This is a genomic window from Streptosporangium sp. H16, assembly GCF_051918855.1.
Classification (GTDB): Bacteria; Actinomycetota; Actinomycetes; order Streptosporangiales; family Streptosporangiaceae; genus Streptosporangium.
Genome location: NZ_JBPXMD010000004.1, coordinates 341227 through 432173 on the forward strand (window position 1 = coordinate 341227; position 90947 = coordinate 432173).

The 90947-nt window shown below is 70.2% G+C and carries 76 protein-coding genes (1 of these 76 running past the window's edge); 33 read left to right on the forward strand and 43 right to left on the reverse strand.

Annotated elements, in window-relative coordinates; genetic code table 11:
- Positions 1 to 4839, reverse strand: the 5' portion of a protein-coding gene (locus ACTOQ2_RS09645; protein WP_440099377.1) for a polymorphic toxin-type HINT domain-containing protein. The gene continues 1899 nt to the left of window position 1, outside the view; the window shows 4839 of its 6738 coding nt (coding positions 1–4839); its start codon is at positions 4837 to 4839; its stop codon lies off the left edge, out of view.
- 662 nt (positions 4840 to 5501) lie between these two features.
- On the opposite strand from ACTOQ2_RS09645, the gene ACTOQ2_RS09650 reads away from it, so the two are divergent.
- Positions 5502 to 5873 (forward strand): VOC family protein, encoded by a 372-nt coding sequence (locus ACTOQ2_RS09650; protein WP_362843135.1) that lies wholly within the window; start codon positions 5502 to 5504, stop codon positions 5871 to 5873.
- A 60-nt stretch (positions 5874 to 5933) separates the two neighbouring features.
- Here ACTOQ2_RS09650 and ACTOQ2_RS09655 read toward each other — a convergent pair whose 3' ends face one another.
- From ACTOQ2_RS09655 to ACTOQ2_RS09675, 5 genes are all read right to left on the reverse strand, one after another.
- On the reverse strand, positions 5934 to 7091 hold the full coding sequence (locus ACTOQ2_RS09655) for a cation:proton antiporter (protein ID WP_440099302.1): 1158 nt from the start codon (positions 7089 to 7091) through the stop codon (positions 5934 to 5936).
- An 8-nt stretch (positions 7092 to 7099) separates the two neighbouring features.
- A complete protein-coding gene (locus tag ACTOQ2_RS09660; protein ID WP_440066327.1) occupies positions 7100 to 7582 on the reverse strand; it encodes a cation:proton antiporter regulatory subunit in 483 nt (160 codons plus the stop codon).
- Between the two features lie 295 nt (positions 7583 to 7877).
- Complete coding sequence (locus tag ACTOQ2_RS09665; protein WP_440099303.1) at positions 7878 to 8330, reverse strand: iron chaperone; 453 nt, start codon at positions 8328 to 8330, stop codon at positions 7878 to 7880.
- A 185-nt stretch (positions 8331 to 8515) separates the two neighbouring features.
- The gene (locus ACTOQ2_RS09670; RefSeq protein ID WP_440099304.1) at positions 8516 to 9127 is read right to left on the reverse strand and encodes a glyoxalase; all 612 of its coding nucleotides are present in this window, start codon (positions 9125 to 9127) and stop codon (positions 8516 to 8518) included.
- 81 nt (positions 9128 to 9208) lie between these two features.
- Positions 9209 to 9565, reverse strand: coding sequence for a VOC family protein (locus ACTOQ2_RS09675; RefSeq protein WP_440099305.1), 357 nt, complete (start codon positions 9563 to 9565; stop codon positions 9209 to 9211).
- A 190-nt stretch (positions 9566 to 9755) separates the two neighbouring features.
- On the opposite strand from ACTOQ2_RS09675, the gene ACTOQ2_RS09680 reads away from it, so the two are divergent.
- Both ACTOQ2_RS09680 and ACTOQ2_RS09685 read left to right on the forward strand, forming a co-directional pair.
- On the forward strand, positions 9756 to 12557 hold the full coding sequence (locus ACTOQ2_RS09680; RefSeq protein WP_440099306.1) for an ATP-binding protein: 2802 nt from the start codon (positions 9756 to 9758) through the stop codon (positions 12555 to 12557).
- A gap of 242 nt (positions 12558 to 12799) precedes the next feature.
- Positions 12800 to 14026: a saccharopine dehydrogenase family protein gene (locus tag ACTOQ2_RS09685; protein ID WP_440099307.1), complete on the forward strand. Its 1227-nt coding sequence runs from the start codon at positions 12800 to 12802 to the stop codon at positions 14024 to 14026.
- 713 nt (positions 14027 to 14739) lie between these two features.
- On the opposite strand, the gene ACTOQ2_RS09690 is transcribed toward ACTOQ2_RS09685, so the two are convergent.
- Entirely contained in the window at positions 14740 to 16116 is a 1377-nt protein-coding gene (locus tag ACTOQ2_RS09690; protein WP_440099308.1) for a ricin-type beta-trefoil lectin domain protein, read from the reverse strand.
- 722 nt (positions 16117 to 16838) lie between these two features.
- On the reverse strand, positions 16839 to 17003 hold the full coding sequence (locus tag ACTOQ2_RS09695) for a hypothetical protein (RefSeq protein WP_440099309.1): 165 nt from the start codon (positions 17001 to 17003) through the stop codon (positions 16839 to 16841).
- A 109-nt stretch (positions 17004 to 17112) separates the two neighbouring features.
- Here ACTOQ2_RS09695 and ACTOQ2_RS09700 point away from each other — a divergent pair, with 109 nt between their 5' ends.
- Both ACTOQ2_RS09700 and ACTOQ2_RS09705 read left to right on the forward strand, forming a co-directional pair.
- Positions 17113 to 17655 (forward strand): hypothetical protein, encoded by a 543-nt coding sequence (locus ACTOQ2_RS09700; RefSeq protein WP_440099310.1) that lies wholly within the window; start codon positions 17113 to 17115, stop codon positions 17653 to 17655.
- 7 nt (positions 17656 to 17662) lie between these two features.
- Positions 17663 to 18256, forward strand: coding sequence for a TetR/AcrR family transcriptional regulator (locus tag ACTOQ2_RS09705; protein ID WP_440099311.1), 594 nt, complete (start codon positions 17663 to 17665; stop codon positions 18254 to 18256).
- A gap of 184 nt (positions 18257 to 18440) precedes the next feature.
- Here the strand turns inward: ACTOQ2_RS09705 and ACTOQ2_RS09710 are convergent, their stop codons facing one another.
- A complete protein-coding gene (locus tag ACTOQ2_RS09710; RefSeq protein WP_440099312.1) occupies positions 18441 to 19448 on the reverse strand; it encodes a TetR/AcrR family transcriptional regulator in 1008 nt (335 codons plus the stop codon).
- 82 nt (positions 19449 to 19530) lie between these two features.
- Between ACTOQ2_RS09710 and ACTOQ2_RS09715 the strand changes: the two genes are divergently transcribed.
- Together ACTOQ2_RS09715 and ACTOQ2_RS09720 are read left to right on the forward strand one after the other, a co-directional pair.
- Complete coding sequence (locus tag ACTOQ2_RS09715) at positions 19531 to 21255, forward strand: right-handed parallel beta-helix repeat-containing protein (protein WP_440099313.1); 1725 nt, start codon at positions 19531 to 19533, stop codon at positions 21253 to 21255.
- 458 nt (positions 21256 to 21713) lie between these two features.
- On the forward strand, positions 21714 to 21998 hold the full coding sequence (locus ACTOQ2_RS09720; RefSeq protein WP_440099314.1) for a DUF1540 domain-containing protein: 285 nt from the start codon (positions 21714 to 21716) through the stop codon (positions 21996 to 21998).
- Between the two features lie 16 nt (positions 21999 to 22014).
- On the opposite strand, the gene ACTOQ2_RS09725 is transcribed toward ACTOQ2_RS09720, so the two are convergent.
- The 3 genes from ACTOQ2_RS09725 to ACTOQ2_RS09735 all read right to left on the reverse strand — a co-directional run bounded on the left by ACTOQ2_RS09725 (position 22015) and on the right by ACTOQ2_RS09735 (position 25593).
- Positions 22015 to 22377 carry a hypothetical protein gene (locus tag ACTOQ2_RS09725; RefSeq protein WP_440099315.1) on the reverse strand — a complete coding sequence of 121 codons (363 nt, stop codon included), beginning with the start codon at positions 22375 to 22377 and terminating at the stop codon, positions 22015 to 22017.
- Between the two features lies 1 nt (position 22378).
- Positions 22379 to 24748, reverse strand: coding sequence for an AAA family ATPase (locus ACTOQ2_RS09730; protein WP_440099316.1), 2370 nt, complete (start codon positions 24746 to 24748; stop codon positions 22379 to 22381).
- Between the two features lie 278 nt (positions 24749 to 25026).
- A complete protein-coding gene (locus ACTOQ2_RS09735) occupies positions 25027 to 25593 on the reverse strand; it encodes an ATP-binding protein (protein WP_440099317.1) in 567 nt (188 codons plus the stop codon).
- Between the two features lie 325 nt (positions 25594 to 25918).
- Between ACTOQ2_RS09735 and ACTOQ2_RS09740 the strand changes: the two genes are divergently transcribed.
- The 3 genes from ACTOQ2_RS09740 (at position 25919) to ACTOQ2_RS09750 (ending at position 31344) form a co-directional block, all read left to right on the forward strand.
- Entirely contained in the window at positions 25919 to 27295 is a 1377-nt protein-coding gene (locus ACTOQ2_RS09740) for a helix-turn-helix domain-containing protein (protein ID WP_440099318.1), read from the forward strand.
- A 247-nt stretch (positions 27296 to 27542) separates the two neighbouring features.
- Positions 27543 to 30116 (forward strand): N-6 DNA methylase, encoded by a 2574-nt coding sequence (locus ACTOQ2_RS09745; RefSeq protein ID WP_440099319.1) that lies wholly within the window; start codon positions 27543 to 27545, stop codon positions 30114 to 30116.
- Complete coding sequence (locus ACTOQ2_RS09750) at positions 30109 to 31344, forward strand: restriction endonuclease subunit S (protein WP_440099320.1); 1236 nt, start codon at positions 30109 to 30111, stop codon at positions 31342 to 31344. Before ACTOQ2_RS09745 ends, ACTOQ2_RS09750 begins: the two co-directional genes overlap by 8 nt.
- 270 nt (positions 31345 to 31614) lie before the next feature.
- Here ACTOQ2_RS09750 and ACTOQ2_RS09755 read toward each other — a convergent pair whose 3' ends face one another.
- Entirely contained in the window at positions 31615 to 31746 is a 132-nt protein-coding gene (locus tag ACTOQ2_RS09755; RefSeq protein ID WP_440099321.1) for a hypothetical protein, read from the reverse strand.
- A 65-nt stretch (positions 31747 to 31811) separates the two neighbouring features.
- Between ACTOQ2_RS09755 and ACTOQ2_RS09760 the strand changes: the two genes are divergently transcribed.
- From ACTOQ2_RS09760 to ACTOQ2_RS09775, 4 genes are read left to right on the forward strand one after another with little or no spacing between them, the layout of a single operon-like run.
- On the forward strand, positions 31812 to 35066 hold the full coding sequence (locus tag ACTOQ2_RS09760; RefSeq protein ID WP_440099322.1) for a type I restriction endonuclease subunit R: 3255 nt from the start codon (positions 31812 to 31814) through the stop codon (positions 35064 to 35066).
- A gap of 26 nt (positions 35067 to 35092) precedes the next feature.
- Entirely contained in the window at positions 35093 to 35803 is a 711-nt protein-coding gene (locus tag ACTOQ2_RS09765; protein WP_440099323.1) for a M48 family metallopeptidase, read from the forward strand.
- Positions 35800 to 37647, forward strand: coding sequence for an HsdM family class I SAM-dependent methyltransferase (locus ACTOQ2_RS09770; protein ID WP_440099324.1), 1848 nt, complete (start codon positions 35800 to 35802; stop codon positions 37645 to 37647). Before ACTOQ2_RS09765 ends, ACTOQ2_RS09770 begins: the two co-directional genes overlap by 4 nt.
- Before the next feature lie 9 nt (positions 37648 to 37656).
- Positions 37657 to 39168 carry a protein kinase domain-containing protein gene (locus tag ACTOQ2_RS09775; protein ID WP_440099325.1) on the forward strand — a complete coding sequence of 504 codons (1512 nt, stop codon included), beginning with the start codon at positions 37657 to 37659 and terminating at the stop codon, positions 39166 to 39168.
- Positions 39169 to 39201: 33 nt separating this feature from the next.
- Here ACTOQ2_RS09775 and ACTOQ2_RS09780 read toward each other — a convergent pair whose 3' ends face one another.
- The 6 genes from ACTOQ2_RS09780 to ACTOQ2_RS09805 all read right to left on the reverse strand — a co-directional run bounded on the left by ACTOQ2_RS09780 (position 39202) and on the right by ACTOQ2_RS09805 (position 45848).
- Positions 39202 to 40653, reverse strand: coding sequence for an MFS transporter (locus ACTOQ2_RS09780; RefSeq protein WP_440099326.1), 1452 nt, complete (start codon positions 40651 to 40653; stop codon positions 39202 to 39204).
- Between the two features lie 445 nt (positions 40654 to 41098).
- Positions 41099 to 42001 carry an RNA polymerase sigma-70 factor gene (locus ACTOQ2_RS09785; RefSeq protein ID WP_440099327.1) on the reverse strand — a complete coding sequence of 301 codons (903 nt, stop codon included), beginning with the start codon at positions 41999 to 42001 and terminating at the stop codon, positions 41099 to 41101.
- 62 nt (positions 42002 to 42063) lie between these two features.
- Positions 42064 to 42261 (reverse strand): hypothetical protein, encoded by a 198-nt coding sequence (locus ACTOQ2_RS09790; protein ID WP_440099328.1) that lies wholly within the window; start codon positions 42259 to 42261, stop codon positions 42064 to 42066.
- Between the two features lie 37 nt (positions 42262 to 42298).
- The gene (locus tag ACTOQ2_RS09795; RefSeq protein ID WP_362686534.1) at positions 42299 to 43483 is read right to left on the reverse strand and encodes an NAD(P)/FAD-dependent oxidoreductase; all 1185 of its coding nucleotides are present in this window, start codon (positions 43481 to 43483) and stop codon (positions 42299 to 42301) included.
- 28 nt (positions 43484 to 43511) lie between these two features.
- Positions 43512 to 44834 carry a M4 family metallopeptidase gene (locus ACTOQ2_RS09800; protein ID WP_440099329.1) on the reverse strand — a complete coding sequence of 441 codons (1323 nt, stop codon included), beginning with the start codon at positions 44832 to 44834 and terminating at the stop codon, positions 43512 to 43514.
- Between the two features lie 42 nt (positions 44835 to 44876).
- Entirely contained in the window at positions 44877 to 45848 is a 972-nt protein-coding gene (locus tag ACTOQ2_RS09805; RefSeq protein WP_440099330.1) for a GlxA family transcriptional regulator, read from the reverse strand.
- 98 nt (positions 45849 to 45946) lie between these two features.
- Between ACTOQ2_RS09805 and ACTOQ2_RS09810 the strand changes: the two genes are divergently transcribed.
- Together ACTOQ2_RS09810 and ACTOQ2_RS09815 are read left to right on the forward strand one after the other, a co-directional pair.
- Positions 45947 to 46354, forward strand: a complete 408-nt coding sequence (locus ACTOQ2_RS09810; RefSeq protein ID WP_440099331.1) for a hypothetical protein — start codon at positions 45947 to 45949, stop codon at positions 46352 to 46354.
- A 216-nt stretch (positions 46355 to 46570) separates the two neighbouring features.
- Positions 46571 to 47059: a hypothetical protein gene (locus tag ACTOQ2_RS09815; RefSeq protein WP_440099332.1), complete on the forward strand. Its 489-nt coding sequence runs from the start codon at positions 46571 to 46573 to the stop codon at positions 47057 to 47059.
- 36 nt (positions 47060 to 47095) lie between these two features.
- On the opposite strand, the gene ACTOQ2_RS09820 is transcribed toward ACTOQ2_RS09815, so the two are convergent.
- The 3 genes from ACTOQ2_RS09820 to ACTOQ2_RS09830 are packed head-to-tail and all read right to left on the reverse strand — an operon-like array spanning position 47096 to position 49345.
- Positions 47096 to 47644, reverse strand: a complete 549-nt coding sequence (locus ACTOQ2_RS09820; RefSeq protein ID WP_440099333.1) for a hypothetical protein — start codon at positions 47642 to 47644, stop codon at positions 47096 to 47098.
- Positions 47645 to 47684: 40 nt separating this feature from the next.
- Positions 47685 to 48650: an ankyrin repeat domain-containing protein gene (locus ACTOQ2_RS09825; RefSeq protein ID WP_440099334.1), complete on the reverse strand. Its 966-nt coding sequence runs from the start codon at positions 48648 to 48650 to the stop codon at positions 47685 to 47687.
- Positions 48651 to 48652: 2 nt separating this feature from the next.
- A complete protein-coding gene (locus ACTOQ2_RS09830; protein ID WP_440099335.1) occupies positions 48653 to 49345 on the reverse strand; it encodes an endonuclease V in 693 nt (230 codons plus the stop codon).
- 83 nt (positions 49346 to 49428) lie between these two features.
- Between ACTOQ2_RS09830 and ACTOQ2_RS09835 the strand changes: the two genes are divergently transcribed.
- From ACTOQ2_RS09835 to ACTOQ2_RS09845, 3 genes are all read left to right on the forward strand, one after another.
- The gene (locus ACTOQ2_RS09835; RefSeq protein ID WP_440099336.1) at positions 49429 to 50151 is read left to right on the forward strand and encodes an MOSC domain-containing protein; all 723 of its coding nucleotides are present in this window, start codon (positions 49429 to 49431) and stop codon (positions 50149 to 50151) included.
- 53 nt (positions 50152 to 50204) lie between these two features.
- Complete coding sequence (locus ACTOQ2_RS09840) at positions 50205 to 50507, forward strand: thiamine-binding protein (RefSeq protein ID WP_440099337.1); 303 nt, start codon at positions 50205 to 50207, stop codon at positions 50505 to 50507.
- A gap of 120 nt (positions 50508 to 50627) precedes the next feature.
- Positions 50628 to 51821, forward strand: coding sequence for an MBL fold metallo-hydrolase (locus ACTOQ2_RS09845; protein ID WP_440099378.1), 1194 nt, complete (start codon positions 50628 to 50630; stop codon positions 51819 to 51821).
- A 28-nt stretch (positions 51822 to 51849) separates the two neighbouring features.
- Here ACTOQ2_RS09845 and ACTOQ2_RS09850 read toward each other — a convergent pair whose 3' ends face one another.
- The 3 genes from ACTOQ2_RS09850 to ACTOQ2_RS09860 all read right to left on the reverse strand — a co-directional run bounded on the left by ACTOQ2_RS09850 (position 51850) and on the right by ACTOQ2_RS09860 (position 54078).
- A complete protein-coding gene (locus ACTOQ2_RS09850) occupies positions 51850 to 52614 on the reverse strand; it encodes a nucleotidyltransferase domain-containing protein (RefSeq protein ID WP_440099338.1) in 765 nt (254 codons plus the stop codon).
- On the reverse strand, positions 52611 to 53261 hold the full coding sequence (locus ACTOQ2_RS09855; RefSeq protein WP_440099339.1) for a nucleotidyltransferase domain-containing protein: 651 nt from the start codon (positions 53259 to 53261) through the stop codon (positions 52611 to 52613). The genes ACTOQ2_RS09850 and ACTOQ2_RS09855 overlap by 4 nt, the downstream gene beginning before the upstream one ends.
- 70 nt (positions 53262 to 53331) lie before the next feature.
- Entirely contained in the window at positions 53332 to 54078 is a 747-nt protein-coding gene (locus ACTOQ2_RS09860; protein WP_440099340.1) for a pirin family protein, read from the reverse strand.
- 231 nt (positions 54079 to 54309) lie between these two features.
- On the opposite strand from ACTOQ2_RS09860, the gene ACTOQ2_RS09865 reads away from it, so the two are divergent.
- The 7 genes from ACTOQ2_RS09865 to ACTOQ2_RS09895 all read left to right on the forward strand — a co-directional run bounded on the left by ACTOQ2_RS09865 (position 54310) and on the right by ACTOQ2_RS09895 (position 63918).
- Positions 54310 to 56052: a glycosyltransferase family 2 protein gene (locus ACTOQ2_RS09865; protein ID WP_440099341.1), complete on the forward strand. Its 1743-nt coding sequence runs from the start codon at positions 54310 to 54312 to the stop codon at positions 56050 to 56052.
- A complete protein-coding gene (locus tag ACTOQ2_RS09870) occupies positions 56049 to 58181 on the forward strand; it encodes a galactose oxidase-like domain-containing protein (protein WP_440099342.1) in 2133 nt (710 codons plus the stop codon). The genes ACTOQ2_RS09865 and ACTOQ2_RS09870 overlap by 4 nt, the downstream gene beginning before the upstream one ends.
- On the forward strand, positions 58178 to 59197 hold the full coding sequence (locus tag ACTOQ2_RS09875; RefSeq protein WP_440099343.1) for a glycoside hydrolase family 6 protein: 1020 nt from the start codon (positions 58178 to 58180) through the stop codon (positions 59195 to 59197). Before ACTOQ2_RS09870 ends, ACTOQ2_RS09875 begins: the two co-directional genes overlap by 4 nt.
- A gap of 102 nt (positions 59198 to 59299) precedes the next feature.
- Positions 59300 to 61300 carry a Xaa-Pro dipeptidyl-peptidase gene (locus ACTOQ2_RS09880; RefSeq protein WP_440099344.1) on the forward strand — a complete coding sequence of 667 codons (2001 nt, stop codon included), beginning with the start codon at positions 59300 to 59302 and terminating at the stop codon, positions 61298 to 61300.
- A gap of 345 nt (positions 61301 to 61645) precedes the next feature.
- A complete protein-coding gene (locus tag ACTOQ2_RS09885; RefSeq protein ID WP_440099345.1) occupies positions 61646 to 62872 on the forward strand; it encodes a sensor histidine kinase in 1227 nt (408 codons plus the stop codon).
- An 11-nt stretch (positions 62873 to 62883) separates the two neighbouring features.
- Positions 62884 to 63597, forward strand: a complete 714-nt coding sequence (locus ACTOQ2_RS09890) for a response regulator (RefSeq protein ID WP_440099346.1) — start codon at positions 62884 to 62886, stop codon at positions 63595 to 63597.
- 150 nt (positions 63598 to 63747) lie between these two features.
- Positions 63748 to 63918, forward strand: a complete 171-nt coding sequence (locus ACTOQ2_RS09895; protein ID WP_389917953.1) for a hypothetical protein — start codon at positions 63748 to 63750, stop codon at positions 63916 to 63918.
- Between the two features lie 193 nt (positions 63919 to 64111).
- On the opposite strand, the gene ACTOQ2_RS09900 is transcribed toward ACTOQ2_RS09895, so the two are convergent.
- The 3 genes from ACTOQ2_RS09900 to ACTOQ2_RS09910 all read right to left on the reverse strand — a co-directional run bounded on the left by ACTOQ2_RS09900 (position 64112) and on the right by ACTOQ2_RS09910 (position 67650).
- Positions 64112 to 66694, reverse strand: coding sequence for an MXAN_6230/SCO0854 family RING domain-containing protein (locus ACTOQ2_RS09900; protein WP_440099347.1), 2583 nt, complete (start codon positions 66692 to 66694; stop codon positions 64112 to 64114).
- 263 nt (positions 66695 to 66957) lie between these two features.
- Complete coding sequence (locus ACTOQ2_RS09905) at positions 66958 to 67176, reverse strand: DUF2277 domain-containing protein (protein ID WP_440099348.1); 219 nt, start codon at positions 67174 to 67176, stop codon at positions 66958 to 66960.
- Between the two features lie 126 nt (positions 67177 to 67302).
- Positions 67303 to 67650: an ArsR/SmtB family transcription factor gene (locus ACTOQ2_RS09910; RefSeq protein ID WP_440099349.1), complete on the reverse strand. Its 348-nt coding sequence runs from the start codon at positions 67648 to 67650 to the stop codon at positions 67303 to 67305.
- 137 nt (positions 67651 to 67787) lie between these two features.
- On the opposite strand from ACTOQ2_RS09910, the gene ACTOQ2_RS09915 reads away from it, so the two are divergent.
- A complete protein-coding gene (locus tag ACTOQ2_RS09915; protein ID WP_362849349.1) occupies positions 67788 to 68888 on the forward strand; it encodes an NADH:flavin oxidoreductase/NADH oxidase in 1101 nt (366 codons plus the stop codon).
- 209 nt (positions 68889 to 69097) lie between these two features.
- Here the strand turns inward: ACTOQ2_RS09915 and ACTOQ2_RS09920 are convergent, their stop codons facing one another.
- A complete protein-coding gene (locus ACTOQ2_RS09920; RefSeq protein WP_440099350.1) occupies positions 69098 to 70405 on the reverse strand; it encodes a serine hydroxymethyltransferase in 1308 nt (435 codons plus the stop codon).
- 185 nt (positions 70406 to 70590) lie between these two features.
- Here ACTOQ2_RS09920 and ACTOQ2_RS09925 point away from each other — a divergent pair, with 185 nt between their 5' ends.
- Genes ACTOQ2_RS09925 through ACTOQ2_RS09935 form a run of 3 tightly spaced genes read left to right on the forward strand, consistent with a single transcriptional unit; the run spans position 70591 to position 73295 of the window.
- Complete coding sequence (locus tag ACTOQ2_RS09925; protein ID WP_440099351.1) at positions 70591 to 71661, forward strand: PucR family transcriptional regulator; 1071 nt, start codon at positions 70591 to 70593, stop codon at positions 71659 to 71661.
- Positions 71662 to 71699: 38 nt separating this feature from the next.
- Positions 71700 to 71849, forward strand: coding sequence for a hypothetical protein (locus tag ACTOQ2_RS09930; RefSeq protein WP_440099352.1), 150 nt, complete (start codon positions 71700 to 71702; stop codon positions 71847 to 71849).
- Positions 71850 to 71852: 3 nt separating this feature from the next.
- On the forward strand, positions 71853 to 73295 hold the full coding sequence (locus tag ACTOQ2_RS09935; RefSeq protein ID WP_440099353.1) for a WS/DGAT/MGAT family O-acyltransferase: 1443 nt from the start codon (positions 71853 to 71855) through the stop codon (positions 73293 to 73295).
- On the opposite strand, the gene ACTOQ2_RS09940 is transcribed toward ACTOQ2_RS09935, so the two are convergent.
- The 4 genes from ACTOQ2_RS09940 to ACTOQ2_RS09955 form a co-directional block, all read right to left on the reverse strand.
- On the reverse strand, positions 73182 to 73709 hold the full coding sequence (locus tag ACTOQ2_RS09940) for an ATP-binding protein (RefSeq protein WP_440066503.1): 528 nt from the start codon (positions 73707 to 73709) through the stop codon (positions 73182 to 73184). The genes ACTOQ2_RS09935 and ACTOQ2_RS09940 overlap by 114 nt on opposite strands.
- A 212-nt stretch (positions 73710 to 73921) precedes the next feature.
- Positions 73922 to 74467, reverse strand: coding sequence for a type 1 glutamine amidotransferase domain-containing protein (locus ACTOQ2_RS09945; RefSeq protein WP_440099354.1), 546 nt, complete (start codon positions 74465 to 74467; stop codon positions 73922 to 73924).
- Positions 74468 to 74499: 32 nt separating this feature from the next.
- Entirely contained in the window at positions 74500 to 74817 is a 318-nt protein-coding gene (locus tag ACTOQ2_RS09950) for a DUF4031 domain-containing protein (RefSeq protein ID WP_440099355.1), read from the reverse strand.
- Positions 74814 to 75365 carry a TetR/AcrR family transcriptional regulator gene (locus tag ACTOQ2_RS09955; RefSeq protein ID WP_440087572.1) on the reverse strand — a complete coding sequence of 184 codons (552 nt, stop codon included), beginning with the start codon at positions 75363 to 75365 and terminating at the stop codon, positions 74814 to 74816. Before ACTOQ2_RS09955 ends, ACTOQ2_RS09950 begins: the two co-directional genes overlap by 4 nt.
- A 135-nt stretch (positions 75366 to 75500) precedes the next feature.
- On the opposite strand from ACTOQ2_RS09955, the gene ACTOQ2_RS09960 reads away from it, so the two are divergent.
- Together ACTOQ2_RS09960 and ACTOQ2_RS09965 are read left to right on the forward strand one after the other, a co-directional pair.
- Positions 75501 to 77075, forward strand: coding sequence for an MDR family MFS transporter (locus ACTOQ2_RS09960; protein ID WP_440099356.1), 1575 nt, complete (start codon positions 75501 to 75503; stop codon positions 77073 to 77075).
- Positions 77076 to 77304: 229 nt separating this feature from the next.
- Positions 77305 to 78258, forward strand: a complete 954-nt coding sequence (locus ACTOQ2_RS09965) for a GNAT family N-acetyltransferase (RefSeq protein WP_440099357.1) — start codon at positions 77305 to 77307, stop codon at positions 78256 to 78258.
- A gap of 15 nt (positions 78259 to 78273) precedes the next feature.
- Here ACTOQ2_RS09965 and ACTOQ2_RS09970 read toward each other — a convergent pair whose 3' ends face one another.
- The 4 genes from ACTOQ2_RS09970 to ACTOQ2_RS09985 form a co-directional block, all read right to left on the reverse strand.
- Entirely contained in the window at positions 78274 to 79569 is a 1296-nt protein-coding gene (locus ACTOQ2_RS09970; RefSeq protein ID WP_440099358.1) for an AAA family ATPase, read from the reverse strand.
- Between the two features lie 85 nt (positions 79570 to 79654).
- On the reverse strand, positions 79655 to 81124 hold the full coding sequence (locus ACTOQ2_RS09975) for a hypothetical protein (protein WP_440099359.1): 1470 nt from the start codon (positions 81122 to 81124) through the stop codon (positions 79655 to 79657).
- A gap of 94 nt (positions 81125 to 81218) precedes the next feature.
- Positions 81219 to 82346, reverse strand: a complete 1128-nt coding sequence (locus ACTOQ2_RS09980) for a hypothetical protein (RefSeq protein WP_440099360.1) — start codon at positions 82344 to 82346, stop codon at positions 81219 to 81221.
- Positions 82347 to 82374: 28 nt separating this feature from the next.
- Entirely contained in the window at positions 82375 to 83160 is a 786-nt protein-coding gene (locus ACTOQ2_RS09985; protein ID WP_440099361.1) for a hypothetical protein, read from the reverse strand.
- Positions 83161 to 83379: 219 nt separating this feature from the next.
- On the opposite strand from ACTOQ2_RS09985, the gene ACTOQ2_RS09990 reads away from it, so the two are divergent.
- Complete coding sequence (locus tag ACTOQ2_RS09990) at positions 83380 to 83985, forward strand: TetR/AcrR family transcriptional regulator (RefSeq protein WP_440066521.1); 606 nt, start codon at positions 83380 to 83382, stop codon at positions 83983 to 83985.
- Between the two features lie 107 nt (positions 83986 to 84092).
- Here ACTOQ2_RS09990 and gndA read toward each other — a convergent pair whose 3' ends face one another.
- The 6 genes from gndA to ACTOQ2_RS10020 all read right to left on the reverse strand — a co-directional run.
- Positions 84093 to 85523 carry an NADP-dependent phosphogluconate dehydrogenase gene (gene gndA / locus ACTOQ2_RS09995; protein ID WP_440099362.1) on the reverse strand — a complete coding sequence of 477 codons (1431 nt, stop codon included), beginning with the start codon at positions 85521 to 85523 and terminating at the stop codon, positions 84093 to 84095.
- Between the two features lie 197 nt (positions 85524 to 85720).
- Entirely contained in the window at positions 85721 to 87427 is a 1707-nt protein-coding gene (locus tag ACTOQ2_RS10000) for a protein kinase domain-containing protein (protein ID WP_440099363.1), read from the reverse strand.
- Between the two features lie 66 nt (positions 87428 to 87493).
- Positions 87494 to 88795 carry a glycosyltransferase family 4 protein gene (locus ACTOQ2_RS10005; protein WP_440099364.1) on the reverse strand — a complete coding sequence of 434 codons (1302 nt, stop codon included), beginning with the start codon at positions 88793 to 88795 and terminating at the stop codon, positions 87494 to 87496.
- Positions 88796 to 88959: 164 nt separating this feature from the next.
- A complete protein-coding gene (locus tag ACTOQ2_RS10010; RefSeq protein WP_440099365.1) occupies positions 88960 to 89778 on the reverse strand; it encodes an ABC transporter permease in 819 nt (272 codons plus the stop codon).
- Positions 89775 to 90494, reverse strand: a complete 720-nt coding sequence (locus ACTOQ2_RS10015; RefSeq protein WP_440099366.1) for an ABC transporter ATP-binding protein — start codon at positions 90492 to 90494, stop codon at positions 89775 to 89777. Before ACTOQ2_RS10015 ends, ACTOQ2_RS10010 begins: the two co-directional genes overlap by 4 nt.
- Before the next feature lie 221 nt (positions 90495 to 90715).
- Positions 90716 to 90947, reverse strand: a 232-nt coding sequence (locus tag ACTOQ2_RS10020; RefSeq protein ID WP_440099367.1) for a hypothetical protein, incomplete at its 5' end; no start/stop codon positions are given.

Sequence of the window (90947 nt, forward strand, 5' to 3'; positions counted from 1 at the left end):
GGCCGGGTAGGCATAGATGGCGGTCTGGCCGTTGTCGGTCAGGCTGGTGAGGTTGCCGACCTTGTCGTAGGTGTAGCTCTGGTCGTACGGGTCAACGCCGTGGCCGTCGGTTGAGTCGGCGTCGCACGCGTTGGTGGTGGTGGTCCAGGCGGCGGTGAGTCGTCGTAGGCCGTCGTACGTGTAGCACTCGGACTGCCCGGCGGTTCCGCCGGGCATGGCCGAGGCGGCGTCGAGGACACGGGTGATCTTTCCTGCGGTGTCGTAGCTGTAGCGGTCGTCCTGAACGGTGTCGGGAGTGCCGGTGTCGGCCTTGGTCTGCGTGGTGATCCGGGCGAGCCAGCCGGTCGTCGCGTCCCGTTCCAAGGTGCGCTTGACCTGGCCGTTGCCGCCCAGGAGCCGGGTGGCGAGCTTTCCCGTGGCGGTGAAGGTCGTGTCCTTGACGTAGGTGAATCCGCCGGAGTGGCCGGAGGAGACACCCTTGACCAGGCCGAGATCGGTGTAGGAATGGGTGATCGTCTCGGCGGGAAGCCCGCCCGCCGCGGGCACGCCCTGCTCGCGCAGGTTGCCCGCCGCGTCGAAGCTCGCGGTGAAGGCATAGGTGCCGGCGAGAGCGCCTTCGCCGGCGGGGACGGTGAGGGTGGTGGCGGTGCGGCGGTAGTCGTCGTCGTAGGCGGTCACCGCCTGGGTGTAGGTCCGGCCGTCCATGTACCGGGTGGCGGTGGCGGGCTGTCCCTTGGCCACACTGTCGTAGGTCCATTCGGCCAGCTTGGTGCCGCTGCCCGCCTCCCCGGCCCACTGGGCGGTGCGACGGCCCAGGTCGTCGTAGGTGGTGGAGACCTTCTGTCCCAAACCATTGGTGGCCCAGGTCAGGCGGCCGGCCAGGTCGTAGCCGTAACCGGTGGAACCCGAGTCCGGGTCGCTGGCCGCGGTACGACGGCCAAGCCAGTCGGTGGTGAAGGTCCGGACGTTGCCGTTGGCATCGGTGATCTTCGACAGGTTGCCGTTGAGGTCGTAGTCGAAGGTGGTGTCGCCGTGCGTACCGGCGTCGGCCCATTCCTCGACCTTGACGGTGCGGTCGAACACATCGGTGATTGTCGTCGTCTTCGCCCCCACCGGTGGCGTCACTTCGGCTCGCTCGACCCCGGTGTAGACGCTGGTCGTACGGCGGAGCTCGGTGCCCAGGTGGTAGGAGATGGCGGCGGTGGGACGCTCCTGGTCGTCGTAGAGCACCTTGTTCCACTGTGGCAGGTCCGTCACTGCCGGGTTGAGCAGCCCGCTGCCTGGCTGCGCCGTGTTGTGCGCGGGTTCGGAGATGACGTGGGAGAGGCCACGGGCGTCATAGGTAGTGACGGTGACGATCCGGCCACCGGCAGGAGAGACCGTCTGGGATTCCCTCGGTCGGCCGAAACCGTCCTCATAGGTGTGTGAGGAAAGCCAGCGGGAACTCGTGCCGGTTCCCGACAGCAGCCGCCGCACTGTCGTCTTGATGGCGCTGGTCGGCTGTCCCAACCCGCCGTTCCATGCGATGTCATAGACGGCGGTGGCGCTCGGGGTGCCGCCGCCGCGCGGATGGCCGGGCTTCCACAGGGCGGTGGCCCGGCCGAGCGCGTCGTAGTCGAACTCCACGGTCTTGCCGTTCGCGTCGGTGACCGAGACCGTCTCGCCGACCAGTCGGGACGTGCGGTCGACGGTCGTGTGGCCGAGCGAATTGGTGACGATCGTGCCGTTGGTCGGCCAGCCGGAGGTGGGGCTGTAGGCGGTGGTGACTGTTTTGCCCAGCGGGTCGGTGGAGGTCAGGGTCCGGCCATAGTCGTCGAAGGTCGCCTTGGTGGTCGACACTGTGGAGGCGTTAACGGAAGAGCGCACCTCGGTGGCGTTGCCGTCGCTCGGTTTGTTGGTGGCCGGGTCGGTGCCCGCGTCGTAGAGGGTGACCGTCCTGCCGATCAGGGCGCCGGTCGTGCAGTTGTCCCCGGTGCGTTTCTCCGTCACGGACGGGAAGCCGATCAGCCACTGGCCGGGATCGGTGTTACGTGCGTAGGTATAGGTCAGGCAGCTGTTGTCGTTGGTGACACCGTCCTGGCCGTAGTTGTTGACCCTGTTCGGCAGGCCGTCGGCGTTGTAGGTGGTTCGCAGGTCGGTGTAGCGCCAGCCACCGCCGGTGACCTTCTCTCTGGAGCGTTCGCGGGTGCGCACGACGAACGCCGGGTCCTGGGTGCCGGGACCGTTGCCGGTCGACTGGATCGTGTACTCGTATCGGGTGGACTTCACCTCGGTGTAGGCACGCGGGCTCAGCGTGGTCATCTGCCATGCCTGCTCCTGCAGCAACTGCCCCTGCAACGCGGGGGCATCCAGAGTGGTGCCGTTCTCGAAATGGGCGACTTGCTGGCCACTACCGCGCAGGAACGTCTGCGTGGTGACCGTGTAGCCAGCCGGGTCGCTGCCGGCGCCGGCGACGGTGCGGACCTGGCCGTAGCCGCGCCACTCCGAGGCGGGTGGCGCCAGGCCGAGTTCTACCCACTGGATGGGGTTTTGCCAGCGCGGGGTACCCAGGAACTCGTATTGGTGCACCATGTCGGGCGAACCGGAGACCATGTCGCGTTCGACGACCTTGGTGGCGAGCTGTTTGAAGTAGCGGGTCCAGGTTTCGTACCCGCTCTCGGGGTCGCTGCCCATATCGACCTCGAAACAGTCACCGGTCTTGTCTGTCAGGTAGTTGCCACCGACCCTGCCTTTGCCGCCACCACACGGATCGACCTGGCCGTAGGTGACCTCTATCCGGCCGCCCATGCCGTTGGCGATGGCGGCCACGCGCGGCACCATCCGCCATGACAGCAGGTTGGTCCAGTCGGACATGGTGTCGTAGTCCATCGCGCCGGCCAGCATCACCGCGTCGAAGTCGTGCGGCGGCAGCGTGATCGGCGGGCTGGCGGCCAGGCCCGTCTGCTGGGCGGTGTCCAGCCACAGCACCGGATCGAAGGCCGGCCCGAAGTCGGTTCGCTGGTAGATCCACTGGTGGGCGAGGTCCAGCCGGCTCACCGGATCCCAGGCGCCCGAGGCGGGGTCACGCGACTCGGTTCGCACCGAAGTGAGCTTGCGAGTCGAGTAGAAGGCGATGGTGTCGTTCTCGCAACCGGCCTGGGTGGCGCAGTACAGGTCGGTGGGGACGTCGCCGCCGTCGCGGGCAGTAGTGGTGAACACGGTACGCGTGGTCGGCACGCTCCCGGCCACCTGGCTGTTGTGCCCCCAGCTCACCTCGGCCAGGAACCCGCCCCGGTCGTAGGGCAGGACCCGGTAGGCCTCGTGGACGCAGGAGGGCAGGCAGAAGTAGTTGGTCTCCCGGGTATAGGAGTAATCGATCACGTTCTCGTTGCGGTCGACCTCCTGATCGAGGTTCCAACGCCACGCTCCTGTGCAGGTGGGCGGGATGTCGTCGTTGTAATAGCGGTCGAAACAGGGCTCGTCGGCCACCGCGAGCGGGTCGTGCTCATTGCCCACGTACGGCGTTTGCCATTGGGCGTCGCGGTTGTAGCCGAATCGCCACACCTGGCCTTCCTGATTGGTGACCTTCCAATACGGCTGGCCGGTCGTGCCCCCCGTGAGCTGCTCGATCTTCCAGCCGAAATCCGGCACCGTCTTCCACGTCCCGGAGGTACGGTCCTCGACGATCTGCGCCGAGCGACCACCCGCGGACAACACCAGTTCCGACTGCGTTCGGTCATTGGTGGTGGAGTCACCGTCGTTCTCATCCGGTGACTCCCAGCACAGAGCTTTCCCGGCGGTGCCCAGTTCCTCAGCCCACCAGATCAAGTCGGCGGTGTTGGGGTCGTACCAATTGTCCACGGCGCAGCGCCGATACCGTCGCTCGATGAACCCGGCGTTCAGGTTCCAGCCCACCCCAACCACACCGGACTGGTTGTTGGTCCACCGCCCCTGCCCGTCCACCGAGGAGGCGTCGTACTGCAACGACAGCCCCGGCCCCTCCCCGCCAGGCGAGGGGGCCTCCGGCAACGGCAGATCGTAGTCGAACCCGCCGCCGGAGGTGCCCGCCTGCCAGGTGCCCGACGGCTTCAGATCGGTCGCGCCCCAGTTCCCGTTCGGACCGGTCAGCCCAGCCGCCAGCAAGTACACCGATCCGGTCGCGAGTTGCGAGGCCAGTGCGGCCTCTGCCGCCCGTGCTGCGGCCTGCTTGCGGTCCTTGGCAGGGGTGGACGGCTCGGCGGGAGGCATCGCCTGGGCCTTGCCGGCGGGGGCCGCCTCGATGTCGGCCGTCAGCGTCCCGGCCCTCAGGTCGTTGGACGCCGCCACCGTGCTCGGCCGTATCACGCACGAGCGAGGACGTGGCGTTTGCAATGCGCACGCGGGCAGCCGCAACAGCTGTAACCGACTCGCGAAGTCACCGCCGTAGGCGTCCCGGAACCCGGCGTAGGAGAATTCCGCCCGCACCTTGCCGGTGGCGGCGCCGCCGTCGGCACGTGTCAGCCGCACCGCGACCCCCACCCCACCCAGCTCACGCGCCTTCTCCATTGGCAAGGTCTCCACCCTCACCGTGGCCAGCTCGGACCCCTTGGCCTTGCCCACCTTGACCGGCAGCGCACCGGCCTTGGACACCCGGCCCACCGGTGCGAGATCGACTTCGGCGCTGCCGGCCTTCGGCCACACCGGAGTACGTCGCACCACTTCGGGTACCGAGTCCTCCGCCCCCTTGGTGACCTTCTTTTTGGGTACGGCACGCCCATCGACCGACGGTTCCGGAGCCGGCGCCGCCGCGGCGGCCCGCCCGATCAGATTCTCCGGAACACCCATCCCGGAGACGAGCACGGCACTCACCAAGGCGATCACCAAGGTGGCCAATCTCATCCGAGCATGCCGAATTCGCATAACGCACCCTTCACGGCACGCTGCCGCGGGCCTCCGATCGAGGAGGCCGCGCGTACCGAAAGCAGACGTAAGGAGAATCACTGCGAATGTGATCGAGAGAAGTAGATCGGTCAAGGAACCGGAGTGTCGTCTTCCCGATGCCCAGAGTCAGGTCTCGGTGCCCGCCGCCGTTATAGACAATGGTCAACTCACATGTCAAAGATGGTCACTCTTGATTGTCTATATGAGTGTGAGTTGCATCACATGTACGGATTTTCCTCTTGAGGGCGGGGCTCCGGTCGTGCCCGGCGCGACCCGGCTTTCGCTGTTCGGCGTCGAGGAATCCAAAATTGCGGAAACGAACAAGGCGTTTTCAGCCGTCTCAAAGCGTGGAGACGGTTCCATACCGCGACGGCCCTTACCGGGACCGGTGACACCTGCCTTTTCCTGATCACCTAGCACTCGAGTCCGACCGCCGGTACCTCGTCGCTGGCGCTGTACCGCTTGCGCGTGGCGTAAAAGTACAAAGAGGTGACCGTAAGTTGGGCGGCCTAGAGGCTCGGAACATCGGGATCAGTGAGGAGTATCTCGCCGCTACGGGGCGATGAACTGTCGGGAAATGATGGGAAGAGAAGGAGAAGGACATGTTTCGGCAGACCAAGGCATTCAGCGGGTTCGCGGTGGACGACGTCGAGACGGCGAGGAAGTTCTACACCGAGACCCTGGGACTGGAGGTGTCGGAGGAGAACGGCATGCTGACCCTGCACCTCGCCGGGGGCGGGAAGGTGCTGGTCTACCCCAAGCACGGCCACGTCCCGGCCTCGTACACCATCCTCAACTTCCCGGTGGACGACATCGACGCCGCCGTCGACGGGCTGGTCGGGCGCGGGGTGGTCTTCGAGCGGTACGACGGCTTCCCGCAGGACGACAGGGGCGTCATGCGGGAGGAGGGTCCCCCCATCGCGTGGTTCAAGGACCCCGCGGGCAACATCCTGTCCGTACTCCAGGACGGATGACCCGCCGAGCGGCCGTGGAGGTCCCGCCCGGCCCGCCGGGACGGCGGGCCGGGCGGGACCTCAGGCGCGCTTGGCGATGGCGGTGATGAAGGGCTGGACGAGCCGCGCGGCCAGCGGGCCGAACGCGGCGAGGATGAGGACGTACGCGGCGGCCAGCGGGCCCAGGTCGGGATGGACCCCGGCGGCCACCGCGAGTCCGGCGATCACGATGTTGAACTCGCCCCGGGGGATGAGCGCGATACCGGCCCGCGCCTGCCCGGCCTTGGCGATGCCCGCCCGGCGGGCGGCGTAGACGCCGGTGAGCAGCTTCGTGATCATGCTGATCAGGGCGAGCAGCGCGGCCAGCCCGGCGACCGGCAGGATCTTGGTCGGGTCGGTCTGCAGGCCGAAGAAGACGAAGAACACCGCGGCGAACAGGTCGCGGATCGGGGTGAGCAGCGCCTGGGCGTCCTCGGCCAGCTCGCCCGAGAGCGCGATGCCCACCAGGAAGGCGCCGACCGCGGCCGAGACCTGCAGCTGCTGGGCCACCCCGGCGACCAGCAGCGCGAGCCCGATGACCTTCAGCAGCAGCACCTCGGAGTTGGGGCTGGAGACGAACGCCTCGATGGCCTTGCCGTAGCGGAGCGCGACCAGCAGCACGACGCTGACCGCGGCCAGCGCGATCGCCACGGTGACCGCGCCGCCGGCGAAGCTCAGTCCGGCCAGCACCGCGGTGAGGACCGGCAGGTAGATCGCCATCGTGAGGTCCTCGAAGACCAGCAGCGACAGCACCACCGGCGTCTCGCGGTTACCGATCCACCCCAGGTCGGACAGGACCTTCGCGGTGATGCCCGAGGAGGTCGCGTACGTGACGCCGGCCATGGCGATGGCGGCCACCGGACCCCAGCCCAGCAGCAGCGCGGCGATCGCGCCGGGTGCGGCGTTGAGCACCAGGTCGACGACGCCCGCGCGCGCGTTGCTCTTGAGGCTCGTCACGAGCTCGTCGGCATTGTACTCCAGGCCGAGGGTGAGCAACAGCAGGATGACGCCGAGCTCGGCGCCGACCGAGATGAACTCCTCGCTGGTGGCGAGGGGCAGGATGCCGCCGGTGCCGAAGGCCAGGCCGGCGATGAGGTAGAGGGGGATGGGCGAGATGCCCACCTTCAGGGCGAGCGCTCCCAGTATGCCGAGCCCGAGAAGGACAGCACCGAGCTCAAGGAAAAGAATCGCAGTGTGCACCCGGTGCCCTACCCGCCGGAAAGGATGTCGGAGACGGCGGATGTGCTCTCGGGACTGCCCACCACGACCACCACGTCGCTCTCGGCCAGCCCGAAGTCGGGGGCGGGGCTGGCGAACACCTGGCCCTCGCGCACCACGGCCACGATGGAGGCGCCGGTGCGGGTGCGGACGCGCGCGTCACCCATCGGCCGGCCGGCGTACGGGGAGCCGGGCAGGATCGGCAGCTGCAGGCTGACCAGGCCCTCGACCTCGCGGTGCAGGTCGTTGAGGCGCTGCACGATGCGCGGGGCGCCGAGCAGCTCGGCGAGCGCGTCGGCCTCCTCGTCGTTCATCTTGATGGTCTCGCACGCGCGATCGGGATCGTCGGGGTCGTATATCACCAGGTCGCGGCGGCCGGTGCGGTGAGAGACGATCCCGATGCGCCTGCCCGACCGCGTCGTGAACTCGTGCCGCAGTCCTATACCGGGCAGTGCCGTCTGCTCGACCTCCACCGTGCCAGCTCCTCCGTGCGCGTTCACTTGTTCTTTGCGGAAAACCTACCAACGGGGGCACTTCGGCGCGTAACTAGCAATAACCCGTATTTCCCATTGACTTCATGGGTTACTTGCCGGACGGTGAGCGGGAACCCGGCCTCCAGCCGTGGATGAGATCTCCGTGCCCGCTCCCGCCGTTGACGCGGGGATGCGACGGCGGGCCGCGATCGGCTTCGCCCTGGGCGCGGTCGCAGGAATCGGCCTGGCCCTGGTCGCCGGGGTCAGCCGGGCGGGCTTCGCGGGGACGCGCGCCTTAGCTCACCGCACGCTTCACCAGCGCGCCGATCCGCGACTCCGTCTCGGCCGTCACCTCGGTCAGGGCGAAACCGGCCGCCCACATCGTGCCCTCGTCCAGCTTCGCCTGGTCGCTGAACCCGAGCGTCGCGTAGCGCGCCTTGAACTTCTCCGCGCTCTGAAAGAAACAGACGATCTTGTCGTTCAACGCGTAGGCGGGCATCCCGTACCAGAGCTTCGGCGCCAGGACCGGGGCGGTGGCCGTGATGACGGCATGGACGCGCTCAGCCATGACCCGGTCCGAGTCCCGCATTTCGGCGATCTTGGTGAGTACGTCCCGCTCCGCCTCCGCCGCCTTCTCGGCACGTGAGCTGCGGCGCGCCGCCTTCTTCTGCTCTTGGGCGTGGTCCTTCATCGCGGCACGCTCCTCGGCCGTGAATCCCTGGTAGGTGCTGCTTTCGGTGTTGCTCATGGCGGATTTCCTCCTTGAGGATCTTGATGTTCGGAGTCTTGCGAAGGGATCTGATGGTCCTCCACCCGGTCGGTGTCGGCTCGCGGCCGGGCAGTTCGTTTCGCTCGTCGGTTTCCTTGGATGATCCCGGTGCCACCGTCATGTACCTGCGTGATGAGGTCGCCGAGGTCGCCCCGCCGCGCGCCTCAGGCGGATGCGGCCTCCCAGACGAACCCGTCGGGGTCGGTGAAGGGCCCGGCATCGCCGCCGATCGTGATGCGGTGCGATCCGGTGCCCTCCTGGGAGACGCCGGTGTCCTTGGCGAGGGCACGGCGCGGGTAGAGCGCCAGCGTGACGACCGACGGCTGGGTGTCGAACTCGACGTACTTGCCGCCGAAGCTCTTGGCCACGGCCAGGCCGCGGCCGACGTAGAACCGCTTGCTCGCCTTGACGTCCGCCACTCCCAGCAAGAGCGCGACCTGGTCGATGTGCAGGGCGGCGGGGCCGGTGTCCTTCTTGTTCGAGGTCGCGATCTTGCAGATGGTCCCGTCCGGTGCGCGGACGACGCCGCCGTAGCCCCAGAACCCCTTCGTGGCGGGCTTCAGCGTCGTGGCGCCGGCGTCGAGGGCGGCGCCGATGAGGGCGTCGACGTTGCCCGGCTGCGACACCACGAGTGACAGCGCGAACCCGCGGAAGCCGGTCGTCGGCGTCTCCGAGGCGCGGACGTTCACGTAAGAGCCCAGGCCGAAGGCGTTGTAGAAGGCGTTCGCGGCCGTGGGGTCGGGAACTTCCAGGGTGATGGACGCGAAGGAGGTCATGGCAGATCCTTTGAACGAGGTGGGTTCGTCGTCTTGCAGGCGGCCGCTACACGGCGGTACATGGCAGGGGCGGGTCGGCGCTCACCGGTCCTGCAGGAGCCCGAGGACGTTGCCGTCGGGGTCGGTGACGGTGGCCACCAGGCGGCCGCCGCCGACCTCGTGCGCGGGCTCCCTCACGGTGGCCCCCGCGGCGATCACCTCGGCCAGCTTCGCCTCGATGTCTTCCACGTGCCAGTAGGCCACCGGCGAGGTCATGCCCTGCGGTCCACCGCCCGGCACCAGCCCGATGTGCTGGCCCTCAACCTCGAAACCGATGTAGTAGGACGAGTCGGTCTGCGGCGGGACCCCGAGCAGGGCCGCGTACACCGCCTTGGCCGCCGACTGGTCGGACACGGGGTGCAGCACGGTCTTGATTCCCCGGGTGGAAGAGCCGGTCATGGTCACTCCTGAAGTCGTGGGTCACATCGACCCGATGTGCAGGTGTTCACAGCATTTCGCCCGGACTGCCGATCCACCTCCGTGGCGACCACGGAAGCGCCCACGGATCGAGAACACGGATCGAGAACACGGATCGCGCACGGTGGCCACTGCGGATGGGGCACAGAGGGGTTTGCGGCAGACTGGGACAGTGATCGCGGTAGCGGATGTCTCCCCTCGGGAAGCCGAGGTGCTGGAGCTGGTCGGGACCCATCTCAGCAATGCCGAGATCGGCGCGCGGTTGTTCATCTCGGTGCGCACCGTGGAGAGCCACGTCTCCTCGTTGCTGCGCAAGCTGGAGGTACCGGATCGGCGGGCGCTCGCCGTGCGAGCGGCCGAACTCGCCCGCGCCGACGAGCCTCACGCGGCACCACCGGTCCTGCCGGCCCCGCTGACCTCGTTCGTCGGCCGGGTGAGCGAGCGAGCCGAACTGACCGAGATGATCAAGGCATGCCGGCAGGTGACCGCGGTCGGCCCCGGCGGAGTGGGCAAGACCCGGCTCGTGCTGGCGGTGGCCGCGGACGTGTCCGGCGAGTACGCCGACGGGGTGTGGTTCGTCGATCTGGTGCCGGTCACCGATCCGGGTATGGTCGCGGCCGCGGTCGCCGGGGCGCTCGGCCTCGGCGAGCAGCCTGGCCGTGGCATGACCGAGTCGGTGGTCGCCGCGCTGGCCGACCGTCATGCGCTGCTGGTGGTGGACAACTGCGAGCACGTGGTGGACGGAGCGGCGCTGTTTTTCGAGCGGTTGCTGGCGACGTGCCCTCGGGTGACGGTGCTGGCGACCAGCCGGGCGCGGCTGATGGTTCCGTTCGAACGTGTGTACCCGGTCCCGCCGCTGTCGCTGGCCGTCGACGGCGAGTCGGACGCGGTCGCGTTGTTCAGGGAGCGGGCGGCGGCGGTCGGCTGGCCGCTGGATCCTCCACTGCACGACCAGATCGCCTCGATCTGTGAGCGGCTGGATGGAATGGCGCTGGCGATCGAGCTGGCCGCCGCCCGGTATCCCACGCTCGGCCTGGACGGCATCACCGCCGCCCTGTCCCACCCGCTACGGATGCTCACCGGCGGATCCCGCGCCGATGAGCGGCACCGTTCGGTGCGGGCGGCGCTGGACTGGAGCCATGCCCTGCTGGAGCCGGGCGACCGGGCGCTGCTGCGCCAGGTGTCGGTGTTCGTGGCGCCGTTCACCGCCGCCGCGGCGGCGGACGTCACCGGGTCCGAGGAAGGCCTGGTCGCAGACGGGCTGGCCCGGCTCGCCGAACAGAGCCTGCTGGTGGTGACGGCGTCCCCGAGCGGGACGGAGTACCGAGTGCTGGAGACCATCCGGCAGTACGCGGCCGAGCGGCTCATCGAGGCCGGTGAGCTGGCCGGCACCCGAGCCGGCCACCTTCGCTGGTGCCTGGCCAAGGCCGCCGACCTGGCGGTGGTGGGAGCGGACTGGCGGGTCCGGTTCGACGCGGTTGCAGACGACCTCCGCGCCGCCCTGGCCTGGGCGGCCGGCCAGCCGGAGCGGCATGCCGACGCGCAGCGCATCGCCCGGCGTTTGGCGGAACTGACCTTTGACCGCAACCTGATCGGCGAATCCCAGCGGCGATACGAGCAGGCGGCCGCGCTCGCCGACGCCTCCGCCACCACCGCGTCGATGCTCCGGCACGCCGCGGCCGTGGCCGGCTGCCGGACGCGTGGTGATGACATGTACCGCCTCTACCGCGCCGCCGCGGACGCTGCCCACCGAGCCGGGGACACCGCTGCCGCCGCCCGTGACCTGGCGACCGCCGCCACCACCGCGTACCGGTTCTCGACCACGTTCGTGCGGCTCCCGCCCCGGGAGGAGGCGCTCGCGCTGATCAGCGAGGCGCGAGAACCGGCCGGCGACGATCCGGCCGCGCGGGCCGCGGTGGCGCTGGCCGAGGCCGCGGTGCTCACTGACGCGTTCGGTGCCGCCCAGGGCCCGCCCGGCAACGCCGTACCGGCGACGATCGCGCGCGCCGAGCGCGCGGTCGAGCTCGCCCGCCGGACCGGCGACCCGCTCGCCGAGTCGGCCGCACTCGATGCGCTCACCGGCGCTCAGAGCTGGGCCGGCGACACGTTCGCCACCGCGGCCACCTCCCGCCGCCGGATCACGCTCCTGTCATCCCTGCCGATCTCTCCGGCCGGCACCCACGAGCTGATCGACGCGCTCGGTATAGTCGCCGAGGCGAGCCTCGGCGCGGGGGATGTGCCAGGCGCCCGCCGATGGGCACGCCAGCTGGCCGACCATCCATCGCTGGCGGAGGTCGGTCACCGCGCTACGTGCCGGCTGCTGATGGTCGATGCGCTGGCGGGCAACGTCGACGAGGTGCTCACCGGAGGCGTACGGTTCCTCGACGCGTGGCGGCGGGCAGGCAGCCCCGCCCGGTCGCTCCTCTGCCCGGCGGTGGCCGCTGTGGCGATGATCCACGGCCTTCGCGACGACCATGACGCCCAGCGCGCCTGGCAGGAGATCCTGGATCAGCTCGGCACCCCACCGGAGCACACCTACGGCTACGGGGCGGTCTTCGACGCGATACTCCTGCTGCACCACGGGCAGGCACCGGAGGCGCTGGAGCGGATGATCCCCGAGCCCAGGCAGGTGTGGAAGTGGGTCACCTGGATCTGGCACCACTGGTATGTCGCGCTGCGTACCGAGGCCGCCGTGCTCGCCGGGAGCCCTGACGCTCGCGACCGCCTGGCCGAAGCCCGGATCATCGTGGCCGGCAACCCGGTCGCCGCCGCCATCGTGGAGCGAGCCGAAGCCCTGTTCGACAAGGACCAGGAGCGGCTGCTCGCCACGGCGGACGCCTTCGACGCCGCCGGCTGCCGGTACCAGTCGGCACGGACCCTGGGTCTCGCCGGCGGCGACCACGCCGCCCGCGGCGCCGCCGCGCTCGCCGATCTCGGCCTCGCCCCGATGGCCCCACCCCGACACCCGAACTGACCCGGGTGGCGGCATCGAGGATTTCGTCCTGTCGGGCTATCCCCATCTGGAGGAGTCGTACTGGTTCGGCGAGAACGCGCTTCCCCGGCTCGTCGCCGCGCCCGTACCGAGGTGAGGGCGGGGGCGTGACGGAATCCGCGCCCGTCCGGGGACGGGCGCGGCCGCCGTGCCCGTACCGGGTGATCGCGCGACACCCGGCGGTACGCCTTGCGTCAGGCATGGGCAGGGAGGATTCTCTGCCCATGCCTGACGATCGCCCGTACGACATCGTGCTGTTCGGAGCCACCGGGTTCACCGGGGCGCTCACCGCCGGCTATCTCGCGCGCCACGCCGGTCCCTCCGTGCGCTGGGCCCTGGCCGGGCGCGACCGGGCCAGGCTCGAAGCGGTCAGGGACCGGATCGGCCTGCCCGAGCTGCCGCTGCTCCACGCCGACGCGACCGACCCCGCCTCCCTGGCGGAGATCGCGAGGCAGGCCAGGGTCGTCGCGACCACGGTGGGCCCCTTCCTCTCCTACGGCGAGCCGCTCGTGGCCGCCTGCGCCGACGCGGGCACCCACTACGCGGACATCACCGGCGAGTCCGAGTTCGTCGACCGCATGTTCATCCGCCACCACGAGCGGGCCAGGCGGACCGGGGCCAAGCTCGTGCACGCGTGCGGTTTCGACTCGATCCCGCACGACCTCGGCGCCTACTTCACCGTCAAGCACCTGCCCCGGGGAGTGCCGCTGGAGGTCAGCGGGTTCGTCAGGGCCTCCGGCGGCGCGTCGGGCGGTACGGTGCACTCCGCCGTCACGGTGATCTCCCGCTTCCGGCAGGCGGCCGAGGCCGCGCGCCTCCGGCGCGAACTCGAAGGGCACTCCTGGTCGGGTCCCGCGCCCGGGACCACGGCCGGGGCCGTGGCCGTGGCGGCTCCCGGGGGCAGGAAGGCGCGCGGCGGGCCCGGGTCGCTCCGCTACGTCGGGGGCTGGGCCCTGCCGCTGCCCACGCTCGACCCGCGGGTCGTCGCCCGCTCGGCCCGCGCGCTGGAGCGCTACGGCCCCGACTTCACCTACCGCCACCACTACGCGGTCAGGCGGCTGCCCGTCGCGCTGGGCCTCGCCGCGGGGGCGGGGGCGCTCGCCCTGCTGGCCCGGATCCCCCCGGCGCGTTCCCTGCTGCTGCGACGCTTCGCCCCCGGGGACGGTCCCGGCGCCGAGCGGCGGGCCAGGAGCTGGTTCAAGGTGACCTTCCTCGGCCAGGGGGGCGGGGCGCGCGTCGTCACCGAGGTCGCGGGCGGAGACCCCGGTTACGACGAGACCGCCAAGATGCTCGGCGAGTCGGCGCTCTGCCTGGCGACCGACGACCTGCCCGACGTCTCGGGCCAGGTCACCACCGCCGTGGCGATGGGCGACGCGCTGATCGACCGGCTCCGGCGGGCGGGCATCACGTTCACGGTGCTGAGCGACTCGCGGAAGGAGACGCCCGCCTGACCGGCCGGTACCGGCTTCGCCCGGACACGACCGGACGGGACCCGTTCCGCCAGTCGCCCGTTCGGGTGGGGGCGCCGTCTCAACCGGCGAAGGACAGGGCCCATTCGGCAACGCGCAACCCCCGGGTCGTCCAACTGCGCGGGGCGTAGCCGAAGTTCCCCCGTACCTCCCAGGCGAGATCGACGACCCAGGCGCCACGGCTCGCAGCCCTGCGCCCTCTGCAAGCCGCCGCACAGCATGAAGAGGCTGTAGGCCCTGTGAGACCGCGACGTGTCATCCGACTCGTGGGCGCGCAGGCGCTCGGCGAGCTCCGCTATCGAGTGTGCGGGTGCGACGCGGACGGGTTGGACCGCGACGGTGGCATTGGCGCTCCCGGCGGTCACGCCGAGAAGCGCGGCCGCTGAAACGGTCCTGACGAGTCTGCCCATGTGTCCTGACGAGTCTGCCCATGTCCGGTTCAACGGCCAAGCGCCGCCTAGGTTTCGGGACCGGCCGCTGGGAGGGGGAATGTCGGCCTTGAACTCGGGCGGGTAGTTCTTCATCACCATCAGGGACATCTCTTCCCCTGGACCTTGAGATCCAGCCTCCAAGGTGTCCACATCCAAGGGGGACGCCCGTGGCGTTCGAGTGCGCGTCCATGAGTTGGGCGACGAAGCGCGTCGGGTCCAGGCGACTCCGCCTGGACCCGACGCCTGCCATCGGCTAGCAGGCGGTCATGCCCTGGTCCATCTCTGGTTGGCCTGGCCGTTGCACGTGGCGACGGTCACGGCGGAGGTGTTGCCGGTGCCGGTGACGTTGAGGCAGAGGTTGTTGGCGCCGCTGGTCACGGTGCCGTTGGAGTTGAAGGTCCACTGCTGGTTGCTGTTGGTGTGGCAGTCCCACAGTTGCACGCGGGTGCCGGAGCCGGCGTTCGTCGGGGAGTCCAGGCACTTGCCGAGGGTCTGGAGCCTGCCGGAGCCGTAGCTGAAGAGCTGGTTGGCGCCCGTGTGGCAGTCGTAGATCTGCAACAGGGTGCCGTTGGCGCTGGCGCTGTTGGGGGAGTCGACACAACGCCCGGCGCCCTCGCTGCGCAGGCGGAAGCTGGTCGTCGGGGTCGGGGTGACCGTCGGGGTCGGGGTGACGGTCGGGGTGACGGTCGGGGTGGGCGTCGGGTCGGGCGTGGAGGTGCTCTGGAACTGGGAGATGAACTTCCACACCTCTCCCTTGGTCCAGGTCTGGGCGCCGTTCTCGGTGTAGGTCCCGTCCACCGGGGCGGGCGTGTGACCGTTGTCGTACGCGGCCCAGACGACCGGGTACCCGGCGCGGCACCCCGAGTAGGCGGTGACGATGTGGCCCCGGCTGCCCTGGCCGGGCTCGGGCGGGTTCTGCGCGGTGCAGCCGTTGTTGCGGACGAACCTGTCCCGCAGCGTCCGTCCCTGCGAGATGTTGAGGACGCTGTCGGTGATGCCGTGCAGTCCCATGTAGGCGATGGGCTCGTTGCCGCCGCTGCATCCGCTGAGCTGCGCGCCGGCGAACACCGCGACCGCGCGGAAGACCGTCGCGCGGCTGCACGCGAGGGAGAAGCTCATGCCGCCGCCGTAGCTGAACCCCATGGCGAAACGCAGCGAGGGGTCGACGCAGAGATCCGCCTCCACCCGCCGCATGATGTCGTCGAAGAGGGTGACGTCCTCGCCGTTGGAGTTGGCCCAGCCGTTGTTGAGGCCCTGCGGCGAGATGAAGATCGCGGTGTTGTTCGACAGCTGCCGCTGTCCGTAGTAGGACCAGGAGGCCCCGCTGCTTCCACCGGAGTCGACGTCGTTCATGGTGCCGTTCAGCCAGTGGATGCCGAAGATCAGGCGATAGGGGTTGTTGTTGTTGTAGTTCGCGGGAATTCGCAGGATGAAGCTGCGATTCTTTCCGCTGGACTGGATGGTGTGTGTTCCGCTGCTCAGTGTCGGGTTCTTTCCACATCCTGCGGTTCCCGCGAGCGCGGCGGCGGTGGACGCCGAGGCTCCTGTGCTGCTGCCGCTGCTCATCGCCGCGTGCCCCGTCACCAGGACGACGGCCGCCGCGAGCGCCACGGCCCCGAGGATGGACCTATACTTCAACATTTGCGATTCCCTCTGGCTGTAGGGACCGGGCCGACGATAAAGACATGTCCTGCGTTCCTCTCCATCAGCGGCATCGAATGCCCGGAGCTGCGAAACCAGAATCGAGGTGTGAGCGCTTACGTTCATCGGTATGCCGCTTGCACGCTGCATGGGGGTGTAATGCAAGGGAGCAAATACGACATGATTGCGGATGTCAAGTAACTTGATTCGCAGCCCCGGACGCCGGGCCCGCGGGGCGTGCCCCTGCGCCTGCTGGCCAGGGAAGGTTCGTGCCCGCTCCCGGCGCGCGGGATGAAACTTTCGTAGCGAACGGGTCGATCGCGCGCCGGACGGAGGGCGATGACCCCCAACTATGATCATGGAATGCCGCTGTCACGTGCATTACGCATCGCCCAGAAGTTTCGGTAGAATTCCGATAGTTTCGGCCGGAATCAGCCAATCTCGGGTCGCGTGGGTCGGGGGCCGCCGGGCTTACAGCGTGTTTTACATGGTGGGTGAGTCGTTGAATGGTGCTCGCCCTCCAATTGAGACACGATTGGCCTGGCGGCGGGCGCATTCGCGGTTGAGCAACTTGTCGCGTGCGGAGCGGTTCCTTTTCGGATTGTTTCGACATCGGGTCACCGCAAGGTAAGCCGTTCCGATTTACTCATCCAGCGCGTTCAGGGATTTGGATACATGCATCGAAATCCTCCATTGCGTGGCCGGCGCGGCTCACCTGCGGCTCAGCCCGAACGAAAATCCCCGCGAGGGGCCACGAACGCCTCGACCGTCTGGGCGGGCACGCCCGTCACGCGTTCGACGTCGTCGGACGCGCCGTCGTAGCGGTTCCCCTGGTGCGGTCGGATCAATCCACCGGCGGCGACGGCGACAAGGTTGCCGGTGGCCATCGGTCGCTCTCCTTGTGATGATTCACCTCTTTTCCTGGGCGTCCTGCTTCCTCCCCGGACTCCAGGTCAGACGTGAACCACCGGTGTGTACTAGCGGTACACTTCAGGCATGCGAGTCGCCGTCAAGACCGTGGGCACCGCCCTCACCGCTATCCTCCTCGGCTACCCGCTCTGGGCGCCGGAGTGGGGGCCGGGGATCCTGGGCGAGATCGGGGCGCTGGGAATGCCCGGCGGGCTGATCGCCCTGGCCGTCTTCCTCGGCCTCGTCGCGCTGTACTGCCGCGCCCTCCAGCGGACGATGGCGCTCGTACGGCCCGAGGCCAGGACCGCCTCTCCCGCGTCGGTCTGGTGGATGTTCGCGATTCCCTACAACTTCACCGAGGACTTCTTCATCGTGCGGGCCGTCTCCGCCTCGGTGGCCGCCTCGATGACCGATGATGCGCGCGTGCCGGGCGGATTCATCCGGTGGTGGACGGCGCTCGGATACGGCTGGTGCACTTTCCAAATCCTGTCGCTCTTCCCCGGAACGGCCGGGTACGCCGGCGGAGCGATCGCCCTCCCGCTGTGGGCCGCACACTGGATCATGACGGGCCGGGTCAATCGCAGGCTTGCCACCCGGCAGCCGGCCGCCCCGCTGACGGAAAGCCTTTAGGGAACCCATGCCGCTTCCACGCTTCGACCGGCTGCCGGCTGACGCGCGAGCCTCCATTCTCGCCGTCGCCCGCGCCCACTTCGCGCGCGACGGCAAGGACGCCGCGTCCTTCAACCAGATCATCGCCGAGGCCGGCATCTCCAAGACCTCCGCCTATCACTACTTCGACGGCAAGGACGACCTCTTCGGCGCCGTGGTCGCCGACGCCGGCACCCGGACGCTCGCCGCCCTCGGCCCCTGGGTCGACGTGGCGGCAGGGGACGAGCTGTGGGAGCAGGTGGCGGCGGGTACGGAACGGCTGGTGGCACACCTGCGTGAGCACCCGGACGACCGGGCAGTACTCGCCCGGCAGCCCCACCTCGCCCGCGACGGCCGTTCCTGGATCCACAGGCTCGTCGCGAACGGCCTGCGCATCGGCTTGATCGATCCGTTCCCGAGCGTCGAACTGATCACCGTGGCGACGCTCGGCGTCTTCGACGCGCTGGACGCATGGGCGCTCGACCACCCGGATGAGCCCGGCGACTCCGTCGCGGGCACGCTCACCCTGTTCCTCGCCCGGCTCTGGAACGCCGCCCCCGAAGGCGAGGACGCCGGGGCGTAGACCGCGCCGGGCATACGCCGATCGTGAACCGCGCCGGGCATATGCCGATCGTGAACCGCGCCGGGCATATGCCGATCGTGAACCGCGCCGGGATCGCCGGAGGCCGGTGACCTGCGCGGATCGGCTCACTTCCGGGCCGGGGGCACGTTCGGGAGAAGGCCGCCCGGTCCGGGGGGCCACCCGGTCACGGTGCGGGCCGATGGCGCCTGCGGTAGGCGCGTTGCCGGCAGGCCCGCGAGCAGTAGGCGCGGGGGCGGCCCGCTTCCGCCCGGTCCATGCTCGTTCCGCACATCGCACATGAGGCGCTTTCGTCACGCCTTTCGTCACGATCCGCGTCACGGTTCGCATCACGCTCGCGGACCAGCGCCTCGACGCCGTCCAGTACGCGCCGCAGACCGAACTCGAAGGAGTCCTCCGGCTCGTCGTAGCCGCCCGCCTCCCAGACGCGGGTCAGCGTGGGGTAGAGGTGGAGCTTCTCGTACAGGGAGTCCCTGGCGCCCCACCACTCCTCCTCGGAGACCCCGGTGTGCCGTTCGACCTTGTCGATCTCCGCGGCCCTGGCCGCCTCACTGTCCACGAACCGGCCGACGAGGCCCACCACGGCGACCATCTCGGCGGGTTTGAGGCCGATCCCGGCCACGGTGCTGAGCGCGTACTCGAAGTGGGCGACGGAGTTCGGGCCGGGAACGTGCCGGGTGCCGCGCACCCCGGCCAGCCAGGGATGGCGGCGGCACAGGGCCCAGCCGCGACGCGCCCACCCCTCGAGCGCCTCGCGCCACCCGCGCGGCGTGCCCCCCGAGGTCCCCGCCGCCCCGCCGCCGGCCTCGCTTCTCGCCGCGTCCGTCACCACATCGTCCGCCACGGTGCCCGTCGCTGTGTCCGTCGCTGTGCATGTCGGGGTGCCCGCCACGGTGCTCGTCGCGGTTTCTGCCGTGACGTCGCCCGTCACGGCGTCGCACATCAGGTCGACGAGCTGTGCCTTGCCCGGTACGTGCCGGTACAGCGACATGCTGGTGAAGCCGAGCCGTTCGCCGACCCGGCGCATGGACAGCCCCTCGATCCCGTCGGCGTCGGCGATCTCGACGGCGGCGCGCACGATCGCGTCGACGCTCAGCCCCTGTCTCGGTGCGGCGTCCCGCGGCTCCCGCCACAGCAGCTCGACCGTCCGGTCCGGATCCTCCTCGTCGGTCACCCGTCCTCCTTCGGCTTGACGCTCGACCTCAATATCTGTTTATGTTGTATATCACTGTTTACACAATAAACGAGGAGCGCTCTTGAACGAGCTCTACGTCTCCCCCTCCGGTGACGATGCCTGGCCCGGCACCAGGGAACGCCCCGTCGCCACCCTCGCCCACGCCCGTGACCTGGCCCGCGGCGCGGGCACCGTGGGCGCCGTGGTCAACCTGCTGGCGGGTACCCACTGGCTCGCCGAAACCCTCCGGCTCACCGAGGCCGACTCCGGCGTGACCTACCGGGCCGTGGGCGAGGCCGTCGTCAGCGGCGGCCGGAGGATCACCGGCTGGCGGGAGCGGGACGGCGTCTGGCTGGCCGAGGTCGGCGACCTCGACACCCGCCGGCTCCACGTCGACGGCCGCAGGGCCGAGCGGGCCTCGATCGACACCGTTCCCGGGAACGCCACCAGAACCGACACGGGTTACGTCACGGACAGCGTCGCCCCGCAGAGCTGGGGCAACCCCGGCGACGTCGAGTTCGTCCTGCGCGGCGTCTACCCGTGGACGGAGGCCCGCCTCGGCGTCGCCGCCGTCGAGGGTGACGGGCACTCGAGCACCATCACCATGGCCCAGCCCGCCTTCGGCTGGGCGATCGAGCTCTACAACTCGGTGGTGCCCTGGGAGGGCGGAGGCGAGTCCTACGGTCCCGGTCTGCCGACCCGGGTGGAGAACGGCGCGGGCTTCCTGACCGAGCCGGGCACCTTCGTCCTCGACAGGTCCCGCCCCGGCCGTCACGTCCTGCGCTACCGGCCGCGCCCCGGCGAGGATCCCGGGCGGACGGAGGTCGTCGCGCCCGTGCTGGAGGAACTGGTCACGGTCACCGGCGCCCGCGACCTCGCCTTCCTGGGCATCACCTTCGCCGACGCCACCTGGACGCGGCCGAGCCGCCCCGAGGGCTTCCTGCACTACCACGGCACCGGTTACTACGACGGCGGCCCCATCGAGAAGGTGTCGTTCGCCGAGGGGGCGTGGGTGACGGTGCCCGGGGAGTCGCTGACGATCCCCGCGAACGTCGTGTTCGAGGGCGCCGAGCGTGTCGCGATCGAGGGCTGCCGCTTCACCCGGCTGGGCGCCACGGCCCTGCGGCTCTCCGGCGGCAGCGCCGAGGTCCTGGTGCGGGGCAACGTGTTCGAGGACGTCTGCGGCGGCGGGATCTCGATCGACGGGAGCCGTGGCGTCACGGTCGAGAACAACTGGATCCACGACATCGGCCTGGAGTACTCCGGCTCGCCCGGCATCGCGGTGACCGCGAGCGAGGGCTCCACGGTCGCGCACAACCAGGTGAACGACGTCCCGCACTGCGGCATCGTGCTCGGTCCCGGCAAGGGCACCCGGGTCCTGCGCAACCTCACCTTCAACACCCTCAAGGTGCTCGCCGACGGCGGCGGCATCTACCTGTCGGGCCCGCAGGGCGACTCCCACGACAACGGCGCGACGATCCTCGGCAACGTCGTGCGCGACACGCTCACGCCGTACAACTTCGGCCTCTACACCGACTACGGCGCCGCCTGGGTCACCGTCGAGGGCAACGCCGTCCAGCGCGCCGACAACACGGCCGTCCTGCGGGTCTGGCCGCCGCTGGAGAACGTCGTCCTCCGCGGCAACCTCTGGGACGCCGACCCGGTGGGCTGGGACGACCCGCCGGAGGGGGTCACCCTGGAGGACAACGCGACGGTGGCCGACGAGGAGGACTTCGCGGCCCGTACGGCGGGCATCGCCGCGCGGGCGGGCCTGGAGCCCGGCTACGCCCACCTGCTCGGCCGGTGACCGCCGGGCCCTCCGCCACCGGGGTGTGCCCGCGACCGGGGTCTCCCCGATCACGGTGTCGGCACACGGCTTCCTGATCATGGCCACCTACGTCGCGGCCCAGTACATGCCGGCCTCGGGCATCGTCGGCCGTCTCCGTCCCCTTCCCCGAAACCCATCGCCGCGCGACCAACGCCCCGGTTCTCTTGGAGAAGCCTTGGGACCCGTATGAGCGTGAAGGCGACCGGCGCGCGGTAGGAGACGGGGTAGTCCCGGAGCCCGTACGCGGGCACGGGCCGCGTCACGTCCGGCCGCGAGCATCGGCGGCCGTGACATGGCGCGGCGCGAGGCGGGCCGACGTTCCGGACGCCAGCCGGGACGCGCCGCCACGGGCTAGACCGACGACAGACCAATGGGCGACAGGCCCCGGCGAGGCTCGTGGAGCCCGGGACCGGCCCGAGCCCTAGGAGAGTTCAGCCATGCAAATGCCCGCGGTCAACGAGTGCCAGGTCGAGGCGTGCGCCTACAACACGGCGCACACCTGCCACGCCCTGGCCATCACGGTCGGCAACAGCAGCCACGCGGAGTGCGAGACCTTCTTCAAGGTCGACGCGAAGGGCGGTGACCCGTCCGCCACCGGGCACGTCGGCGCCTGCAAGATGGCCAAGTGCCAGCACAACGTCCAGTACGAGTGCCAGGCCTCCGGCATCGTCGTCGGCTACGCGCAGAACGACATCGACTGCCTCACGTACGCACCCGCCTGACGCCGGGCGGCCCGGTTCAGAGCGACGGCGGGACCGGGCCGAGACGCTCGGTGAGGACGCGCACCTCGTCGTGGAGGGCGCGCAGTTCACCGGCCGTCGGATTGAGCTCGTAGCCGTGATAGTGGCAGGCGGCGCTGAGCGCGGCCCACGCTCCGGAGACACGCCGGGCGGTGCTCTCGTCGGCGTACCGCGCCAGGCAGAGCATCTGGGTCCGCATGCGACACCGCTCCACGCCCAGCTGGGCACGGTGCCAGAAGTCGCACATGCACGACTCCAGCGCCTTCCGGAGCAGGAAGGCGGTCGTCCGGGGCCACGGTCCGCGCCCACCGGAGCGCAGGACCGTATCGGCGGCGTCGAGCAGGCGCGTGTGGGTCGTCACGTCAGTTCGCCTCTCGCAGACGCCTGGCCAGCTTGGTCACGTACTCGATGGGGTCCTTGCCGGTGCCGCGGAAGGCGGCCTCGAAGCCTTCCTGGTCATGCGCGCCCCTGTTGCAGGCGCGGAACACCTCTCCCGCCCACGCGCCGATGGTGCGGTTGAGCCGACCGACCACCTCGCCGGGCTCGACGCCGAGGGCGAGGGCGGCGATGTCCGAGGACCTGCGTGCCTCGGCGATCCGCCGTTCGACCACGTCGTGCTCGGTGTCGGCGGTCAGCAGCCGTCGCCGTGCGACCTCGACGAAGGCGCTTTCCAGGGCCACCCGGCAGAGACCGGGCAGGACGGCGGCGGCCACCCCGTCGGGGAGCCGAGGGTCACCGACGACGGACCGGGCGTCCTTGAGCGCGCGCTCGACCGGGTCGTCGGAGACCTCGATCTCCACCTCGGAACGCTCCTTGCGCGTCACCTCCAGGATCGTCGCCCGGATGCGCAGGCGGCGGATCGCCTCGGTCAGGCGGGTGTCGTGGGTGAACACCACCACCTGCCGGAACTCCGCCACCGTCTCCAGGACCTGGGCCAGACCGTCGACCTTGGCGGGGTCCATCGACTGCACCGGGTCGTCGATGACCAGGAACCGGAAGGGGCTCTCGTCGGCGAGGGCCCTGGGCAGGAACAGCGAGAGCGCCAGCGCGTGCAACTCACCCTGGCTCATCACGCCGAGGGCCGCGCCCGGCACCTCGTCCACCGTCACGTCGAGTTCGACCTTGCGCTGGGTACGGTTGCCCGCCAGCCGGATCTCACCCAGGCTCACATTGCTCTGCTGGCGCATGATCGCCCAGTACATCCGGGCGTCCTGCCCCTGCGCGGACATGCGGGCCGCCCGAAGGTCATCGTGAACCTCGTGCAGCCACTCGTCGGCGAGCTTGACCAGCGGAAGCCGGATCCTGATCTCAGTAACCTCGCGCGCCTCCCGGCACCACGCCGCCACGGCTCCGACCAGGTCGTTCCACCGGTTGTCCTGATCGGCGAGGCGCTTGGCGGCCTCCTCCCTGACCAGCCGGCACTCCTCGGCCAGCCGCGTGCCGACCTCGGCGAACCGCCCGATGTCCTCCCCCTCCCGGCAGGCCTGCCACTCCCGCCACGACACCGTAAGGGATTCCGGCATTCCTGCGGGCGGGTCACCGATGAGTCGCCGCGCCGCGGCCCAGGCGGACCGGGACTCGGCCCGGACGGCCTCTGCGGAGGCGGCCTCCTCGCGCAACCGCGTTACCTCGGCCCGTGCGCGTACGGCCCAGGCCTCGTCGAGACGGTCCGGGGCCTCGCAGACCGGGCAGGCGCCGTCACCCTGATGTCCCCGGTGGTACGCGAGTGCCCGGTCGAGCAGTTCGGCGCGCTCGCGGGCGTCCTCCGCCGCACCGTGCCGGATCGTCTCCAGGGCGCGTGAGGCGGTACGCACCCGTTCGGCGGCTTCCCGTACGGCCTGCGCGTCGGGGCCGACAAGCTCAGCCATCCGGCGGAGCGCCCGCAGCTCGGCCTGCGCTCCGTCGCCGACGGCGAGCGCCTCGACCGCCGAGAGGTCGGGCCGGTTCCCGCTCAGCTCGGCGTAGGCGGCACGTGCCCTGGGATCGTCGACAGGGGACAGCGCGCTGAGCAACGGGAGGAGAGCCTGGCGGGAGGCCGCCACCTTCTTACCCAGGGCGTTCTTCTGGTCGCGGAGCACCTTGCACGCCTCGGTGAGGGGGCCGAGCCCGAGGATTCCAGAGACCTTGTCGTACAGGTCGGACGGCTTGTCCAGAGCGCCGCCCAGCTCCGCGTACGGCAGGAAGGGACGGTGGGCCGTCAGCGCGTGAGCCAGGTTCAGCGCGCTCAACGGCTGCTCGGAGCCCTGCCCGGGACGCCGCACCGCGGCCGACGAATCCTCGACCCTGGCGCCGGTCCACTCCCTGCGGACCACGGTGGGCCGGGACTCACCCGACACCAGCAGCTCCACCTCGATCTCCGGGTTCGTCTGGCTGTGCAGGTTCTTGAAGCTGCTCGTCCACACCTGCGACCTGGCGTTCCAGCGTGAGTTCTGCCCGGTCAGGGCCATCTCGACGGCCTCGGCGAAGCTGGACTTGCCCGAGCCGTTGCGCCCGGTGACGACGACGAGCCCATTGCCCTGGGGAAGCTGGAGCCGGGCGGGCCGTCCGATGCCCCGGAAACCCGCGACGGTGATCGCCCGCAGGTAGACCCCGGTGGGGGACCCGGAGGGCGCCGGTGGCGGCTCGCCGAGGGCTGAGAGCACCAGACCTCTGGCCTCGGCCGGGAGACCGGAGGCGGCCAGCCGAGTCTGGACGATGTCATGGAGCGTTGCGTGTGCCGGGGAAGAGGACACAGTGATCTCCTACTGAAACCGAGGGGGCGATCGAGTCGCCGTCCGATGGGATCAGTGAAGCATGTGTGACTCATGTTCACAACCGAATTTCTCGTTCCTGTCGTTCGTGGCTGGTGGCGGCGCTGCGCATGGTCGGCAGGCTGTGAGAGCCGACATCGTCCGGACGGCATCTCGATTGATGCCTTGCCCCTTGATCGCGAGGTCCTGATGGAGTCGTCACCTGCCAAAACAGGGGAGCCGCCATGGTGATCGTCGTCGTGACGGATTGTAAGGCGACGTCAACGGTGGGTGGGCAGGGCGAAGGTGACGGCTTTGCCGGGGGTACCGGTGGTGTGGGCCGTGGCGGGGTGGACGTGGCACCGCCCTTGGGAGAGCCGGTGGACCAGGAGCAGGCCGCGGCCGTTCTCGGCGAGCAGGGGCAGGCCGATCTCCTCCACCGAGTGGAGAAGGTCGAGAATGATGCGGACTTCGTGGAGGTCGGGATCACCGTCGACGACCTCGCACCAGGCGGGAGCGCCGTCCAGGCCGAGGACGCGCAGCTCGTACGGGGGACAGGCGTGCCTCTCGGCGTTGGCGGCCAGCTCCGCCACGATGGTCTCCGCGTCGGAGACGGCGTCGTCGTCCAGACCGGCTTCCCGGAGCACCTCCCGGACCACGGCGCGGGCGCGGCGCGAGGCCGAGCCAGGCTGAAGGACCTCGACCAGCGCGCGAACGTCGTCACCTCCCGCCACGCCGGCGTTCTGCCCCGTCAGGCCGGTGCCTCTTCGGTCGTGATCCGGGGGGAAGGTCAGATTCTCGCTGGGGTGATCGTGAGCACCGTGGGGGATGCCGCCGGATGGCCGCATGAGCACGCTCCGTTCGCTGTCGGTGACCGTGGACAGCAGGAAACGCGATGGGCGGAGTGAGGTGAACGTCGAGCCCCGCTCGTTTACCGAGGTTCCGGGAACAGCGTGTCCGGCGCGGCCGATCTCTGGTCGTTTCCCCAGGCCAAGCGGTTAAAGGAGGCGATTCGCGACCTGCTGGCGCTCCACTTCGACGCAGAGGTGGAATGCCGGCTCGCGTCTGCTCGCGTGGGGTGGTCGGTTTCTGGTCGTTCTTCTCGGCGGGGTGGTGTGCGGCGATTCTCCTTCATCACAATAGGTAGTCGTTCGTATACCGGAGGAGGGTGGCATGGGTGAGTCACGGAGTCGTAAGGCTCGTCCCGAGCTGGTGAGGGCGCGGCTGCAGCGGGGGATGAGCCAGGAGGCGGCGGCGGAGGCGCTCGGGGTGACCCCGACGACCTGGGCACGGTGGGAACGCGGCGAGCAGGGGGTACGTGCCTGCTACCGGCCGCAGATCGCCACCGTGTTCGGGGTGGAGGCCGTCGAGGTCGAGCGGTGGATAGACGGCTGGTCCTACGGGGAGACATCATCGTGGCCGATCGCGGGCTGTGGCGACGGCTCACCGGCGGCTACCGTGAGGTCGGCCGCGCTTCTGTGGAGGTTGGAGATGGATCCGTCCCGGCGTCACCTGCTGGCCTCGCTGCCGTTCGTGCCCGGAGCCCTGGGGGAATGGCTGGTCTCCTGGAACTACGGCACCCCCATCGCATCGGCCGCCCGGCAGGGTGCGGGGCGCGTGGTGGGTCTCGCCGACGTGGCGCGGATCGTCGAGGCGCAGAAGGCGTTCGGCCAGATAGACCAGCGGTTCGGGGCCGGACTGGTGCGCCCGGTGGTGGTCAAATACCTGAACGAGAGCGTGACGCCACTGCTGCGCGACCGCTACGACGACCGGGTGGGCTCGGCGCTGATGACGGCAGCGGCCGGGATGACCTGGCTGGCGGGCTGGACGGCCTTCGACCTCAACCGGCACGGGCAAGCACAGCAGCACTTCGGCCAGGCGCTGCGACTGGCCAAGAGTGGCGACGACCCGCTGACCGGCGCCTGGGTGCTGGCGACGCTGACCTTGCAGGCCATCCATCTGGAAGAGGGCACCTGGGCGGTGTGGCTGGCCAGAGCCGCTGTCGACACCGCCCGTCGGGCGCAGGCACCCCCTCGCGTCATGGCCTTGATGCTGGCCAGGGAGGCCAGAGCGACGGCCTTGCAGACCAAACCGGCTGAGACCCACGATCGGCACAGCGCCAAGCAGGTCGAACAATTGCTCGTCGAAGTCGAGCGCGCCTACGCCCAAGGAACTACTGACCGCGATCCGGAGTGGGCGGACAAGTACGACGAGGTGGAGCTGAACGGGCAGGCGGGCGGGTGCTGGCGGCTGCTGGGTGACTACGCGCGGGCGGCGGCTTGCGCAGAGGCGGCGGTGACCGAATTCAGTGAGCGTCTTCCTCGGTCCGCCCAGATCAACCGGCTGAGTGCCGCTGGGGCGTATCTGGGAATGGGCGAGCTGGATCAAGCCCTCGCCTGCGCGAGGGCCGCCATCCCGGCGACCAAGGCGCTGACCTCCGCCCGCACAGTTGAACGTCTTCGGAGATTCGCCGGACAACTTGAGCCGTACGAGGACAGCGTGATGGTTCGAGAGTTCCGCGATCACTTGAACAGTGAGCTGGCCGCCTGACCGGGTGTGATCTTGAGGTTGTCGTTCATGGGGCGAACCGTTCGGGAGGCGCGACGCCGGTGAGCCTGGACAGAGAGGAGCGAGGCCTGCGAGGGTGATTTTGATGTGACTGAAGTTCACACACGAATTGATGTAGTCAACTGGTGCTGATCGCTGTAGGGTTGCGGTCGGCCGGGAAACCTGCCGCTCAGGTGTCCCGGTCTGGCTAGCCTGAGTCCTTTGGGAACCCCCGCGAGAAAGGCCGCCAGTGGCGAAGCTGACCCTGCCGCAGTTGGAACTGCACCTGTTCGGTGCGGCCGACATCCTTCGCGGCAAGATGGACGCCGCCGAGTACGGCCGCTACATCTTCGGGATGCTCTTCCTCAAGCGCTGCTCCGACCAGTTCGACGAGATGCGCGAGCAGGTCATCGAGGAGCAGAAGGCCAAGGGCAAGACCCAGGAGCAGGCCGAGCAGGCCGCCGAGCTGCCGTTCCTCTACCAGGGGGCCTTCTTCGTGCCCGAGCGGGCCCGCTGGAGCCACATCAAGGCGGAGTCCCGCAAGAAAGCGCCGGGCGATCTCCTCAACAAGGCGCTGGAGGCGCTGGAGGAGGAGAACGCCCCGCTCAAGGACGTCCTCGGGCACATCGACTTCACCCGTCGGGTCGGCAACTCCACGATCCCCGACAAGAAGATCCAGCAGTTCATCGACCACTTCGACCGCTACCGGCTGCGCAACGACGACTTCGAGTTCCCCGACCTGCTCGGCGCCGCCTACGAGTACCTGATCGGCGAGTTCGCCGACGAGGGCGGCAAGAAGGGCGGCCAGTTCTACACCCCGCGCGGCGTGGTCCGGATGATGAACCGGCTGGTCAAGCCCCAGCAGGGCATGCGGATCTACGACCCGTGCTCGGGGTCCGGCGGCATGCTCATCCACGCCAAGGAATACATCGCCGAGCACGGCCAGGACGTCCGTGACCTGTCCCTCTACGGGCAGGAGAACGACGGCGGCTCCTGGTCCATCTCGAAGATGAACATGATCCTGCACGGCGTCGCCAACGCCGACATCCGCAACGACGACACCCTGGCCTCGCCTCAGCACGTCGAGGGCGGCGAGCTCATGCGCTTCGACCGGGTGCTCACCAACCCGCCGTTCTCGCAGAACTACGACCCGGCGAGCCTGGAGCACAAGGAGCGTTTCCAGTACGGCTACACGCCGGCCTCGGGCAAGAAGGCCGATTTGATGTTCGCCCAGCACGTGCTGGCCGTGCTCGCACCCACCGGCTTGGCCGCCATCGTCCTGCCGCACGGCGTGCTCTTCCGGGGCGGTGACGAGAAGAAGATCCGTCAGGGCATCATCGAGGCCGACCGCCTCGAAGCGGTCATCGGCCTCGCCCCCAACCTCTTTTATGGCACCGGCATCCCCGCCTGCATCCTGATCCTGCGCGGCACGGCCCGGCGCGAGGAGGAGCGGCGCGGCAAGATCCTGTTCATCAACGCCGACCGCGAATACACCTCCGGCCGCGCGCAGAACTACCTCGACCCCCAGCACTCCGAGAAGATCGTCTCCGCCTTCGACGACTACAGCGACATCCCCGGCTTCGCCCGCGTCGTCGACATCGAGGAACTGCGCGAGAACGACTTCAACCTCAACATCCGGCGCTACGTCGACAACACCCCGCCGCCCGAGCCCCAAGACGTCCGTGCCCACCTGCACGGCGGCGTCCCCAAGGCCGAGGTCCGTGCCTTCGAGTCGCTGTTCGCGGCCTTCGACGTCGACCCGCACGCGCTGTTCGCCGAGCGCGACGCCGACTACTACGACTTCCTCCCCGAGGGCTGGGAGGCCACCGCCGAGCGGATCCCGTCGCTGACCCGCGCGGCGGAGGACCGCCTGCGCGAGGCGTTCGACGAGTGGTGGGGACGGCACAGCAAGCGGCTCATCGAGTTGCCTTCGACCAAGAAGGTTATGGAGGTTCGGGCCGAGCTGCTGGCGTCGTTCGTCGCCGAGTTGTCACCGCTCGGGCTGCTCGACCGCTTCGAGCTGGCCGGGGTGATCGCCTCTTGGTGGGGTGAGGCGCAGTACGACATCCGCACGCTCTCCTACAACGAGTTCAGCGGCGTCGTCCGGGGTTGGCTTTCAACGATCGAGGCCGCCTTCTCGGAGGATGGCCTGGAAGAGGCCCGCGACAAGAACCGCGTGGCCGCCCAACGTCGTAAGGCCCGCGAACACCGCGTGGTCCCGCTCCTGCTTCCCGATTACCTGGCCCAGCTTGAGGAGACCGAAGCCCGGCGTGCGGAACTGGATGCCCAGGTCAAGGCGGCCACGGCGACTCCAGGTGACGATGAGGAAGCCGACGAGCCCGAAGAGATGTTGAACCCGGCCGAGTTGAAGAAGCTCAAAACTGACCTCGCTGCGGCGCGGAAGGCATCTAAGGACTTGGAACAGGAATTTCTGTCTAGGCTTCGTGTGGCATGCGCTCCTCTGATCGGCCGTCGTGCCGCTGTGGAATTACTGGGAAGCGGCAGTGGTAGCGGAGACGGGATTGTGATCGGTCAGCTTGACTTAATGATGTCCGAAAAAGCGAGTCTCCCAGAGGGGGAGATCGATTCGGGCGTCTTGATTGCCACAGTGGGGGAGGGTGCGATGGATCTAGTCCTCGGCATAATTAAGGCTGATCTATCCAGCCGCCTTGACGCCAAAATCGCGACACGTCGCCGTGACTCGGTTGCTCGCTTCCGCGCCTGGGCTGACAAATACATGATAACTCTCCGTAACCTGGAGTCGGAAAGAGGCGCTGCCGCCGCCCGTCTGGATTCTTACCTGAAGGGGCTCGGCTATGCATGATGCTTCTCCGTGGCCGATGCGTAAGCTTGGTGATCTATTCTCTGTCAGTGCAGGGATTACGCTTGGTCCTCACCGTCAGCCGAGTAAATCCGCTAGTGGATATCTGCGGGTGGCCAATGTCCAGCGCGGCAAGATCGATATCTCTGATCTTGCTTTTATGGAGGCTTCACTGCTGGAGCGGCAGAAATATCAACTCATGGCAGGAGATCTGCTGGTCGTAGAGGGCCATGCCAACCCTGAAGAGATTGGCAGGTGTGCGAGAGTCGATCGTGAAGCTGAGGGCCTGCTTCACCAGAACCATCTGTTTCGACTTCGTTCCATACGAGTTCGATCGGAATTCGGAGAGGCTTGGCTGAACTCCCAGTCAGCTCGTGCTTATTGGCGAATGATGTGTGCGACAAGCTCCGGACTGTACACAATTAATTCACGTCAACTTGCTGCGATGCCTTTTCCGGAAATGCCGTTATGGGAGCAGCGGCGGATCGTGGATATTATAAGTGCCCTCGATTTAAAGATGAGTGCTCTCGATCGTCAGATTGATAAAGATGATCTGATCCGGGATAGCCTAGTGGATCGGCTTATTTCTGCATGCTCAGGTCCTTCGATGTTACTCGTCGACTTGGCGTCGAAAGAAAGTGGAAGCACTGTCATAGGACCCTTTGGGAGTGATCTGACGGCAGGAGATTATCGGTCCAATGGTGTTCCTGTAGTTTTCGTCCGAGATATAAATGTAGATGGTTTTCGTTGGGTTAGCAATGTTTACGTAGACTCGGCTAAGGCGCGTACGCTGTCTGCGCATCAAGTGCGTGCTCAAGACGTGGTCCTTACTAAGATGGGGCTGCCGCCATGTGTGGCAGCCGTTTATCCGGATGGCATGGCGAACGGAATCATCACTGCGGATATTATCCGCCTACGGCCCGACATGAGGATAGTCAATCCGCGTTGGCTGACGCTTGCAATAAATCATGAAATAGTGCGCTCTCAAATTCGTACTATTACTGGCGGTATAACGCGGCCAAAAGTTACGTTAGCCGACGTTCGAAACATTCGAGTCGATCTTCCTTCACTCAATGAACAAAATGGAATTGTCGAGGTGATCGCTGCATGTGATGATCGCCTTGTCGGCTCGATAAATATGCGCCGAAAGCTGTCCAAGCTAAAGCAGGGACTCGTGGATGACCTGTTGGCCGGGCGCGTGCGAGTCAAGGACGTGGAGAACATGCTGTAGAACGCACCAAAGGTGATCCGCTCAGAAAGCAGCGGATCACCGTGAAGTTCACTCGGGGGATTTTTCCAGACACGCCACCGTTCGCCCAGCGAACCAGGTGTGTCACCGGTCATATGTGAATGACGACGAGGAAAGAGAAATCCTGTGAACGAACGCGAAGGGCCGGAAGCGCATTTATCCCGGCAACCGGAACCGATCTCGGCGAGTGTGCCCGGACGTTCAGTGCAGCTCGTGAAACGGCCAGACCAGGGGTCTGATCTTCATAATTCCCTACGCCATGTCGCGGTAGCGGGACGAGAGGTCGTCCTCGCCGCTGTCGAAGCAGCCGACCCAGGGAAAGCGCCGCCGGATGGCCTCGTAGTCGATGGCCTCCGCGTCGGATGCGTCCGCCGGTCCGCTCATGCTCCCAGTGTAAACGGTCACGCAGCGAGCTTATTCGATCACACACAGCCAGTCAGGGGTTTGCGGTGAGTGAATACAGCGAGGTCGAGGCGCCACTGATCAACCAGCTCAAGAAGATGGGCTGGACCCACTTCGCCGGGGCCGAGACGGGCGCGCTCGCCGTGCTGGAGCCCGAGAACTCGCAGCGGACCTCCTTCGACGAGGTGTTCCTGGAGAGCAGGCTCAGGGCCGCGATCCTCCGGATCAACCTCGGACCCGACGGCAGGCCCTGGCTGGACGAGCGCAGGATCAGCCAGGCGGTCAACGCGCTGCGCAGGCCCGGGGTGTCGAGCCTGCTGGAGGCGAACCAGAAGGCCACCGAGCTGCTGGTCAACGGCTTCGCCGTACCGGGCCTCGACGGCTGGAACCAGGGCCGCGACCAGCTGATCCACTACATCGAGTGGGACCCGGAGAAGGCGTCGGTCAACGACTTCACCGTGGTCAGCCAGTTCCGGGTGAACATCCCCGGCAGGCAGGGGCCGAAGAACCACGTCGTGCTCGACCTGGTGCTGCTCGTGAACGGCGTCCCGCTCGTGGTGGTCGAGTGCAAGAGGCCCGGCACCGACGCCACGGCGAAGGCCGTCAAGCAGATCAGGCGCTACGCCGAGTGCCCGCCGTACAGCCCAGGTCAGGGGGTGCCGAAGCTCTTCAACACCGTGCAGCTCACTGTCGCCGCCTCGGGGGAGGACGCGCGGCTGGGCACCTTCACCGCCGAGGCCGAGCACTACGTGCCCTGGCGCGACCCCTTCCCGGTGTCGAGGGAGGAGCTGGCCGACCAGGTGGGTACGGTCAGGAACCAGGAGATCCTGGCGGGAGTCGTACTGCACCCGAAGAGGCTGCTCGACATCGCGCACAACTACGTGACGTTCCTGCCCACCAAGGACGGCGTCATCGTCAAGGCCGCGCCGCGCTACCAGCAGTACCGCGCGGTGGAGAAGTCGATCAGGAACCTGCGCACCGAGCCGTCCAGGAAGCGGGACGGCAAGCAGGACCGGCGCGGCGGGATCATCTGGCACACCCAGGGCTCCGGCAAGAGCCTCACCATGACCTTCCTGGTCCGCAAGCTCCGCATGACGCCGGGGCTGGACGACATGAAGGTGGTCCTGGTCACCGACCGGACCCAGCTGCAGACCCAGCTAAGCGAGACGATGCGGCTGACGGGGGAGAAGGTCGACGTCGCCCGGAACGTCGAGGAGGCCAGGGCGTACCTCGCCAGGCGCGGCCCCGGCGTCGTCTTCGTGATGATCCAGAAGCAGCAGGACGTACGGAACAGGGGCGCCGGCCTCAGCGACCGGAACTCGGTCTTCGGGGAGCTCAACACCGACGAGTCGGTCCTGGTGCTCATCGACGAGGCGCACCGCTCGCACGGCTCCGCCCTGCACGCCAACCTCCTGGAGGCGCTGCCCAACTGCGCCAGGATCGGGTTCACCGGCACGCCGATCATCACGGAGCGGCGGGCCAGGAAGACCACGATGGAGATCTTCGGCGACTTCATCGACCGGTACCGGCTCAAGGAGGCCGAGGAGGACGGCGTCATCGTGCCGATCTTCTACGAGGGGTACGCGGTCAAGGGCGCGGTGCGCGACGGCCGGGACCTCGACGAGGTCTTCGAGGACATGTTCGACCTCACCGACGAGCAGCGCGAGCGGCTCCAGAAGCGCTACGCCACCAAGGGCGACGTGCTGGAGGCCGAGAGGCTGATCGCGGCCAAGGCCAGGAGCATGCTGCGGCACTACGTCGAGACCGTGCTGCCCGGCGGGTACAAGGCGCAGGTGGTGGCCACCAGCAGGCTCGCCACGCTGCGCTACCGCGTCGCGCTGATCGCGGCCAGGGACGAGCTGGTCAGGGAGATCGAGAAGCTGCCCGCCCACGTACGGGAGATCGACCCGACGGAGCTCAAGGGCAGGAAGGCGTTCCTGGTCGCGGCGGCCGGACGCCTCGACCTGATCCGGCGGATGGACTTCGCGCCGGTGATCTCCGCCGACGGCAACGACACGGCCGAGTACCACACGTGGACCGACTCGACCGAGCAGGACAAGCGGATCGAGGCGTTCACCCGCCCGTTCACCGACGACGAGGAGCGCCCGATCGCGTTCCTGATCGTCAAGTCGATGCTGCTCACCGGGTTCGACGCGCCGATCGAGCAGGTGATGTACATCGACAGGTCGCTCAAGGAGGCCGAGCTGCTCCAGGCGGTCGCCCGGGTCAACCGCGTCGCCGGTCCGCAGAAGAGGTGCGGCTACGTCGTCGACTACTTCGGGGTCGCCAACCACCTCAACGAGGCGTTGAAGGCGTACGCGGCGGAGGACATCCAGGGCGCGCTCAAGGACATCGGCGACGAGGTCCTCAAGCTGGAGCCACGACGCGCCAGGGTCCGGATGCTCTTCACCGATCGGGGGATCCCCCTGGCGGACGCGGACGACCCGCTGCGCAGGGACGACGTCGTGGAGGACTGCGTCGAGCTGCTGAGGGACCCGGAGCTGCGCGACAGATTCGAGGTCGAGCTGAAGCGGTTCCTCACCACGGTCGACGCGGTGCTGCCCAACCCGGAGGCGAGGCCGTACCTGCCGGACGTGAAGCTGTTCGCGCTCATCAAGCTGCACACCGGGCGCCGCTACCGCCTCCCGGACGGCGAGTTCGACCCGAGCCTGTACGGCGCGAAGATCCGCGAGCTCATCGACCAGCACGTGGAGTCGCTCGGCGTGGAACAGAAGCTGCCGCCGGTCGCGCTCACCTCGCCCGACTTCGACACCAAGGTGGAGGCCATGGCCGGCGGATCCCGGGCCAAGGCCTCGGAGATGGAGCACGCCCTCCGCCACCACATCGACGTGCACCTGGCCGAGGACCCGGAGCGCTACCGCAGGCTCAGCGAGCGGCTGGAACGGATCCTGGAGGAGTTCAAGGAGAACTTCGAGCAGCAGGTGCTCGCCTTCGCGGCACTGATCACCGAGGCCCGCGACGAGCGCCCGGAGTACCCGCACGGGCTCGGCCCGGTCGAGGGCCCGCTGTACGGCGTGCTGCTGAGCGAGACCCACCGCGACGGGATGCTCCCCGAGGACGCGGGGGCCGCGCTCGCCGATGTGGCGCGGACGATCCACGGGCTCGCCGTCGAGGTGACCACCCGGCGTGACTTCTGGCGCAAGGATGCCGACAAGGAGGCGTTTCGTCACCAGATCGCCAGGGAACTGATGGACGTCTGCCGCTACCAGCAGATCGCCGAGCTGGCCGACAAGCTGTTCGACGTCGTCGAGAGCAACCGGAAGGGCATCGTCCGGGAGTGATCCGGAGGGCTGGCATGCTTGTGACCATGGCACTTCCCGACTCGCTGACCGTCGGAGACCTCGACGTCACCGTCGAGGTCTCCGACCGGCGGCGCTCGGTCCGGCTCACCGTCGAACGGGACGCCTCGGTGACGGCCGTGGTCCCGCCACAGGTCGACCGGGACGCGCTGGTGAAGATCATTGAGTCCAGGCGCCGCTGGCTGTACGGCAAGATCGCCGAGCGCAGGTCTCTCGGCGAGCCCAGACCCGAGCGGGAGTACGTCTCCGGCGAGGGCTTCCCCTACCTCGGCCGCTCGTACCGGCTGCTGCTCGTGGACGAGGGACCGGTACGGCTGGTGCGCGGCCGGTTGGAGCTCGCCAGGACCGACCTGGAGGACGCGCCCCGGCAGCTCGTCCGCTGGTATCGCAAGGTCGGCGAACCCTGGCTGCGACGGCGGATCCGGCCGTGGGCCGAACGTGTCGGGGTGACGCTCTCGGGGCTGCGGGTCATGCCGCTCGGTCACCGCTGGGGATCCTGCTCGGTGGACGGCCGGGTCAACATCCACTGGGCGACCATGCAGCTGCCGCCCGACCTGATCGACTACGTTCTCCTGCACGAGCTGGCGCACATCCGGCACCGCGATCACGGTCCGGCCTTCTGGAAGGTCGTCGCCCTGGCGATGCCCGGTTACGAGGTCCGGCGCGAGCGTCTCAAGCGTGCGGGGCTCGACCTGTGGCTTCCGGACGGTGCCGTATGAGCGGTGACACGACGGTCAACGCCGGTGACATCGCCCGCCTGGCCGATGTCGGCAGGGCCGCGGTGAGCAACTGGCGCAAACGCTTCGACGACTTTCCGCAGCCGGTCGGCGGGACCGCCTCCAGCCCGCTGTTCTCGCTGCGCGAGGTGGAGGACTGGGCCAGGCGGCACGACAAGGGCTTCACCGCCTCTCCCGGCGACCGGATCTGGCAACGGCTGCGCGGCGTCGGCGACGACCTGCACCTGATCGAGCTGGTCAGCGAGGCCGGTACGTTCCTGATGGCTCGCAGGCTCGGGATAGACGCCGAACTCACCTGGGAGATCGACGCGGACCTGCTCGGGGACATCGCCGAGTGGTCGGACCGGGTCGGCGAGGCGGAGGCGTTCGACTTCCTGTGCGAGCGCTACACCGAGGCGCACTCGCGCCGCCTGCTCGACACCCCCGAGGCCGTCGCCCGGCTGATGGCGAGCCTGGTGGACGGCGACACCGTCCTCGACCCCGCCTGCGGTATCGGAACGCTGCTGCTGGCCTCGACCGCGACGCACGTCCTGGGCCAGGACCTCGAAACGGCGTCGGCCCGGCTGAGCGACGCCCGCCTCGGGTTCGCCGGGAAGCAGAGGACCATCCGGACCGGAGACTCGCTCCGTGCCGACGCCTTTTCCTGGGAACAGGTCGACGCGGTGCTCTGTAACCCGCCGTTCAGCGACAGGAACTGGGGATACGAGGAGCTCGTCAGCGACCACCGCTGGGAGTACGGCCTGCCGCCGCGAGGTGAGTCCGAGCTGGCGTGGGTGCAGCACTGCCTGGCCCACGTCAGGCCCGGGGGAGTGGTCGTCATCATGATGCCTCCCAGCGCGGCCGGACGCCGCTCCGGCCGCCGGATCCGCGGGAACCTGCTCCGCTCCGGGGCGCTGCGGGCGATCGTCACCCTGCCGGTGGGGGCGACACCGGGGTCCGGCTCGGCTCCGGACCTCTGGGTGCTCCGCAGGCCCTCGCCGGGGCGGGAACTGCCCTCCAGCGTGCTCATGGTGGACGCCACGGACGACCTCTCGACGGTGGAGCGTGCCTGGCGCCGCTTCGACGCCGACCCGGACGCCGTGCTGCCGGGCGTCAGCCGTACCGTCCGGATCATCGACCTGCTCGACGACGAGGTGGACCTGTCCACGCCGCGTCACCTCGTCGCGCCGGGTGAGGTCACACCTGGTTTCCCGGCGGTGAGGGATCGGCTGGTCTCGACCGTCACGGCGCTGGCCGGTGCGATCCCCGACCTGGCGGTGCCGCCGGATCGCCGGGACCTGCCGATGACCACCGTCGGGGAGTTGATCAAGGCCGGGGTGGTCACCGTCCACCAGGCGCCGCTCAGGATGACGATCGATCACGGGGACCTGCCCGTGCTCACGGTGCGAGACGTCGTGAAGGGGAGGGGGCCCACGGGGAACACGGTCCCCGAGCTCGGCACGGTCATCGTCCAGGCCGGTGACGTCGTGATCCCGCTGACACCGAGCGGTCCCGCCGCACGTGTGATGACCGGCGCCGGAGTGGCGCTCGGTCCGCAGTTGCTGCTCTTCCGCGCCGACCCCGACCGGATCGACCCCTACTTCCTGGCCGGTTTCCTGCGTGTCGCGGGCGGTTCCGGTGCCGCCCGTGCGTCGGCGGCCTCCAGCAGGATCGACGCCCGGCGGGTGCAGATCCCCCGGCTGCCCGTCGGCGACCAACGCGTCTACGGTGCGGCGTTCAAAAGGCTGATGGACTTCGAGGACGCCGCCCGCGAGGCGAGCGCCCTGGCCCAGAGCGTCGTCCGGCTCGGGTTCGACGGACTTGTCGACGGCGCGTTACGTCCGTAGCTTTTCCTCATGATCAGGGTCATCGGCGACCGTTACGCGCTGGATCCGCTGCCTCTCGGCGCGGGCGGCATGGGCGAGGTCTGGGGCGGTCACGACCGTCGGCTGGATCGGAGGGTGGCGGTCAAGCTCATCCGTTTCCCCGACGGCAAGTACGACGACGAGCTGAGGCGCAGGTTCCTCACCGAGTCGAAGGTGCTGGCCAGGCTCTCCCACCCGGGAGCGCCGACCGTCTACGACGCGGGCACCTTCGAGGATCCGGCGACTGCCCAGCCCCGGCTGTTCATGGTGATGGAGTTCGTCGAGGGGCAGAACGTCGACATCCTGGCCGGTGAGTACCACCCGCTGCCCATCGGCTGGGCCGCGGCCATCGCGGCCCAGGTGTGCGCCGTGCTCGCCTCCGCCCACGAGCTGTCCGTCTTCCACCGGGACCTGAAGCCGACCAATCTGCTGTTCTGCGTCGACGGAACCGTCAAGGTGATCGATTTCGGGCTCGCACTGCTCATGGAGCCGGGGTACACCCGGCTGACGGCGACGGGGCAGTTCATGGGCACGGCCGAGTACATGTCACCCGAACAGGTGCGGCATCATCCGATCGACGCTCGCAGTGATCTGTATTCGCTGGGTTGCGTCCTGCACGAACTGCTGACCGGTCACAGGCCGTTCACCGGGGACAACGCGTTCGCCGTGATGACCCGGCAGGTCCAGGACGCTCCCGCACCGGTGACCCGGTTTCGTCGCGGTGTCCCCGGCGCCCTGGAGAGCCTGGTGCTCGGGCTGCTGGAGAAGCGGCCCCAGGACCGGCCGGGCTCGGCCGGTGAGGTATACGAGAGCCTGCTGCCCTTCGTGGCCGGGCTGGGACCGCTGGGTGACTTCGTCCGTACCGGGCAGAGCCCCGTGCGGATGTACGCCGGTGTGGTCAGCCGGGTGCTCGCACCGACGACGCGTCCGGTGGAGGAAGAGCCGGAGGAGTTTGGCGAGCTGGACCTGGGAATGGCCAGGCGGGAGGCCGAGTCCCTGATCCGGGAGTCCATGTTCGGCCAGGCCGCCGACATCCTGGCCGAGCTGGTGGAACCGGCGAACGCGATCCTCGGCCCCGACAACCCCGAAGTGATCGGCATGCGGTTGCAACTCGCCGGAGCGCGCTACGACGGGCACGGGTACGAGGACGCCGCCGAGGACTACGCGAACCTCACGCGTGATCTCGCCCGGCTGTACGGCGCCGATGACGAGCGCGTGCTGCACTGCAGGCTGAGAGAGGCCACCTGTCACGCTCAGGCCGACGACCCGGTGACGGCGCTGAAGCAGCTCGACGGACTGCTCCAGGACGAACTACGGATCTTCGGCGCCGAGGATCCGCGCACGCTGGAACTCCGGCGTCAGATCGGCATGCTTCAGAGTCGCTGCGGTGACGTCACCTCCGCCAGGCGGACGTTCACCGGGCTCCTCGACGACCTGACCGAGTTCCACGGTGCCGACCACCCGGGGAACGAGGGAGTTCGCGTCCTGCTTGAGGAGTTGTGAGTCTCCGGCGGCAGGAGAGGGCGTGGCGGTCGTTCAGGACCGGGCGGCCCGGCGGGAGGTGATCACGTCGGTGACGGCCACGACCAGCGCGACCAGCACGAAGGCGATGGTGACCAGCAGCGAGTGCCGGAACGCCGTCGCGTAGTCGCCGTGCGAGGAGGCGACCTCGGCGAAGAACACCGAGCCGATCGCCGCGATGCCCACGGCGGTGCCGATGCGCTGCCCTGTCTGGAGCACGCCCCCCGCGGAGCCCGCCCCGGCGACCGGCACCTCGGACAGGGTCAGTGTCTGGTTCGGGGAGATCACCAGGCCGCTGCCCAGGCCGGCGAGGAGCAGCGGCACCGCGATGGCCCAGGCCACGTGCGTGCCGGGGACCAGCTGCACGGCGAGCGCCGTGACGGCGAGGAAGACCGCGACCAGCACCAGCCCGGCCACCACCAGGGGGCGGCCCAGCCGGGTGACGATCCGGCCGCCGAACAGGGACGTCACGGCCGAACCCGCCGCGAACGGCGTGGTCGCCAGCCCCGCCTCCAGGGCCGAGTAGCCCAGGCCGTTCTGCAGGTACAGGGTGAGGACGAAGAAGATCGCGGTGAAGCCCGCGAAGTAGAGCGCCCCGACCAGGGCGCCGAGCGCGTACGAGCGCCTGCGGAACAGGGACAGGTCGACAACCGGCTGGTCGTGCCGCCCGTACCGGCGCTCCCAGGCCGCGAAGACGGCGAGCACGGCGAGCCCGCCGAGCAGGGACGGCCACCTCGCCGAGGCCTCCCACTCGTGCCCCTCGACGAGCGGCAGGAGCACCAGCACGACGCCGGCGGCGAGCAGCAGCACGCCCACCGGGTCCATGGACTCCCGTGGCCGCCCCTCCTTCGCGGTGGGCCGGATGTAGCGGTACGCCAGGACCACGGCCAGGATGCCGATCGGCACGTTGACGTAGAAGACGAGCCGCCACCCGTCGGTGCCGCCGCCGAGGTTGATGAGCAGCCCGCCGAGCAGCGGGCCGATCGCGGTCGAGATGCCGATCACGGTGCCCAGCATCCCGAACGCCCTGCCGCGCTCCGCCCCCCGGAAGAGCTGCTGGATCAGCCCGCTGACCTGCGGGTTGATCACTCCGCCCGCCAGTCCCTGCACGAGTCTCGCGACGACCAGCAGGGTGGGGTCCCCGGCGACTCCGGCCGCCGCGCTGGCCAGGGTGAACAGCACGACCCCGAAGACGAACGCGTTGCGCCGGCCGTACATGTCGCCGAACCGCCCGGCGGGGACCAGTATCAGCCCGAAGGTGAGCGCGTACCCCGACACCACCCACTGCAGGGCGCTCTGCGGGGCGTCCAGCCCGGCGCGGATGGCGGGCAGCGCGACGTTGACGATGCTGACGTCCAGCAGGGTCATGAAACCGGCGACGAGGCAGACGCTCAGCGCCTTCCAGCGGCGCGGGTCCGCCCCCGCCTGATCCTGGGTGGACGTCACCCCGCCCGGTCCGGTGCTCATCCGGCCGCGTGGGGGAGCGGCGCCCCGGCCCGTGATCGGCTGAGCATCGTCATGACCGCCTCGTTCCCCGTCTCCGGCCGACCTCTCCACCTTTCAGCAGCGCATACGTACCCTTTTCAGTCTTCCCAATCACAGTTCGTCATCCGGGCCGCCGCTGCGGTCGGTGACCGACACGAGGGCGGGCCGTGGTCTGTTCCAGATCGCACGTAGGCGGGAACCTCACCATCACGCGGGCCGGGCCGGTCCCGCCGCCCGAGCAGATCGTGGAAGGGGAGGGCAAGCCCTACCTGCGGCGCACCGCCTCCTTCCAGTTCGGCAGGGCCGGGATCGTCGCCGCGAGTGGGCCCGCGCGAATCTCGATGGCTCGTCATCTCGATCGGCGCCGCTCCTCAGGAGGACGCCGGGACCGATGTGTCGGGCGGCTTCGCACTCGGGAGTGCGGTCGTCAACGCCCGGGAAGGGGCGGGGCAGTTGCCGGGGTGTGCAGGCCGTTGAGCTTGTCCGGGTTGACCTGGAGCCGGACGATGTGGAGGCGGCCGTCGACCATGTCGAAGGTCAGGGCGCCGACGGGCATGTCTCCGGCGGCGAACAGGACGCCCAGCTCGCCGTTGATCGTGCCGGCCTCCAGGACGACGCCCGCCGACTGGGGCTTGGCCAGGACTCCGAGCAGCCAGCGGGCGACGTGGTCGGGGCCGTGCAGGGGGCGCAGGGCGGCGGTCACCTTGCCTCCGCCGTCGGTCCAGGCGGTCACGTCCGGGGCGAGCAGTTCCATCACCGCGTTCAGGTCGCCGCCCGAGCAGGCCGTGATGAACCGGGCGGTGATCTCTTCCCGCCGGGCGCGGTCGGTGTCGAAGCGGGGCCGGCGGGCCTGGACGTGCTCGCGGGCGCGATGCGCGATCTGGCGGATGGTCGGCTCGGGCCGGTCGAGGGTGTCGGCGATCTCGGCGTGGGAGTAGCTGAAGACCTCGCGCAGCAGGAAGACCGCGCGCTCGACGGGGGTAAGGGTTTCCAGCACCACCAGCATCGCGGTGGAGACGGTGTCGGCCATTTCGGTCTCCATGGCGGCGTCGGGAGAGGTGAGCAGCGGCTCGGGAAGCCACGGACCGACATAGGTCTCACGGGTCGCCCGGGCCGAGGTGAGCCGGTTCAACGACAGGTTGGTCACCGTACGTACCAGGTAGGCCTTCGAGTGCCGGATCGCGACGCGGTCCGCGGAGTTCCAGGTCAGCCAGGCGTCCTGGAGAACGTCCTCGGCGTCGGTGACGCTGCCCAGCATCCGGTAGGCGGTGGAGAACAGCAGCCGCCGGTGCTCGATGTACGGATCGGATTCGGGCTTCGTGTCGATCATCAACTCATGCCTTCGGTGCGATGCTTCGGGCGGAACGGCCGAAGCGGCTACGTTGGAAATTGCTAAACGTTACCGATGGATCGGATGGTGCGTTCGTCACCTCGCCTGCCCCCTGACCGGGGGACACGTGTCCCGCCCCTTGTCCCGGCTCGCGGGGCGAGCGTGGCGGCGATGCCCGCGTGGTGGTGGGGTAGCGGGGTGTCCAGCATGCTCGCCGCGCACAGCGGGACGGCCGCGGTCATCAGAACCTGACGTTTCATGGTGATCCTTGGGGGGAGCGGGTCGGCGCGGTCGTCCTCAGGCGGCGGGCCTGCGGGTGGCGCGGCCGCCCTTGGAGGGGGTGACGTTGACGTTCACGCGCTTGCTGAGCCGGTACGTCATGAGGGGGCTGCTGCTGACGGTCTCCTTGTAGAGAACGGCGGTACGCCCGGTGAGGTAGATCCGGCGCGGGGTGTCGTCGGAGTGGGTGAACTGGATGACCGCGTCGCGGCGGCCGAGGCTGAGCGGCTGGTGGTAGTAGCCGAACCGGAACGGCTTGACCGGCTTGCCGCGCAGCAGGCGGGCGATGGTGTCGGCCGTGTACTGGGCAGTGGGCAGGCCGCTCTGGCAGGTGCCGTGCACCCGCCCCCAGGCCAGCCGGATGGCGGCGGCGTCACCGATGGCGTGGATGGCCGGGTGGGACACCGAACGCAGCGTCGCGTCGACCAGGATCAGGCCGTGGTCGTCCACCGCGATCCCGGCGTCGGCGGCCAGCGGCGACACCCTGACGCCCGTGGTCCACAAGCACACGTCCGAGGGGACGATCTCGCCGCTCTCCAGTTCGACGACGTCGGGCAGCACCTTGGTCACCCGCACGCCCGTCCTGACGGTGACGCCCAGGCGGTCCAGTGCCCGCCGCAGGTAGGCGCGGGCCTTGAGCCCCATCATCGCGCCGGGCTCTTCAGAGCTGATCAGCGTGATGTTCAGGCCCGAGTGGGCCTCGGCGATCTCGGTCACCGCCTCGATCCCGGTCAAACCGCCGCCGCAGACCGTGACGGTGCCGCCGGCCGTCACGACCTCGCCCAGCCGGGCGGCGAAACGGGCGGCGATCTGCGGACTGTTCAGCGTGAAGGCATGGACGTCCGCGCCGGGGACCCGGCCGGTGTCGGTCGAGCTGCCCAGCGCGTACACCAGGGTGTCGTAGTCCAGCCTTGTCTCACCGCCGTCGATCTCCACCGTGCGCCCGTCCGGGTCGATGGCGGTGGCCTCGCCCTGCACGAACGTGATGCCGGTCCCGGCGAGCAGGTCGCCGATCCGGTGGTCGGCCAGCTGCTGCCCGGCGGCGATCTGGTGCATCCGCAGCCGCTCGGTGAACCGCGCAGAGGGGTTGACCAATGTGATCCGGACACCGTCACGCCGGGTCCGGTGGGCCAGGCGGATCGCGGCCAGCATGCCCGTGTAACCCGCGCCCAGTACGACGACGTGGTGGTCGTTCTTCGTCATTTCTCACTCCCTCGGCCAGGCCACCGGCTCAGGTCCGCGGTGCCGGCGACGACCATGAGACAAACACCCCCATCCCTATGTGACACCGCATGAATGTGACGCGCGACACATGTCTGGACCGTGCTGTCGCGTACGAGCCGCATCGTCGTGAGCCCTGTTCGTCACGGCCGCGGAGAGTCACGCCGCCCCTCGGCGGTGCCTGCCGGTGGCCGGTCAGGTGATCCCTCTGATCTCGACTCCGTACAGGCCCCAGAGTTTCGATTCCGACGACCGGCTCCAGGCGGACGATCCACTCGTGACTTGTGTTGACCTCCTCGCCCACCAGATAGTCCGGCGGGTCGAGGGTGGCGGGCTGGTTGGCGTAGTGCTCGGTCAGCGCGCCGAAGATGTCACCGGTCGACTCGTTCAGGCCGCCGGACTCGTTGCCGCTGCCGGAGGTCTGGAAAATGGCGTGACCGTACTCGTGGCCGACCACGTCCATCGGGGTGGCCTGCCTGGTGTTCGCGCTGTTGCGCCCGAAGCTGGTGTAGCTGCCGTTCCAGTAGGCGTTGACGGCGCTCAGGCCGACCCGGGCGGGGTAGGCGCCGCCGGAGCCGTTGAACCCGTTGAACCCGTTGCGGCCCAGCCAGCTGCGGAGCATGTCCCATTCCTTCTGCGCCGCGTACAAGGCGTCGACGCAGGCGGTCTCCAGGTTGGTGCCCGAGCCGTTGCCCCGGGAGTCGTCGGTCCCGGTGTAGGTCGAGCCGTTCTGCCCGCCGCAGCGCAGGCCGGGGCGGGTGGTGTCGGTCATCGAGTACGAGCTGCCCGAGCCCGAGGTCTGGATGGTCACCGGGTTGCCGTTGTAGTAGCTGTTGCCGGTTCCGGCGTGCATGTCGTCGTAGGAGTCGACGATCGATCCGTCGAGGGCGTCCACGAAGACGTGCAGGACGCTCGGGGCCTCGGCGGTGGCGCCGCTGACGACCACCTCCCAGGCCAGTCTGGGCGTCGTGGTGGTCGCGTGCACCACCAGCCTGGGCGCGGCCACGGTCTCCACGACGGGCAGTTGCGCGCGGGCGGTGGCGGCCGCGACCTCGGCGTCCACCTTGCTCGTGACGTCGATCGTGATCCTGGCCTGCTGGCCCGAGCTCACGGACCCGACGAGCTCTCCGGCTCTGTCGGTGGCGACCACCACGTCGCCGCCGTGAACCGGCAGCCCGCGGTAGGCGCGCGCGTAGGTCAGGTACTGCAGGCCGTGGGCACCGGCGATGTTCCTGGCCAGGGTGAACTTCTCGTTCTGTCCCTTGAGAACGGCCTCCGACCTGGCGGCGAGGGCCGCGTTGGCGGCGTGCTGACCTGTGCGGGGGCGTCGCACTCCATCGCGACCCGAGGAACGGCGGCCCGCGTCGGGAACGCGTCAGGACCGTGTGGCGGACGTCGCCGTGGACCGGTATCGCGAGGGCGCGACCCCGTAGCGGTCGACGAACGCCTGGCGCAGGGCCTCGGCCGTCCCGAACCCGCAGCGGAGCGCCACGCCGGTCATCGGCAGGGAGGTCGAGGTCAGGAGGTGCGCGGCGGCCTCGGTGCGGGCCTGTCGCACGAACCGTCCCGGTGCCTGCCCGAGGTGTTCCAGGAACAGCCGGGTCAGATGCCGCTCGCTCACGCCCGCGCCGCGCGCCAGCGTGCCCGTGGTCAGGTCGGCGTCCAGGTGCCCGGTGACGTACTCGACGACCTTTCTGACCAGGCCGTTCTCGGGTGAGGGCGAGGCGGTGAACATGCTCATCTGCGCCTGGTTGCCGGGTCGCTGAAGGTAGGTCACCAGGGCGCGCGCCACTCGCCGCGCCAGCTCGGCGCCGTGATCCTCCTCGACGAGGGCGAGGGTGAGGTCCAGGGCGCTGGTGACCCCGGCCGCCGTGTAGGTGTTCCCGTCACGTACGAAGATCGGAGCGGGATCGACGGAGATCTCCGGGTGGCGGTCGGCGAGGACCTTCGCCGACTGCCAGTGGGTGGTGGCACGCCGCCCGTCGAGCAGGCCCGCGGCGGCCAGCACGGCGGCACCTGTGCACACCGACGCGACGCGGCGGCTCTCGCGCGCCAGGCGGCGGACGTGACCGAGGATCGACCGGTTGCCGGCCGCCGCCTCGTGCCCGATGCCTCCCGACACGACGAGCGTGTCGAGCGGCCCGATGACCCGTTCGAGCGCCTCATGGGCCTGGAGCGTCAGGCCGGTGCTGCAGACGATGGGATTCCCCCCGGGGGTGGCCAGGCGCACGCGGTAGGCGGGAGCGGCACCCTGCAGGTTCGCGTTCTCCAGGGTCGTGGTCACGCAGGCGATGTCGAGCAGCTCCGCCGCGTCGTACCCGATGACGGCGACGCGGCGTTCGATCACGAGGCGACCCTATGCCAGAAAGGACAGGAGTCCCAGGTTTCCGGACATGTGCGACCGCGTTCCTGGGAGCGTGACCGGCGCGGCGGCACAGTCGGACCATGACACAGACAGCACCGACCGCCCGCCGCCGATGGGGCCGCTTCGCCTGGCACTACGTCGAGATGGTCATCGCGATGTTCGCCGGGATGTTCGTTCTCGGCATGCTCCTGTCCGCCGCAGGGCTCGGCTTCTCCCACGACCGGCAGCCCGAGCTCGCCTACCTGCTGATGGCGTTCGACATGTCCGTCGGCATGGCCGTCTGGATGCGCTACCGGGGCCACGGCTGGGCTCCCACCCTGGAGATGTGCGCCGCCATGTTCGTCCCCGTCGTGCCGCTGTTCCCGCTGCTCTGGCTGGGCCTCATCGACGGCGGGGCGCTCATGACGATCGCCCACGTGGCGATGTTCCCGCTGATGCTGGCCGCCATGTTCCGGCGCCTCGACGAGTACGCGGGCTGCGCGGCCTGAGGCCGGCGACCGCCCGGGTCTGTTTCCCGCGGGGGCTGGAACAGGCTCCGGGCGCCCTCTCGAACCATGGGCGGCTCATATGTACCCGGCCGGACATGTGTCCGGCCGGGCAGAACCTTCCCGTACGGAATCCCGGACGGGGGCGAGCCCGGCGCGGGTTTCTCCGAGCGGTCCTTTCGACGGAAAGGCGCGTGGAAGGCTTGCATACTTGCGGGCATGGGAACACACGTCACCGACGCGGTCGTGGGAGAGCTGACGCTCACGCTGGATCGAGACGCCGGCACCATGCGCGTCGAGGGCGATGCGATTCCCACGGTCGTCGTACGCCGATCCGCCGAAGCCGTCGCGCAGCGGCACGTTCCCATCGGCACCCGCGGCCCCGACCAGCTGACCATGACCCTCGACGGCGCTCCCGTCCCGCTACGCCCCGGGCCGGGGCGCGTCACGCGCCACTCCTACCGGGCCGAGGTGGAACACGCGGGAACCACCTACACCCTGATTCCCACCTCCGAGGTGTCCAGCGGCCTTTTCCGCGGTGAGCACGGCCTCGGGGAGTTCACCACGCTCGCCGACGGCGAGGTCAGGGCCGAGTGGGTCGCCTCGCCGAGCCCGGAGGAGGCCGCCATCGGCTATGCGCTCGCCGCCTGCTTCGGCAGCGGAGCGGAGCACGCCCTGCTGGCGATCCTCAGCCTCTTCTCCTTCTGAAACCGGCGCCGGTCAGGTCGAACGGCCTCCGGACGCTCAGCCGGTGGCGTGTTCCCAGTAGGGGTCGCGGTAGAGCATGACCGAGGTACCGCGGAGCAGCTCGTCGGGGGCGGAGATCAGCACGAGCTCGCCCGCCGCCTCCAGGCCTCGCAGGATGTCGCGGACGCGCGGGCCGACCGGCAGGCGGCCCACCGGCAGGTGGAGGGTCTCGCGGACCAGGTCGGCCACCTCGGAGAGCCGGAACGGCTCGGTGAAACCGGCGATCAGCCCGCGGACGAACTCAACAGTGATCACGGACTCGGCCTCGACGTGGGCGAGCTGCCAGGTCAGCTGAGCCCTGCGCCGGCCGGTTCCGGCGCAGGCGGTGCACGGCTGGGAGAAGCCGGGCACGATGTCCTCGACGGTGGTGCCCAGGCAGGTGGTGCACTGGTTGGTCTCCGACGCGTGCGACTCCGCCGCCGCCCGGTCGGCCAGCTGCCTGCCGCACATGCACAGATAGACCCGGAACCCGCCGCGCACCACGGCGAGGTCGTCGGCATCGTCGGGTATCTCTTCCCACAGCGCGGTGATCGTGTGCTTTCTCATCGTCGTGCGACTCTACCCATTCCGGACTCCCGCCGGCTCGTCACCGCAGCATGACCGGGACCAGCCTCATCGGAGCGCTCCACAGCCACTCCTCGGTGATGTAGGTGGAGGTCAGCAGCGTCATCAGGCCCAGGGTGCGTTCGGTCGCGGTGGAGGGGTGGGCGCCGCAGTCGCCGAAGCGGCACATCCACAGCTCGACCATGCTGTCGTCGGAGAGCTGCTCGTGGACCGAGGGCCGTCCCGCGGGAATCCCGTCCCGCCAGATGTCGACCGACGGGCTGGTGGACGGGAACGCCCCGGCCAGCACCCCGCCGCCCGAGGTGACCGCCCTGCCGACCCCGTCGCGCACCGGCAGGATGCCGCCGGACTGGAAGAGCACCACCCCTCCCCCCGGCGGGCTGGCCACGCGCAGCACCTCCACCGGGGAGGACTGCTCCGCACCCCACAGCTCACCGGTCTCCATCGGCGGGCACGCCTCCGGCGCGGCGCCCAGGCGGCGGATGACCTCGTCCTCGGCCACCTCGCCGACGAAGGCCACGCACAGCTCCTCGCTGTAGTCCTCGTACGAGAACATCATCGCGTCGACGGTGTCCTGGAGTTCGCGGAACCTGGGGCTCACGCTGGGAGCTCCCGGCAGGTGGGCGAACAGGCCGGCCATCTCGGTGAAGAGGGCCTGGACGCCGGGGGAGCGGCCCGCGATGCACGGCCGCCAGGGGTCGGCGCCCGCGGCGAGCAGGATCCGTACGGCGTCGTCCCAGCCGTGGCGAACGGCCTCCCACAGCGGGGTGGCGCCGTCGGCGTCGACGGGATCGACCTCCGCGCCCGAGGCGAGCAGCAGCTCGATCACCTGCGTGGCGCCCTCCTGGGCGGCCTGGTGCAGGGGGGTCGTGCGCAGCCACGGCAGCCGCCCGCCGGGGTCGAACCCGTTCGCCAGCCGCTGGCGGATCTGCGCCAGGTTGGTGTCGCGCCACGCGTCGACGTCCTCGGCCCACTCGTCTTCGCCCACTTTTATCCCATCCTGTCGTGCTGAGCGGATCCAACCAGGTCCGTACGACAGTTCTCGGTCAGAAACCGTCGCGAGAGGCGGTCGGCGGTGCGGGTGGTCTCGGGTAGGCGGTAGCGGGGCGTCAGGTTCAGCACGTTGTGGCAGGCGGTGTCGAGGTCGACGCGGTGACCGGTGGAGACGAAGACGGGTTTGACCCCGTCCCTGGTGCGCAGCACGCGGCCGACGACGTCGCCGTCCAGCGTCAGGTCGGTCCAGGCGCCCCGCCCGGGCGCGGGCTCGGGGTAGGTGCCGACGAAGGCGGTCTTGCCGACCCCGATCGTGGGCAGGCCGGTGAGCACGCCGAGGTGGCAGGCCAGGCCGAAGCGGCGGGGGTGCGCCAGGCCGTATCCGTCGCAGACGACCAGGTCGGGGGGCGCGGACAGGCGCTCGAGGGCGTCCAGCAGCGCGGGGACCTCGCGGAAGGCGAGCAGCCCGGGGACGTAGTCGAAGGTCACCCTCCCGGCCACGGCGACCTCTTCGACGATCTCCAGCGTCGTCCCGTCCAGGACGGTCACCGCCGCGGCCAGCCGGTCCCTGTCGTAGGCGACGTCCACTCCGGCGATCCTGGAGGGGCGGCGGGGTCCGGGACCGGTCAGGTCGAGCAGTGCCCTGAGCTCGTCCTGGATGGCCTCGGCCTCCGTGACAGTGTGCGGCATTTGTACCTTCATAACTCCATGATCGCTACTTTTATAGTATGACGTCATATTTCGGTACTGTTCATCGGATTCTTCGGTGGCCGGTGAAGTCGCTGCGGGGCGAGGAGCTCCAGGATGCGCGCTTCGACGATCGGGGACTGGCCGGCGACCGGGCCTACGCGCTCCTCGGCGAAGGGGAGAACCGCGCGGGCAAGGTGCTGACCGTACGGCGGCGGGCGGAGATGCTGCACTGGCGCGCCGCCTACGGCTCTCCCGGGAGCGGCTCCCGGTGGAACGGTGACGCGCCGACACTGACCGGACCGGACGGCGCCACGTGGGACTGGGACGCCCCCGGCCTGACGGACGCGCTGGCGCGGTCGCTGGGCACGCCGCTGAGCCTGCGCGCCGCCGACGGGCAGCAGGACCGGGGCCCGACCGTGCTGGTCACCTTCGAGGCGTCCCTGGCGGCCCTGGGCGAGGAGCTCGGCAGGCCGGTGGACCTGCTGAGGTTCCGGCCCAACCTGCACCTCGAGACCGACGCGCCCGCGTTCGACGAGGAGAACTGGGCGCCCGGCACCACGGTCACCGCGGGGGAGACGGAACTCACCGTCACCGGCGACCACGCGGGACCCTGCGTCAGGTGCGTCGTGCCCAGCTGGGACCCCGAGGGACGCGAGCGCTGGCCCGAGCTGCAGAAGTGGCTGATCGGCGAGCACGGGAACAAGTTCGGCGTGATCATGCGGGTCACCCGCGCCGGCACCGCCCGCCTCGGAGACCGCGCCACCGCCACCCCCGCCGGATTGCCCGCCGGTCGGGCCGGAAACTAGGGTGCGTGGGGAGCGGCGCGGGAAGCCGGGGAAAGCCGGGGAAAGGGTGAGACATGTCGGTGCTCGTGGCGTTCAGCGTGACCCCGATCGGAGCGGGGGAGGACGTCGGCGAGCTCGTCTCCGAGGCCGTGCGCGTCGTCCGCGCCTCCGGCCTGCCCAACCGGACCGACGCCATGTTCACCACCGTCGAGGGCGAGACCTGGGACGAGGTCATGACCGTCGTCAAGGACGCCGTCGCGGCGGTCGAGGCTCGCGCCGGGCGGGTCAGCCTCGTCCTCAAGGCGGACATCCGCGAGGGGGAGGGCGGCCGTCTGGAGACCAAGGTCGCCACCGTCGAGCGGCATCTCGCCCCGTGACGCCCCTCGCGTCCCCGCGTGTCGTCTTAGGGCGGCCTGTCCCGCCCAGAGCGTAATGGGAACACCAAGGGAGCCGGGATCGTTCTGCAGGAACGGACGATTCTCAGGAGCGTGAGCCGCATGGCGGGCAGCAGGTCGATCGGGCGTCTCCTCGCGGGCGGGCTGGCGCTGGCCGCCGCCGGGTGGGCGTTGAAGGACATCCCCGCGGAACTCGGGGGCGAGGCCAAGGGGGAGCGGCTGGAGCGGATGCGCCGCTCGCCGCGCTTCCACGACGGCGTCTTCCGCAACTCCATGCCCGGCGGTTTCGTGCCCTCCCCGCAGAGCGCGCGGGAGATCGCCTGGAACATGTTCCGCAACCGCGAGGAGCGCCGCCCGGCCGCCGCGATCCCCGTGGTGACCTCACCGTCCGGCGGGCCGTCCCCGGCGGGGCTGAGCGTCATCTGGTACGGCCACGCCACCGCGTTGCTGGAGATCGAGGGCCGCCGCGTGCTCGTCGACCCGATATGGAGCAGGCGCGCCTCGCCCTCCCAGCTGGTCGGCCCGCGGCGCCTGCACCCGGTGCCGGGGCCGCTGGCGGGCCTTCCGCCGCTGGACGCGATCGTGATCTCGCACGACCACTACGACCACCTCGACCGCGCGACGGTCCGCGGGCTCACCGCGCTGCAGACCGCCCCGTTCCTGGTGCCGCTGGGCATCGGCGCCCACCTGGAGCGGTGGGGCGTGCCCGCCTCCCGGATCATCGAGCTCGACTGGGACGAGGAGGCGACCGTCGCGGGCCTGCGGTTCGTCGCGACCGCCGCCCGCCACTTCTCAGGTCGCACCTTCAACCGGAACGTCACCCTGTGGGGCTCCTGGGTGATCGCGGCCGGAGAGAAGAAGGTCTTCTACGCGGGCGACTCCGGATACTTCGACGGTTACGCGGGGATCGGCGCCGCGCACGGCCCGTTCGACCTCACGCTCATGCCGATCGGCGCCTACAACGCAGCCTGGCCCGACATCCACATGGACCCCGAGGAGGCGGTCAACGCCCACTTCGACCTGGGCGGCAGGCTGCTTCTCCCGGTCCACTGGGCGACCTTCGCCCTCGCCACCCACCCGTGGGCCGAGCCGATCGACCGCCTGTGGCGCGAGGCCAAGGCCCGCGACGTCCGCATCGTCGTTCCCCGCCCGGGCGAGCGCGTCGACACCGTCGACGTGCCCATGCTGGAGAGCTGGTGGGAGACGCTGCCCGGCGGCGAGACGTCCCGCCGGCCCCGGCACGTGCCGGCGCCGGTGCCCGCCTACCCGCCCCTGGGCTCCGACCCCAGGCTCTGACTCCGGTACGGGACCCCGGTACGGCGTCTCAGGTCCCGGCGGTCCTCGTCGACAGGCGGGTCCGGACGACGAGGTCGTGCACCGCGTCCGCCGACGGCGCGGTGTCGGGAAGACGGGAGGAGTCCCGGGCCTCCTCCAGCCTCCCGGTCAGCTGGGCGACGTCGCCCGCCAGCCGCTCCGGCCCCGGTGCGTCCGGCGGCAGCGAGCCATGCTCGGCGGAGCGCTTGGCCGCCACCAGGTCGCCGAGATACGGCGGGCCGCCGGAGAGCCGGGTGAGGTCGGCCTCCAGCTCGCCGCTGCGCATCAGGTGGATGCCGGTGAGCAGCACGCGGAAGGTGTAGAGCAGGGGCTTGAGCTCGCCGGAGCGCTCGAACAGCCGCCACTGGGTGCGGGCGAAGCCCAGGTAGTGGTGGGCGTGGTGGCGGGTGACACAGCCGGGGGCGACGGCGACCATCTCCTGGTGGACCGGCGAGGTGGCCACCACCAGCGGAGAGAGCAGCTGCTCCAGCACGTAGCCGTTGCGGCGCAGCAGCAGGCGGCAGAATTTGGCCAGGTCGTGGGTGACCAGGTCCACCTCGACGCCGTCGCGGACCCAGGACCGGGTGAGGGTCTCCTCGCCCGTCCGCAGGCCGACGACCTCCTCCAGCGGCAGCAGGTGCGCGCCGCGCAGGTCGACGTCGGAGTCGGCCGAGGGGAAGCCGTACAGGTGCGCCCCGCTGACCGTGGCGAAGGCGGCCGGGTGCGCCTGCCCGGCGGGGATCTCGGCCAGCCAGGAGGGCAGGGTGACGGTCACAGCGCCGCCTCCCTGGTGCGCGCCAGGTATTCCTCCACGCGCCGCCGGTCGGGCTCGGCGGGCAGCACGTTCGCACCGCCGAACCTCGCCACCAGCTCCGAGCGCCAGCGGTCGACCTCGGCCCAGGAGAGCTCTCCCCGCCGTACGGCGAGCAACCGGTCGCGGTGGGCGTCCATCCGGACCAGGGGCTCGCCGTGGCGGGCCAGGTGCAGGCCGCTGAGCAGCAGACGGATCATGTGCATGGCCTGCTTCCACTTGGGACGCGCGGGGTCCAGGCGGCGGAACTGGGCGTTGGCGTATCCGGCGAAGGTCTGGTTGGCGCGCTCGGACACGAAGGCGTCCCGGAGGGCGAGCAGTTCCTCACCCGCCGCGGTGGCCTGCTCGACGATCGGCGACCACAGGCACTCCAGGACCGTCGGGTTGGCCTCCAGCGCGAGACCGCAGAACCGCTCGACCTCCCACGAGAACTGCTCGGGCAGTGGCCCGTCGACGTGGGTGGGCGGCTTGGCCAGCCGCCAGAACAGCCGGGTCGGCGCCACGAAGACCCCGCGCCGGTCGACGTCCGACTCCTCTGTCTCCAGCCCGTATGCCCGCGAGCCGATCACCACCGACAGTATCGAGTGATCCGGGACGTACCGTACCTCCATCCGCACAGCCTGCCAGGCCCGCGCCCGGCGCGGGTACGGGTTTTCGCGCCGGGGCCGCCCCGTCCCGCCGTCAGGCGGCGAGGGTCGCGTGCATCTCCCAGAGCAGGATCTCGGCCGGGGTGATCGCGGTGACGCGCTGGCCGCCGGTGGCGGTGAAGCGGACGGCGTCGCCCTCGGAGAGGTGCCCGGCACCCTCCAGGTCGACGGCGCCTCGGGGGACGAACAGGTGCAGGAACGGTGCCTCGGGCAGTTCCACGCTCTGGCCCGGCTGGAGCCTGGCCACGTGCAGCGCGGCGTATTTGTTGTTGATGCGGATGGCGCTGCGGCCCGCGTCCCTGGCCATGCCCGAGGCGACCGGGACCAGGGCGCCGCCGAGCAGTTCGGCGTCGATCTCCAGCTGCTCGTAGCCGGGGGTGAGCCCGCCCTCGTCGGGCACCACCCACATCTGGACGAAGTGGACCGGATCGGTATGCCGCTCACCCTGCAGCCGCCATGAGTCGTTCTTCTCCGAATGGAGGATGCCCGTCCCCGCGCTCATCCGCTGGGCCAGTCCCGGATAGATCACCCCGGAGTGGCCCTCGGAGTCCTGGTGGACGAGGGAGCCGCGCAGCACCCAGGTGACGATCTCCATGTCCTGGTGGGGGTGGGTGTCGAAGCCGGTGCCGGGCTTGACGATGTCGTCGTTGTTGACGAGCAGCACGCCGTGGTGGGTGTTGTTCGGGTCCTGATGGCGGCCGAAGGAGAAGGAGTGCTTCGAGTCCAGCCATTGGATCTTGGTGGCGGGGCGTTCGCCGGCCCTGCGGATGTCGACGGTCATGCCTGGTGGTCCTCTCACCTCGGTTGTTGAATCTTAAACTAGAAAGCCGTGTGAAATGTTCCGCACATCCCCGGGTTGGGGAGATCTTGCTTACTGATCCGAATATGATGTGTGACGATTTATCACCACGCGGGCCGCAGGTGACCTCGCCTTGACGAGGAGCGGCCTATGCGATCTACCTGGGGGAACAGTGCTGGGCTTGCTTTCGCGTGCTCCGAGGTCGCCGCAACGATGAGCGCCCCCGCCGACGCCGCGCAAATCGCTCCCTACGACTACGAGAGGTTCAGCAGGCTCGCCGGGCCCGTGACCGAACCGGACCCCGGGGTGCCCTACCGCGTGAGCTACCGCTCCCTGCTGGCCACCGAGCCACACCGGGTGCGGGCGGTGCTGCTGATGGTCGCGGCGCTTCTCGTGGAGTTCACCCTCATGGTCTGGCTGCTGCTGCCCGAGCACTGGACCGTCCGGCCCGACCCCTACGGCACGATCCCGTGGTACCTGCCGGTGGCCGACCGGATCATGCTCGTCGCGATCGCCCTCATCGAGGTCTTCCGGCTGGTCAGCGTGGTGTCCAACGTGCACGCCATGCTGGCGGCCAGGGACCCGGTCCCGGTCGCGCCCGAGCCCGGCACCCGGGTGGCCTTCATCACCACCTGCGTACCCGGCAAGGAGCCGCTGGAGATGGTCAGGGAGACCCTGGCCGCCGCACTGAAGATCCGCCACGACGGCGTGCTCGACGTCTGGCTGCTGGACGAGGGTGACGACCCCGACATCCACGAGCTCTGCGACTGGCTGGGCGCCCACCACTTCACCCGCAAGGGCGTACCCGAGTGGAACCGGCCCAAGGGCGCTTTCCGGGCCAAGACCAAGCACGGCAACTACAACAGCTGGCTGGACGCGCACGGCGACGACTACGACTTCTTCGTCTCGGTCGACACCGACCACGTGCCGCTCCCGGAGTTCTGCGAGCGCATGCTCGGCTACTTCCGCGACCCGCGGGTGGCCTTCGTCGTCGGCCCCCAGGTCTACGGCAACTACGACGCCGGGGTCACCAAGGCCGCCGAGAGCCAGCAGTTCCTGTTCCACTCGCTGATCCAGCGCGCGGGCAACCTGTACGGCGCGCCGATGTTCGTCGGCACCAACAACGCCGTACGCATCCGCGCGCTCAAGCAGATCGGCGGCCTGTACGACTCGATCACCGAGGACATGGCCACCGGCATCGAGTTCCACCGCTCCCGCGACCCGGAGACCGGGCAGCGCTGGATGTCGGTCTACACCCCCGACGTGCTGGCCGTGGGGGAGGGGCCGTCGTCGTGGACCGACTTCTTCACCCAGCAGCTGCGCTGGAGCCGGGGCACCTACGAGACGCTGCTCACCCAGTTCTGGAGGGCCGCGCCGAAGCTCTCGCCGGGACGGTTCTTCAACTACACCCTGATGGTGACCTTCTACCCGATGTCCGCGCTCAACTGGCTGCTGGCCGGGCTCAGCGCCACCCTGTTCATGGCCGTCGGGGGCTCGGGCGTGACCGTGCCGATGGACGTGTGGCTCATGCTGTACGGCGACGCGGCGCTGCTGCAGGTCATGCTCTACACCTGGAACCGGCGGCACAACGTCAGCCCGCACGAGCCGGAGGGCTCCTCGGGGGTGGCCGGGATGGTCATGTCGGCGCTGTCGGCGCCCATCTACGTCACCTCGCTCATCGGCGCCGCGCTGCGCAGGCCCAGCAAGTTCGTGGTCACCCCCAAGGGCGACTCGGCCAGTCCCGACCAGGTCGCCACGTTCCGCATCCACCTGTGGTGGGCGGCGATCTTCGGCGGAGGCCTGCTGCTGACCATCTTCTGGACCGGCCACATCCACCTGGTCATGACCCTGTGGGGGATCCTCGCCCTGGTCATCTGCCTCGGACCGCTCACGACCTGGGCCTGGAACCTCCGGGCGCTCAAGGCGGCCCCGCGAGCGGCCGGTGACGGTTCGTGAGCCGCCTGCGCAAGCACTTGGTCGGGGCGGCGGTGGTGACCGCCATCCTCGCGATCAACCTGCCCGCCGTCGCGGGATTCGCCACCGAGCAGTGGCACGACTACAGCATCAACCGCGACGACTACAAGGCCACTCACGGCCACTGGACCTTCCTCGACGTCCCGGAGAAGTTCAAGGTCAACGCCATCCACGCCGCACTGCTGCACACCGGCAAGGTGCTCATCGTCGCCGGCTCCGGCAACAACGCCGCCAACTTCGACAAGGGCACGTTCAAGACCGTGCTGTGGGACCCGGCGAAGCCGGGCAGGCCGGACGAGTTCAAGCTCGTCGACACGCCCGTCGACTTCTTCTGCGCCGGACACTCGGTGCTGCCCGACGGCAAGCTCCTCATCGCGGGCGGCACGGGCCGCTTCGAGGTGCTGAAGGCCAAGGTCAAGCGGGCCGCGGGCGCCCTCACCATCAAGAACGAGGACCCCGACGCCGAGCCCAGGGAGTTCCACCCCGGCACGCTGCTGACCGCCCCCGGCGGGCAGGTGTACCGCACCCTCGCCCACGTCAGCGTGCCGCCCGCGCGGAAGGTCGAGACCGGCGTGCCGGGGAAGGTGCGGATCCGGCCCAGCCAGACCAAGGTCTTCGCCGAGGCCGTCACCGAGGGCGCGGCGGGCCTGCTCACCGCGCCGGCCGGCTCCGTCAATTACGAGATCCAGGGACTCAGGGGCCGGGAGAAGCGCAACCTGTACGCCATGGGCGGCAGCATGACGCTGGACAAGCAGGACTTCCAGGGCATCAGGGACGCCTACGAGTTCGACCCCGTCACCGAGCGCTACATCAAGGTCCAGGACATGGCCGAGGGGCGCTGGTATCCGACCATGACGAACCTGCCCGACGGCAGGGTGATGACCGTCTCGGGACTCGACGTCGTGGGGCAGATCACCAGGGACAACGAGATCTACAACCCTGAGACCAAGACCTGGCGGCCGGGTCCCAAGCGGTTCTTCCCCACCTACCCCGCGCTGTTCCTGCTGGAGGACGGCACCCTCTTCTTCTCCGGCATGAGCGCCGGGTACGGCCCCGGCCAGCTCGCGCTGCGTCCCCCCGGCATCTGGGACTACCGCCGCGACACCGACCGGCTGGTGAAGGCCCCGGGCGGCGTCGGTGGCGTGGCACCCGACGAGATGGAGGCGTTCACCCCCGTACCCGGGCTGCCCGAGCCGGAGCTGAACGAGACCGGCGCCTCCGTGCTGCTGCCGCCCGCGCAGGACCAGCGGGTCATGGTGATGGGCGGAGGACCGGTCGGGGAACGCCAGCCGGGCCTGCCCAACGCCACCGCCAGGACCGCCATCGTCGACCTCACCGAGGCCAGCCCGCGCTACGTCAGGGGTCCCGACCTGTCCGACCCGGTGCGCTACCCCAACGCCGTGCTGCTGCCCGACGACACCGTCTTCTCCTTCAACGGCTCCAGCGACTACCGGGGGCGCGGCGCCAGCGACGTCCTGCGCGCGGAGGTCTACCGCCCGGAGAGCAACAGCTTCCACGAGGCCGCGGCGCCCGCGGTCGGCCGCAACTACCACGCCGAGGGCCTCCTGCTGCCCGACGGCCGGGTGCTCGGCATGGGCTCCGACCCGCTCTTCGGCGACAAGGCGGGCTCGCTCCCGGGCACCTTCGACCAGCGCATCGAGATCTACACGCCGACCTACCTGCACAACGGCGAGAAGGCGCCGGTGTTCACCGGCGGGCGCGAGAGCGTGTTCCTGGGCCGCAGGGCCGGGTTCCAGACCCCCGACGCCGCACGCATCCACCAGGTACGGCTGATGCGCCCAAGCGCCGTCACCCACGTCACCGACGTGGAGCAGCGCTCGATCAGGCTGGACTTCACCCGGGTGAAGACCGGGATCGTCGCCGAGATCCCCTCCAATCCGGCCCTGGTGCCCCCGGGGTGGTACATGCTGTTCGGGGTCACCGCACGGGGAACACCGTCCCCGGCCCGCTGGGTCCACGTCCGGGGAGAGGCCGACACGTCCCCCTCGGCCTCCCGCGGCGTACGCCGCCCTTCCACCCCCACCCCCAGCCCTCCCATTTCCGCTCCCCAGGGCCAGGCCCGGGGTCCCCACGCCGGAGGTACTCGATGAACAGGTACGGCCTCGCAGCCGCGCTGGCTCTCACTCTCGCGACGGCGGCCTGCACCGGTGACCCCGCGCCGCCCGCCGGCTCGGGGAGCGCCGCCCCAGGGAGCGCCGCCCCGGGGAGCGCCGCTTCCAAGGACGCGAGCGGTTTCTACGTCGACCCCGACGGCGCCGCCGCCCAGGAGGTCCGCAAGCTCGAGGGGGAGGGCAGGACCGAGGAGGCCGGGCTGATCCGCAGGATCGCCGACCGGCCCAACGCGATCTGGATCGGTGACCAGGATCCGAGGGACAGGGTCGCCGACATCACCACCAGGGCCCGGCAGGCAGGCCGCATCCCGGTCCTGGTGGCGTACCACATCCCCAACCGCGACTGCGGGCAGTTCTCCGCGGGCGGCGCCGCCGGCGCGCAGGAGTACCGCTCCTGGATCGGCCGGTTCGCCGAGGGCATCGGCGACCGGCCCGCCCTGGTCGTCGTCGAGCCCGACGCGCTCGCCCACATCCTGGACAACTGCACCCAGGGCGGCCAGGCCGGTGAGCGCCTCGACCTGCTCCGCGGCGCGGTGGAGACGCTGAAGAAGCAGCCCGCCACCAAGGTCTACGTCGACGCGGGGAACGCCGGCTGGATCAAGGACCCGGGCGAGTGGGCCGAGCCCATGCGCAGGGCCGGGGTGCCCAAGGCCGACGGCTTCGCCTTCAACGTCAGCAACTTCTTCACCGTCGAGGAGAGCGTCGCCGTCGCCGAACGGCTCTCGGACGCGGTCGGCGGGGCCCACTACGTCATCGACACCTCCCGCAACGGCAACGGCCCCGTCCGCGACGCGCAGGGCGACGACGCGTGGTGCAACCCCAAGGGCCGCGCGCTCGGCACGGAGCCGACCACCAAGACCGGCCACGAGCGGATCGACGCCTTCCTGTGGATCAAGCGCCCCGGCGAGTCGGACGGCGAATGCCACCGGGGAGAGCCCCGCGCCGGCGACTGGTTCCCCGAATACGCGCTGGAACTCGCGCGTAACGCGAGATAGCCGCTTATTCGTTATATCTTCGATCTTGCAGGTCAAGATTGCTTCGCAGGAGATTGACCGGAGTTGTCAGTTTTTTCAGCGACCCTCTGGGAGCTTTCCTCGATGAACAGATGGAAGACGGTCATCGTCGCACTGGCGGTCACCCTGCCAAGCGGCGTCCTGCCGGCCGCCGCGCTTCCCGCCGGTGTGCTGCCCACCGGCGCGTTGCCCGCCGCCGCCGCGCGATCCGCGGCCCCCCCGATCGAGAACGGCGAGACCCAGCCGATCTACTCGCGCGCCGACGCGCTCACCGAGACCGTGTTCGTCGAGGTCGCCGGGGTCGACAGCGACGCCGACGGCCGCCCCGACCGGGTCGCCGTCGACATCATGCGCCCCAAGGAGACCGCGTCGGGACTGAAGGTCCCGGTCGTAATGGAGGCCAGCCCCTACTACGCGGGCGGCAACGACGTGCCCAACCACGTCGTCGACCTCGACGGCTCCGACCCCGCGGGCATGGAGTACCGGCGCAACAAGTTCAACGACCTGCGCGACGAGATGTTCGGGGTCGACGGCTCCGACGTGAACCGCGCGGCCGCGCCGCCCTTCCGCGGCTACTACGACAACTACTTCGTGCCGCGCGGCTACGCGATCGCGCTGGTGGAGAACCTCGGCTCGGGACGGGCGACCGGCTGCCCCACGACCGGCCTGGACAACGAGACCGCGGGCCCCAAGGCCGCGATCGACTGGCTCAACGGCCGGGCCCGGGGGTTCGACGCGGCAGGGAACGAGATCAGGGCCGACTGGTCCACCGGGAACGTCGGCATGATCGGCGTCTCCTACAACGGCACGCTGCCCAACGCCGTCGCCGCGACCGGGGTCAAGGGACTCAAGGCGATCGTGCCGATCGCGGCCATCTCCTCCTGGTACGACTACTACCGCGCCAACGGCGGCGTGCTGGCGCCCGGCGGCTACCAGGGTGAGGACGCCGACGTGCTCGCCCGCTACGTCCTGACCCGCGAGAACGCCACGCAGGCCTGCGGCGCGCTGATGGACCGGATCGAGAAGGACCAGGACCGGGTCACCGGCGACTACTCCGACTTCTGGGATCAGCGCAACTACCTCAACGACGTGAACAAGGTCCGCGCCGCGGTCTTCCTGGTGCACGGCCTCAACGACTGGAACGTCAAGACCAAGCAGGCCGTCCAGTGGTGGGACGCCCTCGCGAAGCGGAACGTGCCCCGCAAGATCTGGCTCCACCAGGGCGCGCACTTCAACCCGTTCTCCTTCGCCGGGCGCAACGCCGAGTGGCTGCGCCAGCTCCACCGCTGGTTCGACTTCCACCTGTACGGCCTGCGCAACGGCATCATGGACGAGCCGCAGGCCGACGTGGAGTCGGGCCCGGGACAGTGGGCCCAGCACGCCTCGTGGCCGCTGCCCGGCACCCGTGACGCGCGGCTCCACCTGACCGCCGGCAAGGACGGCCGCAACGGCACCCTGGGCACCGACCGCCCCCGGGGCCGCCACACCGTCGAGTCCTTCGTCGACCAGAGCGCCCGCACCGCCGAGCAGCTCGCCGAGAACGCCGAGGCCACGGACCCCAACCGCCTGGCCTACCTGTCGGCTCCGCTGGCCCGCGACGCGCGCCTGTCCGGCACCCCCCAGGTCGAGGTGCGCGCCGCGTTCAAGGGCGGGCGCTCGCCGTACCTGACGGCGCTGCTCGTCGACTACGGCACCGACGCCCGCGCGTACGGCGACGTCGTCTACGGCGACACCCAGGTCTGCTACGGCCAGGGCGTGCCCGGCGACACCGGCTGCGCCCGGCTGGCCGAGCACACCACGGTGACCGCCCCCTACAAGATCATCACAAGGGGCTGGCTCGACGTCCGCAACCGCGACTCGGCCTCGAAGACCGAGCTCCTGCGCGAGGGCCGCTTCTACGACTTCCGCTTCGACCTCCAGCCGAACGACTACGTCGTCAAGGCCGGCCACCGGATCGGCGTCGTGCTCGTCTCCACCGACCGCGACTTCACCCTGCGCCTGCCCCCGGGCACCGGTGTCTCGGTCGACCCGGGATCCAGCTCGGTCACCCTCCCGGTCGTCGGCGGGCGCTTCGCCCTCCGCTGATTCGAGGCTCCTGAGGCTCCGTTCCCGGCCCCGGACGGGAACGGAGCCCGGCTTTCCGGAAAGCATGCCCCTTTCCGGAAGGCACGTCCCCTTCGAAGGTCACGCAGAACGCGTCGTCGTCGGTCCAGTCGTCGTCGCTCACAGGGGGTCCGATTCTCTTCGGCCGGCAGATCGGGAAGATCCTGGCACCGGGGACCAACAGAATCCGCCGTGGCCGGCCGAACCGGCGTCCGGCCGGGTCGCATCTTGTGTGGCCGCGTGAGCCGGCGGTACGACCCAGGACAGAGGCGAATGTCCTACCCTGGGCAGACGCCGGGTGATCTGGTGAGGCGATAACTTCTCCTCATGGATCGGACGTGGCGGCGGTTCGGTGGAAGGGGCGTCCTCGACGCGGTGGCGGCGGTCGTCCTGGCGCTGACCATCGGGTACGCCATCGTCGATCCGCCGGGGCCGTCGTCGTGGTGGCCACTCTGGTCTGCCTGGCCGGTGGCGGCCGTCGTGAGCCTCCCGGTCGCGGTCCGGAGACGCCGGCCGCGGGCCATGCTCGGTGTGGCGTGCGCCTCGGGCGCGCTGGCCACCATGGCCGGTGCCGTCGCGGCGGGCATGATCTGGCTGTCGTTCGTGCCGACCGTGCTCGTGCTGTACCTGGTGGCCACCGTCGTCCCGGTCGGATGGTCGGCGGCGGGCCTGGTGACGTGCGCGTCCGCCGCGGTGGCCGCGATCCTGGTCTTCTACGCCCAGGTGTTCCCCGGGCTCGTGCTCACAGGGTGGAAGAGCGAGCTGCCGCCGTACTGGCCGATCGAGATCGGTGTGACCTGTGTGCTGCTGACCGTCGGATGGACCCTCGGGACGGTCGTGCGCTGGAAGCGGGACACGGCCGCTCGCCTCGCCGAGGCCGCGGTGACCGACGAGCGCAGGCGCATCGCCCGGGAACTGCACGATGTGATCGGCCACAGCATGAGCCTGATCGCCGTCAAGGCCACCGTGGCCAACCATGTCGCCGACGCCCGCCCTCAGGAGGTGCGCGCCGCGCTGGCCGTCATCGAGCAGACCAGCCGAAGCACGCTCGCCGAGATCCACCGGGTGCTCGGCCTTCTGCGGTCCGACGGCGATCTGCAGGAGGCCATCCTGCCCGTCCCCGGCATGGCGGGCCTGCCCAAGCTGGCCGCCGACGCCCGCTCGGCCGGAGTTGAGGTGGACCTGACCGTTCGCGAGGAGGCCGCGCCACCTCCGGCGGTCGCGATGTCGGTGTACCGGATCGTGCAGCAGGCACTGACCAACGTCGTCACCCACGCGGGGCCCACCCGTTGCTCGGTCGCCGTGGACGTCGACGGGCGGGTGGCCGTGATCGAGGTCGTCGACGACGGTCCCCGCCACGGCCGGCCGCCGCGAGCGGGCCAGGGCGACCACGGTGACCACGGCGGACACGGCGGACACGGCGGACACGGCCTGATCGGCATGCGCGAACGGGCCAAGATGTACGGAGGCACGTTCAGCGCGGAAACCCGGCCCGAAGGAGGCTTTCGCGTGGCGGCCCGACTGCCCTACGACCCGAGCGGCACCGTGTCATGACCGGCGACGACATGACCGGCGACGCAGCCCCGCCCGACCGGTCCCCGCACGAGCCCCCGCCCGTCCGGGTCCTGCTCGCCGAGGACCAGGTCCTGTTACGCGACAGCCTCAAGGTCCTCATCGACACCGCACCGGGGATGGTCACCGTGGGCGAGGCGGGCACCGGCGCCGAAGCCGTGCTCCTGGCCCACCGACGGCGACCGGACGTCGTCCTCATGGACGTACGGATGCCGGACATGGACGGGATCGAGGCGACCAGGCGTATCTGCGGGGACCCGGCCGGTGCCGGCATCCGTGTCCTGATCCTCACCACGTTCGACCAGGACGAGTACGTGTACGCGTCGCTCAGGGCCGGCGCCAGCGGATTCCTCGTCAAGAGCGCGACGGCGACCGAGCTCCTGGCCGCCATCCGCGTCGTCGCCTCCGGCGAGGCGCTGCTCGCGCCCACCGTCACCCGTCGGCTCATCGCCGACTTCCTGCTACGCCCGCATCCCGCCCCGGCCCGGCGAGACCTCGGCGTCATCACCCAGCGCGAGCACGAGGTGCTCACCCTCATCGCCAGGGGGATGTCCAACTCCGAGATCGCGGAGCACCTTCACCTCACCGTCGGCACGGTCAAGACCCACATCGGCCGCCTCCTGGCCAAGCTGCACGCCCGTGACCGGGCCCAGCTCGTCATCGCGGCCTACGAGGGCGGGCTCGTCGCCACCCCGCCCCCATCGTGATCTCGCGACGGCGCGATCCCCGCAGATCATGGAAGACCACCGCCTCCGGCCCTCGGACGGCGGGGTGGTCATGAGGGAAAACCCTGGCTTGTCCCTGGCATCGGGGCTCCGGCCTGCCGCCGGGCCCGGCGGGGGCCTAGCGTGGAGTGCATGGGACGAATTCTTCTGATCGTGGCGGCCGTGGTGATCGGCTTCCTCCTGCTGGGCTCGGTTCTGGGCTTCCTCTTCACGCTCCTCAAGTGGGCTCTGATCATCGGACTGGTGGGCGTGGTGGTCATGTTCGTGAGCAGGCTCTTCCGCTCCTCGAACACGCGCGACTGACCGCCGTCCAGGGGCGAGACCACCGCCCGGAGGCGGGACCGGGGCCGGTGCGACCGGGCCCGGCAGGGCCGGTCGCCGGTCCGGGCGTCCGGCCGCCGCCGGTCGCCCGAGGCCGGGGCGCCGGAACCGGGGCACCGGAATCGGGGGAGCCGGAGCCCCGGACGCCGGAAACGGCGGACGGCCGGACCGGTGATCAGCCGGAGGTTTCCGGGGCCAGGGCGCCGACCAGGTCGGCGGCGTCCAGCAGCTCCACCCGGCTCGCGTCCGCGCTCCACGGGTAGAGCGCGTAGAGGCAGGAGCCCTCGGACAGGTCCAGGTCCGCGTGAACGAGCACGGCGAGGTCCGTGTCGCCCACCGGCTCCTCCCAGGGTCCGTCGTGGTCGTGTGCCATCAGCCTGGCGACGAGACCGGCGACGTCCTCGCCGGCCCGGCGCGCGTAACGGGAGACCGAGCCGTCCAGGCGGCGGACCAGCACCTCGCCGGCGCGGGCGGCGGCGTGCCAGCACGCCACCTCCCACAGGGTGACGTGCCCGGCCCGCAGGCAGGAGTCCTCGATCGCGGCGTACATCCTGGCCAGATGCGAGCCGTAGCCCAACGCGTTGTGCCCGTACCCCTCACTGGCCTGGCCGAGATCGATCCAGCGCATCGTGCGTGACCACAGGTCGGCCACCAGAGGAGACCGGATCTTGTCGGAGCCGGTCAGATCGAAACGCTGCTCGACCGCCCGGGGGTCGAACAGGCCCTCCGGCCGGTTCATGAACCCGGCGAAACCGCGCACGAGATCGTCGAACGGCACGTCGTTGTAGCTGAAGACGATCGGTGTCGCGTAGCGCCCGCCGAGGGCCCGCAGCGCGGCGAGGTCGAGGTCGACGAACTCCGAGGCTCCGAGCGGCTCGGGGGCGGAGGTCAGGTCACCGGAGTGCACGGCGGCGGCCCCGTCCAGGCGCAGGTTGGTGTAGTCGCAGTGGCCGACGTACTGCCAGTGCGTGTCGTAGAGGATCACCGACAGGTCGAGGTCGATCTGCTCGTCCGGCGGTTCGGCCCAGTGCAGGAACAGGCGGATCCGATCCCCGTCGGGGAGCGGCTGCACGCTGCCGCGAGGAATCCTGACCAGGGAGCCGGAGGCGGACCGCTCGGAGGTGGGCGCGACCAGGTCGGCCAGCCCCTCGTCCAGCAGCACCCGCCCCAGCGGGGGCAGCGCGCCCGCGCGGCGCAGCATCTCGCCGGTCAGCGCCGCGACGACCGGCCTGGTCTCGCCCTCGGGCAGCTCGGGGCGATCGTCCGGCCGCACCCAGGCACGCGCGGTGTCGCCGCGCGGAAGGAAGACCCGCGACCCGCCGACCGGCGTGCGGAGCCTGCCGAGGGCGGCGATCAGCACCCCGGGCGCGACCCGGGGCGCGGCGGCGGTGGTCGCCTCGGCGACGCCCTTCTCCCCGTTGGACAGGAGCTTGAAGAGTCGCCGCACCAGCTCGCCCGGCCTCGCGGCGAGCAGCGGCAGCGCGGGCTCGCCCGCGCGCAGCGCCGCCTCCACCCGGCTCGCGAAGGTCTCCACGCGCAACCGCCCGCCGTCCACGCGCAGCACGTCGGGATATCCGGCCGCGTCCTCCAGCATCGCCCGTCCGAACGCGCCGGTGAGCGGGGTGCCGCGCAGCGCCGCGAAGGCCAGCGCCACCGTGGGGTGGCGCCGGTGGAACTCGTGCGGGTGCAGCGTCTCCGCCATGTGCTTCCACGCCTCGGGGTGGCGGTACAGGTCCTCCGCGAGGTGGCGCAGGGGCAGCGAGTCGAGGCGGGCCAGCAGCACGCGGCGTACGGGACGGGGCAGGGAGAGACGGCGCGGCGGCCTGGTGTGCAGGCCCGGGTCGCCGCCCATGAGCGCGTACAGCAGGCGCAGCACGTCGGTCGCCGTGTCCGCGTGCCGGTCGAGCAGGTCGCGCGCGGCGGCGGGGGAGAGGTGGGGCAGTAGCGTCGCCAGGACGGCCGCCCTGGTCTCGCGGACCGGAATGGTCTCCGGCAGCCAGCTCGCCGCCTCCGGCAGGTGGTCGCCGATCAGCACGGTGACGTCCTCGCGGTCGACCGCCGACAGGGGGGTGCGGCGCTCCAGCAGCGAGACGGTGACCTCCCGGGCGGCCGTGGCGACGTCGTCGTGGAACGAGAGCAGGCCGAGGGAGCGGCGGGTGACGGCCGCGGCGGCGGGCGCGGTCCGGGCCGCCGGGACGTCGGCCGGGCGCAGGAAGGGGTCGTCCGGGTCGATCCTGCGGTGGCAGATCGGGCAGCCCGCGTAGTCGGAGCCGTCCCAGCAGGCGTGGCAGACCAGGTGGGCGCAGGGGGAGACCGCCTGCACGGTGTCCTTTCGCCCGCACAGCGCGCACGGCTGCTCGGGCTCCTGCAGCAGGACGGTGAACACCCTGCGGACGTAGAGCTCGGCGGTGTCGGCGGGGACGCTCTCGGGAAAGTGGCGGAAGAGCGGCACGTGCTCGACGTGGTCGCCCACCTCCTTCCGCAGCGCGTGCAGGAGCCCGCGGCCCGCCAGGCCGAGGTCGGTGGCCGTCATCCGCCCGAACTCGGCTCTGAGCGCGGCCGACATCAGGAAGCCGTGCTGCAGGAGCTCGGTCTCCAGCACCTGCATGCCGAGCCCGAGGCCGGGCCCGGCGATCCACCGCGAGCCGCGCGGCTTGCGGAAGTAGCGCCTCGGAGGGGTCGCGGCCTCCCCGGCGGGGAGGAGGGCGGGAAGCACGAGCCGGCGCCGCCGCAGCAGGATCTCGGCCGTCCTGTTCATCGTGTGCTCTCCCTGCCCGAGCTCCCTGTCGGAAGAATGCGAGGAGGGGCGGAGAGCGGACGCGCTAAAGCCCTTTGCATGAGAAGAAGGAAGCACGTCCAGGAGCCGCCCCTCGGGGGGTAACCGTACTGTCCCCCGGGGCTCTTTGTCGTCCTGGTTTCCCGGTGCGGAGCGGTCCCCGCCTCCGTCGGAGGAACGTACGTGTCGCGGCGGGCGGGCGTCCCCGCCGCCGCCCGCCTTCCGCCGTCTCCGGTCGTCCGAGGTCAGTCGCGGGAGACGTGCTTCAGTTGGAGATCGTCGAGCAGGGTCCGGGTCGCGGTGGCCACCGCCTCGACAGCCCGCTCGAAGGCCTCGGCGTTGCGCGTCGACGGGGAGCGGAAGCCCGACACCTTGCGGACGTACTGGAGCGCGGCGGCTCGCACGTCGTCGTCGGTCACATCGCTGGCGTAGGGCTCACGAAGGGTCTTGATACTCCGGCACATGACAGGACGGTACTCCGTCTCGCGGCTCTTCCGGTCCGCCGGATCCGATCCGCTTCGCCGGAACCGTCCGGCCGATCCTTGGATCACCCCGGAACCGCCCGGCCCGGCCCCGGGGCGCGCCGGTGGTCAGCTGTCGCGTTCGCACTGGATCGCGTCGGCGGCCAGGATGGCGCCGAGAAGCCCGGGGAAGAGCGTGTCGAGGTCCCGCCGGCGCAGCGCGTTCAGCTTGGCCGTGCCCCGGTAGACCTGGTTGATCACGCCCGCCTCGCGCAACACCCGGAAGTGGTGGGTGGTGGTCGACTTGGTGACCGCCAGCTCGATCGCCGAGCAGGGAGCCCCCTCGTCCTCCCCCAGCTGCCACAGGAAGCGCACGATCTGAAGGCGCATCGGGTCGGACAGGGCGTGCAGCACGCCCTCCAGACGGATCTCCCCGCACGCGGGGTGCTCCAGAGCCCTGGCGGACGCGGTCGACACGGTGGGTCCCTTCTGTGGGTCGACTCTATTGTACGAAGGTGATCGTAGTTTGACATCTATCGTAGTACGTAGATTATCGTATTAGATGTGAAGCCGGGGCGCCGTCCCCGAGATCCCTCCCAAGAAGGAGTACGGCCGTGAGCGCCCTGTTCGAGCCCCTGACGTTGAGGTCCGTCACCATCCCCAACCGGGTCTGGATGGCTCCGATGTGCCAGTACTCCGCGGCGGTCGAGGGACCGGAGCAGGGAGTGCCGACCGACTGGCACCTGTCCCACCTGGCCGCCCGCGCGGTGGGTGGCGCCGGACTCATCCTGACCGAGGCCACCGCGGTGGCGCCGGAGGGACGCATCAGCCCGGCCGACCTCGGGATCTGGAACGACCGCCAGCGGGAGGCGTTCACCCGCGTCACCCGCTTCCTGCTGGAGCACGGCGCCGTGCCCGGCATCCAGCTCGCGCACGCGGGGCGCAAGGCCTCCACCCGCCGCACCTGGCAGGGCGGCGCGCCCACCGGCCCCGGCGAGCACGGCTGGCAGCCGGTCGGGCCGAGCCCGATCCCCTTCAGCGACGTCCACCCCACTCCCACGGAGCTGGGCGCCGGCGACATCGACCGGATCGTGGACGACTTCGCCGCCGCGGCGCGGCGGGCGCTGGAAGCGGGCTTCCAGGTGGCCGAGATCCACGGCGCGCACGGCTACCTGATCGCCGAGTTCCTGTCGCCCTTCAGCAACCACCGCACCGACGCGTACGGCGGCTCGTACGAGAACCGCACCCGCTTCGCGCTCCGGGTCGTCGACGCGGTCCGCGCGGTCTGGCCGGACGAGCTTCCCCTCTTCTTCCGCATCTCGGCCACCGACTGGCTGGCGGAGGATCCCGCCGACGACCGCGAGGGCTGGAGCGCGGACGACACCGTCCGCTTCGCCAAGGACCTGCTCGCCCACGGCGTCGACCTGCTCGACGCCTCGACCGGAGGCAACGTCGCCAGGGCGCGCATCCCCGCGGGGCCCGGCTACCAGGTGCCGTACGCGGCCAGGGTGAAGGCCGAGACCGACCTGCCGGTGGGCGCGGTCGGTGAGATCACCCGGCCCCGGCAGGCCGAGGAGATCATCGCCTCGGGCCAGGCCGACGCCGTCCTGCTGGGCCGCGAGCTGCTCCGCAACCCCTACTGGCCGAACCTCGCCGCCCGTGAGCTCGGTTCCGCCGGAGCCCGCTGGCCCGACCAGTACCACCGCGCGGTCTGACCCGGTTCCGGCCGCCACCCGCGCGCGTCCCCGCCGCCGGGCGGGGAGGTGACCCGTCCGGATGAGGCGACGCGCGCGGGTGGGGCGGAAGGCGGCGAACCGGTCCGCCAGGGGGGACGCGGGCCGGTCCGCCTGTCAGGGGGAGTGGCGTTGGGCGGACCGGCCCGCCAGGGGGCGGACCCCCGGGGGTCGAGCGGGCCGGTCCGTGATCATGGGGTGGCGCGGCGCAGGGCCACCGCGTCCCGGTGGACCGTGGCGGGAGCCTGGCCGTCGATGAGCAGGCGGCGCATCAGGACCGCCACCTCACCCATGGTCTTCGGGCCGAAGCCGCGGCGGGTCACCTCCTGGGTGCCGATCCGCAGGCCCCGCGCGGGCTCACCGGGAGGTTGCCCGGGAAGGTGGACGCCGCTGAGATAGACGCCGCCCTCGGCCAGCAGCCGGGCGGCCTCGTCCCCGCCGCCGAACGCGGCGGCGTCCACCGCCACGTGGTGCGAGACGGTCCAGCCCCGGTGGGCGGCGGCCACGGTGAAACCCTCGCCGTCCAGCGCCGCGGCCAGCGCCCCGGCGTTGGCGACGCAGCGGTCGGCGTACCCGGAACCTCCCGCGGCGTGCTCGGCGGCGGCCAGGGCCAGCGGTGCCAGCCGTGAGGCGTCGTAGTTGGCGGTCAGGCCGGGATAGGCGGCCGCCGCCACCTGGCGGGCGAGATCCTCGTCGCGGGTCACGACGGCCGCCCCCGGCGGGCCGCCGAAGGACGTGTAGGTGGACATGGTCACCAGGTGCGCGCCCTCGTCCAGCGGCCGCTGGAACCGGCCGCCCGCGATCAGCCCGGCCACGTGCGAGGCGTCGTAGACCAGCAGGGCCCCCACCTCGTCGCACGCCGCCCGCACTCCCGCGACGTCGTACGGGAAGAGCATCAGGCTCGCGCCGATCACCACCAGCGCGGGCCGGTGCTCGCGCAGGAACGCCGGCAGGGCCGCGTGGTCGACGTCGAGCCGCCCGGCGTCGTAGGGCAGGCCGGCCACCCGCAGGCCCCGGATCCCGGCGGCGCCCTGGGCATGGTGACTCGCGTGGCCCCCGGCGGTCTCCGGCAGGACCGCGATCGTGTCGCCGGGGCGGGCGAACGCGCTGTAGCAGGCGAGGTTGGCCAGGGTGGCGCTCTGCAGCCGCACCTCGGCGAACTCGCCGCCCATCAGCGCCGCGACCTGGAGCGGGGCGAGCACCTCCAGCACGTCCAGCTCGTCCAGGCCGGTCTGGTGCTTGTCCCCGGGCCAGCCCATCGACGGGCGGCAGCCCAGGGAGATCTCGTGCGCGGCCCTCGCGCGCGCGCTCATCGTGTTGGTGCCCGCGTACAGGACCACGCCGTCCTCGTCGAGGCGGCCGCGGTGCTCGGCCAGCACCGCTTCGACCAGCCGGGTGACCGCGTCGAGTCCCAGCCCGTCCACCTCGGCCTCAAGCTCGGCCAGGCGCAGCTGTGCCCGCGGGGGCGCCCACGGGGCGACGCGGCTGCGCTCCTCCACGAGGCTCCTTTCACCGGGCGATCGGACGGCTCTCACGAGACGGACTCCCCGCCTCTCACGAGACGGACTCCCCGCCTCTCACGAGACGGACTCCCCGAAATGAACAAGTGCGACGCTACGGCTCGCGCCAGATCGAGTCATCGTTCCGACGCCGGAGATACTTCCTACATATGTAGGATCGGACCGTGATAGCGGACGATGTCCAGGACCTGCTGGAATCACTGGCCATGGCGGTGGGCAGGGGCATGTCCGTGGACGACCTGGAGGGCCGCGTCGTCGCGCACAGCGCCCACCACGGGGAGGTCGATCAGGTCAGGGCCCAGGCCATCCTCTCGCGGTCCGTTCCCGCGGAGGTGAGCGCCTGGCAGGAGGCGCACGGGGTGGCCGCGACCCGCGAGCCGGTGCGGATCCCGAAAAATCCTGACCTGGGGATGGCGGCCCGGCTCTGCGTGCCCCTGCTCCACCAGGACCGCCGCGTCGGCTACCTCTGGATCATCGAGGGGCATGGCCCGCTGAACCCGCAGGAGCGGGACAGGGCCGTACGCGACGCCGCCGCGATCGCCGCCCTGCTCGACGACGGCGGCAGCTCCCACACCCTGAGCCAGCTGCTCATCGGCGAGATCGGCGTGCGGCGTGCGGCGGGTGTGCTCGGCGAGGGGCCGCTGCGCGTCATGGCGCTGCGCGGCGACCCGGACGGCCTGCGCGAGGCGGTCGGCGCCGAGCTGGCCAGGGTGCGCCGCCCGCCGGCCTTCACGATCCTGGACCGCCACGCCGTGCTGCTGCTGAACCGCGGCGAGGACGCGACGGCGCTGGGGGAGCGGCTGGCCGCCAGGATCCGGGCGGGCGTCGGGGTCAGCGCGTCGCACCCGGGGCTGGAGTCGGCCGTACGGGCGCACGAGGAGGCGCTCGCCGCGGCCAGGGCCGCGGCGGCGGAACGCACGCTGCGGCCGGTCGCCCACTGGCCGGACCTGGGCGTCTACCGGCTGCTCGCCGAGCCGCTCACCGGCCGGCCGGGCGCGGCGGGCAGCCCGCTCGACACGTTGCGCGAGCATCCGGCGCTCCTCGTCACCCTGGAGACCTATCTGGACAGCGGGGGAGACGCGCAGGAGACCGCCAGACAGCTGCACCTGCACCGCACCAGCCTCTATTACCGCCTCGCCAGAATCGAGCAGCTGGCCGGCCGCAACCTCAAGAACGGAACCCACAGGTTAGAACTCCATCTCGCGCTGAAGCTCTGTCGCTGGAACGCGGTGTAACGGCCCGGTAATCAGGGCACAGCTCTCCGGTGCCGCAGTTGATCAGCGAGATCATGACCGTCGTCGTCGTGCTCGTGCTCATCCCGCTGTCGTTGATCCTTGTGTCCGTAGTCTTCCTGGTGGGGCTGGCCGCGTTGGCTCTGGGGACCTCGCGGGAGCAGGATGGGAGAACGACATCCCGGAGGTAGACGGTGCGGCAGCTCAGTGCGGTGGACACGCAGTTCCTGAATTTCGAGACCTCGACGAACGTCGCGAACATCGGGGGACTCGCGATCCTGTCCGGTGGGCTGTCGCGCGGCGACCTGGTGTCGCTGCTGGCCCACCGCCTCCACCTGGCCGCGCCCTTCCGGATGAGGCTCGCCTTCGTCCCGCTCGGCCTTGACCATCCGTACTGGACCGAGGACTCCAGGCTCGATCTCGACTACCACGTGCGCGAGATCGCGCTGCCCAGGCCGGGCAGTGACAAGCAGCTGGGCGAGCAGGTGGCCAGGCTGCACGCCCGCCGCCTGGACCGGCGCCGCCCGCTCTGGGAGATGTATCTGATCCACGGCCTCAGCGGCGACCGTACTGCCCTCTACATGAAGGTCCACCACTCCGCGGTCGACGGCGTCACCGGTGCCGACGTGCTGGCCAGCCTGCTGGACACCTCACCCGAGCCCGCCGAGGTCCGGCTGGCGCCCGCGGCCGAGCCCGAGGAGGAGATCGACACCGGGGAGATGGTCGTCAGGGGGCTGGCCAAGGCCGTCGTCAACCCGGCCAACACGATACGGTTCCTGATCAACGCCGTCCCGCACCTCGACGAGATCCCGCTGATCTCCCAGGTGCCCGGGGCGGGGCTGGTCTCGCGGCTCACCAGGGACCTGGCCACCTACCTGTCCGGATCCGGGGCCGCCGAGGTGCCCGCCATGCCCCGCATGACCGTTCCCCGCACTCCCTTCAGCGGCAGGATCAGCGCGCACCGGCGGTTCGCCTACACCACCCTGCCGCTGGAGGACGTCAAGCTGGTCAAGAACGCCTTCGGCGTCACGGTGAACGACGTGGTGATGTCCCTGTGCGCCGGGGCGCTGCGCCAGTGGCTGCTCAAGCACGACGCGCTGCCCGAGCAGCCCCTCGTCGCGGGGGTGCCGTTCTCGCTCCGCGTCCCCGGCGACCAGAGCGCGGGCAACCAGGTCAGCATCATGATCACCACTCTGGCGACGCAGATCGCCGACCCGGTGGAACGGCTGATGGCGGTACGGGACGCCATGCGCCTGATCAAGGACCGCTCGTCGCTCGCCCCGGCGCGCTGGCTCCAGCAGCTCAGCGACATGATGCCCTCCGCGCTGACCGGCCTGGCCTCCCGCGCGGCCTTCAACCTGTTCGCCGGCAGCGCGGGCCCGATCAACGTGGTGATCTCCAACGTGCCCGGCCCGCAGCTCCCCCTCTACGTGAGCGGCGCCAGGCTTCTCTCGTACCACCCCGTCTCCGTCGTGACCGACGCCAGCGGTGGCATCAACATCACGGTCTTCTCCTACGACGGCTCACTTGACGTCGGCGTGATCGCCTGCAGGGAGATGGTCCCCGACGTGTGGACCGTCACCGACTATCTCAGGGACGCCCTCCTGGAGCTCAAGTTCCTCGTTGAGGAGCAGTGACAGCCCGGGGGCGTCCTCGACGAAGCGCAGGGTCTTCTCCAGGCAGACGATCGAGCCCCGCTCCTGCCGCTTGACGAACCGGATGTCGTCGGCCAGGGCCTGCATGATCAGCAGCCCCCGGCCGTGCTCGGAGGTGGGGGCGGGGGAGGTGGTCTCCGAGAAGTCGAAGCCGTTGCCGGCGTCCACCACCTTGATCACGCAGCGGTCCCTGGTCAGCTCGGTGCTGACCATGTAGTCGTCACTGGGGGTGGCGTGCTGGATGACGTTGGAACACGCCTCCGAGAGCATGAGCTGGATGTCCTCGCGAATCTGCGGCACCACGCCCAGGGCCTGGAGCGAGGAGTCGAGAAGTTGCCTGATCACGGGAACACTCGCGGCGTCACGCGGCAGACGCAACGCGATCGTGGCCTCCACGGTCCCCTCCTTTCGCAGCGATGTGTAGAAGCTTTGCCCTGGGCGACCCGTCCTAATCGGGGATGGGTGATCGTGTCCCTGGAATACGGCAACGCATGGCAAAGTGCCGCATACGTGACAGGTAATCGGATGTGCGGAGGATTCGCTCCGGGCGCGGAACGCCCGCCGGGCGGGGGCCGCAGACCCCCGCCCGGCTTGGGTGATCGATGGCGCTAGCCCGAGAAGGCGTCCGTCGCGGCCTGGCAGAAGGCCTTGAGGTCGTCGGGCTTGCGGCTGGTGATCAGGGTGTTCGGGCCCGAGGAGCAGATCACGACCTCGTGGTCCTCCCAGGTCGCCCCGGCGTTGCGCAGGTCGGTCCGCAGGCTCGGCCAGGACGTGACCTTCCGGCCGCGCACGACGTCCGCCTCGATCAGGGTCCAGGGCGCGTGGCAGATGGCCGCGACCGGCTTGCCCGCGTCGAAGAACCCCTTCGCGAAGCCGACGGCCTCCGGCACGGTCCGCAGGAAGTCGGGGTTGGCGACGCCACCCGGCAGCACCAGCCCGTCGAAGTCGGCGGCGGAGACCTCCTCGACCGTCGCGTCCACCGGGAAGGTGTCGGCCCTGTCGAGGTGGTTGAACCCCTGGACCTGACCTTGCTCGGTGGAGATGAGCCTGGGGGTTCCTCCCGCCTGCTTGACGGCCTGCCAGGGCTCGGTGAGTTCGACCTGCTCGATGCCCTCCGGGGCCACGAGGAACGCGATCGTCTTGCCGTTCAGCATGTCGTCTCCTCCGTTGACGTGCGGTGATGTCATCAAAGGGATGCCATGCCCGAAGAGTCGGTATCCATGCGAGAACCATCGGTACCGGGACGGACCTTGCGCCGGCGAAGACCGGAGGCGATGAGCCGGGTGACGAGCTCGCGCGAGGACACGGCCTCGGCGCCCAGCGCGACGGCCCGCTCGTAGACGGTCTCCGGAACGTCGTAGTGGTCGCGGTCGAACGCCCGGCGCGGCACGCCGAGCAGCTCCGCGAAGGCGTGCAGCTCCCCGATCGAGCTTTCGCTGACCAGGTGTGACCACAGCAGGTCGTGCGGACCCGGCCAGTTGGGCGGGTCGATGAGCACGCTCACCGCCGGGCGAGGTCGAGCGCGACCTCCAGGGCGGCGGCCTGGCGCTCCTCGTCGGTGATCGACTCGTCCCTGAGCATGAACAGCGAGGCGTGCAGCGCGAACAGGGCCATCGAGTGCCTCAGCTGGGTGGACAGGGGATCCTCCGGGTCGACGAGGAAGGCGAGCAGCTCGAACATCCGCTCGCGGGTCTTCTCCATCGTCGGGTGGTTCTTGAGCGAGGTCTGGTTGCGCTCGAAGAACCGCATGACCTCGCGGTGCCTGCCCCGGTACAGGTCGTGGGAGTAGCGGCGGATCAGCTCCTCGCGCGTCTCGTCGGTGCGCGGCTGGGAACGGGCCCAGGTGACCAGCTCCTCGATCGCCCTCACCCGGTCCTCCGCCAGGCTGGCGATGATGTCGTCCTTGGTCTTGAAGTGGTAGTAAAGGGCCGCTTTGGTCACGCCGAGGGCCTCCGCGATCTCGCGGAGCGAGGTGGCCTCGTAGCCCTGCTCGGTGAAGAGCTTCAGGGCGATCTCCTGGATGCGCGTCCGTGTGTCGGCGTGTTCCCTCATGGTTCCCTTACCGAGAAATTAACTTGACGGCCGGCAAGTAAGCGGCTTACATTCCAGCATAGCCGATGCTAGCCGGTCGGCAAGTAAGGAAGATCCACAAGGATCTCCAAAGGATTTCAAACAGGGGGCGAAGAAGTGAAGGAGACCGCGGCCGCGCCGGCGCGGCGTCGCGAGGTCATGGTGGTGCTGCCGGGCCTGATGCTCGCGATGGTCCTGGCCATGCTCGACAACATGATCGTCAGCACCGCGCTGCCCCGCATCGTCGGCGAGCTCGGGGGGCTGACACACCTGTCCTGGGTGGTCACCGCCTACGTGCTCGGCACCACCGTCTCGACCCCCATCTGGGGCAAGATCGGTGACCTGTACGGCAGGAAGAGCATCTTCCTCGCCTCCATCGTCATCTTCATGATCGGCTCCGCGCTCTGCGGCATGGCCGGCTCCGAGATGCTCGGCGGGCCCTCCGGCGGTATGACGCAGCTCATCGCCTTCCGCGCGCTTCAGGGCCTGGGGGCCGGGGGCCTGATGGTCAACGCCATGGCGATCATCGGCGACCTCGTCCCGCCCCGCGAGCGCGGCCAGTACCAGGGCATCATGGCCGCCGTGATGTCACTCGCCATGATCGCGGGCCCGCTCGTCGGCGGGTTCATCACCGACCACCTCGACTGGCGCTGGGCCTTCTACGTGAACCTGCCCGTCGGGTTCGCCGCCCTGGCCCTGCTGGTGGTCAAGCTGCAGCTGCCCAAGCTCCGCACCGAGCACCGCATCGACTGGCTGGGCGCGGCCCTGCTCTCGGCCGGCATCACCGCGCTGGTCCTCATCACCACCTGGGGCGGCAATGACTACGCGTGGGGATCGTGGCAGATCCTCGGCTTGGCCGGGCTCGCCGTCGTCACGCTGGTGCTGTTCGTCCTGGTGGAGCGCCGCGTCGCCGAGCCCATCATGCCGCTCAACGTCTTCCGCGACCGCAACTTCAGCCTGATCTCGGGCGTGGGCTTCCTGCTCGGCTTCGCCATGTTCGGCGCGATCAACTTCCTGCCGCTGTTTCAGCAGACCGTCCAGGGGGCCAGTGCCACCAACTCCGGCCTGCTGCTGCTCCCGATGATGGGCGCCGCCATGGTGGTCTCGCTCTTCGTCGGCCGCGCCATCACCAAGACCGGCAAGTACAAGATCTATCCGATCGTCGGCGGCGCGGGCATGGCGCTCGCCATGTGGCTGCTCTCCCTGATGGACGTCAACACCCCCGCCTGGCAGACCGGCGTGTTCATCGCGGTGCTCGGCCTCGGCATGGGCTTCCTGATGCAGACCACCATGCTGATCGCCCAGAACAGCGTCGAGCAGAAGGACCTCGGCGTCGCCAGCAGCGCCTCGACCTTCTTCCGTTCCATCGGCGGATCGTTCGGCGTCTCGCTGTTCGGCGCGGTCTTCAACAACCAGCTCACCTCGAGCCTGGAGAGCAAGCTGGGCGCCGCGGGCGAGCGGCTCGCCTCGGGAGGCGCCCAGTTCAACCCGGCCGCGCTGCACGAGATGCCCGCCAACGTGCGGGTCGGCTTCCTGGAGTCGCTGGCCGAGTCCGTCTCCAGCGTCTTCTGGTGGGCGATCCTGTTCGCCGTCGTGGTGCCGCTGCTGGCGGCCTTCATCAAGGAGATCCCGCTGCGCGGCGGGCCCGAGGTGTCCGAGGAGGCCCAGACCCCGGTCCCGGCGCTCGACTGACCGGCCGACCGGTGCGAGGCCCAGGCGCCGGTGCCCGGCCGACCCGCGGATCGGTGTGAGGCCCAGGTTCCGGTCCCGGTGCCCGACCGACCTGCGGATCGGTCCGAGTCCCAGGCCCAGGTCCCGGTCTCAGTGCCCGGCCGACCGGCTCGCCGGGGCCTGACGGCCGGTCGCCAGGCCCCAAGTCCCGGCCCAGCGATCCCCAAGCCGCCCCCGCCACGATGGGGGCATGAAGACAACCACCCCCGCCGCCGGGTACGTCACCCGGCGGCCGCTGGCCGGTGACGCCCGCGAGATCCACGAGCTGATCTCGCTCTGTGACACCCAGGTGATCGGCAAGGCCGACATGACCCTGGACGACGTCGCCGACCAGCTGAACGACTCCTCCTTCGACGCGGAGTCCGACGGCTGGCTCGTCCACGACGAGACCGGACGGCTGGTGGCGTGGGCCTGGGCCTGCCGCAAGGGCGGCGGCGACAACGTCGACGTGGACGTCGTCGTGCACCCCGCCACGCCGGACCTGACCGGCCCGCTCTGGGACACCGTGACCGAGCGGGCCAGGCAGATCACCGCCGAGCTCGGTCACGACCGGGCCGTGGTGGACATCGGCCTCTACCGCGAGGACAGCGGCAAGCGCGCCGTCGCCGCCGCCCGCGGCTTCGCCGCCGCCACCAGCTTCATCCGGCTCCGCGCCGACCACGAGGGGACGGTGCCCCGGCCCGAGCTCCCGGCCGGGACGACGGTGCACCACGGGCTCACCGAGGAGGTGCGCCGCCAGGGCCACGCCGTGGAGCAGGCCGGTTTCGCCGAGCACTTCGGGTTCACCCCGAAGGACTACGACGAGTGGTACGGCGAGCTGGACTCCTCGGTCAACACCGACTGGGCGCAGCTGGCGGTCGCCCGCCTCGACGGCGAGCCCGTGGCGATGCTGCTGGGGACCAACGCCTTCCTCGGCGACGAGAACTGCGGCTACGTGCGCCGGCTGGCCGTACTCCCCGCCTTCAGGGGCCGGGGCCTGGGCCGGTTCATGCTGCGCGGGGCGTTCGCCGACGACGCCCGCCGCGGGCGGGACGGCACCTATCTCCACGTCGACGCCAACAACAGCACGCCCGCCCTCGACCTCTACCTCTCGGTGGGCATGCGCCAGGTGCTGGCCATCGACGTCTGGCGGCGCACGATCTGACCGCGCGGAGAGCGGTCATCCGTCAGGGGTCACCCGGTGCTTGGAGAGATGGGCCAGCACCGCCTGGTTGGCCTCCCAGCCGTCGGGGAACTTCACCGGCACGCCGAGCTGGACCGGCTCGGACGACGGGTGGGCGTCCAGGAGTTCGGGGATGCCCGCCCTGGCCACCACGACGCAGGCGTGGCGGTGCCGGGAGGTGAGCACGCACAATCGCCCCGACTCCAGATGGAACGCGGTGGCGTCGCGGCGCCCGGAGAGCGGGTGGAGCACGATCGTCACGTCGTACTCCCGGCCCTGCAGGCGGTTGGCGGTGTCCACCGTGATCTCCGGCGGCACCCCGGCGGCCCTGATCGCGGCGACCTGGTCGCGGTGCGCGGCGCCGATGGCGATCCGGTCGGCCGTGACGGGATGGCTGCCGCGCTCGGAGTGCGCGACCGGGCCCCGCTGGAGCAGCCGCGTGGCCAGGAGCGCGGTCGCCGTCACGGCCTCCGCGTCGGTGCGCACCGTGTGGCGGCTCGGCAGCTCGTACAGCGCCCAGCCCGACACGGCCGCCTCCTCCAGCGCCCGGTCGTGGGAGGTGCGCATGCCGTTCACGGTGAACTCCAGCGACCGGTCGTCGGGGCCCGTCCCGGCACGGAAGCCGGTGAACGGGTAGAACGCCTCGGAGACCACCGGCGCCGCCGACGCCGGCAGCCGCCAGGAGACCGGCAGCCGGTGCACCGGCAGGTCGGGGTTGTGCCGCAGCAGCACCGAGACCGCGCTCTGCACCGGATCCCACGACAGGCCCGCCCAGCGGTCGCCGTCCACGATCGAGAACGGGTCGAGCTGGCCGGGGTCGCCCACGAACAGCGCTCGCTCGAACAGCGAGGCGATGCGCAGCAGCTTGTCCGAGCGCATCTGGTACGCCTCGTCGACGATGGCCCAGGGCCAGGTGCGGTCGCCGATCCAGGCCCACTTGTCGGCGGTGGCGATCACCACGGCCGGGTCTCCCAGGTCGGGCAGCTTGCCCGCGACCGAGACGTTGGGGTGGGCGAGGATGCGGGCGGGCGTGATGTAGCCGCTCGCCGACAGGCGGCCGATCGGCAGGTCGGGGTGCTCGGCTGCGAGCCGCTCCACCAGGTCGTCGACCTGCTCGTTGGTCTGAGCGACGATCATCAGCGGCTCGCCGGTCTCCGCGATGTGCCCGGCGGCCTTCACCACCAGCGTGGACTTGCCCGCGCCCGGCGGCGAGTCCACGACCACGCCGCGGTGGCGGGGCAGGTCGGCGAGCACGGCCTCCACCACGGCCGCCGCCTCCTGCTGCGGGGTCATGCCGCACCCCCGTCACGGCCCGTCGCGCGAGGAGCGCGCGCGACCGGACGGGACACCGCCCGGCGACGCGGGGTCCGGTGAACGCTCAAAGCCATTCCTCCTGCGCGTCGTCGTCACTGGGCTCGTACTCCTGCGGGGGGCCACCGTGGGTCCACGGCGTCCGCTCCGGGTCGGGCAGCGCCGCCGACGACTGGAAGTCGTCGGTCAGTGAGGTGTACGAGACCCGCTCGCCCGGCTCGGGCACCGAGCCGGGGGCCGGTGTCCTGCCCCGCCCCATCCCCTTGGTGACCTTGAGGGTGATCTCCCCGTCCGCGATCTCGACGATCTCGGCGGCGTGGCCGCGCCGGTCGGGGCTGCCGACCGTGGTGCCGGGGGCGAGCCGCACCGGGTCGCCGGTCCGCACCGTGATCAGGGGGCGGAGCTTGCGCGAGCGGCCCTCGCCCTCGCTGTGCTCGGGGTCGGCGGACGTCACCGTCCCGGCGAAGGCCTCGCCGCTCAGCCGGTACTCGGCCATGAGCAGCGGGTCGTCGTGGGCCCGCTGCACGTCGTAGCTCGCCCGCGCCCGCTCCAGACCCGCCAGCCGCGCGGCGGCGCCGACCGCCCCGTCCCTGCGCGCCTGCGGCGGCCCGCCCTCGGCGATCCGCTCGACGAACCGGGTGAACGACCCGCGGTCGATCTCCCAGCGGTCCTTCACCCGCGACCCCTCGGGCAGGGAACGCAGCAGGTCCACGCTCCGCCACATCAGCCGCCAGGTGGGGTCGAGCTGGGTGCGCAGCGCCTGGGCGATCCGGTCGACGGCACGATCGGTCGGCGCCTCCTCGTAGGCGCGGATCGCGGGGCCGAGCACCTCGTTGTCGAAGCCGGGGTCGGTGGCGGGACCGGCCGGAGGCCAGAGCAGCGGATCCTCGGCCTCCTCGGCCGCCCGGCGTCCGGACATTCCCGGCGGCGGATCGATCCACCCCAGCAGCGCCGCCAGGTTGGCGTCCTCCAGCCCGCTCTGCCCGGTCGCCCAGTGCAGACTCAGCGCCTCGGTGGCCGCGAGCAGCACCGAGGAGCCCGGCTGCCGCGACCGGTCGCCGAAGTAGGTCAGCCACCGGCCGAGCAGCGGCACCGAAGGATGCACCGGGTAGGGGCCGTCGGCCCGGCGGAAGCGGGTGGACCGGCCCAGCAGCCCGGCGAACGAGGCCGCCGGCCGGTTAGGCACCAGGATCTGCGGCGCGTCCAGGCATCGCTCGTACGGCTCGCCGCCCCTTCGCTCGACCGTCTCGGTGCTCTTCTCGAACCCCTCGATGTACGGCAGCAGCACCTCGGCCAGCCCGGCGGCGAAGGCGAACCGCAGGTCCCGGTTGCGGGGCTGGGGAACGATGAGCAGCCGGGGGTGACCCGGGTCGGTGCCCACCATGGCGGCCAGCGGCGCGGCGGCCTCTCCCGCGAGCTTGAGCGGGATGAGCACCATCGGCTGGGCGGAGATGTGGCAGTGCCGGACCGTGGTGATCCGCTGTGCGACGCCGTCCCTGACGGCCCGCAGCTGCGCCAGCGCCGTCAGCGTGCTCACCTGCCGCCCCCCGCCCGCCGCGAGGACCCGGCGGCCGGGCCCGGTGTGCCGGTCTCCGTCGCGGTGACGTCTCGTGCGGCCGTTGCGCCCGCCCTCACCGCAGCGACTCCTCGCGCAGCCGGTTCGCCAGCCGGAGCAGGCGGGCGATCTCCTCCTGCCCCTCGGCCGGTTCGCGGGTGCCCTCGGCCAGGCCGAGGGCCTCGTCCATGCCGGAGACGCCGCCCAGCTGGTCGCGCACCTGGCGCCCGAGCAGGTCGGTGGACCCGCAGGCGCGGGCCTCGTGACGGCAGAACATGCACAGGTCGCAGGTGGACAGGCAGTCGGGCGCGTAGCGGGCGGGCACCTGGAGCAGTGCCTGGGCCAGCTCCTCCGCCGAGCGGGTCGGCACGCCGTCCTCGCCGGGGGCCAGATCGAAGGTCAGGTCGCCGGGCAGGCCCTCCAGCAGGTGCTCGACCCTGGTCATCCGGGTGAGCTGGCGGGTGAGCACCGAGAGATGCTTGCGCACGTCGACCAGTGCCGCCGTCGGGCGGTTGGCGAAGTTCTCCGGGCAGACGAGGACCACGTCGTGGGAGACACGCTGCGGGTCGTGGCCGAGGTCGGCCATGAGCGTGCGCAGCGCCAGGACGTAGACCGCGGCCTGCCGCGTCGCCGCCGCGACCTTGTCCGGCTCGGCCTGGCCGTCGATCATGCCGAACGACTTGATCTCGACGATGTGGAAGCGCCCCCCGATCTGGAAGGCCACCACGTCCGGCTCCAGGTAGGAGGTGTGCCCGGCGATCTGCAGGCTGAACAGCGGATGGTCGTAGAACACCGCGGTCTCGTCGTCCTCGCGCGCCGCGCGGTCGATCAGCGCCCGGGTGTGCGAGTGGCGCAGGTGGGAGCCGACGCTCTCGACGTCCTGGTAGCCGACCTGGGCGACGGCCAGGCCGAGCAGCTCGCGCAGCAGCCGCAGCAACTCGGCGCAGCCGTTCTCCTTCACCAGCGCCTCGAACACGTTGCCACGGCTGATCGCGAACTGGGACTGGCCGAACGGCGCGGGGAAGCCGACGTGCCGGGCCGTGAGGTCCTTGTCGACACCGGCGGCGTCCATCAGCGCCCGGCGCGCGCAGCCGGGGTTGGCGGCGAGCGCCGCGATGGCCCGCGCGTCGTGCGGGCGGGACGGCATCGGTCCGCGCAGCTCGTCAAGCCTGTTCGGGAAGGACCTCTCCCTGAGCTTGTTCATGAGCCGGTCTCCCCGTCCAGCCTGGTCTTCAACAGGCCCCCCTCAAGGTGTTCATCGCGGTGGCGCCGAACAGGCGCTCCACGTCCGGTAGTTGCCTCGTCGCCCGTGCCGCCACCTCGGCCCGCTGCGCGGAGTCGGCGGCCAGGTGCACCTCCAGCTCGGCCCGCGCCGCGCGGATCGCGGTCGCCGGGTCGGCCGGGGCGAATCCCTCGACGGCCCCCGGGATGTTCTGCGCCATCCGCGACAGCAGCCGCACCGCCCCCGGGGGCGGCTCCGCCAGCCGGGTCAGCTGCTCGGCGACGCGCACGGCCGAGGTGAGGAAGTCGACGCGGGGGCTCAGCGGTCCCAGCACCCGCAGCTCGGGCGGCCACGTGCTGTCGGCGAGCAGCCCCCGGGCGGGGGAGAGGCGATCGGTCAGCGCGGCGCACAGGTAGTACGGCCTGGCGTAGGGGTCGCCGCGGAACGAGCGCTCCTCGTCGCGCCGCAGGCTGGTCAGCTGGGAGCCGCGCAGCTCGCGGGAGAAGAAGGCGTCGTTCACCGCCACGATCAGCTTGGCCGGCGTCGGCACGCCCAGCATGGTCAGTGCCTGGTGCACCTGCTCCCTGATGGGCAGCAGCGAGGTCTCGGGTTCGTGTGGCGGCGCCGGGGCCGCCGGGATGTCGGAGGCTATCGCCGCGTCCCACGCCTGCTCGGCCCTGCGTAAATCCCCGCGCAGCGACCGGGCGAGCGAGTTCTCCCTCGCCTTGACCGCCCGTCGCACCTCGGCGCGGAGGTCGGCTATTCGCCGTTCCAGCGCGTCCAGTGAATCACTCACGGCCCGGAGCGTAACAGGAGTTCCACCAGCCTCCCCTGAATTCCAGCGAATTCCAGCATTAAAGCGCGAGCCATTGAATGGCAATAACGGGCGAAAGGTGCATAAAAGGCGAAAAGCCCGCTCGTCGTCGAGTCCCGTGTCGGTCGTCGCACCTCACTCCCAAAAGCCTTAACTTGGTTAAGATATTAACCAAGTTGTGCTTCTGTTAGGTTGGAACGCGTGACAGGACTTCGGGAACGCAAGAAACAGCAGGTCCACGAGGCGATCTCGGCGGCGGCGATCGCGCTCTTCCTGGAGCGCGGGTTCGACGAGGTGTCGGTCGCAGAGGTGGCGACGTCGGCGGGGGTATCCAAACCGACCCTGTTCAAGTACTTCCCGACCAAGGAGGACCTCGTCCTGCACCGCATCTCCGACCACCAGGGGGAGGCCGCCCGGGTCGTCCGCGAGCGCGGGGCGGGCGAGAGGCCGCTGGCGGCGCTGCACCGGCACTTCCTGGCCGGGCTCGACCGGCGCGATCCCGTGACGGGGCTCAACGACCACCCCGAGGTGCTCGGCTACCACCGGATGGTCTTCTCCACGCCCAGCCTGGCGGCCCGGGTGCTCCACTACATGGCCCTCGACGAGGAGGCTCTCGCCGCCGCGCTCGCCGAGGACACCGACGAGCTCACCGCGCTGCTCGTCGCCGGCCAGGTCCTCGCCGCGCAGCGGGTGCTGGCCCGGCGCAACTGGCTGGCCCTGGTCGGGGGGGCGACGGCCGAGGGGACCCACCCGTCGGCCGTCGCCGCCGCCGACCACGCGTTCGCCCTGCTCCCCGAACTCCCCTGAACACGCGGCACCGGGCCGGGGCAGAACGGGCGGGGCAGGCAGGGGAGCGGGACAGGGCCGGGACCGGGCCGGGGGCGGGAATCCGCCGCCCCCGGGGGCTACCGGCTCTAGCCTTCGACCTCCGTGCGGTCGGCCGACCACAGGGTGTGGAAGGAGCCCTCGCGGTCCACCCGCTCGTAGGTGTGCGCGCCGAAGAAGTCACGCTGGCCCTGGATCAGGGCCGCGGGCAGGCGCTCGGCGCGCAGCCCGTCGTAGTAGGCCAGCGCGGTCGAGAAACCGGGCGCCGGGATGCCCAGCTCGGCGGCCTTCGACACCACCCGCCGCCACGAGTCCTGCGCCAGGGTGAGCGCGTCGGCGAAGTAGGGGGCGGCGAGCAGCGTGACCGGCTTGTCCTGCGCCGCGTACGCCTCGCGGATGCGGTCGAGGAAGACGGCGCGGATGATGCAGCCGCCCCGCCAGATCGTGGCCAGCGCGCCGAGGTCGAGGTCCCAGCCGTACTCGGCGCTGCCGACCCTGAGCTGGTCGAATCCCTGGGCGTAGGCGACGATCTTCGAGGCGTACAGCGCCCGCCGCACGTCCTCGGCGAACTCGTCGCCGACGGCCCCCGCGGGCACGCCCGACGGGCCCGGCAGACCGCGCGCGGCCTCCCGCAGGTCCGCGTGGCCGGACAGGGAGCGGGCGAACACCGCCTCGGCGATGCCGCTCACCGGAACGCCCAGGTCCAGCGCGATCTGCACCGTCCACCGGCCGGTGCCCTTCTGCTCCGCCCGGTCGGCGATCACGTCGACGAGCGGCTTGCCCGTGGTCGCGTCGACCTGGCGCAGCACCTCGGCGGTGATCTCGATCAGGTACGAGGACAGCTCGCCCTCGTTCCACTCCGCGAAGATGTCCGCGAGCTCCGCCGGGGTCCGGCCGAGTCCCTGCCTGATCAGGTCGTAGGCCTCGGCGATGAGCTGCATGTCGGCGTACTCGATGCCGTTGTGCACCATCTTCACGAAGTGCCCGGCGCCGTCGGGGCCGATGTGCGTGCAGCAGGGCACGCCGTCCACCTTCGCCGCGATGTCCTCCAGCAGCGGGCCCAGCGCCTGGTACGACTCCTTCGAGCCGCCGGGCATGATGCTCGGCCCGAGCAGCGCGCCCTCCTCGCCACCGGAAACCCCCGCGCCGACGAAGTGGATGCCGCGCTCGCGCAGCGCGGCCTCGCGCCTGCGCGTGTCGGCGAAGTGCGCGTTCCCACCGTCCACGAGCATGTCGCCCGGCTCCAGGAGGGGGGCGAACTCCTCGATCACCGCGTCGGTGGGCGCACCCGCCTTGACCATGATCAAAATACGCCGGGGCCGCTCCAGCGCGGCGACGAATTCCTCCGGAGTCTCGCAGGGGACAAAGGTTCCCTCGTCCCCGTGTTCCTCGATCAGTGCCTTGGTCCTGTGCTGGGACCTGTTGTGTACCGCTACCGAGTGCCCGTGCCTGGCCAGGTTGCGGGCGAGGTTCGCCCCCATCACGGCCAGTCCTGTCACACCGATCTGAGCCTGAGTCATCTCTGACACTCCTTTGTCGTGTCCAAGAATGCCAGTCTGCACCCACCGCCGATCAAAGCCGTCAAGAGGTCCCGGGAGAGAGGGCCCCGGCGCCGTACGGATCCGCGAACCCGCCCGTTTCCACGGGGTTTCCGCGTCCGGCGGGAGCGGGGAGAGGGAGGACCGGGCCCGGCGCGAAGCCGTGGGATCCCTTGGGATCAGTGGCGGAACAGGGTTCCGGGAGCCTCCGAGCCGAGGACCCCGCCCAGGCAGCGATAGGTCCGCGCACCACCCTGGAACTGCTCCTTCGAGGGCGGCAGCACCGTGCTCCGCCACCTGGCCCGCCCGATCCCGCGGGCGTCGCCGTACCGGGAGGCGAGCATGATCTGCGCCGCGCACACCTTCTTCACCGTCGGGTGCTTCTCCAGGGCCTCCTGATCGTGGGTGAGAGAGTCCCGCGGCAGCGGGGCGATCGCGAACGTCTCCCACGAGTGGGACTCCTCGCAGCCGATCCGCTTGGCCGTGGCGTCGCCCGCGATAGAGACGAGACCGCCCCAGCACTCGGGCTCCGCCACGCACGCGGCTCCCGCGCCCGCCACCGCCGTGGCGGGGCAGGCGGCCGTGACCGTGGCCACCTCGGGGACCTCGCGAGCCGCGGACGGGTCCGCCTCCGGGGCCGCGTTCCCGTCCTCGCCGGCGTTCTGGAGGGCCTGCGAGCCGGGCCGTTGCCCGGTGGACGGGGTCTGGTCGCGGTTCTCGATGTACATGAGCCCGACCCCGGCCATCAGCAGGATCGCGAAGGCCACGGCCACCGCGACGAAGACCCGCACGTTCGACGAGGAGGGATGCGCCGGGGCCGCCGCGGGCGACCGGGTACTGGAAAGCCCCTTCAGCCCCGGCGACGTCAGATGCGACCGCGCCACCTCCCCGCCCGGCCCGCCCCGCCCCGCCGGCGTGCCGTACGACGACGCGTACGGGGGCTCCGCGTACGGCGGCGTGCGTGCCGGGCCCGCGACCGGAGCCGGGGGAGAGGCAGGAACCGGGGGAGAGGAAGGAGAGGCGGCGGGACGCGGTGCAGGGGACCGGCGGGCCGGACCGCCCCCCTCCAGGCGCAGGTCCGTGAGGGCGTCGCGCAGCGCGGACACCGAGGGGGTGCGCCGCGCCGGGTCGGTGGCCATGGCCTCCCTGAGCACGGCGGTCAGCTCCGGCGGCACCCCCGGGATCTCGGGGACGGGCAGGCGGTGCAGGGCCATGATGACCGCGATGTTGACCACGCCGCTCTCGGGGAAGCGCGGCGGGCGCCCGGAAAGCAGCGCGTACAGCGTGGCGGCGAGAGAGTAGACGTCGCCCGCGGCGGCGGGTTCGGTCAGCTCGAACGCCTCGGGCGGGGCGTAGGCCGGGGTGAGGGACTCCCTGGTCACCGACGCCTCGCCGCCCGAGGACGGCATGGTGGCCAGGCCGAAGTCGGAGAGCACCGCATTGCCGTACCGGTTGATTAGGATGTTGGCGGGCTTGATATCGCGGTGCAGCACCCCGGCGGCGTGCGCGGCGGACAGCGCGTCGGCGATCTTGATGCCGATGTCGGCGACCTCGGCCGGCGGCAGCCGCTTCTCGGCCCGCATCCGGTCCAGCAACGACCCGCCGGGACACAACTCCAGGACCATGTACGGCCGGCCGTCGGGCAGGACCCCCGCGTCGTAGACATGGGCGACGTGCGGGTGGCCGGAGAGGGCGCCGGCCGAGGTCACCTCACGCATGAAACGGCGCCGGTCCCGCTCGGAGACCAGCACCCGGTTGTCCACCTTGAGCGCGACCTCGCGCTCCACCGCCAGCTGCCTGGCCCGGTAGACGATCCCGAAGCCGCCCTGGCCGAGCACCCCGGACACCTCGTAGCCCGGTACCGCAAAGGCGCCGGATTCGGCCACCTGCCACCTCCTGAAGATGAGCGGCAGATTACCGGAGTTTGATCGGCTAATTGGGGACGTATCCCTTTATGCCTGGTCAGGAAAATGACGTTCGTGACCGGTGGAACACTCGTCGCCGAGCTCCGCCAGGAGCGCGTCCCAGCGGGCGCCGATGGTGTCGAGACCGTAGCCGGAGGCCGTGAGCACGGCGTTCCCGCCGAGCTCGCGGCGCAGCTCCCGGTCCTCGATCAACCGGCAGAGCGCCTCCGCGAGCGCCGCCGGATTCCTCCCCGGGACCAGCAGCCCGTTGTGCTCGTGGACGATCACCTCCCCGGGGCCGTGCGGGCAGTCGAAGCTCACCACCGGCACGCCCTTGCTCATCGCCTCCAGGATCGTCATGCTGAACCCCTCGTAGCGCGAGCTGACGACGTGGATGGACGACCTGGCCAGCTCCATGCCGATCTCCGGCGAGCTGCCCATGAGCAGCATCGTGTCCGACAGCCCGGCCTCCTCGATCCTGTCGCGGAGCCTTCGCTCGGCCCCGGCCCTGCCGCGCCCGTACAGGCGCAGCACCCAGCCGGGATGCGCCTCCGACACCGGCTTCCACGCCTTGACCAGCAGGTCGAAGCCCTTGGCGTGCACCATCCTGCCGATGGCGATCACCACCTTCTCGTCCAGCTTCGAGATGTCACCGGCCAGCGCGGTCACGGCGTTCGGGATGCGCAGCAGCCGTCCCGGGGGCGCCTCCAGCGCCCTGCGGTAGTGCTCCAGGTCCGTCTGGGTGAGGGTGACGAAGGCGTCCAGCCTGCCGTAGCGCCGCTTGATGAGCCGGACGACCTCCGGGGCGTGCAGGTCGAGGGCAACGTGCTCCTGGCCGACGGTGATGACGCCCGGCGGCGCGAACAGCGCGGTGATCAGGTTGAACCCCGGCCGGGTGGAGATCAGCACGCCGGAGCGCATGGACCGCAGGAAGCGGACCATGAGCAGGTCCGTCCTGAGCGAGACCGCCCGATGGATGTTCTCCTGCCTCGGGATCAGGACGCTCGGCAGCCGCGACAACAGCCGTGCCACCGGCCCCCGCCGTCCGGTCCTGTCGTCGAGGAACGACACCCGCACGCCCGGCGGGATGGGGAAGAACGGCTCCTTCGCCGTCCGGACCACGCTGACGATCTCCACGTCGCGCTCGCGCGCCAGGTGCCCCGCCAGGTTGAGCACGGTCCTGATCGTGCCGCCCATCCCGTACGCGTGCTGCAGCAGGATACGGACCGTTCCGGTGTCGGGGGCCGGGGCGCGCCGCGTCCGCCTCGCGTTGCGGGCCCGCAGCAACCGGAGCGCCGCGCGCCTGGCGTGTCCGCGCATCTTCGCCGACGTCCCCGAGATCCCCGGCATCCTGAGAGCCCCCGCCCCTCGCCTCCCTCCCTCACTTTCCCGGAGCGGCTTTTCCCGAAGCGCGCACGTCACGACATCCTGCTCACTGCCCGGTGAGCTGTTTGTCCTCCCGGTGCTCTTGATTTATCGTCGCCTGTCGCCTGTCGCCTGTCGTTCGCCGCTCGTTATTCGCCGAAGCGAGACAACCGGCCGCGTACGCGAGCGTGGCGCAACGCCCACGCGAACAGGCCGAGCGTGGCGACGAGGTAGACGGCGTCCAGCAGTGCCGCCCAGGCGAGGCTCTCCCAGGGCACGGCGCCGCCGTTCAGCACGGTTCGCATGCCCGTGAAGACATGGGTCGCGGGCATGAACTCCGCGATGGCCTGGAGAGGGCCGGGAAGCGTCTCGACAGGGTAGAAGATGCCGGCCAGCGGCTGTACCACGAAGACCAGGGACCAGGCGATCACCTGGGCGTTCTCGCCGAACCGCAGCACCGCGCAGATTCCCACCAGGCCGAGGGACCAGCCCATCACCAGCAGCAGTGCCATGAACGGCACCATCCCCACGCCCATGCTCGTCACGCCGAAACCGTAGAGGCCGAGCGCCAGCCCCGACATGATCGCGACAGCGAAGACGACCTTGCCGAATGAGAACACGATCAACCCGATCACGTACTCGACATTGGAAAGCGGGCTGACCTGGACGTTCAGTAAGTTCCTGCTCCAGATGTCCTCGAGGAACGCTATCGATATCTCGTTGCTGGCCTTCTGGAGCACCTGCCACAGCAGGACCGCGCCGAGCAGGAAGGTGGCGATGAACGGCACGCGCTGCGACTGCAGGAACAACGTCACGAAGCCCCAGACGAACAACTCGATCGTGGGCCAGAAGACGATCTCGAACATCCGGATCGGGCTGCGGCGCAGCGCCGCCAGGTCACGGAAGACCACACCGCTGATCCGCTGCCTGCGCGCGGCCAGGCTGAGCGGAGGAAGGACCATCGTCATGATCGCGCCACCTTGAGAAAGACCTCTTCCAGATCCTGCGCGCCGTAGACGCCGGTGAGTTCGGTGGTGCTTCCGCTGGCCACGATCCGACCCTCGGACATGAAATGGATGCGGTGACACATCCGCTCCACCTCCTGCATGTTGTGGGACGTGATGAGCATCGCGCGCCCGCTCTCGGCGGCCACCCGGACGAGCAGGTTGCGAATCCGGTCGCCGGCGTCGGGGTCGAGGTTGGCGGTGGGCTCGTCGAGGATGAGCAGGCTCGGCTCGTTGATCAGGGCCTTGGCCAGCTGCACGCGCGTACGCTGGCCGGAGGAGAGTTCCATCACGCGGCGCCTGCGCAGGGGCCCCAGGTCCAGCAGCTCGATGACCTCCTCCACCCGGACCTTCGGCTTCCGCACTCCGTACAGCCGGGCGAAGGCGTCGAGAACCTCGCGCACGTGCAGGACACCGGGAAGGTCGACGTAGCTCGCGGCGAAGTTGATCTGGCTGAGCACCTCGGTCCGGTTGCCGGCGAGATCCATGCCGAACATGTCGATGCTTCCGCTGTCGGGCGTGATCAGCCCGAGGAGCATGTGCAGGGTTGTCGACTTGCCCGCGCCGTTGGGACCGAGCAGGCCGACGATCTGACCCGTTTCGACGGTGAGGCTCACCTCCTGGACGGCAGCCACCGAGCCGAACCTCTTCGCCAGTGCCACGGCCTCAAGAATCACCACCACGCCAGCGTGCGGTCCGCCGCCCCCTGCGGGCAATCGGTTTTCCCCCGGGGTGGCACGGTTGATTTGACGATGCGGGCCGGGGTTCATAAAGTTCACCAGCACCCGAGGGAGACGGCGGTGACGCCGGGGCCTCGGAACCCTCTCTGACGATCTTTATCCTGACGGGATCTTTGTCCCCAAAGGGGTCTGATTCGACACGAATCGGACGATCAAGTAAGTTAGACGGGTTGCCCCGAAAGGGGAGGCTGTAAATTCTGAAACAGGTAAGCCGGATCGGGTCGGTTTGACACGAAAAAGCGGGCCTGAAAGAATAAAGGCACAACGAAAGAACAGAATAAAACAAAACGAACGCCCCGGAGTTCTGCCGGACCGGTTGGTCGGGTCAGGGTGATGGTGTACGCGTCCGTTTCTTGAGAACTCAACAGTGTGTTAAAAGCCAGTGCATGAAGC

Bases quoted from the DNA above. Each gene is read 5' to 3' on its own strand.
- ACTOQ2_RS09970 (WP_440099358.1), bottom strand. From the start codon at position 79,569: ATGACCCCGCAGCAGGAGGCGGCGGCCGTGGTGGAGGCCGTGCTCGCC.
- ACTOQ2_RS09815 (WP_440099332.1), top strand. From the start codon at position 46,571: ATGGGAACACACGTCACCGACGCGGTCGTGGGAGAGCTGACGCTCACG.
- ACTOQ2_RS09665 (WP_440099303.1), bottom strand. From the start codon at position 8,330: ATGAGCAACACCGAAAGCAGCACCTACCAGGGATTCACGGCCGAGGAG.
- ACTOQ2_RS09750 (WP_440099320.1), top strand. From the start codon at position 30,109: ATGCATGATGCTTCTCCGTGGCCGATGCGTAAGCTTGGTGATCTATTC.
- gndA (WP_440099362.1), bottom strand. From the start codon at position 85,523: ATGACTCAGGCTCAGATCGGTGTGACAGGACTGGCCGTGATGGGGGCG.
- ACTOQ2_RS09735 (WP_440099317.1), bottom strand. From the start codon at position 25,593: ATGCGGCCATCCGGCGGCATCCCCCACGGTGCTCACGATCACCCCAGC.
- ACTOQ2_RS09905 (WP_440099348.1), bottom strand. From the start codon at position 67,176: ATGTGCCGGAGTATCAAGACCCTTCGTGAGCCCTACGCCAGCGATGTG.
- ACTOQ2_RS09650 (WP_362843135.1), top strand. From the start codon at position 5,502: ATGTTTCGGCAGACCAAGGCATTCAGCGGGTTCGCGGTGGACGACGTC.
- ACTOQ2_RS09785 (WP_440099327.1), bottom strand. From the start codon at position 42,001: ATGATCGACACGAAGCCCGAATCCGATCCGTACATCGAGCACCGGCGG.
- ACTOQ2_RS09830 (WP_440099335.1), bottom strand. From the start codon at position 49,345: ATGCCGCACACTGTCACGGAGGCCGAGGCCATCCAGGACGAGCTCAGG.
- ACTOQ2_RS09755 (WP_440099321.1), bottom strand. From the start codon at position 31,746: ATGAGCGGACCGGCGGACGCATCCGACGCGGAGGCCATCGACTACGAG.
- ACTOQ2_RS10005 (WP_440099364.1), bottom strand. From the start codon at position 88,795: ATGCCGGGGATCTCGGGGACGTCGGCGAAGATGCGCGGACACGCCAGG.
- ACTOQ2_RS09890 (WP_440099346.1), top strand. From the start codon at position 62,884: ATGACCGGCGACGCAGCCCCGCCCGACCGGTCCCCGCACGAGCCCCCG.
- ACTOQ2_RS09895 (WP_389917953.1), top strand. From the start codon at position 63,748: ATGGGACGAATTCTTCTGATCGTGGCGGCCGTGGTGATCGGCTTCCTC.
- ACTOQ2_RS09720 (WP_440099314.1), top strand. From the start codon at position 21,714: ATGCAAATGCCCGCGGTCAACGAGTGCCAGGTCGAGGCGTGCGCCTAC.
- ACTOQ2_RS09980 (WP_440099360.1), bottom strand. From the start codon at position 82,346: ATGAACAAGCTCAGGGAGAGGTCCTTCCCGAACAGGCTTGACGAGCTG.
- ACTOQ2_RS10010 (WP_440099365.1), bottom strand. From the start codon at position 89,778: ATGACGATGGTCCTTCCTCCGCTCAGCCTGGCCGCGCGCAGGCAGCGG.
- ACTOQ2_RS09695 (WP_440099309.1), bottom strand. From the start codon at position 17,003: ATGGCCACCGGCAACCTTGTCGCCGTCGCCGCCGGTGGATTGATCCGA.
- ACTOQ2_RS09855 (WP_440099339.1), bottom strand. From the start codon at position 53,261: ATGGAGGTACGGTACGTCCCGGATCACTCGATACTGTCGGTGGTGATC.
- ACTOQ2_RS09840 (WP_440099337.1), top strand. From the start codon at position 50,205: ATGTCGGTGCTCGTGGCGTTCAGCGTGACCCCGATCGGAGCGGGGGAG.
- ACTOQ2_RS09675 (WP_440099305.1), bottom strand. From the start codon at position 9,565: ATGACCGGCTCTTCCACCCGGGGAATCAAGACCGTGCTGCACCCCGTG.
- ACTOQ2_RS09705 (WP_440099311.1), top strand. From the start codon at position 17,663: ATGCCGCTTCCACGCTTCGACCGGCTGCCGGCTGACGCGCGAGCCTCC.
- ACTOQ2_RS09775 (WP_440099325.1), top strand. From the start codon at position 37,657: ATGATCAGGGTCATCGGCGACCGTTACGCGCTGGATCCGCTGCCTCTC.
- ACTOQ2_RS09860 (WP_440099340.1), bottom strand. From the start codon at position 54,078: ATGACCGTCGACATCCGCAGGGCCGGCGAACGCCCCGCCACCAAGATC.
- ACTOQ2_RS09740 (WP_440099318.1), top strand. From the start codon at position 25,919: ATGGGTGAGTCACGGAGTCGTAAGGCTCGTCCCGAGCTGGTGAGGGCG.
- ACTOQ2_RS09790 (WP_440099328.1), bottom strand. From the start codon at position 42,261: ATGAAACGTCAGGTTCTGATGACCGCGGCCGTCCCGCTGTGCGCGGCG.
- ACTOQ2_RS09795 (WP_362686534.1), bottom strand. From the start codon at position 43,483: ATGACGAAGAACGACCACCACGTCGTCGTACTGGGCGCGGGTTACACG.
- ACTOQ2_RS09875 (WP_440099343.1), top strand. From the start codon at position 58,178: ATGAACAGGTACGGCCTCGCAGCCGCGCTGGCTCTCACTCTCGCGACG.
- ACTOQ2_RS09865 (WP_440099341.1), top strand. From the start codon at position 54,310: ATGAGCGCCCCCGCCGACGCCGCGCAAATCGCTCCCTACGACTACGAG.
- ACTOQ2_RS09765 (WP_440099323.1), top strand. From the start codon at position 35,093: ATGGCACTTCCCGACTCGCTGACCGTCGGAGACCTCGACGTCACCGTC.
- ACTOQ2_RS09955 (WP_440087572.1), bottom strand. From the start codon at position 75,365: ATGAGGGAACACGCCGACACACGGACGCGCATCCAGGAGATCGCCCTG.
- ACTOQ2_RS09690 (WP_440099308.1), bottom strand. From the start codon at position 16,116: ATGTTGAAGTATAGGTCCATCCTCGGGGCCGTGGCGCTCGCGGCGGCC.
- ACTOQ2_RS09885 (WP_440099345.1), top strand. From the start codon at position 61,646: ATGGATCGGACGTGGCGGCGGTTCGGTGGAAGGGGCGTCCTCGACGCG.
- ACTOQ2_RS09820 (WP_440099333.1), bottom strand. From the start codon at position 47,644: ATGAGAAAGCACACGATCACCGCGCTGTGGGAAGAGATACCCGACGAT.
- ACTOQ2_RS09700 (WP_440099310.1), top strand. From the start codon at position 17,113: ATGCGAGTCGCCGTCAAGACCGTGGGCACCGCCCTCACCGCTATCCTC.
- ACTOQ2_RS09845 (WP_440099378.1), top strand. From the start codon at position 50,628: ATGGCGGGCAGCAGGTCGATCGGGCGTCTCCTCGCGGGCGGGCTGGCG.
- ACTOQ2_RS09670 (WP_440099304.1), bottom strand. From the start codon at position 9,127: ATGACCTCCTTCGCGTCCATCACCCTGGAAGTTCCCGACCCCACGGCC.
- ACTOQ2_RS09810 (WP_440099331.1), top strand. From the start codon at position 45,947: ATGACACAGACAGCACCGACCGCCCGCCGCCGATGGGGCCGCTTCGCC.
- ACTOQ2_RS09945 (WP_440099354.1), bottom strand. From the start codon at position 74,467: ATGCTGAACGGCAAGACGATCGCGTTCCTCGTGGCCCCGGAGGGCATC.
- ACTOQ2_RS09900 (WP_440099347.1), bottom strand. From the start codon at position 66,694: ATGAACAGGACGGCCGAGATCCTGCTGCGGCGGCGCCGGCTCGTGCTT.
- ACTOQ2_RS09880 (WP_440099344.1), top strand. From the start codon at position 59,300: ATGAACAGATGGAAGACGGTCATCGTCGCACTGGCGGTCACCCTGCCA.
- ACTOQ2_RS09780 (WP_440099326.1), bottom strand. From the start codon at position 40,653: ATGAGCACCGGACCGGGCGGGGTGACGTCCACCCAGGATCAGGCGGGG.
- ACTOQ2_RS09770 (WP_440099324.1), top strand. From the start codon at position 35,800: ATGAGCGGTGACACGACGGTCAACGCCGGTGACATCGCCCGCCTGGCC.
- ACTOQ2_RS09685 (WP_440099307.1), top strand. From the start codon at position 12,800: ATGCCTGACGATCGCCCGTACGACATCGTGCTGTTCGGAGCCACCGGG.
- ACTOQ2_RS09965 (WP_440099357.1), top strand. From the start codon at position 77,305: ATGAAGACAACCACCCCCGCCGCCGGGTACGTCACCCGGCGGCCGCTG.